Below are 115343 nucleotides of genomic sequence, written 5' to 3'. Positions count from 1 at the left end.
TCAGACCTCCATCCGTACCCCTGGTCACCGTGGATCCATATTTTAGCGTGTGGTCCGCTGCAAATCATCTCTACGATGATCATACCCGGCATTGGACGAACAAGATTCAGGGCATGACGGGACTAGCCATCATTGATGGCGCCCCGCGAAGATTCATGGGAAAAGTTATCACGCAGGATGCGTCAGAACGACTTGAGCCTGAAGCGCTTGAGCAAATCGATTTGACAGTTGAGCCGCTAACCACCCGTTATACGTTTCAGGGGAAAGGCATTGAGCTTCAGGTTGAGTTCACCACGCCTTTGTTGCTGGATCATCTTGATCTGTTATCCCGGCCCGTCACGTATGTGACGGTACAGGTTCGTTCGATGGATGGGGGTGCCCATGATGTTAAGATCTATTTCGATGTCACAGGCGAGTGGTGCGTGCATACACCGGATCAGCAAGTGACCTGGGAGCATCGCCTAATCGATGGACGCTTGAATATGATGTCGATGGGCACTGTGGAACAGCCCATTCTACAGCTTGCCGGAGACGATACGAGGATCGATTGGGGGTACATGGTTTTGGCGGTCCCCCGTACGGAACGTGTCCAGACGGTGATTCATGCTGTGACAAGCCGTGAATCATATGTACGAACCGGTCAATTACCGTCGGAAGATGATCATCAGAAGCCGCGACCGGTATCCGATAACGTTCCCGTTATGGCCGCTGAAATCGAATTGGGTCCGGTCCGGGAAGAATGGGTATCCGAGTATCTGATGCTTGCTTATGACGATATTCATGCTATCGAGTATTTTAACCAGCCGCTGGATGCTTACTGGAAGCGAAACGGAACGACGTTCCATGACATGCTGTTGCAGTCAGCCGACCAATATGAAGACATCATGCAGCAATGCGAGAGCTTCAATCGTCAGCTCATGGCCGAGAGTCTTGCCGCAGGCGGCGAAAAGTACCGGGATATCTTGGCGTTGACCTATCGACAGGCAATTGCCGCGCATAAATTGGTTGCCGATGAAGCGGGACGCGTGTTGTTTTTTTCCAAGGAGAATTTCAGTAACGGATGCATCGCTACGGTCGATGTCAGTTACCCGTCGATTCCATTGTTCTTAAGATACAATCCTGAACTGGTCAAGGGCATGATGCGTCCGATTTATAAATATGCCACAAGCCCTGATTGGCCGTTCGATTTTGCGCCTCATGACGTGGGAACGTACCCCAAAGCCAACGGTCAGGTGTATGGCGAGAATAAACTGGAATACCAGATGCCGATTGAGGAATGCGGGAATATGCTCTTGATGGCTGCCGCGGTATGCAAATATGAAGGAGATACGGATTTTGCCCGGGAACACTGGGAACCTCTTACCGCATGGGCGGGGTATTTACTGCAGCATGGGCTCGATCCGGATAATCAGCTGTGCACGGATGATTTCGCCGGACATTTGGCGCATAATGCGAATTTGTCCATTAAAGCGATCTTGGGCATTGCAGCGTATTCGTACATGTGCGACCAACTGGGCTTGCAGGAAGGAGCCACTTATCTTGCAGCCGCTCGAAACATGGCGAATGAATGGATATCCATGGCCGATGCAGGAGACCATTATAAGCTTACGTTCGACAGTGCCAATGATTCCTGGAGCATGAAATATAATCTGGTATGGGATCGCCTGCTGGGATTAAACCTGTTTCCAAAAGAAGTTGCAGCCCAAGAGCTGGAATATTATAAACATAAACAGAATCGATACGGTCTTCCGCTGGATAGCCGCGATACGTATACAAAAGCGGATTGGCTGGTATGGTGTGCCTCTATGAGTGCTACGCAATCCCAATTCGAAGCCATGATTGCGCCCTTATGGGATTTCATGAATGAAACCTCTGCTCGCGTTCCGGTGACCGATTGGTATGACACGATGAGCGGCAAGCAAATGAATTTCCAGAACCGCTCCGTTGTCGGTGGGTTTTTCATCCAATTGCTGATGTCCCGGTCTGGATTAAATTCGTGAAAAGACAGGTGATGCAGTGTGAATAACGTTAATGTTCAGGACGAAGTAGCCCATAAGGATCTAAAGCAGGAGCTAACGCAGCTGAAGGTGCAATTCGAGAATCCGGATGCCACGTATCGCCCGCAGCCGTTCTGGTTCCTGAATCATGAGCTCACGAAGCCGGAGCTGGAAAGCCAGATACAATCGATGTATGAAGCGGGTGTCGGCGGTGTTGTTCTGCATGCTCGTCATGGGATGCAAACCTCGTACCTGTCACCGGCATTTATGGAAGCGTTGGAGTTCTGTACCCTGGAGTGCGAGAAGCGCAGCATGGTCGTCTGGCTGTACGATGAGGACAATTGGCCAAGCGGAACGCTGGGCGGCAAGCTGACCCGTCGGCATCCGGAATATCGTATGCGATACTTAAGGGTCGAAGAGAAAAGATATACGCACGACGGACAGCAGCAAGGCTTGAAGCTGGACTTTGCACGCTATGATCATAATGAGCTTATAGTCATTCTGGCTTATCGCGCTGTGGAGCAGGACGGGGAATGGCTGCTCTATGATGATCCCGAGGATCTCACGCATGCATGGGGAGGAGATTGGACGCCGACAACGGAGGATTCTTATATCGTGCTGGCCTGCTGGTCCTGTGAGATCGCGGAAGGCATCACGTTTGCCCAAGGGTACTACTTGGATACGTTGAATCCGGAAGCCGTCCAGGCTTTTATCCGAATGTCCTATGATCCGTTTCAGTCCTTACAGAAATACTTTGGCGCAACGATTCAAGGTGTTTTCACCGACGAACCCGGGCTCATGATCCACGATGGTTTCTTTGGCGTGGAAGCGATCCGTACGACCGTTCACGATGTGACCGCTACCCTGCCGGGCATGGTCTTTGCTTGGACACAGGGCATGGCACAGCGGTATCGCCAAGAGAATGGTTATGATCTCATCCCACGGTTAGGCGCATTGTTATACAACATGGCTGATGGCGGCCGATCAACGAAACAGCAATATTATGATACGATAACGCGCTGGTATGTTGAGGGTTATCATCAGGCGATTCGTACATGGTGTGAAGAGCATGGACTCCTGTACATCGGTCATACGCTTGAAGAGCCGGTCTGGGGACAGGCCAGATCGCAAGGCAATCAGACCCGGGTACTGCAGCAGTTTCACTACGCAGGCGTGGATTATCTAACGCCCGGAATCGGTACGAAGGAGAATCCCCATCGGATAGTGTCCGTGAAGACGGCAGCTTCTGTCGCGCTGCTGAACAGCAAGGAACGGGTAATCTGCGAATCGTTTGGGGCAAGTGGTCACGGCTATTCCATGCGTCAACGGCGACTGGATGCGAATTTCATGGCATTCCTGGGCGTTAATCTGTTTATCCCGCATGCGTTCTATTATTCGTTTGCCGGGTATCGGAAGACCGATTTTCCGCCGACGGAATTCAAACACGCGCCGCATTGGCCGCATTATCGTGCTTTTGCCGATTATATCGGGCGACTGAGTCTGCTCGGCGCGTCCGGTAAACGTACACCGGAGGTTCTTCTGCTGTCACCTATTCAGACGGTATACGAAAATATGTTCGAATCCGGTCAATCGAATAGACATCCCTCTTCTGATGCTATGTTCTCGCTCCTGTCGGATCGTTTGCTTCGCAGATCCATTGATTACGACTATGTAGATGAATGTCAGCTTCGCGAAGCCACCCTTATGGATGGGGAAGGGGTTCGATTTAGCGAGGGTGGGAACGTATATTCGGTTTTGATTATGCCGGAGATTGAGGTCATGTCGAAGGACATTGCCGCACAACTCGTTTCTTATGTGAAGCAAGGCGGTACTCTCGTGGCTGTAGGAGCGATCCCGCGGCATAGCGAGTCTTTGCATCATGATCCGGAACTGGCGAAGCATGTGCATGCGCTATTTGGTTCGACTCCGCAGCATGATGCGTTACGACCCATTGGCAAGGGTTATAGTCTGTTTTATTCCCTGGAGGATCGCGATTCATTGGATTCGTTGTGTGAACGTTTAGGCGGGTTATTAAGGAAGTCTCCTGTTTTACGATGGAAGTTGATCGAAGGTCAACATGAGGATTTAATCAGTGTAGAACGTGTGTTCGATAATCAAGTATTTGTGTGGCTGATGAACTGGTCGGAGAAGCCTGTTTCCTTGAAGCTTGATGCAAGAGAGGCGAAGCACCGTATTGAAGAATGGGACTTGGAAAGCGGGAACATACGCCGGTTAACCAGCGATTCCGTTCTTACCTATGCTCCCGGAGAGCTGCGAGTTCTCTCGCTTGTACCGGAGCAAGGCCCAATCGGCGAAAAAGAACAAACGTTCGATTCGGATCGAAAATCCAAGGATGTAATCGTTCTTGAAGATATGTGGCGTTTTCAGACCCTTGAACCCAACGTTTTATTACTGGACCAATGGCAGGTCACGCTGAATGACCGAAAGTCCAGGATGAACGCAACGATGCCTGGGCAAGTGAACACGTATCGTACAACGTTTACCATGACGCAGGAATTGATCGAACGATTGCAATCACCGAGCGATAGGGGGCTTCCCGATCAATCCAATATCAACCCATCACCGAAGATCGAGTTAATTCTGGACGATGTGGAGCAGAAAATACCATCCCATATCGGCTTTCTGCAGCGTAGGCGCAATCTTGAAATCTTCGTGAATGGCGTAAGGCAGAATGCGCTGCAGCCCTCAAATTGGCAGGATCAACACTATGCCAGCGTGGATGTCACCTCTCATTTGTTAGCAGGCGAGAACGAACTTGAGATTCTGACGGTTTCATTGCTGGAGCCGATGCCGGCGATTTCATTCCCTGCATTTTTGATCGGACCCTTTGTTATAGAGGATCAGATGAGGCTAAATGCGGGTCGCGAACATGCGTTTGGTTGTTGGTCATCTGCCGGCTATCCTTATTATGCGGGAGCGGGAGAGTACTCACAGCAAGTGGATCTAACTCAACTTAACTTGGCTCCAGATGAGGAATTATGGCTGGAAGCAGAAGATATCAGAGAGACGGCTTGTTTATACGTGAATGATATGGAGGCAGGGATCCGGTTGTGGCCGCCTTATCACTGGAACATCACGCCATATGTTGAGCAGGGGAACAATCACTTTACCATCCGTGCAGCCAATACGCTGGAGAATTTGTATGGAAAGTCTGCTTTGCCTTCAGGGATGAACGGACAGGTCAAGTTGGTTCGTCGAACCTTATCCAAAGATATATAATCTTATAAGATATTTCTGAAAATGACTACAGCGAGTTCAGGTTGTAGTCATTTCATTAATTTAGTTTACATAATGTATGATATGTAACCTTTTAACCGAAAAACTTGCGTATTTCGAGTTTCAAAGCCGGTTGCTTTTTCTATCGGACATAGGTAGGGGAGCTTCATTCTTACAAATTCAACGATTTACGATGACATTCTCTTAATCATGAGGGCTTACACTTGAGAAGTTTGATGAATGATAACAACTCGGAGGTGCCATGAAATGCAGCTAAAGAAGAAAACCATCATGGTTTTGGCGCTCAGCTTGTCCATTCTTTCGCAAGGCATGATTGTTCATGCCAAGGAAGACGGGGCGAGGTTTAAGCCGGAAGGAAACGGCAAATGGATGACGGGTGAGTATCACGCGCATACGTATCAATCCGATGATGCCAGTCAATCGCTGCAGGAATTGCTGGACAACGGATTCGAAAAGTATCACTTGGATTGGATCGCGGTCTCCGACCATCTTAGAGTTTCTAAACGGGACGACGAGGGAAATCCTCTGGCCGGCGGAGCTATTCCGTTCTCTAAGGGAATGGCTCAGTACCAAATCCCCAAGATCCAGCAGCTTCAGAAAGCAGGGAAATACAAGAACAAAATGATCTTTTCTGGTGTTGAGTGGGACATGCCTACATATGAACATGTGGGAGTCGGCATTATAGCAGGCAATTTCGGTTCAGAATCGAGCCTGAAGGCAGTTCGTCAGTTCGAGTATCTGTTCACCGATCGCGAGGAAGCGATGTTCGATCCCAAAGATGTTGCCGAATGGAACAAACATGACAGCCGGGCCTATACTACACCCGAAGATGCCCGAACAGCGCTGGCTTGGCTCCAGAAAAACTACGGGAACAGCAGTTATGCATTGCTCAACCATCCTTCTAGAAAAACCGTGTACACCATCGCGGATATACGGGATTTCAACAATATTGCGCCGGATGTCGTATTTGGAATGGAAGGCATGCCCGGGAATCAGATGGAACCGGATCGTGGCGGACTAAATTTAGCCACACCGGAAAACAGAACCTACGGCGGTGCTGATTTCATGATTGCCAAGGTTGGCGGCGTCTGGGATGCGCTGCTTGGCGAAGGGCGCGAATTTTGGAACTTTGCGAACTCGGATTCTCATTTTGAGATCAGTGAAAACCGTTTATACTCCAGTGGATATTGGCCGGGACAATATGCGAAGAACTACACTTGGGTGAACGGAAAAGATATGCAAAGCGTATTGGACGGTATGCGTTCGGGTAAATCATTCTCCGTTTACGGCGATTTAATTAACGCGCTGGATTTTCGCGTTCGTCATGGGAACAAGCAGGCCGAGATGGGAAGTAACCTGCAAGTGAAAAAAGGGAACCCCATCGAAATAACGATCCGATTCAAAAGCCCGGACCAAAACAACAACGGTGATTCTGTATCCGTAGATCATGTCGATTTGATCTCAGGCGACGTAACCGGTAAAGCGAAACCAGGTACGGCCGCTTACAGCAAGAGCACCAACGATTCGACCAAAGTGGTTAAACGGTTTACGAGCAAGGATTGGAAAACCGATCGGGATGGATATAATGTGATTACGTATCGGACAACAGCAACGAAGGATCAATATTTCCGATTAAGAGGGACTAACCTTAGCGTGAATGTTACTGGAGAAACCAGCAATGGCGATCCACTGATGGATCTAAAAACGGACATCGAAGACAACGAGCAGCGGTTTGCGGAAATTAATAAACGGAACTACAGCGACCTGTGGTTTTACTCCAATCCGATCTTTGTTAGCGTTGACGACAAGCCGGTTAAAGCCCCTAACAAACAGGGGAAGCATCCGTAAGTCGCGGCTCGCGCACGATTCAGAAGACTGCCGATGGTTCGGCGGTCTTTTTGTTTTATTCACACGCAGTATAATGAAGGATGATCGTAATCTAGCTGATAAACATTGGATTGTAATTTTGTTGACATATCCCATCATTTTATTGTGCAAATTGAACGAAGCGTATAGGCTATTAAGGAGAGGAGAGATGATATGTTTACGATCGGTGAAATATCCAAGCTTTTTCAGATCGATATTCGCACCCTCCGGTATTACGACGATATTGATTTATTTAAACCGGCATCCGTGGATCATCTGACCAGTTACCGTTATTATGCGGTCGATCAATTCGAGCAGCTGAACACCATTCTGTATCTCAAAGCGCTTGGCATTCCTTTAAAAGACATTAAGCTTTTTCTGGATGATCGGGAGATTGAACATATATTAACCCTGCTCAAGGAGCAGCAGCGCAGAACTGAGGAGAAAATTGAGGAATATCAAAGAATCCAGGCGAAGATTAAAAGCCGAATCGATCAGATTGAAGATGCCTCGAATAAGGAAGAACTCTACAAAATTCGGGAAGTAGAGCTTCCCGAGAGAGTGATGGTGTTGCTGAAACAGAACATACATAAAAGCGACAATCTGGATATGCCGATCCGATTATTGGAGAACAGCACGAAGATGAAGTCCACCATTTTCCTTGGCAAAGTAGGATTATCGATCTCGATCGATCGTTTAATGCAAAGCAAATTTGATGAATACGATTCTATTTTTGTGATTGTCGAGCAGGAAAGTGCGCGCAGCAGCTCCGAAGTCGAAGAGAAGAGATGGCCGGAAGGCACCTACATCACGATTCGGTTTGGAGGGACACACGAAGATGCAGCGCCTTATTACAGAAAGCTCCTGGATTATATCGAGGAAAAAGGATACAGCCTGATTGAGGATGCGCTTGAGATCACGTACATTGATTATGGGCTTACCGGTGATCCCTCACAATTCGTAACCGAAATTCAAATGCTCGCTAAATAAACGATTGACCCTCCAGCTGCTGGAGGGTTTATTCTTTGTATCAAAACATATTAGTAGGAGAGAACGACTGTGATAGGAACCATTGTAAACGTAACAACCATTGTTGTAGGCAGCACGATTGGAAATGTATTTAAAAAGGGAATGAGCGAGACCTATCAGGACATCCTGATGCAGGCGATGGGTTTGGCCGTTATGGCACTCGGTGTGCATTCGATCGTGAAGTATATGCCCGATAGTCATTATCCCGTCTTATTCATCGTAAGTCTCGCCATAGGTGGTCTTATCGGGGAGAAGCTGAATCTGGAGCAGGGATTTAAAAAAGCGGTTTCGAGGTTTACCAAGGGAAATTTGGCTGAAGGATTATCAACGGCCATTCTGTTGTTCTGTATAGGAACACTGTCTATTATCGGACCGATCGAGAGCGCTTTGAACAATAATCATACCTATCTGTTCACCAATGCCATCCTGGATGGCGTGACGTCAATTGTACTGGCTTCAACCTTTGGCATTGGCATCGTTTTATCTGCCGTGGCCACATTTTGTTGGCAAGGGTTATTGTACGTTATAGCCGGCGCAGCCTCTGGCTTGATCACGACGGAGCTGTTAACCGAAATATCCATTATTGGCGCCATTTTAATATTTGCTTCAGGCTTAAACATTTTGGGCATACGGAACTTCAAAACCATGAATCTCACGCCGGCGCTGTTGATCCCCGTCGTATTCCTTACGGTTAAAAATCTGCTCGGTTTTTAACCTAAAACCCGGATTCATACCAGCATATCGAGATTACAAGGATAGCCCGCCTCGGATGGCGGGTTTTTTGCTGTATTCCGTACCACATACGCTGCATGAGCCATTGTTTACCTGGGTGCATAAGTTTTGTGACAATTTCAATAATATAGGAGAACCGACAGCATCTAAGAATTGGACTCGTGGATAGAGAGAAGGAGGCGTCATCGTTATGAATATAGCTGAACATAAACTGCTGGTCGCAGCTCTGGGCGGCGTTAATGAAATTGGAAAAAACATGTACTTCATTCAGTACGATCAAGATATCGTGGTCATTGATTGCGGCTCCAAATTTCCTGACGAAAACCTGCCCGGCATCGATTTGATTGTGCCTGACTTTACCTATTTGCTGGACCATGCGGATAAAGTCAGAGCTCTTATCGTCACCCATGGACATGAGGACCATATCGGAGGGATACCTTATTTACTGAAGCAGCTCCCGATCCCTGTATATGGGACGAAGCTCACGATGGAGCTGATTAAAATCAAGCTGAAAGAGCATCGCATTCTGCGTGAATCCGAGCTTCACACGATCGATGTAAATTCCACCATTCAAGCGGGTGCCATCCATGCCTCTTTCTTTTCGACCAGCCACAGCATCCCGGACTGCGTGGGCATCGTTTTTCAGACCCCGGAAGGCAATGTTGTCCACACAGGGGATTTTAAATTTGACATGTCTCCTGTGAAGGGGCCTTATCCGGATCTGCATCGAATGGCTGAAATCGGCAAGCAGGGGGTTAAGGTGTTATTGTCCGAAAGCACAAACGCCGAGAGACCGGGATTTACACCTTCGGAACGTCTCGTTGGCGGACACATCCTGGAAGCATTTGCGCAGGCCAAACAGCAGGTATTCATCTCAACGTTTGCTTCCAACGTGAACCGTGTTCAGCAGATCATCGATGCCGCCGCTGAAACAGGACGAAAACTAATTCTGCTCGGCCGCAGCATGGTCAATGTCGTTACCGTTTCCAAGGAACATGGCTATTTAAACATCCCCGATGACTTACTGATTGATGCAGGCGACAGCGAGCGCTATCCATCAGACAAAATCGCTGTGCTATGCACGGGGAGTCAAGGCGAGCCCATGGCAGCATTATCGCGATTAGCCAACTCCAAGCATCCCCATATCGAGATTTTACCTGGCGATACCGTCATCATTGCTGCAGGAGCTATACCGGGAAATGAAAGGAACCTTGCTCATGTGATCGATAATTTGTATGTGCTGGGTGCCCAGGTCATCTATGGGTCCGGCTCAGCTTCAGGGATGCACGTATCCGGTCATGGCAGCCAAGAAGAATTGAAATTAATGCTCACCTTGATGAAACCGGACTATTTGATTCCTGTTCATGGTGAATTCCGAATGCTGTATCAGCACCGGCAGCTGGCGGATTCCGTGGGGATCCCTAATGAAAATGTGTTCATCATCCAGAATGGCGACACGATACAAATCCAGCAGGGCATGGCATCCTTAGGTCCCAAAATCCCTTCAGGCAACAGCCTGGTGGACGGATTGATGATCGGAAACGTAGGCAATATCGTTTTGCGGGACCGTAGACAGCTGTCCTCCGACGGGATGCTCATTATCGTAACCACGCTCAGCAAAACGGAAAAGCAGATCGTGGCCAAGCCCGAGCTCATATCCAGAGGTTTCATCTTCGTGAAAGACTCGGAGGAATTCATGGGTCAAATCCACGATATCGTCACGTCTTCAATGAAGGATTTAACGGAAACCGGGTCTACCCAATGGAATCTGATCAAGCAGACCTTGAAAGATCATGTCGGCAAATTCATATACAGCGAGACCAAGAGAAGGCCGATGATTCTGCCCATCATTATCGAAGTATAAGCCCCTTTGCATATATAAAGCACAGCCTTAAATAGGCTGTGCTTTTATTTGTGCGTCGATATAGGGTTCAAAACTAGGCATACACCCGGATGTGGGCAGCTGCATACACTGCCGATAAAGGAATCACTGAAGGTGTTGTTCTTCCATTCATGTCTGTGAAAAAAAGAATAACACATAATCCGGATTCGTCCACATAACCATTTACAGAATGGACATGAACGTCTTGTCCGATTACCGGAAGGGATCCGGCTATTAATGAAAGGAGGAGGATCGGTTTGTCATCCACCCCAGAAGGGAAATGGACTGCGGAACATGGAAAATGGTCTAAACGAAAGTTCAGATTTACGCGTAATGACTGGATGGGTTATCTATTCAGCGCCCCTCTGATCATCGGAGTCATCGTATTTGCCATTTATCCCATGTTCGCCGCACTGTTTATGAGTTTTCATCAGACATCCGGGCTCAATTTATCCGGCACCTGGGTGGGCCTGAGCAACTACCGTTACGCATTAGAAGATTCCTTATTTTGGCAAGCGCTTTCAAATACGTTTGTCATGGGGATTTGGTCTGTACTGCTTGGAATCGCACTATCGTTTGTTTTGGCGAGCCTGATTAATAATCTGAAATGGCATCTGGGACGCAATTTTTTCAAAGCGGTATATTTTCTGCCCAATGTTGTATCCGGCGTTGCTACAAGCCTGTTGTTCTCCTTCTTGTTTTTTCCGTCCAAGGAAGGGCTGATCAACTTTGTGATTGGTTTGTTTGGCATCGATCCTGTCGGCTGGTTCACGAACCCGGAAGTGGCGCGTTACAGTATCGTGCTTATGAGCTTGTGGGGCGCCCTTGGGTATAACACCATTATTTTTCTGGCCGGTTTGCAAAGCGTCCCGCGGGATCTCTATGAGGCAGCCGAAGTGGATGGGGCCGGCACCTATCGGAAATGGTGGTATATTACGATTCCATACTTGCGTCCGATCTTCGTGTTCATGCTTATCATGGGAACCATCGGCGGAATGAAGCGCTTTACGGATGTATGGTTAATCGGTGGAACCGCAGGTAATCCCGGTGGAAGCTTGATGACCGTGGTGCTGTATATTTACCGAAACGCGTTCCTCTCATCGCAGATGGGGCTGGCCACGGCCGTATCTTATCTGTTATTCGTCATCATACTCATCCTAACCGTGTTCCTCATGCTGCTCAACCGCCGCAAAGACAGTTTGGACTAATGCCATAATCCATTATCCATTTCCGGGTCCGTAGGGGAACCTTATTCCAGAAGACAGGAGGGTAACTATGAGCAGTTCAGCCTTGCCCAAGGAGCCTGTGCGCCGTAAACGAATCACACTTCAACAGCTGATACTAACGCTGGTTCTGTTGGTAGGTTCATTCATCATGATTGTGCCATTTTTATGGATGCTGGTCACGAGCTTCGATTGGGCTGCACGATTAAATATTTCATTCCCGCCGAAAATATGGCCGGAGGAGCCTTCGATCCGAACATATGAAGCCGCGTTCACCAACATTAATATGTTTCGATATATCGGCAACTCCACGCTTGTAAGCGCAGGGGTCATTATCATCAGCTCGTTGTCCGCACTCTTATCGGGTTATGCCTTATCCAAGCTCCGCTTCAAAGGAGCAAACTTTGTCCTGCTACTAGCGCTAAGCACAATGATGATTCCATTCGAAATGACGATGATTCCGCAGTATTTGCTGTTCAGTAAACTCGGACTGGTCGACAACTATCTGGCTTTTTATTTGCCGGCGATGAACTATGCGTTCGGTACCTTTTTAGCCAAAGCATTCTTTGATCAATTACCCAGCAGTTTAAGGGAAGCTGCGGTTCTGGATGGCGCCAAGGAAATCACCGTATTCAGCCGGGTTTATTTGCCGCTGTGTACGCCCATTATCGCCACCATGGTCATTCTGCTGTTCTTAGGCGTATGGAACGATATGCTGTGGCCGCTGCTGATCTTGAAATCGGCTGCCAAGTACACGATCCAGATTGGATTGGCCATGTTTACGTATAACAACGGAATTAACCAGCAGCCATCCATCATTATGGCAGCAACGACTACGAGCCTCATTCCGGTTATCGTCGTGTATATGTTCCTGCAGCGTTATATTATCGAAAGCATTGCGCTGTCCGGTATCAAGCAGTAATTCAGAATTGAAGCTAAATTTATGCGGGGGTGTTGATGTGATGAAAAAAGCGGTGCTGCTTATTCTGTCATTCGTGCTGGTGTTTACATTGGCCGCTTGTTCAGGCAGTTCGGGAAAAGATGTGACAGGCGGCGTTACGATTGAAAAGGTATCGGATATGGAAGGAACGGTCCGCGTTGCACTGGCAGGCTGGCAGCTGGATAACGGAATTGATGCGCTGACAGGCAACCCGACCGTCGGACTCAACGAATATTTGGATAAAACGTTCAAAAAAATGTATCCCAACATCAAACTGGAGGTTTATCAAATCCCTTGGGAGAACGTAAAAGCCAAACAAACGGCCATGCTGCTCTCCGGCGATGCGGATGTCTTGTATACCGGTGGAGCCTTCGCATCACAATGGTACCAGGAAGGGCTGCTGCGTGACCTGGACGACTTGATCGAAAAAGATACTTCGTTTGACCCGAGCATTTATCTGGAAGGCATTATGAACAACTCCTACAGCACCAAGTCGCCTGACGGAAGCAAGCAGTTTGGCATTCCTGCCGTTCTTGGCCGCCGGATGACGATTTATGATAAGAAGCTCTTCGAAGACTGGGGCGTTGAAACACTCTCGGCACAGCCGGGACCGGATGAAATTCTGGAGAAAGCCAAACAAATGACCGGCAAAAACCCGAAAACCGGTGAAGACAATTTCGGACTGTATTGGAGCGGCAACTCGTTAAACGGATCCACCTTTGTGGCGTTAACCCTTGCTTATGGCGCCAAAGGAGCGGAAGGATCGCTGAAGGATATCAAGAACATCAAATGGCACCTGAATTCTCCGGAAATGGTCAAAGTGCTGGAATGGCTGAAAGAAGCCGCACAACTGCCGCCGGCAGGTTTCGTAAATGCCCAAGGAGCTGAGAATTTCGGTCTGGAGAAGAACAATATCGCCATCGCCCTTGATTCCACCGGCGGCTCAACAATGAGTGAATACCGGTCGAAGCAGAACAAAGAGCTGCTGGACCGTTTTGAACCTGTGCTGAACATGGGGCCTAAGGGCGAAGGCTGGGTGGCGGTTGACCCGTTCATCATGGCAAAGAATGCTAAAGATGTGGATGCATCATGGGAAGTATTAAAGTTCTTAACCAGCTACATGACGCAAAAATATATGTATGAGAACTTCTCCAGTACCCCGACACTTAAAAACGCTGATTTCGTAACACCGGAAGACAAGTTTGTGAAAAAAGCACTCGAAATCGCAGATGTTGGCCACTCGGAGCTTATGGATGAAGCCAATCCGTTCTATATGAGCGATATCGCTCCAGCCATAAACGGATTTATAAGCCAGGCTGCATCCGGAAATGCACCGGATATTCAGAAGTTTCTGGATGATCTGCAGGCTCGTGCTGAGAAATGGTCGGCAAATCTGAAGTAAATCAGGAGGGGACTGCACAGGGTGCGCATTGGCGTGGTTGGAACGTTTAGTAACACGGTATCGCGAGTTTACCCGTATGAACAGACTGTAGAAATCTAAGGAAGTTCCTATCCCTGCAGAGACAGGCCTAATCATGATGATTATATGAGTCAAACAACACAATATATTCCAATATTATGTAAAACGTGCATTATCCCGATAATGTCCGAAAAAAAACCGACCGATATGGCCGGTTTTTTTGTGATTATGCTGACCAATTCCAGATTAGGCCATCATGGATTTCAGTACATAAAGTGGATAATGAAACCACTAATAAAATTACATTAAATGGTAAATAATAAGAATGTAGAAGGGAGGCAATGCGAAAAATAATACCGATCATCATTACAACAAAAAGGAAGCGCTATGAATTGATTATGATGCTCGGGATGATCAATTGAAGTTATGATTAACTACGAAGTGAAAATGTTTAAACCGACCGACGCGACGATCATCGATGATTGATATTGGTTTAAGCCAGAATTCAAAAGAAATTTAAATGAGACTTAACGAATGAACTAAATTCGAAAGATAAGAAATTAAAAACAAAACGAATGGCGTGATTAAAAACGAAAGAGAAACGATAAATATGTAAATGTTAATAATGAAGAAATAAGCAGTAAATCAGAAAAATCATGTTCAGAAAACCTTCTAAGGAGTTTTTCCTTAGCTCTGTTTCACAAAACTCGTATTTTGTACATATGTCATTACACCTTGCGCTTACATAAAGATTACGATCACTACCTTTGGGGTAGCTATTAGGATCGTTTATATCACAAACTAAAGATTCTTTACCTGCTTTACCTGCTGTTCTCCACTCGGTCTCCGTTATACCCAACGGTTCAAACACTCGCTTGTTTATTAGTTCAGCTACAGTTTTTCCGGTTGCATTTTTGATAATTGCTGCTAGTATTTCAGGTCTTTTTCCTTCAAAAGACGTACCTGCTTCAAATCTACGTAGTACACCGTCTCCTTGAAATTGCAAACCCATTGTCCTTGTAACTAAGTGTCTAATTGTTGTGTTATTTAGAATGCTACTATCATAAGTCATTAAATAATTTCTTATTGGCTCATCGAGACTTTTTATTGCGCCATCATGTATAGCAATAGCAGCTGCTAGACCTGCATATGTAACCCTTGTTGAATAAACATTAAATTGAGAAAACACATCCACCTTTCTGGCACCCTTATGGAAATGATGATATCCAGAATACCACTCATGAAGGATTTTGTTGTCTTTCATAACGCATATTGCAGCAGCCGAAGCAGCAATGCGATCTTTAATTTCATTTGTATATTGATTCAAGTCATTAAAGTAATCCATTTGCTACACCTCATTTCACAGAATATTCGTTCGTATATAATGATAATGATTTCGCTTAATTTTAGGATCTGCCCTTAGCTTTAAAAAAGGAGCGTATTCGGCTCTAACTGTTTTTATTCAACTAACATGCCGTTGCTGAAAATTGGAGCAGCTGCTAACCGGCAAACTGCTCCATGAATGTTTTAAACTAACGTTCTCCATTAGTTCAATATTTCATTTTCCCGATTTGGCTACCTCAATCATATCCTTCTTGCACAATTAGGTGCTATCCTTCTCAAAATAAGTACCATCTTGTACCCATCGTATAAATCCGCCAATCGTGTTATTCGACCCAGGGATAAACCGTGCTTCCATTCCGCTAATTTTAATAATTTCACAACTTGTATTAAATTTGAAATATTCTTCGACAATTGTCCTTGTAGTTGTGTTATTACGGTCATCAATATCTATTTTTCCTTTCTGCCCGAAGCGTGATTATTGTGTTATTTGAAGTCTGGCTTCCTGAATCATCTCTTATATGATCTTATTCATTGGTAGAGTGCATAGAAATCTTTTAACACCAGGGTATTTCTCCCCCAAACTCATGATTTCAAATCCAGTTTTTTTAAAGGATGTAAATTTGAAGTCAATATCATCACTTTAAGTTTTCAGGGTTTAATCCTTTTAAAATATCAGGAATAAACAGTCCATCTTTGCGGATTAATATATCATCAAACCATATCTCTCCACCGCCATATTCAGGCCTTTGGATATTAACAATATCCCAGTGAAGCTCGGACCAATTTTCATTTCCAGGTGAACTAACTGGAACACATCCAGGTGTAAAGTGAAAGCTTCCCCATATTTTTTCATCAAATAAAGTATCTTTCATAACATTCTCAATATATGGATTAAGTCCAATTCCAAATTCACCAAAATACCTCGATCCTTGATCCGTATTCAATAATTTATTAATTCTTTCTGAATCATTTCCGGTAGCATGTATAATTTTGCCGTCCTTAATTTCAAAACGAATGTTCTCGTAAGTGAATCCCTCTTTTAAAGAAGGTGTATTATACGAGATAACTCCGTTGACTGAATCCTTAACTGGCATCGTATAAACTTCACCATCTGGAAGGTTCATAATTCCTGCATCTTTAAAACAAGGCATGCCTTTAATCGAAAATGTTAGTTCAGTTCCTTCTCCTATAATTTTAACTTTGTCTGTTTGCTCCATTAACTCAATTAGATTATCCATAGCTCTATCCATTTTTGAATAGTCTAGATTGCACACATTAAAATATAAATCCTCAAAATCCTCCGTTGACATGTTCGCCTGCTGTGCCATGGCATGATTCGGGTAACGAAGAATACACCACTTTGTATTGTTGTATCGTCTGCCATTGATCGGTTGAGAGTAATACTTCCTGTACAACGCCATTTTTTCAGGAGATATACCACTTAATTCACTCATATTCTCCCCAGCTCTAATAAGTATATAGGCTTGCATATCGTTTACTCGATTTAGTTCGTAAGATGCCATTGCTTTTAATTGTTCCTCAGTACAGCCGATTAATATCTCTCTTAATATCTCATGATTATTTATTAATAGAAATGGAACTCCACCGACGAGATAAGCTTGTCTTACCAATTCTTTGGCCAAGGGAATTTCCAAACCATCAACCTCAATTAATATTTTTTCCCCACGTTGTAGCTTCACCGAATATTGAATAAGATTTTTAGCGAGTTGTTCCATTCTAGGATCTTTCATTGTTAGTCTCCTTCATAAATTCATTATATTTATTGTTCATATTATTGCTGATAGTATTTGGATACATGTAGATGTTTATCATACAATAATTTCGTCTAACGTTAGGGCATTCACGAACCCTCACTGGCTTAAGCAGCCGGTCGATCGAGCGCAATGATCGGCCTACTGGGTCGAAGACTTAGCCAGTGCAGGGTTGTCCCTGAGTATGCTCCCCTGCTTCCACCTCGGGAGACCGATACGTGAATACGTTGTTATCAGATGTCCTTACCATCTTCGAAATTGCTGAGAGCACTTTAGTATTTAACAAATCAGATTCGTTTAATAAATCCACGCTTATTTCCCTCATATCCAATTGATTCATAAAATCTATGGGCTTGTTCACGATTTTTACTAGAAGCTAAGATTATATAAGAGCATAGGTTTTCCATAGCAAAATCCTCGAGTGCATTCATGAGTTTCTTACCAATTCCACTTCCCTGGTACACAGATGAAACAACTACATTTTCTACAAGCAAGTATGGCTGACACTCACCTACAATATCTGGACAAACAATTCCCATGGCTGTTCCAACTACCTTTTCCTCTAAACATGCTACTGCAACATAGTAGTTTGGTTGCTTATGTAATAGGTCTAACTGATATTGGATCTTTTCAATGTTAGATCTCGTTCCAATAAACTCAACGAACAATTCAGACAACTCAAATGCGTCATCTTTTTTTGCCATTCTGACTTTTATGTCCACGCCTTCAGCTCCTATGGTTTATAATCTTGCAAGGATTTTCGATAACGTCTTATCTACGAACTTCGTAAATAATTCCATATGTAGAGTATTCGTGAGTTTATTAAACTATCCTGCCCGTTAGTTTAACAAAGGCAGCCGATCTCGTTAACGGCTGCCTACTTGTCTTTTATTAAACTAACGTCTCCCGTTAGTTGAACGTGGGTTTTGTACCACAGCCCAAAATGAAAGTCATCATAGCGTAAGCATCTTCGGAAGTATCTAATCTCTCGGATGATTCTCTAATTTGCTCGAACTCATCTTGCGACAAGATTCCTCTTTCAAAGAAGCCCTTGAAACGTTGAATGTTAAATTGTTTCCTGAACCCCTCGACACCGTGAATATCGCTATGTTGTAAAGTCGCATCTATGTCCACATCAAAAAAACCAGCTTCCCTTAACAATCGAGGAAGCATCCTTCCTAAATAGCGATTCCCACCCTTCGAAGCCTGTAAATCCGCAAGTTTCTTCACAATTGAATGTAAAGATTCAACAACGGGATGAATGACTCCGAAGATCCCATCGTCAATATCAATAATAGCGAGTTTTCCTCCAGGCTTTAACACGCGAAAAATTTCCTTTGCAGCTTCAACTGGGTGATGTAAATGCAAAAAGAGCAATCTTGCAACAGCGAAATCAAACGTATTGTCAGGGAGTCCTGTATCATAAACAGAGGCTTGCACAAAATTTAGTTTGGAATTTGAGACATTGGAAAGCATTTGTTTTGCTTTATCTTGTAGTAAGCTATCAATTTCAAGTGCTGTGACCCGACTTTGGGGCAGGTTATTAAGCAATTGTTCCGTATAGAACCCAGGACCACTCCCCAGCTCCAAAATATCCATACCATCTTTTAATCCATACCATTTCAGATTCCTATATTCTTTCTCCCATCCCATAGATGCTTGTGCTTTTAATCGGTCAACCTCTCGTTCTATTCCTAAGCTTGCATTTTGAATGTTGTATGTAGAGTTTCTCGTCTGCATTGCGTCACACCACTCTCCTTTCCAGTTTCCTTATTTTAGCATAGGGACTCAACTTGCAACTATTCCGCAGGGTTATTCAATTATCCTGCCCGTTAGTTGAACAAAAGCAGCCGATCACATTGATCTGCTGCCTTCTTGTTTTTATTGACTTATCGTGTCCCGTTAGTTCAATGAATGATTAACAACATGAAAACCACTCACTTTGTATCCGTCAAAATTAGCTTTAAAAGTAATTTGAACTATATCCGAGAAAGAATTTGTAGTAACTCGTCCCTCTAGTATGAACTCATGTTGAGGATAAGAGTTCGATTTCCTCAAAGGTAAGATATGCTGTCTATCGATGAAAAAGTTACTAGCATACTCTTTCCTAAGTACGTCCATGATCTTTGGACGAAGTTCAAAAATAAGAACTTCTTCCAAGCTCTTATGTTGAATGTCGACATTATTCATAGTTGGCGAATCAACGCTGTATGCATCAACACTATCCAATATTGTAAAGTTGATTACCCCTATGAGCCAAATCAAAATAATACATCTCCACCACATGAGAAATATCCTCCATTATTTTTGGCTATATTGCCCATACAGTTATCAAACTATACTGCGCGTTAACGTAAAGAAGCTGCCGATCAGCACCGGCAGCTTCTTCCTAGTCGGTTATTTAACTATCGTGTCCCGTTAGTTGAATCAATTAAATGATTTCGCCAGTTCGATCATCTTTTCCTTAGATAAGTTGCCGCTGTCCATTTCTAAGTAAGTACCATCTTGAATCCACCGTAAGTATCCTCCAGGTTTATGATTAGCCCAAGGAACATATCTTGCTTCCACTTCATTTAGATCTATTTTCTCTCCACTTAGATCAAATTTAAAATCCTCTACTATAGTTCGGTTTTTACTACTTTTATTTTGCATGTCAATAATAGTTACTTCCCGTTTGATAGTGTAATCATAAGCTTTATGCTCTTCTATTCCAAATAGGTAAGTTTGTCCCGTTTTATCAAAGTAATGCAGTCTAACTTTTGTAACTTGGGACTTAAGAGGAAAAGGATACGGCTCTTTAATTTCTAGCTTATATTCATCCAAAGAAGGAGCAAGCAATTTAAAATCTGTGGCATCTTGTAGCTTCTCCAAGTTCATCACGGATGAATTTTCGCCCGATACTATTACAAGTTCATTAGAACCCACGTATAGGATTATAATTGCGATGAATGAAAGAATGAGTTTAAACATGATATCCCTCCATACTTTTTGGGATATTATGCCCATTGTAAATTGAACTATACTGCCCGTTAGCTTAATGAGATTGCATGGAAATATAGTTAGATACTTATCTAATCGGCAATCGGAACAAGTTCTTGTCCTCGACTCGGGACAAGAACTTGTTCCGATAAAACAAAAAAGCCGCTAAATTAGCGACTTTCTATGGGACCATGTTCTAGTCCCTCGACAATTGGCGTGTTTGCTACGATCAATCGATTTATCACTCTCCTTTTTTTATATTTCCTTCTCGAAGAACACGACATTCATGTCACCGAATTTCTTTTGGGTATACTCTCGATATCCATTCTTCTTGAAAAGTAATATTGCTGGCTCCTGATTAGTGGTTGTATCCAAAATAATTCTTCCAAATCCCTTTTGCTTGGCCGACTTCTCTAACGCAGTCAATATATCTTGACCATATCCTCGCCTTTGATAAGCACTATCTACTCTTATTCTCTTAACTTCTGCGGTCAAATAATCTCGTTTACGGTATGCGCCCATGCATACGATCATGCTATCATGTATTCCAACCAAGAAATCACCATCATTGTCAATATATGTTGTCAAAATGTTTTGCATATCCTTATCCATACTCGGGTCACCGATGCTTGCATTGTGCTGTCTAAGTCCTTCAATGTGCAAATGCATTACTCGTTCATGATCGGTTTCTCGATATTTTCGAATTGCTAACTCCATCACTTCACCGCCCAAATTGGTTTTGCCATGCTTTCAGATAACGTTCTTGTATTCACGACGCCCCACCACCCTAAAGGAGCGAAGTGACTGGCCGCGATGCGGTTGGGTGGTGCGGGTGTGTCCGGCAGATTCCGCTTCCTTGCTACTGTAATTGCCTCCTTGAAACCTCTTCTAGCTGCTCTGTTCTATGGCTTATGCTTCTGGAAAGAGAGCATTTATTGAGAGATATCGCTCGCCTGTATCTGGAAGTAGTATAACAATTTTTTTATCTTTATTTTCTGGTCTTCTAGCAGTTTGTAATGCAACAAATGCGGCAGCACCCGAGGAAATCCCTACCAGTAATCCTTCGCTTTTCGCTAACTGCCTTGTAGTTTCAAAGGCATCTTCATTTTTTACTTGAATAATCTCATCTACTACTGATCTATTAAAATTATCTGGTACGAATCCTGCTCCGATTCCTTGGATCTTATGTACTCCTTTGTTTCCTCCAGAGAGAACCGGCGAATCAAAGGGTTCAACTGCAATAATCCTTACTGTAGGCTTTCTTGCCTTTAGTACTTCTCCAACTCCAGAAATTGTTCCTCCTGTGCCAACACCACCGATGAATATATCAATGTCTCCATCTGTATCTCTCCAGATTTCTTCAGCAGTTGTTTTCTTATGTATTTCTGGGTTAGCTGGATTATTAAATTGCTGAGGTATATATGAATTAGGAATTGTAGCAGCTATCTCTTCGGCCTTCTTGATTGCACCGGACATGCCTTCCTGGGCAGGGGTTAGAATTAATTCTGCACCTAAAGCAGTTAAAAGCTTTCTACGTTCGACACTAAAACTCTCAGGAAGAGTAATCATTAATCTATATCCTAAAGCTGCTGCAGCAAAGGCAAGACCCACGCCAGTGTTCCCACTGGTAGGTTCTATTATTACTGAATCCTTATTTATATATCCTTTTTCTTTAGCGTCTTTAATCATAGCGAATCCAATTCTGTCTTTAACACTTCCAGCAGGATTAAAGTACTCCAATTTAGCAATGATTTTTGTCTCAAGTTGATGCTTCAGCGAAAAGTTGGTTAGCTCTAATAATGGGGTATTACCTATAAGATCTGTAAGGTTCTTTGCAATTCTAGACAAAGTTATCCCTCCGCCAATGTCAATTCCAACTGAATTAGTTGGCTTTATGGTTTTAACATAACACTTATGGAAAATAAATACAACAATAACTTCAGCCCCATGGACGGGGCGATTGATTAGCTTCCACAATGGTATTCTGGGCCGATCTTTCATATAACGTCTTATCTACGAACTTCGTAAATAATTCCATATGTAGAGTATTCGTGAATTTATTGAACTATCCTGCCCGTTAGTTTAATAAAAGGGCGTCTGCAGCCGTCTATGAAATCATATCGGGAATGTAACCATGTTCTTGTCATCAGTCGGGAATGTTATCAAGTTCTTGTCATTGTGTTTTGACAAGAACTTGATAACATAAATATAAAAAGCCGCATTATCAGCGGCTTCTAATGTTACTATGTTTTTGTCACCCGACATTAGATCAAACATTACTTCAAGCTTAGAATCGTCGGATTCTCTGGAGAGGCTCCATGATATGCTTTAGGGGACATTTCTTGTGATACGATTATTGTTCAAGTCCTTCAAAATTGCATCGCCAATCAGACACCCATGCGGGAAAATAATTTAATCGGTGAGCTACTCTCTGTGAAGCAATGTTACTTGCAATTACGTCATAACTCGGTATTTCTCCACGTTCCAATATTTCAAAAGTTAACCTGTTTACAAGATAACTAGCCAATCCCAAATTACGATATTTGGGTAATACTTCTATGCCAATTTGCCACAGTTTTGTACAGGTTTTGCTTGCTCCTGCCACACCAACAATTTCCCCATCTTGCTTTGCAAGCACTGCTAGATCAGTCTGCCAGGGAAGATTCGTATCATATATAATAGCTTCATTGAATCTTGTAACATCAAATAAACTGACCACTTCTTCTCGCTTAATCAGTTCAAATGAAAAAAAATTCGGCGGTGACATTGGTTTAATTCTTTTTACATCAGGCAGAAAATGCAAGTAAAGACCTCTGATAAATGGTAAGGAGAATATGGTATCCCTGGTTTTTCCCTGCATCTGTGTTTTGGCAATAAACAACCGTTCAGGTGTAGCCGACACTACAATTGATTTTCCCATAGAAAGGATCTCGAAATAACTTGCCTTCCTTGGAAACGGTCTGCATCCTGGATTTTCTTTAGCTTCAACAAAAATAATGCTATCCTTTTCGCCGTTCAGGTCATCGATAGAGCAATTCAGGTCAATAGCAAGTTGTGATTGCACAATGAACAGCATTTCTTTTTGTGTCATAATCATCGTTACCCTTCCTTTCGCTTCTGCAACGCAATTCTTCTCTAAAGATTCAGATTCATTTATCCATACTTCTGCTTAGGCCACACTGATGGGAAATCTTTTTCTTGTACCCTCTGTACTATTCTTTCAACACAATTTTCTAGTCCATTGGTAAAGGTATCAACTTCAATATCGTAAGTCTCTTCCTTATGTACAAAGTCCAATTGTGATTTGGATAATCCTATTCTGCGGTCCCCTCTTTCTTTTTCTCGACGTTCAAGCTCTGTTGCTGGACAATGAACACCCACGAACAATATAGGATACCCGGATAGAATTGCTTTGCAATCCGTTCTTGTAAATTCGTCATGAATAACATGGTCAATAATTAGATTAACTGCTTTATCAGAAAACATGGCGATCGTTCGATGGAAAAAATATTCGGTTTCAACCGAAATGAGCCGATGATTGTCCCTGTCTTCCATTCGTTCAATGACAAGATCAAAATCGTCGATACTATAATGGTAATAATCAGGTAGCCGTTTAAGTAATTGTTTGGCTAGTGTTGTCTTCCCCGAGCTTGATACCATTCAGGAAAATAATATTTCCTCTTTTCATATGTCCCCCTCAGATTACATCATACTAAATGAATTACAAGATGAACGATAGCACTATCTCCTCCAGCAAATCACAGATTAAAGACTCGTTGAAGTACTGCACTCTCGTACCAGATGCGTGATCTTTGATAAAAGAAAGACCTATCCAGATTGTTGAATTTTTTTGCAGCCTATTTGCCCATAGTTGAAATATAAAGACAGCCGATCGCGTCGCCGGCTGCCTACGTGTCTATTTCGTTATCGTTTCCCGTTAGCTTTAATAAAAATGAGCAGGCTTAACCATGAGTTACTTTTTCAAGATCATATTAAACTCAATAGCTCATTACGGAGTTCGTAATAAGAATCATTCCATCCCATCTTTGCATAAAAGCGTAATCCTATCAATCCATTATGATATTTAGCACCAATTAATCTCTCTTTAAAATCCGGTATAGTAATACCCATTTCTTGCTGATAATTTTGGTATATTTGGACCACATCGAGCTTCAAGTGTGTTTTTATGTGCCAGTCTAATGTTGCAAGGTCGATAAGAAAATCTCCATAATTGCCATTGCTATCAATGACTCCAGTAATTCGTTGCCCGTCCGATAAAATGTTGTACTGGTGAAAATCACCGTGAATAAAATAACGATAAGGTTCATTGTAGGTAGAATAAGCTAACAATCTTTTGTAACATTCATCAAACACATCCTTCTCCAGACACGATGTTTTGAATAAGCTGTGCCAACCTTTCCAAAAGCTATCCGCTTGTTCTTCAGAATAGGTAGCAATAATATGTTCCCTCCAGGAATGATAAGTACCATCACCACTAGAATTTATCATCCCATATCCTTTTGTTGTTCCTAAGTTTACCTGGCTCATTCGTGTTAATATCTGAATGACCTCCGGAAGCATTCTCTGTTGTTGCTCATACGAGCAACTGTTCAGAATCTGTCCACCTATCTTTTCTGAAATCAAGTAGTTCAATGATTTAAAATTCCCTAGCCCCATGCAGCGAGGAAACGGAATTCCCTGTGAAGATAAGAGGTTTGAAATATATTTTTCTGTTTCAAAACTCCCAGCTAAATCGCAGAATTTAATTATGTATTCCTTATCAAAAAAAGTGAAGGAGAATACAGTGCTTATATTCCCACCTTCTAATGGCGTTATTGCTGTTACATCTGAATTAAAATGCTTACGTAGTACAGCTTTCACTTCTGAAATTTCCACTTTTGGTTTTTTATATTCAGACATCTATTTCATCCCCTTTTTATCTTCGGGATCACTTTACCTTTCAAATCACCCAATAATTTAAGTTCCTCTTCCACGGGAGAATACATACCGTATCCTAAAGTGTTAAATGTACCTTCAAAGAATTGGTCAGCAACTTTATTCCATCCATCCTTATTGATCTTTAGAACTTCATGTTCTTGACTCATCTTGAACCTCCTCCTCAAAGTCTATTTCCAAACCTCCACCAACCATCTTAATTTTCGACACTTGTAACTGATCTCCTGTTGCACTATCCTGCCCGTTAGTTGAACAAAAACAGCCGATCCCGTTAATCGGCTGCTTCTTGTTTTTATTGAACTATCGTTTCCCGTTAGTTCAATTGGTTGGGGGTTATAAATTGAAAGATTCCAATCTAGATGAGCAAAGTCACGAGTACTGTTATAAAAGTTAAGCTCAACCTCAATATATTAGATGACTGAAGTTGTTTGTTCTGAACTTGCTTTTCCAGAAAAGCCAATACGTTTTTTAAGCTCCTGAATCTCTTTCTCCATTGGTAATCCTCACTTAATACCACATAGCTGAATTGCCTTTACGCTTTGCTTTTTCGGGGTTTAAAAAAAAGTGGAGTGGCGTCGTGTAAAATTATTTTAAAATGATGTGGCTTTTTACCTCCCTTCGGTGTCTAATGAATTGTAAGTTCAGGAGGAGGTACTACTGGTGTCACGAGCTCAAGACAAAAAGAAAATCCCTGTTCTTCCGGAGAAGCAGGAGCACATCCAGCATTTCGAAGCCATTTATAATCAATATCGAGATAGGATTCGAAATTATATTGCAGTAAAGACAAATTCGGCAACTGCCGATGACTTAACGCAACAAGCTTTTTTAAAAGCAATGGAAAACTTTCACTTGTTTAAGTGTAACTCCAGTATTTTTACTTGGCTATTCAAAATCGCGCAAAATATTGTGAAAAACGAGTATCGTACGAGATCACGAAATAAAGAAATGGTGCACGAAGTAATCGATTTTCAGTCCCAATCGATATCCCTCGATATTGCTAGAGATGTCGATATCCGTCTTGATATTAGTGCTGCATTAGCCCGATTGAATGAATTAGATCAGCAAATCATATCATTGCGTTTTTTCGTCGATTGCACTTTATTGGAAATATCCAAAATCATCGGGATGCCTGAAAGCGCAGTCAAGAACAGACTCTATCGTGCCTTAAACAAACTAAAAAAAGAATTAAAAGAATGGGGTGACATTACAATCATGTCTATTAAAGAATTGATATCAATTGTGGATAAAAGCGAGGCTCCCTCCAAGAATGATGGTATGAACAAGGTATACCATGACTTATTTGAAGAGTTGAAAAGCAATGTAGATCGAATTATTACAACCTATCGTCATCGACCTTCTCAGAAAATCGCTATTGAGATCTATCCGGATCTGCCCACTTTTCATCAAGCAATAAACGAGCCGGATGCGCCCAATTGGTTTATGGGAACCTATGAAGACAATAAAATTAAAATCGTATCCCCACTCAACCCAGGCCCTGAACATACGTATCAATCGATACTACGGCACACTATAAGCTTGTTTACGATGTGGTTAGTGAAGGATATTAATCCGTTGGCACCGAAATGGCTTACACACGGTCTCGGCGGGCATGAAGGCAAACAAATGTCACAAGAATATATCCAGTATAGCACCTCCGAATCGATTCAAAATAACGCTGTCCCTAGCTTTCAAGCATTAACTAATGATACCTGGGATTTCGAGAAGATAGGGGGATATGGATTCTCGCACTTGCTCGTCGAATATCTCATCCATTCATACAGTTTAGATGCGCTCAACAAATTCATACGCGATGCCACTGATTTTCAAGGCGCATTTCAAGTATCGGAAGCTGAGCTGCACGGGATGTGGGTGCAATATTTAAAATCTAGGCTATGTTAAATTTTGATACTAGTATTTGACCATAACAAAACCACCTTCGAAGGTGGTTTTGTTATGGTCTCCCATAGCTCAACAGTACACTATACATTGTTCTATCTAGTACAGCCTTATAGCCCCAATCATTAAACTATCCTGCCCGTTAGCTTAATGAAATTCCATGGAAACATATAGTTAGATACTTATCTAATCGGTAATCGGCTCATGTTCTTGTCCTTTACGGCAATCGGTACAAGTTCTTGTCCTCGACTCGGGACAAGAACTTGTACCGATAAAATAAAAAAGCCGCTCAAATAGCGACTTTCAATGGGACCATTTTCTTGTATCTCAACAATTTGGCTTTCTCAAATATTAAAACCATTAATAAAAATATTGAACAACTATAAGACCGACAATAATAACAATAGTTAATACTAAGGTGCCTTTCCAACCTAAATCGACTATACTATACCGAGCCCTACTATTTCCGTGATTCATATGACCAAATGGATTATTTTCCAATTCTTCTTGTCTTAGTCTTTCTCTTGTTCTTTCAGGAGTTTCATAATCATTGCTCATTGTTTACCTACCCCTTAGGTTAATAATTTTAATTAGATATCCAATACCAATTTATTGATGAAGTAGTATAATAATAACATTTTTATGTTATTTAATGGGATTAAACTATCCTGCCTCCTGTTAGGTACTGCAGGCCCGTCGTTTCATCCCAATACTCGCCGGCATACCGCATTACGTTCGGGACGGGTTTCTTCGGTTTCAACCGGACCACCCCAAATATCGTAAGAGTAGCTGTTTAGCGGCGTCCCCAGCTCATCTTACGGTAATATCAAACCAATATGCCCGTTGGCTTGGAAACTTGCCTAATCGGTAATCGGCTCATGTTCTTGTCCATTTCGGCAATCGGTACAAGTTCTTGTCCTCGACTCGGGACAAGAACTTGTACCAATAAAACAAAAAAGCCGCTAAATTAGCGACTTCCAATGGGACTATGTTCTTGTCCCCCGACATGAAATGAATTGCATGGAAACACAATTAGATACTTATCTAATCGGTAATCGGACCATGTTCTTGTCCTTTACGGCAATCGGTACAAGTTCTTGTCCTTGGCTCGGGACAAGAACTTGTACCGATATAACAAAAAAGCCGCTAAAATAGCGACTTTCTATGGGACAATGTTTCTGTCCTCCGACATCCGCCGGTCCATGATCTTTGGACGAAGTTCAAAAATAAGAACTTCTTCCAAGCTCTTATATTGAATGTCGACATTATTCATAGTTGGTGACTAGAAATATCCTCCATTTTTTTGGCTATTTTGCCCATACAGTTATCAAACTATACTGCCCGTTAGCTTAACAAGACCGCTGATCGCTCTGACCAGCTGCCTTCTCTTCTTTATTAAACTATCGTTTCCCGTTAGTTCAATATCCTAGCATAAGTAGTCGTAAAAGATTAAAACAAAAATTAACGTGATAATCTGTCCTGATGGTACTATTTCCCACCCTCAACTGTACTTTTCATAAGTCTCATGTGTGCAGGATTGCCTAACGGGCTGGCGATTTGCATTGGCAATATTTACTCATTAAACTGTGTTCTCATCTTTGTTAAAGTGGATAAGCATTATTGATGCAGCACTCAACCGCTGCCGTCTTCGTTAAACCAATGATACCGTGCTTGCTAGTCTAGTTAAAGCTTAAAACACCAATCAATGCTGTTTTTGTTTACAACTATCCTGCCCGTTAGCTTAAAAAGGCACCTGATCGCTCTGACCAGCTGCCTCCTCTTCTTTATTCAACTATCGTGTCCCGTTAGTTCAATAAACTAAAGAGAAGTCGCCATACGAAGCCACTCCTCCATGATAATTATCTTGTGCTAACCCTTTCTTTATTAATCTAATTAAGCTTATAACCATTCCAAGGAGAATTGTAATGTTAAATAAGCTTGGATAATGACATTGAAAATCTACAATCATTGAAAAGATAAATCCAAGCAAAATAAATTCAAAACCAATGAACCATGATTTTTCTATCTGTTAAGTTTTTTCTAAATAAGATAGCCGCCACCAAGCCCGCGACAATAACGATAAGTATTGATATAAAAATATCAAGTTAGCACCGCTACTAAACCTTTGCGTTCAGATCGCTGTAGGTGAAGGTATCGGTGGAGAAATAAGCAGGACTATGACCGTATGGATGGAGGAGACCCAGGTGTCCCACCTAAATTCTCATGTGAACAGTGTGGAGGAGAAATGTACCCGGAGGATTAAAAAGGAGTGCATGGGTACGAATACAGTGTTTCGGATATCCTCAAAAGGAAAGTCAGAGCAAAATTCCCTGAGGGTATTCTTATCATGACCTGCGCAGTTCAAGTCAGTAACTGGTAATTAGTTTTCAGTCCGTCAGCATCACGCCATGTTGCCGAAAGACGGTTTTTCCGCAAGCTCGTAGTTGTTTTCCTGATCAATCTTATCTTGCCGGAAGATAAGTCAGAACAACGACACCTGAACCGAATGTCTTTGTTTCCGCCAGTTTCAGCACTTTCTTATCGATCCCTTCTCCAAAGAGACGTTTTCCGTTTCCAAGCACAACTGGGAAAACCATGAGCCGATATTCGTCGATGAGGTCAAGCTGCATCAGCGTTTGAACGAGCGCGCAGCTGCCAAATACCAAGATATCCTTACCAGGCTGCTGTTTTAGCTTGGATATTTCCTCCGTGATATTGCCCTTGATCAGCGAAGAATTGTTCCATTCCACTTTTTCCAGAGTTGTTGAAATCACGTGCTTGGGGTAACCGTTCATCATCCGGCCATATTCCCCTTCCTGCTCGATCAAATTAGGCCAAGCCGCTGCAAAATTAACATACGTTTCGCGTCCAAGCAGAAGAGCGTCGCTTGCTTTCAGTTCATCGAACTTGAATTGCTTTGTTTCCTCACTACGGAATTGGATCGTCCACTGCGGATTCTCCATGACGCCATCCAGCGATACAAACTCAGATACAACTACTTTTCTCATTTTCATTCTCCTTTTTTATCAATACTATCCGTCTGTCTGATTGTACGATAGCACGAGTAATGCTGACATGTACCAGGTATTGTCGCAATAAACAAGCCCAGCATCAGTCCCGCGAAGATAAGTCCCATTTTTTTTTATTTCCACGACTTGGTTAATCCTTCCGCACTTGCATTTTTCGTTGTTCACGAAATATATTTTAGCTTGAGACATGTGAACAGATTTCTCATGGATTGCTATTCCCGAATATTTGGATACGATACTTAAACATTTTTCTCTTTTTGAATATCAATTTAGCACGCTACTAAACCTTTGCGGTCTAGAAGTTGCAATAGTTACGCTAAACTGCCCGTTAGCTTAATGAAAATGCATGGGAACATAGTTAGATGATTATTTAATCGGGAATCGGCTCATGTTCTTGTCCATTACGGCAATCGGTACAAGTTCTTGTCCTTGGTTTGGGACAAGAACTTGTACCGATAAAACAAAAAAGCCGCTAAAATAGCGACTTCAAATGGGAGTCTGCTCTTGTCCCCCGACAGTGATCGGCATGATAAGCGCGTTGTTGCTCAACCCAATGGCAATCCGCTGTCTCTTCGGATGTACATAAATGCCCACCAACGGGCTTACAGACAAAGTCCAACATCACTTTCGTATAGACAGGTTCAGGCATCTACCCGAAAATCACCAAATCAATCAACCACAATGATGTTTGCATTCATTCATCTGCCGTTTACTTTGATACAGGAAGGTTCCGGGCCACATCCCCTCGTTTCCGTGCAGTCCCAATTAGCATAGGAATGGAAATCAGAAGACTGACTACAACCGGAACAATAGAGCCCTCGAGTCCAAAGTCGCCCCCTGTGAGAAGTGCGGCACCATTCACCTTTACGGTAAAGAGACCGGCAGCAGGGTGTCCGGAAACAGGAATGCCAAGCAAGCCTTCAATGGCGTTCCATGCAAAATGCAGTCCCATGGTAAACCACAAGTTCCGCCGCCACAAGAAGGCGGCCCCGAGCAGAACACCCGCTTCCAGGACTATGGCGAACGCGCTCCATAATGTTGCCCCTGGATTTCCAAGATGGGCAACTCCAAAGAATAGAGAGGTTACAACAAGCGCGAGCGGTCTTCCCCCCAATTGAGCAATGGCTTGAAACATAAGTCCACGAAAGATAAGTTCCTCGACAATGGCTGCTCCTAAGGCTGCTTCAAGGGAGGAGATTAGAACAGAACTCGTATCCGCAGAACTTGCCCACTGAAAGGAGTACCCTCCCAGAGCCATAATAATAAAAACGGACCCTGTGATAAAAATCGCCCCGGTTAGTACGCCCAGAACCGTTTCGATCCCTGCACGCTGTCTGGATATCTCTGGAGTGGACCGCCGGGCCAGGTATGTCAGCGTGAGCTTATAAACTAAGATGGCTAGAGATCCCATCACTAGTGTACAAACAAGGGAAACTGTCCCCTCTACTCGCGTTGACAGCTGCCGGAATAACGTATCGATGAGAATAATGCCGATAGCCCCCGCAATCATCCAGACGATAGGAAAGCGCCAAAATGAACTCCAAGCACTTAACTTCCTGCCATTCTGCTTCAGAAGTTCTTTATTTCTTGACATTTTTTTCTTCATATCTTATCGCCTCTTCTGTTGTTTGATGCTATGAGTATAGGCTGAAAAAGTCATAAACAGACAGTGCGCTTTTGTCATAATTTATTCTATGGCTATATTCAAAAAAAGCCGGCAACCCCTAATAAGTTACCAGCTTCTTGGGGATCGACTTTTAATGATCCATAATTCCCGAATCTCGGGCTTTACGGGTGGCCTCCCGCCTTCCTTTCACATTCAGCTTCGAATAAATCGTTGAGATATAATTTTTAACCGTCCCTTCACTAAGATACAGCGCCTCGGCAATGTCTTGATTACGCAGGCCAGAAGCCAGCTTATGCAGCACTTCTATTTCACGGGCAGTGAGCCCGAATTCATTATTTTTCGCAGGGGTGGTATTGTTGATGCTCTTGATCATTTTACTCGCCATTTCCTGCGAGATTAAAGTCCCTCCCGCCTGAACCACCCGTATGCCTGCAGCCAGGTCTTTGGGATGAAGAGCTTTGAGCAGATAACCTTCTGCTCCATAGCTTAACGCCGCTAACACATATTCTACTTCCTTATAGGAAGTCAGCATGATGATTTTGGTTGCAGGTATTCGTTCCTTAATCAGGGCCGTTGCGGCAACGCCGTCCATGATTGGCATATTGATATCCATCAACACAATATCCGGCATAAACTGCTCGCAGCCCTTCATTGCTTCTTCCCCATTCTTGGCTAAACCGACAATTTCCAAATCTTCTTCCATGGACAGGACGATATGTAAGCTCTCGAGAATTAACTCTTGATCATCAGCAAGCAGCACTTTAATTTTCACCATGTGGAATCACTCCTTTCAGCGGGATTTCGCATCTGACTTCGGTTATCGCTGGAGTTCCCTCTCCAGATGTTAGGTGTAGGCTGCCTCCCAACCGCTCGACCCGATGATTCATCGTGGTCAAGCCGAAGCCATAATTTAGCTTGTCGATAGGTATACCGTCATTTCGAACGGACAATTGCAGATTGCTCTCAGAAAATCTAAGCTCCAGATGCAGTTGAGATGCTTTTCCATGTTTTAGTGCGTTTGTAAAGGATTCCTGGATGACCCGAAGGACCGCTTGCCGTACTTCAAAACGTATGGACCGCTCTGTCTCCGGCAGACTCAAAGTCAGGGCCGTACCCGTGTGCTCCCGGAAACGGACCACAAGGGATTCAACCTGTCGGATCAGACTTGATTCCTCTTCTTCCCCCATCTCGTGTACGATGTTTCTCATTTCGTCCAGATTTTTCTCAGCCAATGTTCTTAAGCGAAATAACCGATCTTTGGCCTCGGCAGGCTTGCTATCCATAAGGGCAATAGAAGCATCAAGACTCAGAATGAGTGAGATAAAGGAATGCCCCAGTGTATCATGAAGTTCCTTGGACATGCGGTTGCGCTCTTCACGCAAAGTCATTTTCTCGATCTCGGCCGTGTAGTGAGTTAACAACTTATTTTGCTGCTCCACTTCGGCTACCAGTTTATTCTTCTGATCATATGCATTGGCGACGAAGCTTGCCCATATGCCGATGAAGCAGAACAGCAGATTGTCTGCTCCGATACTTAGGGTTTTCTCCCAAGATAATCTTAGGTAAGACTGAAAGGAAAAAGGAATGAAAACAACTACGGGAATGATCCAAAGGGTTTGCTTAGTCAATAAGTACCCCATTGTAAGACTCGGCAGTAAATAGTCCGCTTTTGAAGTCAGATCCGGATGAATGACAGAATTCACATAATAAGAACCGCCAAGCAATAGCTCCAGTATGCAAAACCAGACTTTGTTCATCCGGCGCCCAGGAAACCAAAACAGCAACGGGACGACAAGAGCTATGCACAGCCAGATTACGTTCAATAACGTTCGGTTCGAAAATTCATTTACTGCCAAAACCCGGGACAGCAGCAAAATATAATGGTATAAACGAAGAGCGAATATACCCCAATCCATGAAAGATAATATTTTTCTCATATCATCATCTTACAGGAAATCTAAAGGGTGAATAATAAAAGATTTCTCAAATACAGTTTAAACGAAATATTTGCAGCACAATTGGAACAAAGAAAACGAATCTCCTACTGCCTTCTTTAAGGTTTCAGGGATTTCGGGGCTTTAGCGGTACGGTGAACCGTACCATAGTTTACAGACAGGTCATTCAGCTAACGGGGCTCAATAAAAACAAGAAGGCAGCCGATCAACGTGATTGGTTGCTTTTGTACGTATTTCTCCGCCGATAGGAGAATAAACATCGAGAAACCAATTTGTTCTCCATGCTACAATGAACGTCATGGAGGGGAATACCAGCATGGTATTATATAAAGAGAGGCTTATTCAGCTAACGGGCAGTAATTTTAAGATTGCTAATCCCTCTCACTTTATCTCTACCGCCGCGTTTCTTGGGTTCCCTGTCCAGTGTTCTGCGTCCTTGTAAAGACTCTTTGAAGAAGGTCTCGTCACTTTCGATAATCCCTTTCAACATTTGATATTCCATTAAACGCAGAGCAAAAAGAATTTTATGTCTCCAGTAAAATGCAGTAGAGATGTGGATTTTTAAGCGTGATGGACACCATCATTCAGGACTATAAACGGCAGTAAGCGCATGAACCTCCGGCCCGGAGGTATACTCTTTTAAGAGAGTCTCTGAATCGCCTCCAACTACCTTTTCACAAAACTTGTCACTACTTAGGATAAGGTTCTTCACGCAATCTGTAACGGCAAGTATTTAGCTCTGTTGAAAGCCCTCGATTCTCAAGAGAAAAACAACCCCAAAATAGAACCATAATAATCCGAAAAATCAATATTTCCCCCTAGAAAATACCCAATTGAAATAAAAATCGCACACCAGCACATGGCTCCCAAGCCCGAGTAGAGTATATATTTCAGTGGGTTCATGGCGCTCATCCCTGCCAGATAACAGGTCAGATGGCGGAGCCCTGGGATATAGTAACCGATGCATATCGCCCAGGGGCCGTAACGCTCGAACCAGCTCTCTGTTTTCTCTATCCTCTTGGTCGTGAACCTTACCCATTTTCCATACTTCCACAGCAACGGCTTGCCGAACTTCCGCCCAAGGGCGTAACTGCAGAGCATACCACTCATAGCCCCGAGGACGCTGATCACTAGGGATACCGGGAAATCAAGCAGCCCCATTGACGAAAGATAGCCAACCATCGTCATAAGAACCTCATCAGGCACAGGCAAACCAATAATGCCAAGCGCAAGGCATAGGAAGATGGCAATATAACCGTAATGGATAACGATATCTTGTAAGAAAGCGATGATGTTCACACTCCAGTTCTAATGGGTTTGGGCAAGGATTCATTGCCCTTACAGGTATCTTAATTCCTCCCTTGTCAATAAACCTAGTGCCGAATTGTCACATGACTTTTTTCAAAGTAGCTGCATGCCATGGATGACAAAATGCAACTTGTTGGTGTGACAACTCCTTTGCCATACTGGGCTCAGCCGATCGTTAAGAGGCAAATCTAATAGGCAAGGAGACATCATTTATGAAGAAATGGATTCGCACGAATCTCGCAGTTCTGCTATTAACTGTTCTGCTATTGACTGTTACGGTCATTACCGCTTATATCGGACTAGGGAAAACACCTAGTACCCCGCAGGCTCCCCCGCCAGTTGCATCTGAGGAGGCCAGCATGTACCTATTGTGACACTGAAGTAACTCATATTCTCTTTAGGGAGATGCCATTACTGAAAAAGCAGTCCATCCTCATTCGAGGTCAGGCTGTTTTTTTTCAGTTAACTTCAACATTGGGCTCACGGATAAAAACACAGTGTACGCTTATAAATCCATTACCGATTGCAACCACCCGATCTTGTTCAATCTTGACAGATATTTATTAAACATTTATATTGTAACTACCGACTAAATAGTCGGTATTATAAAAGAGAGATAGGTGCATGTCATGGTAAAGAAATATGGCCTTCAACCGCCGATCCCACTCAGCTTTAAATCTTTAGCAGGATTCATCCTCATTTTTGTGATTTGGCAAGGCGGCACGTTAATGTGGTTAGAACTAACGAATATTATGATTCCCGCTACCCGCGCAGGCTTACCTAGCTTTATCACGCTTTTTTTGTCATTTTGTTTCCTGATTCTCGGAGTCTTTCTTATCACTAGATATTTCTTCAAGATTCGTTTTCGCACATTTCTGTTTGAAGGCAAAAGGTTCGACTTCCGAAAGTTTGCGATTTATTTTTCATTGTATTTTTTAGCCCTTATCCTCTACTTGATTATCGATATAAACGTTCATCCTCAAGCCTTTACGCTTCATTTCGATCCGCTGCCGTGGTTAGGCGTATTCATTATTGTCACTCCTTTGATTTTGGTTCAAAGCGCTGCTGAAGAAATTTTGTTCAGAGGCTATATGTACCGTATGTTCAGATCATTAAGAGGCGGAGCTTTCTGGTCCATCCTCATCACATCCCTGACCTTTGCCCTGGTCCATGGCTTTAACCCTGAGATGCTAAGTTACGGAATTTGGGGACCGCTTTATTACCTGTTGGGGGCATTCTTTCTGGGAATCGTTACTTATCACACCAATGGTCTGGGTGCTCCCATCGGAATCCACTTTGCCACAAATATTTTTAATACAACCATTTGGTCATATGGGGCATCTACGGTAGAAAACATGGGGCTGCAAAGTATTGTTTATCGCCACACGCTGAATATGCCGTTTGCATTCTTTGGGATTTTTGCTATCGTTGTCTCATATGGCGTTTTTCAGTTTTTTAAATATAAAAGGAACCGTTCGTAAGGTTCCGGGGGGAGCTTTATGACCAGAAGACGATTGCCGGCAGAAGAAGCAAAAACGATTATTTTACACCATGCTAAGTTATTATTTATTGAAAAAGGTTATGATCGGACCACAATGGACGACATATGTGCTTCGACGCAGATGAGTAAAGGCAACCTGTATCATCATTTTAGAAATAAAGAGGTGCTCTTTCTCCAATTGCTGGCCCAGCATGCCGAACAAATGTCACAAAAGTGGCTTCGTTCGGCCGAGCAATCCACGTCTCCAAGCGAACAGTTGATCGCAATGGCTGATTTATTCGGAAGAGATTGTGAAAGTCCCTTACTCCCTGCACTCGAAGAGTATGCCAAAACACTATCCAGCGAATCCGAGGCATTGGTTACATTGAGAGAAATTACAGAAGCAGCCTATCGTGCAATAAGACAATTGCTGCAAACAGGGATTGACCAGGGCGTCTTCATTCAAGAAGATATCGAAACGTTGAGTTTTACTGTGATGTCCACATTGTCTGGAGCGACGCAGCTCTGCCTAACGATGCCAAAATTAAGCGGGGACGAATACGCAGCCCTGCATGTCAATGCGATCAAGCTGCTGTTAAAGGGAATAGCAATGGATGAACCCAACTGATTAAATTCATTGGTTAAAACAATACAATGGGATCGGACATGATGAGGATAACAGATATCGATACCATACCGGTAATGGTAGTGTTCGAGGAAGAGAGAATGGGACTTCGTACAAAAAATGACCCTCAAGGAACCGATTTCTTGTCAATTTCGGCAAGCAAAAAAGCCGCATATACACGAAGGTATAAATCAGTGGTGAGCGGCTATACTCATATGGAGTGATGTTTCCCCAATTCACTCCCTCAATACCAAAACCCTGCTGGCTTCATCGCTGGCAGGGTTTTCCTCATTTCATTAAAGATCGTAATCCAATCAAACAACGGACGAAACTGTTCAAAATTATAATTACTTTTGAAAGAAATTCTCAGACTTCTGGCCTCGATCTATTACGTTGAATAACTTCAAGGCTGCCGATCTTGTCAAGTTAATGGAGCAGCTCGGCCTTCCGATATGAATACGACTGTAATCTATACTCATAGTGCCGAAGAGGATCGACGTCATTCGATAAACAAGTCCGACAGTTAATTTTCTGTTTATTAGTGCGAGTAGTTACTCCCTAAGTTTTTATTCAATCAATTCAATAAGTAAGTCTATGTTAAACGGATATAAAAGGTGTGTATATGCCCAGCTCCTTCCCCTTTCATTTTTTAATGGCGACCTAGCACTCATTAACGATGCCATCTCATTAAGATCTCCACTTGTGTCATAAGAATCGTATGCTCAGTTTCTTCATTATTCATTTACTCAAATACCATTTAATCCCATGTCAATGGCTTATGGAAGGGATCTCCACACTGACTGTAACGGCAACTTTTAAGGCCACTCCTTGCGGAATGGCCCTTACTTCCATATATTGAACGATCTTTTCCGTAAAACAGTTGATTCTAGTCTCTCGATTCAAAGTAATTGATCGGCCGGATCTCAATCCCCCATCCAAACTGCTCGCCTGATGCCACTTGTACAGTTGGATGTAAGGAAGCAATCCGGATAGCTTCCTCCATGTCCCGTGCTTCTATGAGAAAAGCACTACCGATCATCTCCTTCGTTTCGATAAAAGGACCGTCCATAACCTTCACTTTCCCATTCGCCCGCCGCAAGCATTTCGTTTCGGATGCGAGACCAGCATCGATAATCACCTGGCCGCTCTTGTAGAAATTTTCTAGGTGGGGTGGACATTCGTTCATTATAGCATCAATCTCATCCTTTGGGCGGGCATCCATTTTATCTGACTCCAAGTAACCCAAGCACAGAAATTTCATTTTTTCATTTCTCCTTTAACGTGTGAGTTTGAAGCATTCTTTCTTGCCTCTATTTAATTGACGAACGGTATATAAAAAAATCGACATACCCTAGAAAATATTTTAATAAAATAATCTTTATCTTTATATAGAGCGATCTTCCGCAGGTTTGCTTTTCAAAATTTCACTTTCAGCTCATTTAATAGCAAATTACAATCGCTGTGTTTGTATTGAACTAACGTTTCCCGTTAGCTTTACGGGCTACCGATCACCCCAACCACTTTCCCCTCAATTTTATCTGTGGGTAATGAGCCGAACAATTTGCTATCATTACTGCGTAACCAATCATCACCTACAAGATAAGCGCTGTCTTCGGGGATCTCGATTTCCTCCATGCTCAGTTGTTGAAAATAATCCACATTGTTTTTAATGTTTTTTCGTATGTAATCTTCTAAATCAACACGCTCTAAAGCTTTTTTCAAACTATCGAGATCAGCACCCAGTCGATGTGCTCTTCCGTAAAAGGCATCAAGCAATTTCCCGTTAATATAGATCTGTCCTTTTTCAATCTTTACTTTTTCGCCAGGTAACCCGATTACTCTAGAAATACTGTACTCACTAAGATTCTTTTTAGTTTCAGGATTTGTAAAGTATACGATATCACCGCGACTAATCGCATGATCATTGTAATACTTCAAATCAACCACAACCTGACCTTCTAAATCATAATTCCCACGATCCATGTTGTCATAGTTATGATTGTAGATGACCTGCCCGGAATCTAACTCATTTTTGGTTACTGTATTAATCGTTGGTTTGGTTATGGAATCAGTTATGATTTTACTTGTTCCATCTGAACTACTACATGCTGCAAATATCAGTCCAAATACAATAACGATAATGACCACTTTCATCATTTACCACTCCCCTCGGACTTCTTTTCCTTTATACGAAACTTAAGGTTAAGTGTTCCAAAATTACAGTGGCTTGATTGAACTAATCTGCCCGTAAGCTTAATGAGATTGCATGGAAACATAGTTAGATCCTTATCTAATCGGTAATCGGACTATGTTCTTGTCCTTTATGGCAATCGGTACAAGTTCTTGTCCATGGCTCAGGACAAGAACTTGTACCGATAAAATAAAAATGTCGCTAAAATAGCGACTTTCAATGGGGCTATGTTCTTGTCTAACGACATAAGCCCCTCCTGAACGTACTTTGACCGTTGGAATGAAATTATATCCTCTTTAAATGCACTTGTGTAAACAATTGAATCAAGATCCTTCAGAATTTAGTTCTGAAGTTAGATGAAGGGCAAGGTTATATATAGATTTTGTTGCAGTATCTCTCTGCTCTTGGTCTAGGCCGTCTACTCTCAAATCAATATCAAACATTCTTCCAACGCGTTTCCCAGTTTATTTTTTCTAGCAGAGCGATTATTCAAATGTTGAAGAACTTTATTTGTACATGTATCTTGCATGGGGTCACGTTAACAACCTAATTTTACAATATTCTTCCTAGAAATAAAATACTAAGAACCCTGTGTTTGCCTATATCTGTTCTAGTAATCAGCGATTTCAGATTACAACCAAATTTCTTAGGGCAGTCAGTTAATACAACAGAAAAGACGCTTCCCGCATGCGACTTTCTAAGCTTCCATATTCTTGTCCCCTCTATCTGCCTCCTTCGTTAAAAAAATGTTAGAGGGTTATATGAATCATAAAAAAGGCTCCAGATAATTTTGTTGGAGCCTTTTAACTTATATCATGTCGTTAATCAGATAACTATTACGATGTAATTCTCGATTTTGATCCTTGAACCTAATATTCTAATAAAAGCCTTGGATTCATCCAATTATGATTTTCTTTTTCCGCAAATTGATATATGGTTTGACCGTTAGAATTTTAAATGCTCCTTCTCATCCAGTTCTTCTTCCCAACGTTTGTTTGAATGCTGGATATTTGGATAAGAATTAATCACATGAAATTTCATTTGAATCTCTTTTCTTATGATACTTGCTAACCTGCTATTAAAGTTCACTTAGCATTTTTATGAATATGTTTCACAACATACTTTGCATCCGGACCAACCCCGCGGAGGGTTGCTGAAGCAAAGGTTCGTTGTCCGGATAGGCCCACATAATATAGACCGGGTACAACTGTACTTACGCCTCGGTCTTGTAATGGATCTCCCTTAGAATCAAGCCCTTCAAGATCTTTGATAAAGGAAAGATTGGAACGAAACCCAGTTGCAAAAATAACACTATCCACCTTCTCTTTTGAACCATCTGGCCAGATCACCCCATCTTCATAAAACGATGTAAACATGATCTTTTGCTTTGGATTGCCATCCTTCAACCTTTGTTTATACCCATCCAGGTCCATGACGGAAGATGCTTTGGCTAATGACTTCCCTATCCGCCAATGAGAATCGATACCGGTGATAATAAACCAAAAATGAATATCCTTTCCTAAAAAACGCTGCGGAACAAGCGAGACCGGCTCACGAACAGCTAACGTGGTATTGGATATTTCCGCTAACTCCATTGCGATTTGCACGGCTGAATTTCCCCTACCAACAACGATAATCGATTGATCCCGAAAGGGATCCGGTTTCTTATAAAAGGCGGAATGTACGATAGTACCTTTGAAATCTTCCTGGCCCTGTATCGATGGGATATATGGCTTGTTAAAAGAACCGGTAGCGCAAATCACGTTGCGTGCTGTATATGTCTCTCCCGAATTTGTACGAACTTGAAAAACACCTGATTCTTTAGAAACTTGCTCAACACGTTGATGAAAGGTAATCGGTAACTGAAAGTGAGACGCATAGTTTTTAAGATACTGAACAACCTCATCTCGATTGGGGTATCGATCACCTGGAGGCAGTATGGATAGTCCGGGTAGGGATGAATATTTAGCCGGCGAAAACAGCTTTAAACTATCGTAGTAATTCGGCCACGAACCTGCAGCTTCCCCACTCGCTTCCAAAATTAAAAAGGATAAACCTCTTTGTTTCAGGTGGTACCCTGATGCTAATCCCGATTGCCCGCCACCAATGACTAGGACATCTAAAACATGATTCATTGTCATTCTCTCCTCCCACATTATGTATGGTTATCAACATCACTTAGGATTTCACTTTTCCGATCCCTTTTCTTCACTCGAAGCAATACGAATCCACACAAAACTAACAATAGAGCAGCTCCAACATTCAATGCGGCGTCTCCTATTACAGAGAGCAGTGTGACACCCAGAAACGGACCTAACGCGGCACCTATATCAACCGTCATGGAATATGAAGATACGACGTAATGTTTATTGGATGAATCAGCTGCATATTGAGCAGCATCAGCATCCTATAATGTAGTTACGATTGAAGATACGAGAAGTAATAAGATAAGCGTTGAGAGCCACACAATAGTATGAAGATGGAATGCGATGATAACAAATAGAATACCAACCACTATGATATTTCCTGTTAACCATTCTGTTCTCGACTGCCTGATATCACGAAACCTTCCAACCCAATAACCAAGGAAAGGATCTGCAGCTAATTTGAGGGTGAGTAGTATTCCTGTTAACGTTGCAGCACTAATCGAACTTAATAAAGATAAAGCACTAAAATCCCGCATTTCTATCCAGTAGCTTAGTGTCGATTTCACGTACCCTTGGAATAATAAAGAAATTACATTATTTGCAAAATGCAAGTAATAACTCTTAGAATACGTCCCTTATTTCACTTCAAGAAGCATAGAAATTAAAACCCACTCACATTGTATGGATCTAACCTTAGCTCAGTTATAACTCAGATATTTGTATTTTGCAAGTTTTAATTTTAAAATGAGTCCATTTAAATAGCCGCCTGTAAAACAGGTGGCTATCATAAGACTATGCTTCAAATATTTTTGCGAGGGATTCCCTTTGCGTCGGCTTTATTTGAATAATGTGACGAATAATCGTAGCTTTTTCCTCAGCTTCGGCAATGGTTTGGGCCTCTCCTATGGCTAGCAAAGTTCCAATGGCAACGGTTCCTGTTCTTCCCTTACCTCCCCCACAATGAAAAGCAACTTTTTGGCCATTGTGATAGGCACTTACTACTTCATCGATCGCCTTTTTAAATAAAACTTCCTCGCTCTCTGTTGCATTGTCGCCCAGAGGGGTCTTAATCCATTTCACGTTGGCATCAGTTGATGCGCACTCCGTGGCTTCTTCTCGAAGATCCACCACAACCTGGACACCTTCCTGTGTAACCATTTCTTCGACATCAGCGGCTCCGCCCATATAGATCTTATCTTCATGTAGGGCATGGTAATTCTTCTCCATGTTCTTCGTTGCCTGCTATTTTTGTGGGGCCGACATACTCCTGTAGAACAGCACATGGCCAGCTCATAAATTTCAATGGATGTCATGTCGTTTCCCCTCTAGTAATAAAGGAAGCCGAGAAAAGTTCCCGGCTCCTACAACCTACTTGATTACTCGCCGGTTTCAGCGAATTTTTGAATACGCTCGTCGATTTGATCGCGAACACGTTGAAAAACAGCCCATTTTTCTTCGTCAGTACTCTGAGCCTTGGCAGGATCGTCAAATTCAATGTTTTTTATTCGTAAGCCCTCCTATTTGATATACATCAATTTTTTTTGATTTATTAACTAAAAATGAACCAATTTACTTGCACCAGTCTGGAAAAGGCACACTTAAAATTCAGTTCGTGCTATAAATGAATTCTAATCTTCTTATTTGCATATTTCAAGTATAAGCTACAAAAGTAGTACTATAGTGAATGAAGACCTTTGGACTTTATGAGCAGCATCCATTCTGCTTGTCGTCTATCGAACGAAAGATACAACATAACTCAGGAGAAAGCAGCCGATTAACTACAGCATGATTTAACTCATAATAGCTCCAAGTCCCTCTCGTCTCGAGAGTGATCATCTGGGCATCGAGTAGGATTCTTAGGTGATACGATAGCTTTGACTGAGGCATTTCCATGATTTCCATCAGGTCACAGACACAAACACTACCTTTTTGACTGAGCTCATGCATGATCTTCAGTCTTTTCTGATCTGCCAACGCTTTGAATTTAGTTTCGTATTGGACAAAATCAACATTCATGCTGGATGGCTGGATAACGTTCAGTTCTTTGATCATAAACACTTTACCTCCATTTAGCAGCAATGGCAACAAGCAGTGGTTGGTTGAACAGTGATAGGTGCCGAGATGCTCGTCGTCTGTTTCAAGTGTTGTGAATTCAACGACTTCCACATTTGTCGTGCCTTCAGCTCAATTTCATTTTGTTGATATTCAATCAATTTTTCCATTGTGTAGTAATTCATCATTGGACGTCCCACCATCCATCAATAAAATTTGATGAATGAAGCATAACATGAAAAAATTGTATGTTCAAGGACTAAATCAAAATATTTTGATTAATAATCATTCACTCAACTCATATGAAATGAAATTCAAAATCTTATATGGATCCCGTGTTATATTTGCATGTTGCAAATATATGTTGTATAACTATGACAAGAGGTGATTCGAAATGGAAAATGCTCGTGAGTTGTTTCAGATCATGACCCGAAGATTTGGTCTTCTAAATAAAACCTGCTGCAGCGTCGGAGGAAACGATGTCTCGTTAGTACAAAGCCACATCTTGTATGAGATTGACCGGCAGCACAACCCTTCGATGCAACAAATCGCTGAAACTTTGGGAACAGATATTACAACGTTTAGCAGACAGGTCCAATCCTTAATCAAAATGAATTTAGTGAAAAAAACTCAGGATCCACAGGACCGAAGAGTTTATACACTGGCTCTTACGACGGAAGGAAAGTTTATAGCGACTACCATTGATCAACAAATGAATGACTATCTTAACGAAGTGTTTTCGTACATGACCGAGTTTGAAAAAGAAACCGTGCTACACTCCGTTAAAATTTTTAACGATGCGATGGCGAAATCTAATAAATGCTGCGGCTCATTATCTGAATAATAAATTTGATACATAGGAGATGAATTACGATGTTGCTACATTCTTACGTTGCAGTATTTAATGAAAAATGACCTTCACATTCAAAAAAGCCGAGAGATAACCAATAAAGAACTCAATAGAAAACAAACACGTATAGCCTTCTCGTTTTCAAGACAACCACGCATAAATACCTGCTGTGTCACCTGCTGCTAAGCTTATATTTTCTACATAGGAGGAACTAACAATGAAAACCCCTTTGATTAGAGAAGCAGATACTGGCGACGTGGAACGTATATTGCATATTTATAATCAAGGAATCGAGGATCGCATTGCGACACTAGAAGTTGATCAAAAAGATATTGCCTATATGAATAATTGGTTCGAACAACACCAGGAGCGTTATGCAGTCATTGTTGCTGAGCAGGATGGTGTAGTAATCGGCTGGGCTTCCCTCAACCCTTACTCACTGCGATGTGCTTATGACGGCGTTGCCGACCTATCCGTTTACATTGACAGAGCCTTTAGGGGTAAGGGAGTTGGAAGCATTCTTCTGGAGCGTCTAGAGGAGATCGCTAAGGAGAAAGACTTTTACAAAATCGTGTTGTTCACCTTTCCGTTTAATCATAATGGTCAAGGCTTATATCATAAACTTGGTTACCGTGACGTGGGGGTTTTCGAAAACCAAGGGATCTTGGATGGCAAATATGTGGATGTTAAGATTATGGAGAAGTTAATTAATATCTAAAAAAACCTAGAGCGTTCCTTCAGTGTTTTTTTACTGTTATTTCAGATTTGTGCTTATCGGAACATTCTCTGATTCCTCATTGTATCAATAAAAAGCGAACTATCATCTGATAGTTCGCTTTTCTCACCTCGTTTAAAGCTGCAACCACGTGGAAAGATCCTCAGAAACGAGAGCTTGATGACGGTGCCTAATAGGCATCTCACTAATTTGCAACAGAAAGTAACTATCGTTGTTCCTAAAACATTCAAGGAGATACTTATCTAATAAATCAATATCATCATCCGTCTTGATAAGGTATACACGATCATGAAGATGTTTGATGTCATACAAACTATCCAGATGAAAATTAACGCAATCTTCAGTCCAACCTTCGTTCTTTGGCTTATATGAAAACAGATAGAGCTTCGATATTTAAATCAACCCCTTAAAGCCCACTATAGCCCGATTTTTTTGGAACTATTCAATTTACCTTGTGGTTGAAATAGGATCTTCAACAACGGTGGAGCAATTAATGTCGTCAGAATAACGACAATGACAACAGATGTGAAATATTCTGGTAGTAGAAGTCCTGCTTGTAGGCCTGTGGAAGCAATGATTAATGCAACTTCCCCTCTTGATACCATGCCAGCTCCGACAGCAAACGATGATAAGTTATTAAAACCTGTAATTCTCGCTCCAAGAGCACCTCCCAGCAATTTGGTCAGAACTGCGGCTATGGTCAATACTACTATGAAGCCTACTTGTTGACTAACCCCTTGAAAGGATACATTGAGCCCAATGCTTACAAAAAAGACGGGGACAAAAATCGAATACGCGATGGGCTCGATTTTTTGTTCAACGGTGTGTTTTAAGGCCGTTTGTGAGATCGCTATTCCCGCAGCAAATGCACCAATTATACCGGCCATCCCCATCAAATCTGCGAAATAAGAAAATCCAAAACACACGACAAGTGCAATTGAAATCACAGGCTCTGTAACCTTTAAATTGGAAAGCCAATTCATGACCTGAGGAACAATAAGCCATCCTGCAATAATAACACCGACGAAAAATAACACCTTCTTACCTATAAGAAGGCCCATGGATATTTCCTGACCCGTGCTCAGGAAACTCATCATGAAAGCGAGTAGAATGACGACCAAAATATCATCTACTACAGCTGCCCCAAGTATAGTCGTTCCTTCTTTCGAACCAAGACGATCCAGATCTTTTAATACTTGAACAGAAATGCTTACGGAAGTTGCGCTAAACAATACTCCCATGAAAAGGGCGTAATTAACTGAAAAACCAAATAACTCTGCAACTCCATACCCTCCGATGAAAGGTAATATAATTCCACCAACAGCAACAGCGACTGCTGATTTCCAATTTTTCTTCAGTTGTTCTACATCTGTTTCCAAACCAGCAATAAACATAAGCAGCAATACTCCTATCTCTGATACGTAATGGATAAATTCATTACTATCTATCCAACCAAGTACGGCAGGACCTAGAAGTATCCCGACAATTAGTTTTCCAAGTACAGCTGGTTGACCTAAACGTACTGATAAGTCTCCAGCTAGTTTAGTGAAAAGCAAAATAAGAACTAAATACCAAACAAATTCCATCCTATCTTCTCCCTCTGTCTAAATAATATCTCATCTTAATATCGAACGCGTTCTCGATAAATATAATCGACCAAAAACCCTGGGTCAATATAGACATGAGAGTAATTTAAATAGGTATATAAACGCCTCAAACCCCCAATAAAATCCCTAGATACGAAGAGTTATAGTGAACCCGTTAAAACTAGAATTAGAGGTGTATTAGAACGTGTGTTGTTTTTTTTGTTTCAACAAAAGAAAAAGCGAGAAGAGTTACGCAGGTCTCAGCACGATATTGTCTATTCCTGCACATTTTAAGTTTAAGTCCAATCGTCCGTTAAAAGAAAAAAATGCCTAAATGAGCGATTTCAATGGGGCAATGTTCTTTACTCCCGACACCTTAAAGGTCTTCAAAATCACAACCTAGAAATGACGTTTGATGAGTTGAGTTTCCAGAATGCCCCACATAACAGGCCAGGATTCATTAAGCATGCGCTTTTGAATATATCACCTATAATGTAGTCTTATTTGTGTCAAATTCCAACAAAGTAGACACTTTTGTGTCATTAGACAATCTTCATATTTAGTTGTTTATCTAATCGGTAATCGGTACAAGTTCTTGTCCCAAGCCAAGGACAAGAACTTGTACCGATAAAATATAAAAGCCGCTAAAATAGCGACTTCAATAGGAATATGTTCTTGTCCCTCGGCACTTGTACATTCCAATTCTGATCGTAGGCGAAGCCGCCTCCATCACCGACTCGCCTAGCGGAATCAACTTGGTTGACATCTCATGGTAAGGAACATTCGCGCAATGGAACCAGACGTCCGCGTCGCCTGCTTGAGACGCAATATCAGCGGGCTTCATTGCGTCCCCTACGGCAAGCGTCAGATGTGCAGGGTTCCCTAGCCGAACCGCGAACTGCTCTAATTTCTGACGTGATCGCCCGAATGCAATCGTATGAATCCCTCGTCTAACCAGTTCTTCCGTAATCGCGGCTCCCGTTCCGCCGGTTGCTCCAATCACCATTACCTTCAATTTGTAATTTATCGATCATCACAATTTGCGTTTTTAATCTTGATAATGAAGTACAACCGTTTCTTTTAACTTTCCTTCAGTTCTGGCAATCGGATAGCTTCGGCAACGTTACATAGCATCCCGCGGGCAAGGAACAGTATCGTACTCTCTTCGGGATTCGAGTTCTCCACCTGACGGAAAGCTTCGAGCACCATTCGGTGTACTCGTAAGCTTCGATCAATTCAGCTTCCAACCGCTCCGAAGACGCGGACTCGATCACTTGGTGGAATGACTCAAAGATTCGCAACCAAGATACTTCAAGCGCTGACAACAACAGCTGCTCCTTCGTAGCGAAGAAGCGGAACACGTAAGGCTGTGAGATTTGAACCCGCTGAGCGACTTGGGCCGTAGTGGCTCTGTAGTAACCGGTCTCGGCAAACACTTCAATCGCCGCAGAGATGATGTCGGTTCGGCGGTTGATGGATGTCTTCGCGTCTTTGTTCATGAACTTGAGCTCCTTTGCGAATTAACGGTAATACTTTCGTTATAGGTCGGGAACATTGCCTGATTTGGTTCCTACCCGGTATGACGTCGTAATGCCTTCGTAATTCAACATCATGCTCATACCCATCGAGGCGTGCTTGAGGTTGTGGCAATGTATCATCCAGAGGCCGGGATTGTCAGCTTCCAGGTACAGCTCATAGGTCTCACCCTTCTTCGTCAGAACCGTATCGAGATACACCGGGCTGCCTTGCAAAGCTTCGCCGTTCTTACTCAAGACTCGGAACACATGCCCATGAAGGTGAAAAGGATGATCGCCTCCGCCTTCGTTGGAGACAGTAATGACAACATGGTCGCCCTCCTTCACGGTCATCGGAGGAATATCGTGAAAGGATTTTCCGTTAATTGACTTGGTGAAAAGAGATTGGCCGAGCTTAAGCTCAAAATGCCGATCGGGCTTGACATGTAAGACGGGGTCTTCAGGCAACGGGTTGCCGTAATCGAGAAACGAGAAGAGCTGCCCGTCTTCTTTATGCTGCGGCTGGCTTCCGCTGCCTATCATAATCGGTAAACCCTTAGCCGAGGAACTGCTGACGACGACTTTACCCGACCCTGGAACTTGGATAAGCAGATCATAACGCTGGCCCGCCCCTATCGGAACTATCGTCCCTTCCAGCAGACCGGGTTCATGCAGATCGTGGCCATCCATCGCCAGGACCCGGAAGGGAGCCACGTCGACGCCAAATTCCATCGTTTCATTGCCCGAATTGATCAGCCTTAGTCTGACCCGTTCGCCTGGCTTGCCCGGGATCGTCAGTCCTCTCTCGCTTCCGTTCACCAGCATGGAAGAACCTAGCTGTTGATAAAAGGCTGTTGTCTCCGATGTTGAAGGATCGGATTCAGAACCGTTTTTCGGCTCGACGATGAGCGCGCCTAGAAGTCCTTTGCTTACCTGTATCGAGCTCATCTGATGAGAGTGATACCAATACGTGCCCGGAGTCGTCGCAATGAAGGTGTACGTGAACTGTTCCCCAGGCGGAACGGCGTCCTGCGTTACTCCCGCAATCCCGTCCTGCGAGCACGGAACCGTAATTCCGTGCCAATGAATGGTAACGCCGTCCTCAATATCTTGGTTATGTAGAGTAACAACAATCTGGTCGCCCTCCGTGACGCGAAGTTCCGGACCCGGAGATAAGCCGTTGAAAGTCCAAGCATCGATGGTCTTACCGTTGTCCAATTTTAATGTCGTCCGGGCGGCCGTCAGATCGAACTTGCGAATCGGAGCCGATGACTCCGGGGTCGTGATTGAGGAACAAGACACAGCGCCTTCTTCGGAGGAAGATTTCCCCATGCCCACCATATGCTCCATGCCCTCCATATGGGTCATGTTAACCATTCGAGTCATGTCGGCCCCCATCTGATGGTAAGCCATGTTGATTTCTTCCGGCTTCTGAAGTCGCATTTGCCAAAAATAAGTGACAAGAACCGCTCCGACCAGAAGCACCAAACTTAAAGGAAGGCCGAAGTAAATCAGGCGTTTAACGATTTTTCTTTTATTCAAGATTATTTTCACCTCGTATGATTGATTAATTACTATTCCGCCGATGTCAGCTGCAAGCTCTCGGCTGTTGATTTGAGGGCGGCGAGCCAGGCATTCAGCGAAGCCGTAAGTGCAGCGCTCATGCCGTCGGGATCAGCTGCTACTGGCGGACCGTCCCAGGATTCCGCGGTGTGCACGATTACTCCTTTAGGTGTGGGGGTGATGCTCCATACATGAACGCCTTCGATACCATGTGCTGGACCTCCCCATACAATACGTTTCATGGGTTCAACCTCAAGGATTGTGGAGACGATTTGTAGCCCATGAGTCTCCCACCAAAACGTACTTCCTATCGCGATTGGACCGGATAACCGCACTTGCGTGATATCCTTTTGCCAAGTCGGCCACTGTTCGACGCCAGTCTGTATTTGCCATACGATCTCCTGCGAAGCTTCAATCTCAATGGACAGGTCAACGATGACCTGTGCATTTCGGTCAACGTCGACCGTGCCCTCCAGTACGAACAATTCTTCCGTGTTCTCCGATCCCGTTATGCTGGCTACCCCATTTACCATCAACTTTTTCATTTCATTGACCTCATTTCGTTGGATTTGTAATTGATTACGAACTTGGATTTCATGTAACGCTTAATAAGTAATAGTTAATAGCCATGGTTGTGCTTTGCCATCATGCTTTTTATCGTAGAGGTTATACCCTCTTTATAAGATGTTGGCGATACGCCACTATACTCTGTGCCAAAAGTTCCAAGATCGTCGCCAAGCCGCTCATAACGATCCAACATTTTCTGTAAGAGTTATATTGATATCCTGAAGATTATCTGACTTGGTTCCTAACTAACTGCGCGTCGCAAACATCTTGTGATTGATTGGTCACTTACTTCGTAAAACGGGGATGCCTTACAACCGCGAGGACCACTATCGCTCCGATAATCGCGAACGCAGCAGCTCCAAGGAACACCCAGGAGAATCCTCCGGTCAACGCTTGTGCTTCGGATACGCCGCGGCCCAACAAGCGATCGCTTCGAGCCGATGCCGCCGTTGTCAGCACCGCAAGTCCAATGGCTCCGCCGATCTGTTGGCTCGTATTGACCAAGCCGCTGGCAAGCCCAGCTTCTTCGTCCGCTACACCGTGAACCGCAAGCTCTGTTCCTGAGACGAAGGCGCCTCCCAGACCGATTCCGATCAAAATGGACGGTCCTAACAAATTGGCAGCAAACGTAGCGTCACTAGGCGATAGAGATAACCAGATTAGCCCTGAGGCCAGCAGGATCAGCGATGTCGCAAGCGTCTTGCTTGGACCAATTGCCTTAACCACCGTGGGAACGACTCCGGCAATTGCGACCAGTGCGCCGGCTAACGGGAGCTGGGTGAGCCCTGCTTTTAACGCATCATAATGAAGCACTTGCTGCATGTAAACCGAGAGTGCGAAGAATAATCCCGTTGTCGCCCCTCCGATGAGGAACATCGCCAGATTGCCGCCCGTAACCGATTTGTTACGGAAGATGTCCAGCGGCATAAGTGGATTCGCAGCACGCTTCTCGAGGAAGATGAACGATCCCAGCAGCACAATTGCCAAGCCTGCCAGAATCAGCGTCTGCGGGGACGTCCAGCCGACCCGCTCTGTTCCGGAAAGCGCGGCCACAAGCGCTACGATGCCCCCCGTTACCGCAACCGAGCCTGTCATATCCAGAGTTATGCGTTCGCCGAGCGAATCTTTGGTGATGAGCAAGGGAACTGCCGCCAGAACCAATGCCGCTACAGGAACATTCACATAGAACACTGCGGACCAGCCAAGCGAAGCCGTCAGCACGCCTCCGAGCAAGACACCCGCCGCGCTGCCGATACCTGCAACTGCACCCCAAATGCCGAGTGCCCTCGCCCGATCCTGAGGATCTGCGAACAGCTTGGTGACAAGAGCAAGCGCGGCCGGGGCGAGCAGAGCGGCCGATGCGCCCTGGATCGCTCTGGCCGTGAGCAGCCAGGCTCCCGAATTTGCCAATCCGGCTGCGGCCGAAGAAAGCGCAAATCCGGCGACTCCGGTCATGAATAATCTTCGATGTCCGAATCGATCCGACAACCTTCCACCGAGAAGCAGCAGGCCCCCGAAGGGCAAAACGTAAGCCGTAATGACCCAGCTCAGCGTATTTGTGCTTAGGTGGAGTTCTGAGCCGAGAGAGGGAAGCGCGATATTAACGATGGATGCATCAAGCACGACCAGAAATTGAGCTAAAGCCAGCGCGATTAGCGCCCACCACCGAAGCGACATATGGCGAGATTTCGCGATTGCCGGTTGAACCATTGAATTCATAAAAATTTCCTCCTGTTATGTTATTGATTGATCAATTACTTACTGTTAAAAAAATATTCGATCCGCCAAACCTCTTGAAGGTTTTCGTTATAGTCCCTTTGATCACTTTCGATCGAGTCTGTGCCAATAGGTGGGACTTTCCTCACCTCCTCGTTTCTTCTGTTAGTGATTGATCAATTACTAACTTGGTGATTTCACTATATCAGATCGTTATCAGTTGGTCAATAACCATTTGGAACAAATTTCACCTCCTCATCCTTTCATCAATTCAGGCAAATTAATCGCAACGGCAACATTGCACAGCATTCCACGGGCGAGAAACAGCATCGTTCTCTCTTCGGGCTTATCAATACCAGCTTCGCGGAAGGCAGTCAGCACCATATCACGGACTTCCTTAAAGCCGCTCCGCATCGTCTCCTGGATTGCATCTTCCCGAATGGTCTGCGCCTGCATCTGCAAAAGCACCTCGTTCTGGTACATCTCCTGGATGTTCATGTACTCCTGAATAAGCTTGGTCTCCAGCAATTCTGGCGAAGTCGTCTCCACCAACTTACGGAATGATTCGATGACCCGGGACCAAGAAACCTCCAGGGCGGCCAGCAATAAATTTTCCTTAGTCGCGAAAAAACGGAAGACGTAAGGCTGCGAAATTTTCGCCCGTTCCGCCACCTGCGCCGTCGTAGCTCGGTAGTATCCGATTTCTGCGAACACTTCGATCGCTGCGGAGATAATCTCGGATCTGCGATTAACTGTCGTTGTTTCGGGTTTAGCCATCCTCTTCTTCCTCCTATCAAAAGTGATTGATCAATAACTAAATCATTATACAATGGCTTCCGGAACAAATCAACAGGGTTGCTGCAAGCTCCTCAAGCGTCAAAGGGCAAAACTTTACGGAATACCCTCCGTCGATGATAAGAGCAACCGCTTCTATTCTCCATTACTTACGATGTTGTGATACTTTAATCTTTATTTGCGACCGGCCCAGCTCACTGCAAAGTGCTAGAAACATAATGGCACTATTCACCTAAAAGAAATAACGCCTGCCTGAAATCTGCCGGCAGGCCCCTGCTGCAGAAGTTGTTGAAAAATGGTTGAGAAAGGAACCTACGGTCAGTACACGTACTTATTCTCGAAAGGAAGTAGCACTACTTCTGGATGCTACAACTGAAACTGTACGTAATTGGGAACGTAACGGACTTATTACCGTTCCAAGAATGAACAATGGTAATCGGGCATATGGAGAACGGGAACTTGAACAGCTACGAGTTATTCGTACTTTGAGAAGTGCCCATTACTCAATTAATGCCATTTTACGTCCACTCAAACAAATTCATCAACCATTATCTGACATTTTCACCATTTTAAATACACCAATAGATGAAGAAGATATCGTATCAATAACGGATCAATTAGGCAAACCATTATTAGAGGCCATAACAGATGCAAAAACTACTTTAGCTTTGTTTCATGATAAATATTTTAAGGAGGGATCGTTAAGAGTGTAAACTCAGATGAACGGATTGTAGCAAGAAGGAGAAAAGAAAAATTAATTCACATGCGTTGCAGAGGAACGATACCTTTTTTGTTAACAAATAAACAGTTGGTGTGGACATTTACTCGCTAATTTGCATTCTATAATGATTTGTCGGGGAACAAGATTATGCTCACATTGAAAGCCGCTAATTTAGCCGATCGCGTCGCCGACTGCCTACGTGTCTATTTCGTTATCGTTTCCCGTTAGCTTAAAGATACTACACAATTTCCTGGTAAAGATCCTCTAAATCTTTTAACAAGTCAGGTATCCAAGTTTCTGAGCCATGGATTATTTCTGTCCCACCATAGACAAGCCAATGTAATGTCTTGATCAGCCAACATAAACCGCCTAGTCTGTAACGGCAAGTTTTAGGGCTATCCTCTGAGGGATGGCCCTTTCTTTGATCTTACTTTATCCATCTATGAATTTTAGGCACTCATAAATTAAGACTTACGACTCGAAAAACTGTATTACGGAGGCTATGCCATTCGTTACTTCGACTTCCGCTAGTGCTCCATTGACGAACGTCATCTGTGGGGGCACATGACCGCAGTCGATATCGTAGACTACTGGAACGCCTAGCTCCTCCGCAAGCTCTCGGTACACATCCAATACTTCATAATCGTCGATGGGCTTGTTCGCATCGCTTCTGCCGAATAGGATGGCGCTACAATGGTCAAACCAACCGGCCAGTCTCATTTGTACAAGTGAACGCCGAAGGTCGGTTACGTTCAATTCACAATTTTCAAGATACCAAAGAATCGGCTCGCCATGAATGAATTGACTCTGGAATGTCCGTACATTGCCATACGGCGTCCCAATCAAATGCCGGATGACATCAATACATCCCCCAAGTAGACGCCCGCGTACACGGGCATTATTGCCTGATGTTTGCCATGCGGTAGACTCGGTTAGATGAAAAACACATGGCGAAGGATTTTCGTGATCCCATGTCTTTTGAAACAGCTTTGACGAAAATTGCTGAACGGATTCACCGACCCGCGTCGCCAGCACGGTTTCCCACATTGCAGTTGTCTCGTCCGCATATTCCCCTCTCAAATCGATCAGATTCGTACCGTGAGCTGTGGCTATTCCTGTAGCGAGCGTAACAGCCAGTAATAGAACACTCGTATCTGAGTAGCCGAGAATCCACTTGGGCTGAATATGATCATATTCGATTCGATCCACTATTTCGATCAACAGTTCTCCGCCCCATGGCGGGAAGATCATTCCAATCTTTTCGTTCTGCAGTAAAGCGTTAAGTTCTGTAGACCTTATAGTGGCAGATGCCGACTTTGCTTTCTCTTGAGTCCATACTGTTTCCCCGCAAATCACCGGATAGCCCTTCTCTTTCAAACGGCCAATTGACTGTTTTACCAACTCGTGTAAAGGTCCTTTTACGCCGGATGATGGGGCGGTGACGCCTATCGTCGTCCCTTTCTGTAACAATGGATAGCGGATCATATACTGATTCCCCCTCAAACATGTTGCCAGATCTACTAGTCTGTTGTTTTGTGTCCTGCCAGCAAATTTGCATACATATATACGAATCCACGCCATGCAAGAACCGATTCTAGCACATTTTGGAATATATATCATATTCGTGACCTAGTACCAAGACCCCTTTTTCAAGGGGTCAATTTAATTCTAAGGTGATGTAAGAATGAGAATCATCAAGACAAGGCAGGACTTTGACGTAACCGCGTCGGTACATTTCGGTGGCACTCCTCGAAAATGTCGAGGGACCATGTTCTTGTCCCTCGACATATGGCTGGAACCCTACGAATAAGAAACAAGCTACCGATAAACGATAGCTTGTTTCCTTTTAAGAACCGTTTTCTATCACCGGTACTCATCCTTATGTCCGCCAAACTGGAAACCGAACTGACCACTATAACCGCCTAAATGGGCACCGGCATCGAAGCCAAAACCATGTCCCCCACCAAGATGTGCACCAGTATAACCACCGACACCATATTTTCCACCAAGATATCCACCTGCATGAACTCCCATCCCATGACCACCACCTAGTTGGCCGCCAGCATGAACTCCTACTCCATAGTCACCACCGAGATGGCTGCCAGCATGAGCTCCTATTCCTTGGCCACTCCCGAGATGACCACCGACAAAAATACCTGCTCCATAATCACCCCCAAGCTGACTGCCAGCATGAACACCAATGCCATGCCCGAAATGGTTGCCATTAGGAGAATAAACGCCATAATATGGTGCAGGATACGGATAATAATAAGATGGTTGAGGGAATCGACTATATGAGCATAAATAGGGGTTATTTATCATTAGTAAGCCTCCAATCTGATCGATGATTGTAGCTTATTCCGAACTGATAAAACATGATACTTGACCATGAAAATCAGCTTTTTTTCAATCTGTAAGCACGTCTTGATGCAGGTGGACCGAAGGTCGTCCTGCTTCCTACGTTTTGACGACTCGGCGACCTACGGGTGGCGTACGATCTCGGCGATTCCGTCTATGTCGAAGCCATTCAGAGTCGTACTATTGATAGACCTCTGATATCCATGGGGTGCCCCTTTATTTAATCCTAAAATAAAAAACGCCGCTTTATTTGGGCAGCGGCAGCCCTTGCAATCCACTCTTTAACCGCAACAGTCACGGTGGGAAAGGAGGGCAGAAGAAAATAACAAACAAGAGAAGAGTAATATATTCATATGATATTAAAATCATTTTTGACTAAGTGAGATATCTTCGAGTTAAGAATTAAATTGAGTTGGTTTCTACATATACACCCCGACAAATAGGAGCATACGCCAACGCTATGCCCCTTCTCTGCTTTTTTCCTTCTATGATACTCCATCCACTCACAATCACGGCAACCCACCACTTAAATAAGCTCTGATTTTGTCGTTTAAAAGTAATTATTCTCTAAATTTATGTCTACAACGATTGTCTAAACCAATTACGATCTATCTATCAAAAATTACAGCTATTAAAACATCTATAATTATTAAACCAATAATTAAACCAGGCATACTTTTAGTGTCTGGTCTTTCGCTGCGCTTTGACTGAACATCAGGAAGCCCATCGCTTGATCAAAATAATCCCGATTCGGTCTCTGATTAGCCTGCAACGTCATGGCAAGTCTAGGGTCATTCTCAATTTGCTCTTTCTCCATTAGACAACTCGACTGAATTTATATGAACTGCCATTTTGCCCCATCCTTCCATTACAAATCCCCTAGTTTATTCACGAACTTTACGGACAAGAAGACACTTGCCAAGCCTAACAGGCAGAATAAAGCATAAAGAAGATCATGGTTCAACGTGATACGTAACAACCCACTGAAATTCGGGAACTGCATCATGAATATCGCGCAAATGACCGTCGGAATGACCGCTCGCTTCCAGATGCCGAACCAGAACAGCGGAACCAGCGAGGCAAGTGCGACAACGACGGAGTGAATGACCGCTCGAGCGGCATAATGCATAAGATCCGCTGCTGTAGGCGTTCCAGGAATGATATCCGTCACCTGATCGAACGCATATGTCGCAATACCGCTCAACACGAACGATATCATCGTCCCGAGAAATACAGCTAGGAAGATAAACAGCACTTTCGCCGTCACGAGTCTTTTTCGACTGATCGGGTATCCGAATGATAGGGCGATCGTCTTATTCTTGTACTCTTCAATGAATACATGATTGATCAAGGACGCGCCGAATAAGAGAAACCCCAGCTGGATGGGCAGCATCAGATCCATGGCGGCTGCGTAACTCTCGCCAAAAGAAATCGTCGGCATGTCGGCAAAGACTACTCTCAGCATCAGGAAAGGCAGGAACATCAGAATGATCCAGTATATCACCGCTTCGCCGATCACCTTCTTCCGCTCCAGCTTCATCCATTCGAGCTCGATTAGTTTCATCATATCGGTTCACCCCTTCCCCTGAATTTGATGATAGAAATAGTCTTCGAGCGTACTGGTATGTTTCTGAATCTCCTCAATTTCGATCTCGTGGGCTACGAGCAGCTTCGTGATCTGTCCAGGCGATATCTCGGCATCATAGATCCGGATTCGCTGACCATGTACAATCTTCATATTGGAAATTTGCAGCTGCTGTTCCAGCAAGAAGGCCGATCTTTGCACATTCGAGGTCAGTATTTCAATATAATCGGTCCCATGTCGGCGTAACTCCTGCAGAGAAACTTCGTCGACCAACTGTCCCTGCCGAATGACACCGATCCGGTCCGCCACCTGCTCGATTTCGCCTAAGATATGGCTCGACAGCAGAAACGTAATCCCATATTCCTGATTTAGTGTTCGAATCAAATCCCTCATGTGTTTGATCCCGATGGGGTCCAGCCCATTTGTGGGCTCATCAAGCACGATCAGCTCCGGTTTGGTGACGGCTGCTCGTGCAATACCTAGGCGCTGCTTCATGCCGAGGGAGAATTCCTTTACTTTTTTACCTTCAATACCAGTTAATTGGACCAGATCCAACGCTTGGCGCATCCCCTGCTGATCATAGTAACCCAAGTATTCGCAGTGAAGCTGAAGATTCTCCACGGCTGTCAGGTGCTCGAAGAAGATGGGATATTCAATGATGCTTCCGACTCGCTTCAGTCCCTCCTTCGCGGTTTCGGAGAATGGCTTGCCGAACAGCATGATCGTCCCGGAGGTTGGCAAGATGAGTCCGGTGAGCATTTTCATGATTGTCGTTTTACCTGCACCGTTGGGACCCAGCAGACCAAAAATTTCGCCCTTTCTCACATTCAGATTGACACCGGATACGATGGTATTGCCATTTGCGATCTTCGTCAGCTTGGAGGTTTGTATGATGGCATTCATTGAGATTCACCGCCTTGTTTACGATTGGTTTCCTTTGTTATTTAAAGGATAGACCAGAGATTGAAGATATTCCTTTCCCAATCCTTACATGTTTCTTAAGAATCGAAATCTGTGTACGAACCACATAGAAAAAGAGACGTTGAACGAAAGAACAACCTCTCTTGTTTAGCTTCAGTAGGTTAACTGCTTGAATTTGCAGGTGAAGGTCGTCATTCGCTCACTCTGTGAGCTGCTCAAGCAGATGGACCCATTCATTTCCTCCGTTAAGCGTTTCGTAATGCTGAGTCCCAGCCCGCTTCCTTGAAATTGCGGGTTGCGCGCATCGTCCAGCGTATAGAGCCTCTCAAATACACGCTCCTGATGAATCTCTGCAATGCCTTTGCCGCGATCCCACACGTCGACAGCGACGAACCCTCCTTCTTCCCGAACCGTCAACCCGAATACTCCGCCGTCACTGCCATAGCGAATGGCATTCGAGATGAGATTACTCAGTATGCGCTGCAGAGCATCCTTGTTGCCAAGGAAGAAGCATGGCCGTTCTGGTATGTCGATCTGAACCTGCAGGTTGTTGGATACCAGCAGGTCGTAATACTCGAGCACGCTGCTCTTGCATACCTCGCTGAGAGAAATTTTGCTAAGCGGTATGTCATAGTCTTCCGATTCGATCTTGACCAGATCAAAGAACTGATTCAGCAATGAGATTAGACTGTTTACTTTATCATTTAGTCGCTCCATGAGCTGCTCCTTCTCTTGCGGAGTTAACGCATGCTGCTGATTTAATTTCTCCGTATAACCCAGAATGACTGTCAGCGGCGTCTTCAGATCATGGGACATATTCGAGATCATTTTCCGTTGGCTGTCCTTCGTGCGGGCATAGTCCGCAAAGACCTTCTGCTTGTTATCGAGGAGGCGGTTGATCTGGATCAACAGCTGACGAACCGGATCATCCCCTGTCGATACCAGCACTTTCTCGGCCGTTTCATGCTGCAGGATGTCAGATACTCGGTTTGAGATTTCAAGAATGCTTTGACTTCGTTTATAATGCAGATATGATTGCCAGCCAATTACCAAGATCAACAGCCCCATCGTGACGGTTAAAAAAAGGATCATGGCCTACTCCCCCAACTTGTATCCGATTCCCCAAATTGTCCGGATGTATTGCGGATTGGACGGATCAACTTCAATTTTTTCCCGCAATCTGCGGATATGTACGTTGATGACGTTCTCATTCCCATAGTAATCATCTTTCCAGATGAGCTGGTAGATTTGCTCCTTCGTGAATACCCTGCTGTGATTGGTCATCAGAAGCTTTAGGATGTGAAACTCCTTGGATGTCAGCGAAACGTTGTTTCCTTTGACTTTTACGGAGAACGAATGCAGATCCAGAACTAGGTCCTGATAATTGAGCACAGGAGGCTTGGCCGGTTTGCTGTCCGTTTCCGCATACAGTGTCGCCCTTCGAATAGCTGCCTGGACTCTGGCTGTGAGCTCGATCATGGAGAATGGCTTGCTGATATAATCATCCGCTCCAAACCCAAGGCCTAAAGCCTTGTCCAAATCGCTGCCTTTCGCTGAGATGATCAGGACCGGGACTTTGCTTGTCCCTCGAATTTGCTTGAGCAATTCCATACCATTGATCTTCGGCAGCATTAAATCGAGCAATATGAGATCAAACTTCTCACTTTGAAACTGTGCAAGGGCTTCCTCTCCATCACGTGCGGAAACTACGGAGTAGTCCTCTTGTTGCAGCTGACTCTCGATTAATTGATGAATGTCGTTGTCGTCTTCAACGAGCAATATTCGTTTTTGCATTTAAGTTCCTCCTGAACAGGGATATACGCTTGTTGCGGTTTCTTTGCGATCATGCGAATTGTAGTTTTATGCTTCGATTTTAACATAAATTAGCATAAGTAGCCGTGGAGATCCGCTAGATTTACACAACTTGATATACAAAAAGAAGCCACACAACACGTGGCTCCTTTAAAGTATATTCCAGGTAATCACCTGACCGAATTGCTGATGTTATATATCTTTCTGATTCGCTTTGAACGGTGGATAGTGATACGAGCACGGGACCGGCAAAGTCGGAAGCCTCTTCCCCTTTCGGCATTTGAAGACGGAAGAGAAAAGCGTCGCCTTGCTCTGACTGCCATACGATGTAATCAACTTTGTCATTATGGCTTCACAATACATTTGATCTTTTGGTGTGACTTTAAGAAAATATAATCATAAGATGTTCCTTTAATGTGATATACAGATGATTTTGATTAGTTCTTTATGGTTGTTACGGGTTCATTCCGTTATCCTGCCCGTTAGCTTAATGAATTAGAGCAGTGAAAAGTAGTTAAATATTTATCTAATCGGTAATCGGAACATGTTCTTGTCCAGTTAAAAATGGTTATAGTATCTTCTTGGCGTAAGGGATTTTCCGAATCAGCATAGCGAGTAAATAACTCGTGATCGTCCCTAACCCACCTAATATCAGAAACTCAATAAACGGAGGCATTTGCGCGCTGTGCAACCAAATGCTATAAGCGATCAATACGAGTGAATGGATGATATAAACCGTATACGAGGTAGCATCCACACTACGTAGAAATCCGTTCGTTTGATTGCTATATTTGCGGTACACTGCCAACAATAGTAGCGAGATGCCAAATCCGACAAAGGGCTCCCACATGGCATAAATGAAGGCATTTGTGTTTAGTCCCCCTCCGGTACTCAATGTCGGATTGAGGATGAGAGCGGCGATCGGAAGTATCGGCAGGAAAACGAGTGCGATGATGCCCATGATTTTCACGGTTCGACGTGGAATACTCGTTAACCAAAGATTGCGGTACGCCATGATCCCTGCAATAAAGAGTACGATATATGCAGGAAAATAACCAAAGTTCAATCCAAATATCAGCGTACCAATCGGGAATATTTGCCGAATTCCGAAGGTTACAAGCCCAATGAGCGTGGCAGTAAGCAAAAGCACTTTCACCGATGGAAAAGGGATACTCTTCTTCGGTGCACTCTCTTTCCTTACCATACTTACAAGCGCGTAAACTGCATTAAACACAAGCAGTGCGAGCAGAAACCAGAGTGGTCCAGGTTCTGTGATTGCAAAGCTGAGGATCTGGGTCCGATAAAACTCCCAAAATGACACTACTTTGCTAGCGTTTGCGTTGTAGTGGAGCGTAGTGGTATATAAAATCACTGGACTGATGAGGAAGATATAAACGATCAACGGAATCCCCAAGCGCATCAGCCGATCTTTGAGAAAAGGCTTTGGTCCTTTGCGATCAAAAGATGAGGGCACGAAGTACCCCGCGATAAAGAAGAATAATCCCATAAAGAACGCTTGGTTGATAAAGACAAACAACAGCATCAGCACAAAACTCGCATCTGGCTTTTGCAGCGTATCAAAAAAATACCACGAACCCGGTACAGCATATGTCGTCGCTGCATGATGGAACACAACCAGAATCGTGAGAAATGTCCGCAGATGATCCATATAAAATAGACGATTGTTCATGTTGTTCCCCCTTTTATATGATGTTTTTCTTATTTGCTTTTCGCCTTGCGAAACCCACTAATAATACTAAATGGCATACTGCTTGAAATTAGCAGCCGGACGATACATTAAAATTCCGACTTCTGGTTCGTTGGATAACAATTGAGCAACAGCTATAAACATTTCGAAAACTCCTGCTGCAATCGCAAAAAGCCAAAGCAGATAAGATTTTTAACATCAGGCGGAATCCTCTTGTTGAACATAATAACCATTCCCTTCCATTGAATTGTATCTTTATGTTACTTGGAGAATGGAGTGCCCCAAAACAACCTTGAGTCTGATTCATAGCTCAGTCTACAGTCCGAGTTTTTTATTTACCTATCATAGGTGACGCCCATTATCTCATTGAAATGCAGCCGAATGTAGCCAGCTAGCTTCATTATCTTATTAATTTAGCGTTTCCCGTTACGTTGTACAGGTGTATTTATAATGCGTTTCATAATAATGAGCAGAACTTGAATGAAAATTCAGTAGTTGTTTTGAATGATGATTTTGGCTCGTTACTGTTCAACTAATTTGTGTATATCCGACACGTTGACCTACCTACTCTCCTCAATTTATTCAATTAACCTTCCCGTTAGCTTAATGAAATTGCATGGAAACTTAAATTAGATACTTATCTAATCGGTAATCGGACCATGTTCTTGTCCTTTACGGCAATCGGTACAAGTTCTTGTCCCGATAAAACAAAAAAGCCGCTAAAATAGCGACTTTCCATGGGACAATGTTTCTGTCCTCCGACACTTAGCTTCTTAAAGCAAAGTGTAGATAGACGAACCTTCGTCAAGGAAGATACGAATGCCCCCGTTCATCCACCAAGCCCTATTCCTCTACTTGGCGCCGCAATGACCGCAGTAACGCCAAAGCAAGAAGGGCGTTTCCCAGTTCGAGGTTGACTCGAATTTGACTGACTTGTATGTTGTGCTCTTGCACCTCAGTGGCTTTACTATGTTTATCACCTCCTATCCTCTCAAACATAAGAAAACACAAAAAAAGCCGCCAAATTAGCGACTTCCAATGGAACGATGTTCGTGTCCTTCGACAACTGGGTTCAGCAAATTCCAAAATTGTTCAACCATGACGGATGGCGGATACGGCATCGAACGGATAATCCACCATTCCAATACACCCACTGATGCTGAAATTAAAAATTGTACTGTAATGTCCCTGTTCCTGTCCTGATCGAGATTGATTGAATCCAGATGTTCCATCAGACTTTTTCTGAACATGGTCTCCATTTGGTTTCGAAATACCATGCTTCCCTTGCTCTTCAGCATAATCGAGTAGAAAGAAGCATGCTGCTCCAAATATTCAAAAGTGTGAAGTAGTGCGGTTTTGGAAGGAAGATAAGCCAGGTCATCTCCAGACATACAATGTCGAAGCAACTGGTTAATCTCAGCTGCTATGCATTGCTCGCGCAGATCGTACTTGTCATCGAAATGCAGATACACCGTTCCTCGATTGACATTCGCTTCTGCCGCAATTTGATTAATCGTTATGCGCTCGAATTCCTTTTCTGACATTAGCCTCATAAAAGCATCATTAATCGCCTGCCTTGATTTTGGCATACGCTTGGTCATAATCCTTCTCCCCTTTACCTATCCTAAAAATGGTCACTTTGAAGTCCTGTGTTGAAAAATCAACAACTGAGCTTGTTTTAACCATTGAACCCCATTTATCGCTCTGATACTTTCACTATATAAAACTCATGTTGATAGATCAACATGTGATCAATTCAAGAGGAGGTTTACAACATGAAACTTACAGGAAACACGATTTTTATTACAGGCGGCGGCTCGGGAATTGGACGTGCGTTAGCAGAAGCTCTCCACCATCTTGGAAACAAAGTTATTATCTCTGGTCGACGTAAAGAGCGATTGGATGAGACAATCCAAGCGAATCCCGGTATGTCCGCAGTGGAATTGAATGTACAAGATCCTGCCAGCATAGAGGTGGTTGCCAAGCAGCTAATCGAAGAATTCCCGGATTTGAATGTCTTGATTAACAACGCCGGCATCATACAGCCCGATGACGCGGCGGGCGTGATCGATGAGGATGTTTTGATTTCGACGGTCGAGACAAACTTGTTAGGCCCAATTCGGTTGACATCTGCATTAATCGTTCATCTGAAGTCCAAAGAAGAAGCTATTGTCATCAACACGACTTCGATCCTTGGTTTTGTACCGTTAGCCGCAACTGCTATATATTCCGCAACGAAGGCAGCGCTTCATACCTATACGCTGTCCCAAAGATACATGCTTAAAGACACTTCGGTAAAAGTGATAGAAATGGTGCCACCGTGGGTTCAAAGCAATAACGATGAACCGCGTGCGATGCCACTTTCGTCATTCATTGATGCGACGATAAAGGTACTTGGTACGGATACAGACGAAGTTCTGGTCGAAGAAGCGAAAATGTTTCGAAATAACCCTGGCCCGAATGAAGGTGTTTTTGTGACCCACCTTAACGATACGATGAAGTCTGAACCTCCAAAGATTCATTAATCCACCTATCATTTAATTTCTAAAATTCAGATGAACATCACTGTGATGGCTCTAATCACAAAGGGCCCTAATGCGATGTAACGAGGATGCTCCAAAATACGATAACCCTATGTACCTTTTCAAACGTTACCATATCCCGGAACCTGCACACATATATACAAATCCATAGCTTACTAGAAATTCCGCAAAAAACTTGCCATTACTTATGATACGGTTCAACGTATCATTTATAGCGCGAATTTTGGTGCGACTAAATGGTAAGCCTATTCAAAAACGCCCATCCGATCACCGGATGGGCGTTTCTTACTTCCTACTTCTCCTGCTCCTTTATCACCTGCTCAATCCCGAGCAGAATCAGCTTCAAGCCAAATTCGAACGCCTTGTCGGTACCCATTAGTTCGAACAGCCCGTTCGTGAACATTCTCCGGAACAGTCCCGCATCCGTCTCGCTCATGGAATCCAGAAGGCGAGTCATTTCCTCACCCGGAAGCGCTCCCGCTCCATGGTCCTTAAGAATCGCGGAGACATTGCGCTGGTGCTCATAATCATCCAGAACGAAGTTGAAGACATAATTCATAATCGTAAGAACCGTTTGTATTTTTTGCTCTTGCTCAAGCGGCGTCGATTCCACGCAGAGCAGCATACGGTTGGTGAACCGGATGATGTCCGGTTCGTGGGGCAGCGTCGACATCATGAGCTGCGTGGAGCAAGGATACCGGCTGAGCACGCTTCGGACCGTTACCGCAAGTCCCTTCAGCTGCTCCTTCCAGTCCCCCTCGGAGTGGTACTCCTCCAGAATGATTTTCGATACCTGGTTGGCCAGACGCTGGTAGAGAATCTGCTTGCTCTTAAAGTACCAGTATATAGAGGGAGCCTGAATCCCTAGCCTAACGGCCAATCGTCTCATGCTGAATTTCTCGATCCCCTCCTCACCAAGTAACTCCCACGAGGCTTCCAAAATCCTATCCTCCGAAATCTGAGGTTGCTGTTTTTTCATCGTTATCCGTCCTTTTATCTAATAGTGTAAGTTTATTCTTTACAGGTTCATAGGTTCATGATATCATCTAACACTGTAAGGTTCAATCTAACACTGTAAGAGTGGATCTAGAATAAATAAAGAAAGTAGTGACCCGCATGGATGCAGAAAACCTCCATTACTTTGAAAAAGCCCCGGTCGCAAAAGCCGTAGCTCACTTCGCTGTACCTATGATGCTAGGCACGTCAATGAGTGTCATCTATTCCATCTTGAATGCCTATTTCCTTGGTACACTTGACAATACCGCCATGTTAACCGCACTCGCATTAACCTTGCCGTTATTCGCAATTATTATGGCGCTAGGCAACTTGATTGGCATGGGTAGCGGTACATTCATCTCCCGTTTGCTGGGTGAGAAAAAATATGATGATGTAAAGCATGTATCTTCATTCGCTTTTTACAGCAGTTTGGTTCTCGGTCTGATTGTGATGGCCATCGGTCTTCCGTTGATCGATCCCATCGTTTATGGTCTGGGGGCAACGCCTGACTCCTTCGGATTCACGAAGGACTATGTCACGATTATGCTTATCGGTTCACCAATCGTCGTATTATTCTTCACGCTGGAGAATATCGTGCGCTCGGAGGGTGCAGCCATCACATCGATGATCGGTATGATTCTCAGTGTGGTCGTCAATATTATTCTCGATTCGTTCGTCATCTTCGTTTTTCATTGGGATGTGATTGGTGTAGCGTCTGCTACGGTCATTTCCAACTTGGTTGCGAGTGTATTCTACGCCTTCCATATTGGATACAAGAGCCAATTCTTAACCGTCTCCGTAAAATGGTTCAAGGCTTCCAAGGAGATTCTGAGCAATGTATTCAAAATCGGAGTTCCCGTCTTTATTATGAGTATCTTTTTGGGTGCAATGTCGCTCATCTTAAATCGTTTTCTTATTGAATATGGAGATCCAGCCGTAGCGGCTTACGGAATTTCATCACGTTTATTGCAATTTCCTGAGTTTATTCTGATGGGCTTATGCGAGGGAGTCGTGCCGCTCATTGCCTTTTCTTTTACAGCGAATAAATTACGGATGAAGCAAACCATTGGATTTACGATCAAAACGATTGTGGCGTTAGCCGTCGTATTCGGTGTCATCGTCTATCTGATTTCCGATCACTTAATCGGTTTATTTACGAATGACCCGCAATTAATTGAAATGGGCAGCTACATTTTGCATGTGACATTCTTATCCTTGTTCATTACAGGAATGACCACGTTGTTTACGGGGATTTTCCAAGCAACAGCGCAAGGAACGGCCGCGTTTATTATGTCCATTATTCAAGGAGTTACTCTGATTCCTGTGCTCTATATCGCCAATTGGATGAACGGCTTTCACGGGGTGATCTGGTCGCTCGTCATTGCGGATGTCGTCGCATTCCTTGTCGGTGCCATCATGCTGTATGTTTTGCGGAACAAATTGCAGCCGGATTTTGATAATTTAGTACAGTAGAAACCAAAATCTAAAACACGCAAGAAGGCAGGATAATGGCACCTCCTGCCTTTTTATACACGGTGAAGCCAAAAACTTCACCGTCACTTGTGGTAAGGCTCAATGTGTTTGAACTTCAATTATCCTGCCCGTTAGCTTAATGAGTTTGCATGGAAACATAGTCTAATCGGTAATTGGCTCATGTTCTTATCCTTTTCGGCAATCGGTACAAGTTCTTGTCCTTGGCTCGGGACAAGAACTTGTACCGATAATACAAAAAAGCCGCTAATAAAGCGACTTTCAATGGGTCTATATTCTTGTCTACCGACAATAAACGAGAAAATACCTGCCCCTCTCCCGGGCAGGTATTATAGGTGAATCGTATGAATGGCTTACCAACATCGATCATTAAATATTAGTCCAGAAGGCTGTAGATCTGAATGCTCTCCACCTTGGCATCCTTGATATGAAACGACATCACATCCACATAATTGGATGGCTCGTAACGGAAGTCATCCTCCTCATTAGGGGCTCCATCACCAAGCAGTTTCCCTTCAGGGTAGGCGTTTTTGAGTGTATCCAGGCTATCTCCTGCTTTAATGTTTCGCACTGTCGCGTACTTAGGATCTGTAATTTCGATATGAAAGATGGAGTCTTGTTTCCCCTCCGGTATACTGATTGTTTTAATCTCCAGACCAGGATACGTATACACCTTTTCTGTAAAACCGATTAACGTATCCATGTTTGTTCCATCGCCGGCACGGTACGTATGAGATTTCAGGTTATCCGGTTTGCCCAGCATCTGTTCCATCTGATCTTCATTCGCTGTATCCGAAATCGCAATGGTGTGCTCATTATAGACAAAAGCAAGCTCCTTCAGCACCACATTGCCTTCCTTCTCGATCGAACCTTCCTTAATAGCTTCAGCACTTTGTCCTTCCGAATTTTCTGAAGCAGGCGCAGTAGAATTGGATGCTCCTTCGCCTTTGGCCTGTTCGTCGGGCGTATTTTTTTCAGACGAGTTCTGTGCCGCTTCTGGCGACTTGGCACCATTGGACTGACAGCCCGTCAGTGCCATCGTTAGAAAAATACTCAGCAGGATAGCAGCTGTAGCTTTGTTTATCAATTTCATCATGATCCCTCCATAAATGTGTGGTTTCTTCTTATGAAGTGATTATAAAAAAAGCATTTGTTAGTCTCATAACAGAATTGTATCAATCTTGTAACGTTAACTATTTACGCGCGTGTTTACGCACGGGGTAACACAATCGTAACGGTCGTTCCTTCCCCGATTTGACTTTCCATGTCGATATATCCATTAAACCGCTCTACAATCTCTTTACAAATAGAAAGCCCAAGACCTGAACCGTTCGCCGTGCTTGCATTTTTCGCCCGGTAAAAGCGTTCCTGCACTCTCTCCAGCTCATCGCCCGCGATACCGATACCTTGATCACGTATCCGTATAACGACCTCGCTTGGCGTATGTGTAAGCTTCAATTCGATTAGCGATGGACTGCCTGAATATTTGATGGCATTGTCCACAAGGTTGGCGATTGCATGGGACATTAGCATTGGATTCACGTTGGAGTGGACTCTCGTCAGAAGCTTATCCTCCGCTTCCGCCTCCCTGAACAGAATCTCGATTCCTTTATCTTTGGCCTTGGCACCCATACTCGTTGCGACTTGCTGAATCAGTTCGTTCATTTCCGTCTTCTTGGATTCCAGTTCGTTAGAACCAGCTTTGTCGAATCGGGATAGCAACAACAGTTCATTAATCAAGCGCGTCAGCCGATCCGATTCCTGCAGCAGATGAGCATAAATTTTTTGCAGCTCCTTGTTCTCGTTCTCCCCTTCAACCAAGTATTGAGAGAAACCACGAATGGCTGCCAAGGGTGTTTTTAACTCGTGAGATACGTTGGAGACAAATTGTTTCTGATACTGAATATAATCATGAAGCTGCCGTCCCATGGAATCCAGCCCATCTGCCAGCATGCCCAGCTCATCCTTCCGGTTTAGATGAACTCTCCGAAACTCCTGTCTAGAGAAACTTTGCGCAGCGCCAAGCAACAGCTTAATCGGCTTGGTTGTGTTGCGGGCAATCCACAGACTGGATAACGTAATCAGTACAATAAATCCGCCTGCACCCGCAAACAGGATATAACGGATTTGATCCATAATCGCATAGAAGTAGGAAATGTCGTCCACGAACTCATACACATAAGCGTTTTCGTAAAATTGATTCTGAATGGGAGTCGCAAAATAAAGCAGATGATCTTCCGTTACAGTGTAGGCATAATTGCCGCTCAGGGCTTTCTCAATATTTTTGTCAAAAATAAGAGGTTTGCCATCATTAATGATGATGCCATCCACAGCCAAGCCCAGCAACTGCTTGGAGCTATCATAGATACGTACTTCCTTGCCTGAAGCTTTCAGCTTCTCCAGAGCAAGTCTGACGATTTCTTCTGTCTGCGGTTCTCCTGTCGATGATCTATGCTGTGCCAACACCTCACGGAAGGACAACTCGGACAGATCCGCCTTCTCCATCATCTGTTTTTCAATGGTAATGAAGCTGTAGTAATCGATGGCTTTATTCACCGCAATAATGATGATACCAAAGGACAGCACGGAGAAAAATAAATAATTCAGCAGTAACCGGGTTGCGTATTTCAGGCCTCGTCACCTCCAAGTTGATAGCCAAATCCATAGATCGTCCTGACATACTTCGGTTCGTCCGCGTTATCCTCCAGCTTCTTCCGTAATCGCATGATGGTCATATCCACACTGCGACTGTCTCCCATAAAGTCATATCCCCATCCGATCTGCAGCAGCTCATCCCGTGTAAAGATTTTGTCTGGCCTTTTGAGTAACGTTTCCAGAATCTTAAACTCTTTGGCCGTTAAAGACACGGGTACACCGTTTTTCAGCACCCTTCGGCTTTCCAGATCAAATGTCAGCTCTTCATGAATGATGCGTGTAGATTTCACTTCTGTTCCTTCAATTGATTCCTCCTTGCTCTCGTTTCTTCTCAGAATCACCTTGATCCGAGCGAGCAATTCACGATTGTCAAAGGGTTTGGTCATGTAATCTTCCGCCCCTAGCTCTAGTCCCAACACCTTGTCGATTACCTCATTTTTGGCAGAGAGCATGATCACAGGAACGGCACGTTTCCCGGTGATTTCCTTGCACAGGTCATATCCGGAGCAGTCAGGCAGCATCAAGTCAAGCACCACCAGGTCCGGCCCAAAAGCATCCAGCAGCTGCAGGGCTATTTTTCCGTTTTCAGCCGTTTGAACGACGTAGTTTTCTCTTCTCAGTACGAGCTCAATTAAATCCCTGATTGCGGCTTCATCGTCAATGACAAGTATTTTCTTCAATGTGCACCCCTTCTAGCCTTGTTCACCAGCTTGAATCATCATTTACCCTCATCTTAGCACAGACACTTTAGATTCCTCTACCAACTGGAAGATGAGGTATATTCCACTGACAATCCATGGATCTGCTCTGGGTACTCATTGTTGGTGGACTTATTGACTGGTTAAGCGGCAACTTGTTGGAGCGGGACGTAACCGAGCGGTGTACTTGGGAACATTATTGCGGGTTTTATCGGTTCCTGGTTAGGAACAGTATTGCTGGGACCAAGGGGGCCGGTGATTGGCGGATGCTGCCAGGGCATAAAGGTACAGGATAAATATAAAAGGACCGAAAGCATTCATCGATGGAAGATGAACACTTACGGTCCTTTTTTTATTTTTGTACTGATTTCATCCATTCTTTCAGCGCCTGAACAACCTGCTGAAGCTGTTCCTGTCCGGTAACCATAGGCGCGCTGCCTCCCTTTTTGTATTCCGTAGGAGCCAAATTGACCATGGGTTGCCACTCTTTATACTCACGAATGTCGTGTTTTTCGGAAGGTAAAATACCCCTTTGATCTATCCGTGTATTATTTGTCGTAACTCGTTCCTTTAGTATGAACTCTTCTTGTGGATAAGAGTTCGATTTCCTCAAAGGTAAGATATACTGTCTATCGATGAGAATGTATCATTCCTGCTGTCTGCTTTATGAGATAATTAAAGGCAAACACTTAGAATTTTAAGGCGATTTCGCACGCTTGTTGTATCGCCTTTACTTTGATCTCAGGTTCCTGATCGATTTTTGCAGCCATTCCCTCAACAAAAATCCCCTCAAAGCTAGGAATCCCAACGAAATCCATAATGACTTTCAGGTGGCGATGACCCATTTCTAGGTCTGCATCATCTGAGCCTGGTGACAAGAAGCTACCGCTAGCTTGGATATGGACGGCTTTTTTATCACTCAACAAGCCGATCCTGCCGATATCCGGTAAATATTTGAAAGTCTTGCCTGCTATACAAATGGAATCAATGTATGACTTCATAACGGGTGGATACGAATAATTCCAAACTGGAGTAACAAATATATATTTATCTGCAGCAACAAATTGATCAACCAATTCATTGATTCGGCTCAGCTTCGTTTTCTCTGCTTCGGTCAATTTTTCAAATGTAGTGCCCGCCTTCAGTTTGTCCCATCCGTTAAAAACATCAGTATCCAGTTGTGGTATATCCATTTTATATAGATCAAGATGAATTACCTCATCATTCAAATTGGCAGATCGGTAAGCCTGTACAAATTCATTACCTACTAACATGCTGTATGATTTTTCATGATCGTGTGGATTTGCCGTAATATACAGAACTGTTGCCATGATGGCAATACCCTCCTCATTATTTGCTCTCGGAAACTGTTACGATCTGCCTTGTAGAGACGTTTAGTCTATTCCAGAGATTGGCCGTAGAGATCCCGGCGATCAGCGTGGCCAATGCCTGGACATCGAAGTGTCGGGCTGCCTCGTTAAAGATCTCATCCGGCACTGGGTCCACTCGGTCATTGAGTCGGGTAACCGCTTCACTGAGCGCAAGTGTAGAACGCTCGGAGTCATTGAAGTATTGCGTCTCACGCCATGCCGACACGGCCAAAAGTCGCTCTGCAGATTCACCTGTCGCCAATGCATTACGCGAATGAAGTTCGACGCATACACTATCCCCATTAATTTGGCTTGCCCGAAGATATGCGAGAAAAAGCGTGCGCTTGGGAATACCTGTTTGCTCTGCGGATACAAATAGGGCTTTGCCAAGGGCTTGTAAGGCTTGAGTCGCATCGGGTACGATCGTAGCAGGACTATCTATTCTTGATTTCAAATGAAAAACTCCTTTAATTAAGATTAGAACCGGTTTTGGCTCTCCAATATGTTGACGGATCAGACCTTGGGATGTGTGACATTATTTCATGAGAAATGTAAAAATCAGTTGAATGCGACGTCTTGTCACATTGTTCAGCTTACATTCGTCAGTACTTATAGTGGTTTATTATTTTTGTACGAGGGAGTTTGAAGGATGAGCGAACAGGATTGGTTGGCAAATACATTCGAAACGCATCGGAAGAACCTTCAGGTTGTTGCTTATCGAATGCTTGGATCATTAAGCGAGGCGGAAGACGCGGTACAGGAGTCTTGGTTGCGTCTTAGTCGTGTGGATGCAAAAGGCATTGAGAACTTGGGGGGATGGTTGACCACCGTTGTTTCGCGTGTATGTCTCGATATGCTACGATTGCGTAAATCAAGGCGCGAAGAATCGATCGAAGCTCATTTGCCCGATTCTTTCAACAGCCAAGAAAATATAATCGACCCTGAACAAGAGGCCATATTAGCTGATTCTATCGGTATTGCACTATTAGTCGTGCTCAATAATTTGAAACCTGCGGAACGCATTACGTTCGTGCTGCACGATGTTTTCGCCATGCCTTTTAATGAAATTGCTCCTATTGTAGGAAAATCGGAAGCCGCGACAAGGCAGCTTGCGAGCAGGGCACGTCACCGGGTTCGAGGGGTGAAAGCATCGGAAGTCGACATTGCTCATCAACGCAAAGTTGTTCAAGCTTTTCTTGCTGCAGCGCATGCAGGCGATTTCGATACGCTAATAGCTGTGCTTGATCCGGACGTTATACTTCGAGACGATCGTCCAACTGAATCTTCAAGAGTAACGCGAGGAGCGATCGCTTTAGCAAAACAAGTATCGGGACGTGCACAGAAAGCAGCCCAACTAGCCTTGGTAAATGGAACCGTAGGAATCATTGCGGCCCCTCAAGGAAGATTGCTCTATGTACTCAAATTTACAATGAGTCACGGGAAGATTGCCGAGGTCGACCTGATCTCCGATCCAGAACGCGTACGCCAGCTTGATCTGGCGGTATTGAGTAATTGAGCCTTAAACTCAGCGTCTTCGACGGTGTGAAAGACATAATCCCCCCATATAAAATATAACAGTTATTAAAACCATAACACGCTCAAGCGGCACCCTTTGGGTGCCATTTTCTTATTAATGTCCTATTGTATCGCCTATTACATAATTACGTACGGATATTTTGTTCTCGTAAAGACTTTAGCTTGGGAACTGGACTGCTTTCTTCTCCTTTGTACAGTCAAATTTTACAGGAGATGGTAGTTTGTCTATGACAAACAATGAAACACGCCTTAAACCAACTTACATTTTGTCTTCTGGGAGTAAAAGAAAAAGCACCCCAAAGGATGCTATTTCTCCAACACAGGTCTCATATATTCCGCATTGAGCCGATCTTACTTAACATCACCATCACATTTGCGACATTTGTACAGATTCTCTGACACATGCTTTCCATAAGAAAGTTACGAGTGACTCTCCTTTTTGTCTCAGGAATAATGAGTCGCCGTTCCAAAGATGAATCCAAATCACCAAAAGTACTAAGGTTAAACGGGAAAGCAAAGTCAACTTACGTTCAGTTCGTGTTCATTTTACTTTCAAACCCAACCTCGTCTCACATGCCCCACCTAATACACCTACCCCCAGGTAATTAAACAGTCCCTGTTGTTACAATTAATTTTCGAGGTATCGATACAAGGTTGTTTTACTAATCCCGGTTTCTTCACGTATTTGCGCAAGCGTATATTTATTGCTTTCATACATTTGGATCGCCTTCATCACGTTCTCATCAAGCTTACGAGGACGTCCTAACTTCGTACCTTTTTCCTTAGCCTCATCTAACCCTTTTTTGGTGCTTTCACTAATTATATCCCCTTGAAATTCCAGGATAGTTTCCACATGTTTATGGAATAAACGGCCAGAATCTTCTCGGGTGTTTAAATTTTCATTCAATGAATACAAATGGACCTGTCGATTTTGAAATTGATCCAGTAATTCACTAAGATGCCTCGTCGAGTCAGCAAGCGAAAATAGTCTGGTTACGACGATTGTATCTCCAGGCATAAGCCTATCCAACATCGATTCTAATTGAATTCTCTTTTTTGCGGATGAGTGCTCTTCTTTAAATAAGTGATCGCAGGACTTTCTTTTTAAAATTTCAAGTTGATTTTGACAATGTGGATCATCCTGGGAGGGTCTCATGTAACCAAATATCATATTAAAACTCCTAATCACGTATGACTTTATAAAATTATAACACAAACAAAGGACCAAAAAGGTTCCATTTCGGAACGATCCGTGATAATATCAATGTACTTGAAGCGGTCATGACTTTAAAAAGCAAAAGTCATAGCAAATTATAAGGAGTGGAAGTACAAGTGATTGAACGGATTAAACAAGAATGGTTTTCTAACCCCAGAAGCGACATCTTAGCTGGTATCGTGGTTGCTTTGGCTCTTATTCCAGAAGCGATTGCATTTTCAATTATTGCTGGTGTTGATCCAATGGTAGGACTATATGCTTCGTTTTGTATTGCTGTAATTATATCCTTTATAGGTGGTCGGCCAGGGATGATTTCCGCTGCTACCGGAGCCATGGCCTTACTTATGGTTCCGCTAGTAAAAGAACATGGCGTGCAGTATTTATTGGCTGCAACTGTGCTCACTGGTATAATTCAATTGCTGTTTGGAATATTCAAAATCGGTAAACTCATGAAATTCATACCGAGAGCTGTCATGATTGGCTTTGTTAATGCTCTTGCTATTCTGATATTCATGGCTCAGGTACCGCATTTTGCAGGGATTTCAACGCTAACCTATATTTTCGTTGCCGTTACTCTCATTATTGTATATGTATTACCCCGTTTCTTCAAAGCAATTCCAGCACCTCTTATCGCTATTGTTGTGCTCACTGCCACAGCTATATGGGGCAATCTAGATTTGGGAACTGTCGGTGAATTGGGAGTCATCAATCAATCCTTACCCTCTTTTCTAATCCCTAACATTCCATTTAATCTTGAAACGTTACAAATCATCTTCCCTTACTCGATTTCCCTAGCCGTTGTGGGTTTGGTTGAATCTCTTCTAACCTCTTCGATTGTAGATGATATGACCGAAACAGACAGTAATAAAAATAAGGAAGCTCGTGGACAAGGCATTGCAAACATCATTACCGGTTTCTTCGGTGGAATGGCTGGTTGCGCGATGATCGGACAGTCAGTCATCAATGTGAAATCGGGCGGACGTACTAGATTGTCGACATTTGTAGCTGGTGTGTTTCTGATGTTTCTGATTATTGTTCTAGGTGGAGTTGTGGTACAAATTCCAATGCCTGTATTGGCTGGGATTATGATCATGGTATCCATTGGAACCTTTGATTGGTCATCATTCACCTATTTAAGAAAAGCCCCTAGAAGTGATGCTTTTGTCATGCTGGCTACGGTCATTGTTGTCGTTGTTACCGATAACCTTGCAATTGGGGTTCTCTTGGGAATCATCCTGAGTGCCATATTCTTCGCCTCTAAAATATCAAAAGTAAGTGTTACGAGCGATAACAAGGGGCATAAAACAACTTTTAAGATCTCAGGCCAACTCTTTTTTGCATCTGTTGAAGGATTCGTCAACGCATTTGATTATAATGTGAAAGACAAAGACATCGTTCTAGACTTTTCGAATGCACACATTTGGGATGACTCAGGAGTCGGTGCCGTAGATAAAGTTGTGATTAAATACCGTGCCAATCATAACCATGTCATCGTTAGAGGACTCAATGCATCAAGTGAAAAAATTGTAAATAGATTAGCTGTGTATCATGATTCTAACGCGCAATTAAAATCACATTAGAACAGGAGTGATATCTATGTATCAACATATTGTACTTGCTGCAGACGGTTCTAAAAACTCTGTTCGGGCTGCAACTGAAGCTGCTAGAATCGCATCTCTTATTGAAGGTGCAACAGTAGAAGTTTTCTTCGCTGTAGATCCAACTAAAATAAAAGAAGAGGTACTTCATTAACAAAACCACGAAGAAATTGAGTTCAAACGAAAGCAGAAATTATTACCGGTTACAGAGGAACTAGGAAACAAAAACGTGAATCATCAAATCACAATAGTTATTGGAGACCCTGGTCCCACCATTGTTGATTACTCGAAAAAGAAAAATGTTGATCTGATCATTATAGGAAGTCGTGGCCTTAATTCATTTCAAGAATTTGTTTTAGGAAGTGTCAGCCATAAAGTAGTCAAGAGAGCCCAGTGTCCAGTAATGGTGGTGAAGTAATACCAACAAATTAAACATAATCTATGTCAAAAGGAATTGTTAAAACACCTTCAAGAGAATGCAGCCATGTCTTAAGATATGGAGACAACCTTGGAGGTGTTTTTGAGTTGGCAACAATATTCAGCTATCCTTTAAAAATGAAGAAGCACTCTTGAGATCCCCTTAATAATGAGCGATTTCAATGGGGCAATGTTTTTTACTCCCGACACCCTAAAGGTCGTCAAAAGCACAACCTAGAAATGATGTTTGATGAGTTGAGTTTCCAGAATGACGTACATAACAGGCCAGGATTCAATAAGCATGCGCTTTTGAATATATCACCTATAATGTGGTCTTATTTGTGTCAAATACCAACAATGTGGTCACTTTTGTGTCATTAGACATGATTATGGCCAGCCTGGCATTCTCTCCTACAATTAGCTTTTCAAGTGTCGGAGGACACAAGAACTTGTACCTTTTGCCGTGTAACTGCCCTTTTCCCTCTTAGATTTCTTCCATTATCGTTTATTAAAAATAAAAACCCGTTGGAATTGATCATCAACGGGTTTTGAAAATTCAATTTTTTAACATATAGATCAACCGATTTTTGGAGTTGTTTATTCTCATCATCTGGTTTGCTCTTGACTAACATTTCAATTTTCTGAGGTGTAAATGAAAACATAGATTGGATTGCTTTCTTGCTTAGTTCATCCTGATACGGACAATTGTGCTTACCGGTTCATCCGTCCATTTACGAAGTTTTATTCTGTATCGTCGAAAAAGCACACCCCGGGCGCGTTGCCGCGCTAATCGGAATGTGCTTAGATCAATTGTTTGCGTCTACTACTGCTGCTGCCCCTCGATTAATTGAAGAACGCGATACAAGAACGTCGCCGCTTCAGCCCTGCTGGTTGTACTCTTCGGCTTCATATAGCCATTAAAGCCCGTAACCAGCCCATACTCGAACATCGTTGCCACGCTGTCCGCAGCATATGGCGCAATCTGGCTCGCATCACGGAAGCCCTCAAGCGTTGAACCGGATGCGGACGGCTTTATGGCCCCCGTCGTTTGCAACGCTCGGGTCAGCATAACCATAGCATCCTGGCGGCTGATTGAATCACGAGGAGCGAAGTTAACTTCGTTCACTCCTGAAGCGATTCCCAATTGCTTGGCGATGGACACCGCATCGTGGTAATAATCATTCGGCTTCACATCGGCGAACGTCGAGGCGATTTCGGCACGCAGGTCAAGCATGTTCACCAGCATCAAGATAAAATCAGCTCGCGTTACCTGATTTGCGGGGCTGAAAGTACCCTTTTCGATCGAGGTGCCTTTGACGATGCCTCTTTCGGCCAGCTTCTCGATCGCCTCGCGCGCCCATTCATGCTTGCCAAGGTCAGTAAATGCAGCCGAATTCTTGCCGCCGATAGCATAGACGCCGACATGGTCGATGGAGAATCGCAGCATATCCTTGTCTTTGTCATAAGACGCGTCATTCATTGCCGCCGCGCTGTCGCCCATCAGCTCGAAAGCTTGCAAATCAACAGCTTGCTCTCCCGCTTGAAGCGAATACGGAATGGCAATCGAAATCGGTGCCTTCGCATTTTTCCAAGACAGAGCTTCACCGTCCAGTTGCAATGCAACTTCTACGATTGGCCTGTTGCCGATCCGCCCGGCCGCTTCGTTACTGCGATACTCGCCCGCATCATCGCTTACGATTACGAGCAGCTTTCCAGCATTCTTCTTGACTCCTGCCAGCATGTCACCAGTCAAAACAAGCTGAGCGTACGGCGTGGAGATATGCAAAATCAGATTAGACTGGTTCGTCAGATTAGCCGCCGGAAGCTCCAAAGCATAGCTCCCAGCCGCGTTCGATGACTTCAATTCAACATGAACATGTTTATTACCTTTGCTGTCGGCCACTGCCCTCTGAATGGCGGCATTTAGATCCGACACCCCGACTGTAGCGGCAGCCTGCTGACCGTTCATCGTCGGGACAAGCACGGCTTTGACTGAACCGTCCACCTGCAACGTATACGGATCTTGCGCCTGACCGCCTCCACCATTGCCACCACCGTTGCCACCACCGTTGCCTCCACCGCCGCCTCCGCCGTTGCCACCACCGCCGCTTCCATTGCCTCCACCAGTCGTAGGCAGCTTGCGGTATTCGAAGGTTACCAGCTCGGGAGTCATCATGTCATCTGTTTCCAGCTCGACCGTATACAGTCCTTGCTCTTCTCCGGTCAACGTAAAGGTGATGCGGAAGCTTCCGTCATCCTCAGTGCCCGTCTGACCGGTGTATTGAATGTTGCCTTTTGGGTCAAGCACTTTCACATACAAATGTTCTTTCTTGCCGTTCATGACCAGACCGTCAATCGTGACTTTCTTCGTGGAAGTGTCCACAGCGGCTTGTATGCCGTCCAACATCTTTAACTCTTGCTGCGGGGCAAGATCGTACACGCCGAATTCATAGAAGGAATAACCGTAAAACGTTGCCCGATTCAATCCCTCAAACTTGATGTATCTTGCCGTCGTTGCCGGGAATACCAGGGTGTTCTTGCCGTCGGCAGCTTTAACCACGCCATTGTTGCCGACTTTCAAGGGCTCCCACGTCTGCTTATCATCCGAGACGCTCAGACGGTATTGGTCCGCACGCGCATATTCCCAATCGATTCGGATCGTATCGAAGGTTTGCTGGCTGTCCAGATCAACCTGGAACCAAGCCGTATCGCGCACTTCGCTCGCCCAACGTGTGGCCGGTGCGCCGTCGAGCGCCTTCGCAGGCTCCAGACCTGCGGCCTCCGTCGAGGATGCCTCTGCTTCTTTATCTTGTGCGATGCTGCCAGCCTCGTAATACACACCTTCCTTCAGCGCCGTATAAGCGCCTTCCGTTACAAACTCAAGGCCTTTAGCTCCTTCCAGCTTCGCATTGAATGCCAGCAAATAGTCTCTGGCTTGCTCAGGGTGGCTCTCTTGCGTACGCTCCATCATGATCAAGGCGTTGCGCATAGCGCGTACCGAATCGGCATTGCTAAGCTGCTTGTTGTCCGCGTACTTATCAACAAGAGCCAATAGGCCTTCAGCGCCCAAACGAGCTTCTATTACGAATTTAACCGTCTTGGATTTGGCAGCCGCCACCGTCAGCTCCAGCACATGCTTACCCGGCTTACCCGTCAGATCTACAACAGTTCCTTCCGTATAAGGCTTGCCGTCATATTTGGCCGTAACTTTAACAATCCCGCTCCCATCATCTCCCGGAATGGTCCAGGTGAAGGCGGCCTGTGTCGTATCAGGCACGATCGTATGCTCCGAGATCGGCTGCCCGTTCATGAGCGCTACAACATCGGGCGGAGCAGCGTCTTGCTTCTGATAAGTGCCTTTAGAGAATTGGTATAGCCAATCGTAAAGCACGCGGGTAGCAGGGTCTGTGCTTTTCGCCGCGTTGTATACAGCGTTGTTGCCTTGATAGTAAGCTTTATATCCATGCTGCATCAGACCGGTATCCACGCCGCTGTTCAAGTACTCGATGAACCGCTCGCGGAAGACGGCGTCGTTGATCATCCGGTCGTCAAATTCCAGCTCCAGCGACATGCCGTACCGCTTCGCCATATCCGCTGTATCCTCCAGACGCGAAGGGTCCAGTTTCTCGAAGAAATAGTTCGGCTGCAGAGATACGGCATCAATGCCGACATCCTTCCACATGAATGCCTTATAGGCCATAAAATGAGGAATCCAGAACAGCTTCAGGCCTGCGTCATGAACGATGTCGCTCGCTCTCTTGACCATCTCCGGCCCGGTTGCATGCGTGCTGATTTGTTCCTCCAGCCAATACATGCCGACGAGCTCCAGGTTCGAGTAGCCCCCAGCCGTCCATCTGGCTTGCACTTCATCGACCCACCACTGAATCGCTTTGGCCCTGTTATCCAGCGATGCGGCATCGCCGACCGCACCTACATCGAAGTTCAGATCCTCGCCGTCAATGCTGCCGAAGTCGGACTGATACTCGCCCGGTTCTGGAATCATCAGAACAACCTTCGTCTTATGGTCGGGCTCGCCAAGCTCCACGCCTGCCTCGACCGTCGCCTCGTTCAACGCGCTCATATCGCCGCCAGCGTTAAACGTTTTATCCAAATACCATTCCCATTCCTGTTTTCTGGCTTTGCCGGCCGCTTCTGTCGCTCCGAAGCCTCTGCCGTTATCCGATGTCAAGCCCAGATACAGCACGCCGTCGAACAGCCAATCGACAGGCTCTCCCTGCTCGTTCACATAACTGATATTAGGGATAGCCCGTTCCTTCGTCCAATTTCCTGTGCCGTCCGCGTAGTGTCCGTTATACAGCAAGCCCAGGTTTTGAATTCCACCAGTAGCATCTCCAGGCTGCAGGAGGGCGTATGGCTCAGGCTGTACCGGCTGCGCTCCGGCGATCAAGCCATCCGCTCCGGTAATCGTCACCTCGTCAATCATGCTCCATGCCCTCGGATGCATGGAGAACACGACTTTCACATACCGAGCGTATACGAGTCCTTCGGTATAATCGCCACGCTTGACAGCTCCAGTTTCAGGGCTGCCGTCCCATGCAAATGTCTCGATGTTGGTCTGGTCGCCCCATAACAACTGAGTTGCATTATGAGATAATACGCCCCAGCTCACCCCATCGTCCGACGCGTAGAACGAAACGGTGAGCGGCACAAGCGTTTCGTTGTTCGGCCAATCGTGCAGGAAACGCGCGCTCACCTCCTGAACCGTCTTTTGCTCGCCTAGATCAAACACAACCGAACGGGATTTCTTGCTCAGGTGGCCCACCCAGTTGCCGCTGTCACGCGAGGGGTCGGCGGCATTTCCGTCCGTCAGCTTCGTCCCGTCATCCGGGAAAGCGCCCTCCGGCTGTTCCGACCATGTGTACGTTTTCCCTTGAGCCAGATTATAAAAGCCGGCGCTTTCTCTGCCCGCCTCCTCCGCATTCACAGACGATATTAACGATAACAGCATGACCGGGACAAGCAGCAAAGCAGTCAAACTTCGTCTAGTTTTCACCTAATCTCACGCTCTCTTTCTATGCATAATTAGTTCTGCTCCTGTTCCTTCAACTCCGCAAGCGCATCAAGCATATTCAGAATAACGGTCACTGCTTCAGCTCTCGTCGCCGAGGCGGCCGGCGCGAACCGGTTGTCCCCGCGACCGTTCATCACTCCCGCCTCCTGGGCTGCTGCCACGTACGGCTTCGCCCAAGCCGGGATTTGATCCGCGTCCGCGTAAGAGAGCTCATGCCCTTTTGCAGTCTTCAGACCCAAGCCGCGAACAATCATTGCTGCCAGTTCTGCCCGACTAATCGAAACCTTCGGTCGGAATGTCCCATCCGCATAGCCGCTGATCAGTCCGGATTCCAAGGCTTGCGCAATATAAGGCTTCGCCCAGGTTTGAATCGAGCCTGCGTCCGCGAAGTCCAGCGAACTGTTCGCACCTTGCAGCTTCAACGCTTTGATCAGCATGACGACGAATTCGTCTCTTGTGACCGTCTTATTCGGCTTGAACGTCTTGTCGGTGTAGCCCGCTACGAATCCAAGCTCAACCGCCCGTTTGATGGACGCTTCTGCCCAATGGCTCGCAATATCGTTCAGCCGAACCGTTGTCGAGCCGCCGGACTCCCCGCCGTTGCCGCTGCCGTTCTCATTGCCGCTGCCGTTCTCGCTGCCATTGCCCGGATCTTCACCTCCCGGATTCGAACCGCCGTTTTGGCCTCCTTCCGGACCAGGAGTTACTGGAGTCGGAACCCATCCTCCGCCGCCGGAGCCAGGCAGCGCTTTGATTTTGATCTTGAACGTTTTCTCCGCGGATGCAGCTCCCTTGCTGATCGTCGCGGTCAGCACGACCTCCATGTCGCCTGACCCGCTTGACGGACGTTTCAACAACTGTCCATTCGCATTCAGGTAGTCGGGCTTTGAGCTGCTCCAGACGATGCGCGTACCGAACTGCCCTTTCTGCGGGAGGTAAAGGTTGGATGCGATACTTCCGTTTACATTAAGCTCGATCAGACCCATTACGTCTTCGATCGTTAGACGATCACGCGCAACGCTCAGCGCTGCATACGCCTGTTCGGCCTCAGGACGGGACAGCTGGGCGGTTTGAATAGCCGCAGTCGCTTGCCCAATCGCTTGCTGAAGCTGTGCCCAGCCCTCAGGTGAGTAATTGTCCTCCACAAGCTTGTCGGCCTCGATAGCCGTCAACAGGTCGATAATCGGCCGTAGATTGCCGAGTTTATATTCCTCGCCGTACACTTCAAATTCCTCAAAGGAATAGCCGAACATAGTAGCTCTGGACACGCCTTCGAACTTCACGTATCTGGCTGGCGTGCTCTGGAAGGTAGTCACGACTCGTCCCGGCTTTCCGTTAATCTCCCCGTTGCTGTCTTTCACAACGTTCGTCCAGTTCTCCTTGTCCTCGGACACGAGAATGCGGTATTTCGAACCATAAGCCGTTTGCCACAGAATAGATACAGCATCAATGTTCTTCACTTCACCTAGATCCACCATGAACCAGGTATCGTCCACCCATTCGCTGGACCATCTGGTATCCCCTCTGCCGTCCACCGCTTTATCCGCCGTGTAGGACGAGGATTCCGGCTGCGAGGATTCAGCTTGCTTATGCAAAGCCAGATTTCCATGCAGGTCCAAGTAGGTGTTCCTTACGATGAGTTCGTCAATCAAGCCTTTAAAAGCATTCGTTTCGCTGCCGATTTTGGCTACCGGCAGAACGAATGTTTCCAGCTTGGAGCCGTCTTTGAGAGTAGCCGTATATTCACTGCCGTTAATGAAGATGGAGGTCCCCGTGTCGTCGCCGATCATCATGACATGGGTCCAGCGATCGGTCGGCAGCTTATAATTGAATTCGCTGACGTAATTTTCTTTTGTGATGGCGATTTTGCCGCTGCCCCCAATGTTGTATTTCAGCTGTCCGTCCGGAGATTCCAGCAGCACAGCTCCTTGCGGGTTGTCAGCGTCCGGTTTGATCCACATGGACATCGTCCAGCCGAAACCAAGCGTGCGAAGCGGCGTTTCCACGTAGCTGGCCCCGCCGTTTAGCTTCACGGCTTGACCGAAGATTCCCTTCTCTGTGCCTGCATTCACCGCGTTGCCGTCAAAGCCGTTCCCCGAACGGTCCGCGAAGCCTTCGTCGAAGGTATAATCCAGCACGAGATGCCGCTCATTGTCGATTTGAAGCTGGTGGGACTGATGAACACCCGGCGGGTCCACGTACCTTGCGGCATCCGCCTGGAAGCTTGCGAAGTTCCGATTGATGCGGTTGCCTCTCCACAGCTTTTCCGCCAGCACTTGCATGGAAGGCAAGATCCGCTGATGCGAGTCCGCCATGGATACGCCTTTCTCTACGGACACATCGTTCCAGAGCGCGAACATGCCGCCTTTGACCTGCGGATGCGCATAAGGAAGCTTCGTTTCCAGCCAATCGTTAGGCTCCCACTCGTTGTAAATAAAATCGTAATTCAAATAGCTGCGGTACAGCTGCGGTACGATGTAGAGCAAATTCGTATTGGTATTGATAATATCGTAGCCGAGCTCCACGGCCTGCTGAGCGCTTCCGTACGGCTCATACCAGATGTCCATCGTCGCATTGTTGCTGATCGGCGTCGTGCCGTCGTATGCGGACAGACTGCCCCATAGACGGGCGCGTTTGCCTTTGCCGTTAATGTGGTTAAGGAGCATATCCACGTACCTGCGGAACGCCTCCTTGTCGTCGCCGAAATATTCATCCGTGCCGACGTGCACATCCGGGCCGACGAAGGTCGGATTGCTGCCGTCGAGATACTCGTCAAAGAGTGCTTTAATGAAGTCGAGCGTCTCTGGACGATTGATATCCAGCTGATTGTTGCTGCCCAATTGAGAATCGTAGGCGATGAACGCGCCGGAGTGGCCTGGCGTATCAATTTCCGGCACGACGTTTACGCCGTATTCCATCCCAAGCAGCTGCAGGTCTCTGAATTGCTGTTTTGTATAGTAGCCGTCCTTGCTCGTCACTCCCGGAAATTTCTCGCTCTCCAGACGGAAGTAACCGACATCGCCGACATCATCGTTCAGGTGAATCTGGAACCGGTTCATCTTATAGTAGGACATCAGCTTGACATAGTCCTGCAAAAACTCGATCGTATAAAACTTGCGGCCCACATCGAGCATAAAGCCCCGATCTGGGTATTTCGGATAATCGCGCGATTGCCCCTTAGGCATCGCCTTATGATCGGCAGCGTGGCCGAGAAGCTGTAAGATCGTTCTCGTGCCGAACATGACTCCCGTCTGCTCGGACGCAGCAACAGAAGCATACTCGCTGATATTCAGCTCATATCCCTCTCTCCCCAATCCCGCTTGCGCGGCATCCAGCATCAAATAGATATCTCCCTCTTGAGGAGAACCAACCTCAACTGTCAGTGACAACTTCGTTAAATCCAATAAGTCCTGCTGCAAAATGTCAACCGTCCCCCGCAGAGCCGCTTCATCATCTGAGCGAATGACGATTTTGGATTTCTCCGACAAGCGGAATTCGCCGGTCGCGCCCAGCCACTCGCGCAAAGAAGGAATGACGCGCGGCTCCGGGTTCCGCTCGCTCGTCTGCTCATAGAGACCGGGTACAATGACTAGCGCATTATCCGTTAAGAGATATGTCGGATCACTGTCGCTCTGGATTTGCAGCAGCAGCTGAACCTGAGTATCGACAAGCGGCGCATGAATATTGCCCTGCACGTCGATCACCGGCAAGCTGTCCGTGTTCACCAGCGTCAGCGTATAACCTTCCGGTACAGCGGGCAGATTCAGCAGGGTATCCCCTTCGGAGACGACGATGCTGTTTTTCACCGCGTCCATGATTGGCTGCAGTTGCGGTCTGCCTTTGTATACCTCGAATTCCCAGAAGGAGTATCCGTAATAAACGCCTTCAATAGGACGTCGCGTCTCCCCTTGAAACTTGACGTATTGCGCCACTGTCGGCTCGAAATCGATCGTATCTTCACCCGGCCCGGACGCGACGAGCACGCGGTTGTCCGCGAATACGTTCCGCCAGGAAACCGCATCGTCGGATACTTGAATTTGATATTGCTCCGCCGGAGTCTGCCAGTTGATGATGACTCTTCCGATTTCTACAGCCTCGCCCAGATCAACGTAAAACCACTGATCGTCCGTTCTTTCGGAAGACCAGCGGCTTGCATTTTCGGTGCCCCCATCGACCGCTTTTTCAGGTCCGAAAAAATCCACTTCGTTCGACGACGAATAAGCCGCCTTCCCTAGAGCCATATTCCCTGTTGCGGCATTGGACCTCTCCGAAGGGGTGGTCACCATTATGAAAGCGGTAACAAATATGACTAAAAAAATAACCCTCTGCCGTAAACCCACGAATATCCCTCCCGTTGTAATTTGCACGATTTACCACAAGCAACCCGCATGACCATCCATGCTATTTGCTGCGGCAACTTCATTATAAGTAGAGGGCAATGAAGCATCGATATACATGTGTTTACTTTGCATATACATGTGTTTACATTGCATATACACGTGTTTACATTCCATATACAAATGTGGACATTTGGCCTTCTACGGTGAATCAAGGCTAAGCATGCCAGCATTTCGATCATAGCTGGTGCCACTATCAAGGCGCTTTCCACTAAACTCGGACACAGTACTATTCGAGTCTCGTTAGATAGAAGTGGCTTTTCTTCATGTTATGGAATATCGAATCCTTCTATAGGTTCCGTCAGTTTGAAATATTCCTTTATATAATTCGGGTTTAAGACGCATAAAGAAACGCATTCGAGCAGCTTGTTCGATTCCAGTTCTGAATCGTCAACGACGATTCAATAATTCGCCTTCAAGCTTCTGACCGCCTTTTACGCGGAGTATTCGGAGCAGAACAAATTGAACCGCCCTGCCTTCGACAGAGGATAGGGCGGTTGCTTTGCTTTAAGGAAACATAATGGTCTGAACGGAGCATGCTCGCTTCCGAAAAAGTCGCAACGCCGCCAAAAAATATCTTAGTGTAACCCAATGTGTGGCCACGACTAAAAAATCAATTTTTCAAGAAGTGAGGACACAAGCCAAAAATGTTACGAACGCAAAAACCGAAACGTACAGAGAGAAACAAAAATAAAAAAACCTTTTTTCGTAAGGGTTTATCTGCATTTTGGTGGGGCGGCTATCTGCAAGCATTTTGAGAAAGCTGACAAATTGACCTTTAACTCCATACAAATTACAGCTGCAGGGGCCACAGCAGACACGCCGGCGACAGGCGAGATCTGTATCACCCCATGCTATCGGGTATAAAAAACAGAGCGATCCCTCCCAATGGGACTTCGCTCTGTTTTTATATTGCATCCGCCAACATTTTCTGAACATTAACGGTCATTTACTTGGAAATCAGTTTTGAAGTGCCTACACAACCTTAGCGTATATTTACGTTAAATTGGTGGCCCCACTAGTCTTTTATCGTTAAGCAAAATCGCAATCAGTATGATGGTTGATTTTCGTTTTGAACGGTGCGTTTTCCATAAGCGCAAAGAAAGACGCGTACGCCTTCAGTGATGATACGTTTGGTTTGTTCCTTCTCCAGATCCCCTGCTTTTATCGGTTGATCAAATACCAATAAAAACGTTAAGGCAGCGAAGTGCTTTGTAGCCATTACAGGATCTGGCACATCGAGCAGTCCGTTTTGTCCAAACTCGGTAAACCTCCTGATAATCCCCTCTTCCGTTGCGTTATCCAGCTTTTCTAAAAACGAGGCTGGCAGGTTGGCGGCTTCCATTGTAACCAGACGGATCAGAGCGCTGTAATCGGACGAACCGTTCGCAGAAGCTACGAATTGTTCGCAGAATAAGATGAGCGCCTGCTCCAGATCCTCGAATTCCCACAGGTAGTCTGATATCCCTTGCTTGATCATGTCCAGAACCGCCTGACTGGTTTCTTCCACAACAGCAAGCAGCAAGTTCTGTTTGTCGCCATAATAATCATAAACGGTCCTTTTGGAAACCCCCGCTCTAGCTGCGACCGCATCGACGCTGGAGCGATCAAACCCATCTGAAAGAAACAGATCTCGTGCCGCTGCAATAATTTTAGCTCGTTTGTCTGAAGAGCCTTTGCGGATTTTTTTGTTTTCCGTATTATCCATGCTTACGTTTCCCCCCTACAGGTATACTATCAAAAATGAGTTCCACTTTACAAATTACACTGCACGGTGTAGTGTATTTAATGCAACATATCAAAATCAATGATCAAGGAGGATTTTATCCATGAAAACCGTGCAGTCTTTTGTAGATGTTCTCATTGTCGGGGCCGGACCAACAGGGCTTACACTTGCCTGCGACCTTGCCCGTCGAGACGTCGACCATCGTATTATTGAACGAAGTGCCTTATATAACGTAGCGTCTCGCGCCAAAGCAATCCAGCCCCGCTCGCTTGAGGTCGCCGATGATTTGGGGGCCGTTCGTTACATTATGGACACAGGGGTCGTGGATTTGCCTGTACGTTATTATAACGCAGATGGCAGGAGTGTGGACAAGCCGGCTATTACCGTTGCAGCCAGCATCGAACTGGAGACACCCTATCGTGATCCGGTCTGGATTGCTCAGTATGATGTGGAAAAAGCATTGCGCGACCGCTATGCGGCGCTTGGCGGTCAAGTCGAGTTGGGCGTGGAAGCTGTAGGGCTTGAACAGAATTTGGATGGTGTGACGGTAACCGTGAATACACCGCAAGGAGAAGAGCAAATTCGCGCTCGTTATGTCGTCGGCGCTGACGGGGGCAAAAGCAATATCCGCAAGTTTATTCAGTTGCCGCTGGTTGGAGAAACACACGATGATGAGCGATGGTATCTTGGCGATGTACGATTGGAAGGGTTGGATCGTGACCATATCCATATCTGGACATCTTCGGAGGGGATGGTCGGGGTGACACCGCTGCCGAAATCCGATATTTGGCAACTGCAGGCTACAATTCCGGCAGACATCGAAGAACCAGAGCAGCCGTCGCTAGAGGCGTATCAAGCCATGTTTGACCGTCGCGCCGGGGCCGGACGTGTTCGGCTCACGGATGCTTCCTGGCTGTCCATCTACCGGGTCAACGTCCGTATGGTTGAATGTTACCGCAACAGACGGGTTTTTCTTGCCGGCGATGCTGCTCATGTTCATTCGCCAGCTGGCGGTCAAGGCATGAATACGGGGATACAGGACGCCTACAACCTCGGCTGGAAGCTGGCGGCCGTCATACGCGGAGCGGACATCGCCTTGCTCGACACGTACGATGAGGAGCGCCGCCCTGTGGCTCAAGCCGTGCTCGAGGACAGCACGAAAAAGATGGGAAAGGTTGTAGGAACGGCGACTGAAGGTGGAACATTGTCCCAATCCTTGAGCACCATATCCGACGATCTGACGAGTGGGCTTCTCATTTCCTATCGGTTAAGTTCGCTTACCCGTCCGTCTGCTCGAACAAATGCTAACCGTTCATTTCCTGGAGATCGTGCTCCTAATGCTACGGGCCTGCAAGGTACCAGGTTTGCAGGAAGTGTCTTTGACCTATTGCGCGGTCCGCACTGGACGCTTTTGGCTTTTGCAAACTGCATCGATCCTTCTCTGAAGAACTTCACCAACGACGAACTCCATGTGCATTATATCCTGCCATCGAACGTGGAGGGGGCGGAAGGCATAATAGACACAGCAGGGAATGCCTATAGAATTTATGATGTAGCAAGTGAAGAACTCGTATTGATTCGTCCCGATGGTTACATCGCACTGCGTACCTCCTTTGATGATACCACATCGATTTTGAATTACTTGAATTTCATTTATCGCGAAAACTGATTTGGATAAGCCTGCGGCGATCTTTTAGAACATCTCAGGTGACTGCCGGCACTATTAATGAACTGAGTTTAAATTGATGATACGGAAAGGACTGTTTCTATGGAAGAGATTATTCGAACCATTAACCTGACAAAGCAATACGGGAATAAAGTCATTGTGGATCGCGTTTCGATTTCCGTTAAAAAAGGAGAAATCTATGGATTCCTGGGGTTGAATGGCGCAGGGAAAACGACAACCATTCGAGCTCTTCTCGGAATGAGTAAGCCTTCTTCCGGAGAAGTGTATTTGTTTGGTCAGCGCTGGGCGAATGGGAATCCAGATTTGTCGAGACGAGTAGGTTATATGGTGGAAGTTCCTTATGCCTACCCTAACTTTACGGTTAGGGAAAACTTGAGTTTGATGGCCAGGTTGCGAGGATTACCGGTTCCGAGGGCAGTTGACGAAATTATGGAGCAATTGAATTTGACCCAATATGCGGATAGTAAGGCAAGAGATTTGTCACTTGGTAACGCGCAGAAACTTGGATTGGCCAAAGCGTTAATTCATAAGCCGGACGTTCTGATTCTTGATGAGCCAACCAATGCGCTTGATCCTGCCGGAATTGTCGAGATAAGGGAGATGCTGAAAGCTCTAGCTTCTCAACAAGGGGTTACCGTGTTTATATCGAGCCATATCCTTGAGGAAATGTCCAAAATGGCTTCTCGAATCGGCATTATTCACAAAGGCGTATTGCTTGAAGAACTGACAACAAAAGACTTTGAAACCATCCGCCGAAAGCAGTTGATGATCGGTACGAAGGATGCTCGGAAGGCTCAAGCTATTCTTTCAGACTCCGGGTATGCGGTACATTCGATTCCGGATAACTGCCTTGCACTACCGGATGATCATGCCGTGAAGCATCCCGAACATATTGCGAGATTGCTTGCTCATCACGAAGTGCCGCTCACCATGCTTAACATTGAAGAAGAGAATTTGGAACATTATTTTCTCAAAGTAATCGGAGCCCAGGAGGGAAAACGAAAATGAGACCATTGTTGACAGCCTGTAGCGTTGAAATTTACAAATTGCGTCGATCCTTTGTTTTATGGGGCACGCTTCTGTTTATATTGTTTGTCATCACGTTGTTCTTGGGACAGCCCGATTGGTCTTCTTTTCTTAAACGGACTGCGTTTTTGTATGCATCCGTGTTTGGGCTGCTGGGGTTTGGATTGGTGACAAGCTGGACATTTGGCCGTGAGTATTCTGATCGGACGCTTAAGGATTTGCTCGGTTTGCCTATATCGCGCGGTAAAATAGCGATTGCCAAATATGTCGCAATTATATTTTGGTGTTTTGTAATGATGTTGATCAGCTTTGCTTATGCCTTAGTACTTGGTTTTGCTATCGGACTTCCTGGCTTTTCGTTCGCGATTGTACAACATTATTTGTTCCTAATACTTATCATTGGTGCTCTCCACCTATTATTAAGTGCCCCTCTTGCCCTATTGGCCTGTATATCGCGCGGTTATCTGGTGCCGATCGGCTTTGCTTTTACAACTTTGATGCTGGCATTGGTATTTGGGCCTACTGCCATTGGCACGTATCTGCCCTGGTCTGTACCTGCTTTGCATTTGCAGGAAAACGGCATCGCATCATTTCCCTTGGCAAATACCAGTTATTTTCTGGTATTTTTAATAGGACTGGCAGGCTTCATTGGGACGGTTAAATGGTTGCAAAACAGGGAGCAACGATGATTAACTAGAAAATACTTCTGAATAGAAATACATTTGGAAGGAGATGATGCACGCTCAATGTGCCTTCTATCTCTTTGAATCGCTTCATATTTTCCACTGGATTAAATTTCTCATGTTGATGCTTAATTCCACTACTCAACAATTCAATATAATAAAAGACAATATCAGTTTAGCATATCCAAGGATGCGCCTGAGTGTAAAAGGGGCGCATCCGTTCAAAATTGAAATTTATCATCCGAACATTACAGCTAGACTCTAGCAGTCGCTCTACAACTCGATGAATTCCATCTTCCTCTTCCAAATCTCCCTAATTAGAATCTGATGTTATCAAAATCCATATCGAGATCCTTTAACGATAAACTGCCCGTTAGCTTAATGAAATTACATGGAAACATAGTTAGATATTTATCTAATCGGTAATCGGCTGATGTTCTTGTCCTTGACTCGGGACAAGAACTTGTACCGATAAAACAAAAAAGCCGCTAAATTAGCTACTTTCTATGGAACTATGTTCTTGTCCTTTGACAAATAAGTTTCTCTGTCGTCTCCGTTCAGCCATGTTACAGTAATTCTATATGATCGCTAAACGCAAGGAGCTGAGAATATGTGACATCTACAAGGATAAATAAAGCCACGTTTAATATATCAACCGGCCATCACGGTATAGAATGTAACCTGCTGCATATCTGTTTTATATTTTAGTGGATGGATAGTGTATCACTCAACAAGCTGATCCTCAATAAAATGCATTCTCTTAATTACCTTCCCTTCCTTACTTTTGTCATAACTATAGTATTCTTTTTGTGAGTCTACATCTGACCAAATTATTGATGTAATCAGATCATGCTTATGATGTTCTATCCGATCTGTATTCATGTAGCTTTCATCGGGCTGCCAGTCTCTTGGAAAATCCTTGCTTTCCCTATAGAAGTACATATAAAAAATCCGGTTTTTTCCTTCTATTATTTTAATTTCGCCTTCAACTGGATGATCCTTACTGTATTTTTCAACTAATTCTTTCAATTGTATTAAATCCTTCGGTGGATTTAGAATCATATAGTGCTTTCTAACAGTCACCATTTCTTCATCCTTTTTACCAAAAACCTCTTCTGTATTGGCAATTTCGAAAATCTTTGTTTCCCCACTTGATTCCTTATTCATTGTACATCCAATTAAGTATGATGAAATTAAGAATATACCAATAATCAAAACTAGAATTTTTAAATCAACTTTAATTTCATTTCCCCCTCGGTATAACGTCTTATCTATAATGTAATCTTATTTGTGTCAAATTCCAACAATGTGGTCACTTTTGTGCATTTTTTATGACACAACTTTGACTACATAAAAATAAAAAAGCCTGATAAGTCAGGCTTTCAGCTTCAACAAATATAGACACTTTTGTGTCATTAGACATATATTGTCCGGCGGGTTGATTTCTAATAAAACTCGTATTAGACAGCACAGAAATTAATTCTACACTGCCCTTCAACAATCCCATTTTATTGGATATATTTGTCAACCGTCACGTTTCCGCGGACTTATTACGAACTGGGATATAAGATCAATGATTGATATAATGGGCATATAATTGCTCGAAGGTTGTAAAACGTTCGACTTCTCTGCCGACCTTACCATATTCGTCTACATATTCATCCATCATCTCAAGGAACTTCTCTTTCATTACTGGTAAATCACTTGCATCAAAGTACTGCATGAGATCAAATTTCTTGGTTCCTTTCTCCGCAGCCATTTCATCAAGATATCCTTGTGCTCCAAAGGCCGAAAGAAAGGCATAGGAGGCATCGTTCGTTTTAACACTGTTCAAGATTTTATTGCGGTAGTTGCACCACAATTCTTCGTAAGTTCCCCTCAGATTATCAAATGTCGGAGTGGGTTTAGCAATGAAGTTATCACACATCTTGCTATGTAACCTCGTAACGCTGTTCAACATATTAAAAGAAGCCATTCGGATATCTTCAATGGTATGAGCTTCGATGACTGACATGTATAAGTATTCGAGATCATCTGGAACATAGCGATACGAGCGTATTTCTTCTAAATATCGCTTGATTCCTCGTTTGATGCACGTGTTATTCATGCTGACCAAGGCATTGACCAGATTGTACAGAACGCCGGCAGATGCATGTCTCACTGAACCAATATTATCACCCAGCATCGTATCGCTGTATGCTTGCTTAGCCAGATCGATCCATTTTTTTGCTCGGTTAAGACACGCTTCTCCTATCGGCTCCGCAAGCGCATCAAGAGCTTTTTGCCTAAAGTCGTTCAATTTCTCCAAATCCTCAGGCTTTGCATAATAGAGAATTTTGAGCTCGGTTAGGCTCGATACGTTGGGACTCTCTAAGATGGATTGTGCGTGTATTCTTGTATCCCATGGTGTGCAATAGATGTCATAGCCAACATCATCTAAGATGAAGCAATCGGATATTCCCCATCCCCTTTCTGTATTATTTATGATAATTAAATCAAGATCGCTCTTCTCGTGAAAGTCCCCGGTGCTAAACGAACCAGTAAGCCCAATAATTGCGATATCGTCTAGAAAATCTCTTCTTGCGCGTTCGATCACCATGTTGATCAGCAGTTCATTTTTGTCCAGCAGCTTCTTCTTTATGATTTCGTTCATTTGTTACACCCCTTCGTATGAGACGGCCGTCCTTCATCACTACAACCTCAACTAGAGTCTATCGATTTAGAGGTGCGGTTGCTATGTATAAGTTGATTTAATTCATCTTTGCACAAAATCCGCTAGACTTTCGCAGTTTTTTTCACGGTTGTAGACCCATAATCGTACCAAAGTGTCACCTTTGTGGGCATAACTTCAGTTATTATCATATACATGTTGCGCCATCAACCGGGAATCGTACATGGATAATAAATCATTGCCTGGATAATAGCGCTGCCCTCCTAACATCAAATCCGATGTTAGATTAGGTATTCTATGATTGTATTGAGCAATCCTGCCCGTTAGCTTAATGAAATTGCTTGGAAGCTTAGTTAGACACTTATCTAATCGGTAAACGGCTCCTGTTCTTGTCCTTTACGGCAATCGGTACAAGTTCTTGTCCTTGACTGGGGACAAAAACTTGTGCCGATAAAACAAAAAAGCCGCTAAAATAGCGACTTTCAATGGGACAATGTTCTTGTCCTCCGACGTGAGTTGGTGGCAGGAAGCATGTCCTTTTTTTTACATCAAGCTCCGCAAGTTTAGGTTACAGCTCTCGGGTCATAAAGGTACTGTAAGGATCGAGCGTATAGTCCGCAAATGGCCCACACTCCTCAAACCCGAAGGCCGCGTACAGCCGTCTGGCCGGCTCGAACGACGCCATCGATCCTGTCTCCAGGCTCAGCCGCCGGTATCCCCGCCGCCGGGCCTCCTCAATCATATGGGCCAAGATGGATCGGGCCACGCCTTTACGTAGGTGGGCGGATGCGGTCCGCATCGATTTGATCTCGCCGTGGCCAGGATCGAGCTCCTTAAGTGCCCCGCAGCCAAGCAGCTCTCCCTGCTCCCACGCGCTCCAGAACGTCACGTCCGGCCGGCGGAGCCCGTCCAGATCAAGGGCGTGCACGCTCTCCGGCGGCGACTCCTCCGCCATGCCTTGAAGATGCTCGCGGATCAACGCGGCAATTTCCGGCCCTCTTAAATCATCCAACATAATTTCCATACCGTTCACCTTCGCTTCGTTGGTAAATTTTCATCTCATCTGCTGTGATCATTGTACTGCCGCACAGGTTTAAGAAAAAGGTAATCTTTCCGGGAAACATTTCCCCTTTCGTCACATGTCATGTTTTCCCGTACCGTATCCGTTATAGCTCTCCCGCCATTACCCTTCTCCTTTAAACCAGATGTCCTTAAAATCTACCCAACCGGCAGCATTCAGCCTTACACCCTGCTGCGCCGGATGGAACAGCACCCGGGCTTCATTGTAGGTCAAATAGACGGCCGTGCCGCGTTCCATCAGCCAGGTCTCCAATCGCTGAAACACCTCGTCCCGGGCTTCCGGTTCCGCCTTCTGAAGCAGCTGCCCCACAAGCACATCTACCTCCGCCTGCAATTCGGGATCCAGCATGCTGCGAATGAAGCTGTACCGGGACAGCAAATATTCGATCTGCCGAAGCAGCCCCTCGCTCAGCAACGCCTCAAACAGGATCAGGTCCGCCTCCCGGATCCGCTCTTCCTTCATCATGTCCTCCCAGGGTACAATATGCACGTCCAGCCGGACCCCGGCCTGACCATATTGCTGCTGAAGCCAGTAAGCCGCTTGCTCATGACGCCGGTAAGCGTACAGCTTCAGCCCCTCTCCGCTGTATCCGGACCGTTTCAATTCCCTGGTTGCCTCTTCCAGATCATACATTGGATCAGCGGAAGCCGGCTTCGGCTCAAGGTGAAAACCGGGGCATGGAAAGGAGTACGGGTACCCCAGCTCCCGAACCATGCGGCTCCGGTCAACCGCAAGTCCAAGTGCTCTGCGGAAGGAACCAGTTTGCAGGATTCCCGGCTTTGCGAGGTTTATGGTCAGCATGCTGCATCCGGTGACGAGACGGCTGCGCCGCCATGTCTTCAGCTCCTGACGGCGGGCTTCTCCCGTCTCGACGACCAGTACCCCCGGATTGGTCTCTACCGTCCATTCTCCACCGGTGTCCGAGATGATCATCACTTCGATACGATCGATCTGGCCCCGGGCCGCATAATAATTTGGGAATACCTCGAGAACGCACATCCCCGGCGTAAACTTAGCGATCCGGTAAGGCCCGGCCCCGACGGGCAGGCTGCCGGGAACACTTCCGGTCCCGGATTCGCCAGTGTTGTGGGAAAGGACCGCTGCCCCCGTGTGAGACATAAATACCGCGAACAGAACATTGGGCTGACGCAGCTCCATGCGGACTATATAGCGGGATTCAGCGTAGATCTCAACGATGTCCCTGCACAGCCAGGAATGATTTTTGGATTCCTGCTGAACGCGGAACAGACTGTATTTGACGTCATCGGCCGTAAGCTCCGTGCCGTCGTGAAACGTCACGCCTTTCCGCAAATAGAATGTCCAACAGCAGGCATCCGTACTGGGCTCCCAATGAAGTGCGACGCCCGGAATAACCTTGCCGGTTGCCCTATCCAGCTCGACCAGGGTCGCATGGATCTGGCGGATCATATGGGTGTCGAAAGCATACATCGCGTCCGCCGGGTCCAGCGTCACGATCGGCCGGTATATCGGCAGGCGAAGCGTCTCCACAATACGGCCCTCCCCAATCGTTTCCATGCGGTATCCGAAATACCCGGTCAGCCAGGCCATGAACCGCTGCTTCACTTCGGGTTCGCCCGCCTGCTCCTTTACCCAGAGCAGCGCGCCTTGCAAGTCCCCTTGCCTCACGTAATGCTGTGCTTCCAGAATCACGAACTCCCGCTTGTCCGCCAGAAACGTCAGCTCCGACCGATGGCTCCTGCCCTGCCCGGCCGCATACCGGACCAGGCCGGCGTCCGTCATTTTGCGCAGGATCAGCCTGGCGTTACGGGGCGTGCAGTACAGGGCCTCGGCCAGCCCGTCGATCGTCACCCGGAACGGCTCCCCTTCTTTTTCGTCGGAATAAGCGCTTCGCAGCCTAAGATAATCCTCTGCCAATCTCACCGGCCATGGCTCCTTTTGCTTAAAAAATGGTATGAATCCAACATACAAATTTTAATGGCGCATTTCAATCCCAGCGGTCGGGCTTTTCTGTAGGGAGCAAAAAGGCAGCCTTTGGGCCCGTTTCAGCCTTCAGACTGCCTGTCCGTATATTTTGTGGTTGTACGCTAGCTACTTCAGCAGTTCAACCGCCTGCGCATCTGGATTCGACATCCATATCTGTTCCACCTTGTAAACCATTCTTGACTTTTCACATTATCTAAACAAATGAACCATTGCACCACGCTATCCTGCCCATAAATTTAAGGAAGGCAGCTGATCAATCTGACCGGCTGCCTTCTTGGCTTTATTCAACTATCGTCTCCCGTTACTTTAATGACTTTTCTCTATGTATGATTGCTTCAAATATTTTTTTACCTGTAGAGTCTATCATCGTTCCTTGAGAAGGCTCTTTTTTAGTAATCCATTTTATTATTTGAGCAAAATAATAATCCATAAGAACATTGGAGAAAAAAGAATAGTTTGATAGCAACACAATTCCTACACGGAGTTCCTTGTTGAAAGCTAGATAACTATTAAAACCAGCTGAACCCCCGTTATGCCAGAGGATATCTTTATCTAGAAGTTTATCCTCACCCCAGCCAAAATAACGGTTTGAATTTCCGATCCATATCGGGAGATGACTTTTTTGTAGTATAGAGGCTATCGGATTATCATCATTTAGATTGGCTTGGACAAATAAACTCAAATCGCTAACAGAGGACTTAATACCACCAGCACCTTCATGTATACCGAGATCCCAGTGAGGGACTCTTTTCCCAGTTGAGGCATGTCCATTCAAAAACCTGCCATCCTGTTCTGTATCAAGCATAACGGCTGTCTCATTCATCTTTAATGGACTGGTTATATATTTTTTTAACAGTTCGTCATACTTGCTTCCTGACACCTTACATAGAATGTTTCCCAGCAGGGCCACACCGATATTGGAATATCCAAACGAACCAATGCTATTAGTGTAGTCAGCATTAGCTAAAAAAGCAGTCAAATCTTCCTCGGTATACATTGAATAAGGATTCGATCTTTTTTTAGCCAAAATGTGGTTGGTTGCCAATATAGGTAATCCAGAGGTATGAGTAGCAAGGCTTTTCAAGGTAATTTTATTCAAATAATCGTTTTCAGTGTTCTGCACAAACTTACCAACTATGTCATCCGAGGAAAGCAGTTTTTCCTGTTCCATTTCTAATAAAAGTATTGATGTAAAAACTTTGGTTATGGATCCGATTTCAAACAACATATTCTCAGGAGGGACCATACTTTTCTTTTTACTATTACAAAACGAAAAGTATTCAATATCTCCCTCCCTAATAATCCCGATAGCAAGATGTAAATGTTTCTTATCTTTCGTGTAATCTGAAACAAAACTTTGTAAATCCTTCATATTAAAAGTTACCCCTTTTAGTTTTATGATGCTTTCATTACTCGAATGTTGAAATCACGGTAATTAACCTATTTTGGGAAGCTAGATTATGTATTCGTTTCCATTTCCCAACATTCCTGCCCGTTAGCTTAATAAACATTTACGGCAATCGGTACAAGTTCTTGTCCTTGGCTCGGGACAAGAACTTGTACCGATAAAACAAAAAAGCCGCTTTAATAGCGACTTGCAATGAGACTATGTTTTTGTCCTCCGACAGGAAGCTCGATATGTAAAAAGCCTTCTAAAAAGTGTGAAACACCCTACCGTTGATTACAAGGAGGGATTTGTGTCAATTTACAAGGAAATCATGATCAATAAAATAACCCATGCAATCCTATTTCTAGGACTGCATGGGCTTACCCGCGCAAGACCAAAGCTTGCTCAAAATATTATTTCTGCACCGCTTCTTTCAGAATGTCGACCTTCTGTTCCTTGGACATATCCCATGTGGTTGAAATGCTGTATTCGAAGCCGCCTTCATGCCAAAAAACGTATTTTGGATAGATATGTGCCGGTAAGTCATCCTCAAAGAAACCTTTTTTCTTGCTTCCTTCTGCTTCTAGCATATATTTAGAAATGGCCAGCGTATCTTTCCCGTTCGTATATTCAAGTCGGATGGTTGCCGCCTCTTTCCAATCTATCTTTTTCGCGTAGATGGGTTTTCCGCTCTTCTTGCCTTCGGCCCTTACTTCATCAAGGAACTTTCCTTCGGTTGGACCTTCAATTCTCGCTTTGGCTAACTTATATCCTTCCGGCAGGTTGGCGGGCTGCTTCAGAATGGAACCCTCCAGAGTGGAAGCTCTTTTCAAATAGTCCTCGTAAGCAGAGAATTTTTCTACCGCTCCCCAATAACTTAGATCGAGACCGCTGTTAAGATCCTTATATTTATGATACAGAACGTACATATCACCGGTCTCTTTACTTAGCTTCTTCACTCTATTGGTCTCATCTTCGATATACTTCTTTTCCTCTGGAGTTAGAGCCTTGGCTGCTGCTTCTGCTTTTTTTCGGGCCTTTTCCAGCTCTTTCTTGTTGAACTCACGGTCTACATCCCCCTCGGGGTAGATAATATCCTGATCATTATTCCCAGCAGTTTTTAGATCCTGTTCCGATTGTACGGAAGCCTTTGGTGTTACGCTCCCCGCATCGCTTTCCTTGGCATTAACCAATGTCACGCTGCCAAGCGCTAGAATCATCCCCAGCCCCAGAATGGACAGGCGGTATGATTTTTTGTGAAAATGTTTAATCATCGTAAGTCTCCTTTTCATTTGTTTATGTGTGGCAGACAGGCCGGCAAGCCCCGGCTGGCGTTGGTTTCCTGAAAAATGCTCCAACACATGGATGATCGTTTGTCCGTATGCATTGTTTTGCTGCGGGCTCATCCGATTCAAGGCGCATGCATCGCAGGCCATCTCCTGATCCTGTCTTGCTTTACGTACGGCTAGCCATAATAACGGATTAAACCAATGGATGATCAGGATGATATGCATCAACCAGTTCACGGCGATGTCCCGTCGCTGAATATGTGCGAACTCATGCGCCAGAATATATTGAAGTTGATCTTTTTTCAGCGTGATGAGCAGACTGGGCGAAATGACGATCGCCGGCTTGCTAAATCCTACCACGGCAGGTCCAGGAATTCGCTCGCTGGACAGAAATTGCACTTTTTGCTTCACGCCTAATTGCTGTTTCGTCTCGTGAAACACTGCCGATAGAAAAGGCGTATCTATCTTTCGGCCCGTGCGCAGGGCTTGTTTCAATCGAAGCTGGTCGTATACCGTTTTCGCGGCAAGAAGCAGCACCCCCGCAAGCCAAACCGCAATCAGCGTATTGGTGAAGCCTATTTGGTTGAACCCCTTCCACCAAAAGCCTCTCTCCTGCACGAGTCCCGATTCAAGGGATGGAGCAGGTACTTCCGAGGTCCCGCTTGCTTCCGGGTTTGTAGAGCGCTCCACATGAACCGTCGCCTCGCTTATTCTCCCCGCTTCTTTCCCACCCGATGAAACTTGAGTTTGTTGATGAATACCGGGTGCTATGGCCTCCAAAGACAAAACATTGTATAGGCTAAGCGAGGATTCCGGAGCCCAAGGGAGCAGCAAGCGTATGGCCACAGGAAGCCATAGCCAATATTTCCATCTGGCCTCAATCTTGTTTCTTAATAGAAATTGCAGGATCAGGACAAGTACGATCAGGATGGAGGCCATGAACGATCCGCGAATTAACCAGCCGAAAATAGATAATAAATTTTCATACAATGTAAAACTCATCAGGGCTCTCTCTTTTCTGTTTCCCCGTCGCTGCGGTTATCGTCAAACAAAGCCTTTAGATCCTCGATTTCTTGCGCATTCAGTTTTTTATCCTGCAGAAAGTTAGCCAGCATCGGCTTTAAAGCTCCCCCATAAAGCTTTTTCATGAAAGATTTGGTTTCGAACTGCAGATACTCCTGCTCGCTGATGATCGGATAAAATAGTTGGGTGCGCTTTGAACCCTTTTCCAATTTCGCACCCGCTGCTTCCTTCTGCACCAGACGACTTAGGAGCGTCCGGGTCGTATTGGGGCTCCACCCCATTCGATCCGTCATTTGTTTTACGACCTCGCTGGAAGGGCAGTCCGGATTTGTCCACAATACGCGCATAATTTCCAGTTCTGCATCCGTAATCGGTGGTATTTGATTCATGAATGAAACCTCCAAAGTCAATTTACTCAGACTACATATGTAGTAATAATACACATCCTACATTTGTAGTTTAGTAATGTCAACTTGTTTGGCAGACCGTAATTTCTCGTTTTTGTTACACGAAAAAATGATTCGCCCCGCCTGTCCGGCATGATGATCTGCAAAAGAACCCATGTCATCGTATTTTGGAGCGCCTGTCCGAGAAAAAATATAGCTGGCGCAAAATGTTATTTTTTCACGGCTGCTTTTAGCACTTCGATCTTCTGTTTCCTGGACATATCCAAAGAGGAGGTTGAAATGCTGTATTCGAATTTGCCGCCATCATTCCAAAAAACGTATTTTGGAAAGACATGCTTCGGCAGCTTATCGTCAAAGAAACCTTTTTTCTTGCTTCCCTTCGAATCTACCGTATACTTGGAAAAGCCCAGCGTGTCTTTTCCACTCGCATATTTAATACGGATGGTTGCCGCCTCTTTCCAATCGATCTTTTTCACATAGATGGGCTTTCCGCTCTTCTTACCTTCGGCCCTTACTTCATCAACGAACTTTCCTTCGATCGGACCTTCAATGACCGCTGATAGAAACTTATATCCCTTTGGCAGGTTGGCAGGCTCCTGCAGAATGGACCCCTTCAGGGTTGAAGCTTTTTTCAAGTAGTCCTCGTATGTAGCGAATTCATGTACCCCTCCCCAATAGCTAATATCAAATCCGCTATTTAATTTTGGGTACTTATGATACAGGACATACATATCACCCGACTCTTGGGTCAACTTCTTCACTCTCTGGATCTCTTGTTCGATAAACTTTTTTTCCTCAGCAGATATAGGTTTGGCTGCTTCGGCTGTTTTTTTAACAGCGGCTTCTTGGGATTTCTCGTAGGATTGCGCCTTCGCCACGAGGCTTACGGAAGAACCCATTAATAAAATGCTGCTTAGTGTCGCGATTGCTACTTTCGTTGCTGCTTTCATTTGGTAATGCTCCTCTCCTATAATTTAATTTTTATTTTTGCAAACTACAGTTGTAGTTGTAAATTAATACTACAACTGTAGTTCAATAATGTCAATACGGTTTGTGCAGAAATTTTTTAGTTTTCGTTGAATACAAAAAAAAGCCGCTAATATAGCGACTTATTATGGGACCATGTTCTTGTCCCTCAACCAGTTAGTTATGCGTACTTAAATTGAATAAATCCCTATCTCATTCGGTTTTTTATGATTTGTCGGATGATATTCTTATTCGCTAGCAGGAGGGAAACATAAAGAAGCAACCCCATATAACGGAGAAAACAAGACAAAAGTTTAAAGAATGAATCTGTCATTCAAACCAAATCCATATGTTGTATAACAATAAAAAAGCGGCATAAGCTTGTTTACACCATATACTCCATAAAGACTGACCTAACCTACTTTTAAGCGTCCGCATTCTGTAAATACAGGCCTGCAAATTTTCTTCAGAAGTATTGCCTCAATTTGTGATACGGTTCACTGAGATTGAACTTAAACCTCCTCCAAGTAGCATTGGGATACTTAGATATTCATCTAATCGATAATCAAAAATCACTACCGTTATATTTTTGAATTGATGAAACTTTAACTTATGCATCTCGCCTACGGTAAAATACAATAGCTATTGTAATAAAGATTATTGTCCATAATATTGAAATACCTGTCCCTTGCATTGGTGTAAGGGCGTTTATTTCATCAGGAGAAGGCATCATATACATATAATACCCTGCCGTATCCGGAAAATAATTTTTAAACCTAGGCAGGAAATCTCTCGTCAATGGACTGATAACGAAATAATAACCAAGCAGTACCACTAAAGCAGGTGTGGTGCGTCTTAATAAAGCTCCCATAGCTGCACTGAGAAGTGCGGTTAAGGTTAGATAGCCTGTTGCACCTGCTAATGCTTCGATCATGATGCCTATTTCAAACCCTACTGCTGTGTCTCTCATCCTAATAAAACTATAAAGTACTCCTGATGCAGTAATAATAAAAGCCGCAGGAATGGTTATGATTGCCAATGCCAAATACTTCGTGGATAGTTGAAGCCCACGCCAAGGTATCGTAATTAATGTAGTTCGAATCTGTCCATCGGTATACTCCGAACAAGCAGCTTGGATTCCAAGAATAATGAACCCTGCTTGAAGATATCCCATAGTAGCAAGCCCTATATTCAGTATACTTTGCGTCCCTGCTGCACCTTGTAGTCCAACCGAAGTAAAAGCTGCGGCTAAAAGTAAATTAAGAATGAATGCACCCATAAGAGTGAGCCATGTCAATGGTAATGTAACTAATTTATCTAGTTCAGCACGAAGGATCTGTGTTCTGTTTCTTCTGGAAAGGACACTCATGAGTTAACGTCCCTCCTATGGAATACAATAGCTGCAACAATGAAAAGAACGACTACCCAGGCAAACATGACTAAGCCGCCTGTAAACGGGGAGAGAAATCTGTCGCTCAGAAACATAAACATTTCAAGGCCAACCCTATCTGGTAAGTATAACGCCAACTTTGTAACCTTAGAAAGCAGGAAACTGAATGATACTACGGATGTATTTATGATGAGCACAGCAAGCGGAATCGTGCCATTCTTAGTTAGAACAGTAATCCCAAATGCCAAAAGAGCAGTGAATGTCCAGTAACAAACTGCACCGATCAGTTTAGACCATTCAAATGCAGGGGTATATTCACCAAGAACCAGATGCGTAGCTGTCAAAGTTGTCATTATAGCCACAACACAAAACAGTATGCTGATTACTGTCACAGCGCCTGCTTTTGCCAGCAAAAAATAAAGCCTTGATGAAACAACAGTTAAACTTGTTGTAATCTGTTGACCTCCGCCAGATTCACTACTCTCTGTCAAAAACTCACTGCTGACAGCAAGCACACCTAGAATAATGACACCTTGCACACCAAGAGCTAGTCCAATATAGCCAACTTCCAATAGTCGTGCGCTAACCCCAGCTATAATCTCCTCTTTTTGTGCTATACTGTCCAAGGCAGATATGAACGCTGGGGCAAATGCTCCAATAAGAAAGGCAAGCCACATGCCGGGCAGGGAGAACAATTTAGATAGTTCTGCGTTGAATGCTCTCATACAACGACACCTGCTTTGTCAGATGTCAGGGCAAAAAAGGCTTCCTCCAGCGAGGAATGGTTACCCATTACTTCCTCCAATGTTCCATCTGCAACGATTTTCCCATGCTTAATAATCACCACATCATCAACAGTCTCTGCAAGCTCTCCTATTAGATGGCTGGATAGTAACACCGTGTTTCCGGACTCAGCACGTTCACGTAAAAATGTCCGAATAAAGCGAATTCCTTCCGGGTCAAGCCCGTTCACGGGTTCATCTAAAACCAATATTTTGGGATCACCCAGTAGCGCAGCTGCCATTCCGAGTCTTCTCCCCATACCAAGAGAATAATTCCCGACTCTTTTGTCAGCTGCTTTAGTAAGACCTACCATGTTCAGAACTTCCTCGACACGTGAGTGAGACAATCCTGCGGCACGAGCAATCCATCGTAAATGTGCCCGCCCTGTTCGCCTACGATGAGCTCCAGATCCATCCAATGTTGCACCTATTGTTGCTGCAGGATTATATAATTTTGCGAATGGCTTGCCATTAATTAGTGCACTTCCTGAGGTGGCACGATCTAATCCAAGCAATATGCGAAGTGTAGAACTTTTACCTGCCCCATTTGGACCTAAAAAACCAGTTACTCTACCTGGCCTAGCTTTAAAGCTGATACCTGATAAGATTTCTTGATTTCCGCGATGTTTGACTAAGTTATTAATTTCAATCAACCATAACACTCCCTTTCTGTTATGGTTTCCATTATAAAGAAGCAAAGTTACATCACGTTTATCAGCCTGTTTAATTCTGGATTAACTTTAAGTTAAGCTCTACCAATAGTTACTCTTGTGCCATTTTCATTGGATGTAATGTCAGCCATCAGCTTCATTTTGTTCAACATAAAATTACATGTCGATAAACCAATCCCCGCCCCAAGCTCATAGGAAGAGTTATCCATACCTGGACCTCTGTCCGCAACAATGATCTGTTCTTGTTCTACATCAACCACAATGTTGGCATATTTCCCCTCCGCTGCATGGCGAAGAATATTCTGAAATAAATTGTCCAGAACCCGTGCCATCCATGTAGGATCTGCTTCCCAATAAAAGGTCTCCTCTGCCGGTAGATTAACATCCAGCTGAATTTCTTTTTCTTCAAAAACGGGATACCACGCAGCAACAGATGCTCTTACTAAACGCACAATATCTGTTGAAACAGGCCCAAAAGGATGTTTCCCTGAAGTAAGCAGTGTATAGGAAAGTAAATCATTCATTAGATCTCCAACTCTTGTAATCGTATGGTTGATCTCTGTTAACGAGTTTTGTCCATCTATGCTCATGGATTCTTTATTTAATCTGGTGACATGACCTCTCAAAATGGTAAGTGGCGTTCGTAAGTCGTGTGATAAATTCGCAATGAGCCGATGTCGTAGCAATTCCTCTTCATTTTCTCGCTTGCGACTGTCTTCAAGCTGTTGAATCATCCAATTAAAAGAAGCTCCTAGCTGGTCTATTTCATCCATACGATCACTTTGAACTGATACGGGTTTGGGAAATGAGTTATTTTCAACTGAAAATGACATGTATTTCTGTAAGCGGGTGAGACGATTGCGAAGTTTCAAGAAGAACAGCCAAGATATTACAACAAATGCGACCATAATAAAACCAAATAGTGACACGGTAATGTAGAATTGATCTAACGTATTCATTTCTTTTTGATTAATATCAGAAACCCCAAAAAACGCACTGAAGAAAATAAGCACAATGGGAGGTAAAAAGATAAATAGAAAATGTACTTTTAGAAAACGACGAAATAAGGATCTATTCTGTTTCATAGTTTCACCCGATAGCCTATTCCCTTCAACGTTTCAATAATCTCCGGGGAATCGGGATCACGTTCCAGCTTTTGACGCAATCGATGGATATGTACCATTATGGTTTTATCACCAGTAATATAAGCTTCCTGCCAAATCGCTTCATAGATTTGTTCTTTGGGCAAAACTTGATTAGGGTGGCGTAAGAAGTACATTAATATTTGATGCTGCCTCCCTGTTAATATAATTTCTTCTCCTGTGCGTTTGTCATATACCATTTGAACTTCTGGATCTACTTCAATATGATCCCCTAATGAAATGCGTTCGGAATGCGTTCCACCACTTCGACGGATTAATACTTCTATTCTTGCAACTAATTCATCCGTATGGAATGGTTTCGTTAAATAGTCATCGGCAAATTGCAATCCATCTACCTTGTCATCGATCGATGTTCGAGCAGATAACAGCAAAATAGGAACAGCAGGGGCTGCCTTCTTTAATCGTTTTCCCACAGTAAATCCGTCTAACCCGGGTAACATGATATCCAAAATAACTACTTCATGCGGGCTTACTTCTTGTTCGGCACCTTCCCCAGAAAGCAGCCATTGAACCGAAAACCCTCGCTGTTCCAGCTCTTCTTTGACCCAGCTGCCTATTTTTTCATTATCTTCAATATATAACACGCTTCTTTTCAATTAACATCCCTCTCTCTACACGGTGTTCTCTATTAGACAGATTAACACAATCTAAAATAAGGTTTCCATTTAAGACAATTTTAAAAATACTTAGATATTCATCTAATCGGTAAACGGACTATGTTCTTGGCCTTGACTCGGGACAAGAACTTGTACCGATAAAATAAAAAAAACGCTAAAATAGTCAGTAATCCAGATGTAGGAGGAACTCAATTATGAGAAAAATTATTGTGCTTGAACATGTCTCCCTTGATGGTGTCATACAAGCCCCGGGCGAGCGAGACGAAGATATCAGCGGCGGTTTCGCATATGGCAGGTGGTCAGCGCCATATTCTAACGAGATTGTTGGAACGCTACTGAGAAGGCAGATGAACATGCCGTTCGATCTGTTGTTAGGGCGCAAAACCTATGAAATTTGGGCACCGTATTGGCCGCAACATGCGGACGTATGGCCGAGGGCCAACAAGGCAACCAAGTACGTCGTCTCGAACACCATGACATCTGGCGTATGGCAGCCGTCCGTGTTTTTAAGTGGAGATATTGCGGGAAAAATCACTCAAATCAAGCAACAGCAAGGACCAGATTTGCACGTTTGGGGAAGCGGTGATCTCATCCAGACGCTTATCAAGCATGATTTGGTGGATGTGTTCTGGCTGATGATATATCCTATAACGTTGGGCAGTGGAAAGCGGTTGTTTGCTGATGGCACTACCCCGGCAGCATTTAAGGTGACGGAAAGCAAAGTCGCCCCGAATGGCGTTATTGTCGTGAATTACGAGCGTGCAGGCGCAATCACAACCGGAAGTTTATGAATATTCGCGCAGTGTCAGGCAGCTAACATCAAGTTCAGCGTGCAGGAAAACCTGTCGCTTAACTAACCGGTAACATTAGTTCAATGAAACAGCGACAGTCTAGGACTTTTTTTCTCGTCCATGGCAGTCGCTGTTTCGTTCGCAGGATGGATTGTGGTTGAGCGGCCATTTAAAGCTGCAAACGCGATTGCTGTTCGTCCTGTCTGACTAGTCGAACCGATGTTGGCGGCGTACTCAGGAGAAGCATTAAAAAGAGGTCTAGGCTCTCTCTGCCTAGACCGTGCTTTTGATGATATCTTAGTGAACCCCGTGAAGTCTCACAGAAAATCATCTATTCTATATACATTCTTGAATTCACTACGTTATCCGCATAGCTTTCTGCTGCGCTTTCAGACACAGTTCTGCCGCCATAAAAGCGTGCGCTTGGGTCATGGCGTTCTCGGTTCGATTCAAGCAGTCGAGAATCAGTTCGCCGAAGAAGGGATATCCAACCTTACCGGACACTTGAAAATGATACTCTCCTTCTTTGTTGACTAGATAAACATGATCGCTGGCACGGTCGCGGGCGATATCGATATACTTTCTTAGCTCGATGTATCCTTCCGTACCCAAAATGAGCGTACGACCGTCCCCCCAAGTACCTAACCCGTCCGGTGTGAGCCAGTCAACTCGGAAATAATGCGTGGCTCCGTTATCCCCTAACAGCGTAGCGTCGCCGAAATCCTCAAGCTCCGGGTATTCAGGACTATGGTAATTACCGACTTTGCTGTGGAGCACCTCCGCCTTCTCGCAGCCGGCGTAAAAGAGGAATTGTTCAACTTGGTGACTGCCGATATCGCACAGGATTCCTCCGTAGCGTTCCCTTTGAAAGAACCATTCCGGCCGGGAAGGTGCATTCAGGCGGTGCGGACCGAACCCTGTCACTTGGACTACTCGGCCAATCGCGCCTTGCTGGGTAAGCTGTCCGGCATAAACCGCCGATTCCACATGCAGCCTTTCGCTGTAGTACACCATATACTTTCTTCCGGTTTCACGAACTTTTGCTCTGGCCGATTCCAGTTGCGTAAGCGTCGTAAACGGCGCTTTATCCGTAAAATAATCCTTACCTGCGTCCATGACCCTAAGACCGAGCGCGCAGCGTTCCGATGTAACTGCCGCGCCTGCAACCAGGAGAACGTCCGGATCGGAAAATATCTCGTCTTCCGATGAAGCTATTTTAACTTGAGGGAAGGTCCGCGCGAATGCCTCAGCTTTGGCGGGGTCGCGGTCATATACCCACTTTAACGTTGCTCCCGCTTCGATCAGCCCGTTCACCATACCGTAAATATGTCCGTGGTCGAGCGCAACAGCGGCGATGATACATTCGCCCGGCTTCACCACCGGACTGGGCTTCCCCTTCGGGGCATAGTTCATTCCGTCGCTTTTCTCCATAACGATAAGCCTCCACCATCATCATTGTTTTTCGCCATAATTGCTTCCTGTCGTGATCTTCCCATCCTCAAAATTCTCAACGCTCTTGCCCTTTTGGTGAAAATAAGGAATATTTTGTTGGGCACCTTCTTGTGTATAGAAGGGATCATCCTTTCGTAGAGGAAGTTGTACGTTTTCTCCCATGCTTGCGGATTTGTAGATGCTCATGATCAACTCCAATGTGCTGCGGCCGTTTTCTCCGTCGATGAGCACCGGCGTTCCCTTCTCGATCGCGCTCAGCACATTGTCGATCTGACCGGCATGGCCTTCGTACGGCAAATCCGGCAATTCGTCATAGTATTTCTGAATTTTTTCTTCCAGTTCCAAATCGCGTTCAGGGAATCCGTTCGGCAAGGAAGTGGAAGCCGTTACCCGCCATGGGGCGGAAATCCGTGCAAACTGTCCTTGGAAGACGTATTGCTGCTCTTCTCCGTGGTGGACGACCGAACTGGTAAGTTGTCCCAAAGCTCCGTTCGGATATTTCATCATCGCGATGGATAAATCCTCAACCTCGGCATTGTCATGCGCAACGTTAGCCATGTAAGCTTGTACGTGGCTAGGTCGACCTAGCATCCACAGCAATCCGTCGATATGATGTACGGCATGATTCAGAGTGGGGCCTCCCCCCTCTTTCTCCCAAGTGCCGCGCCACCATAAGTCGTAATAACAATGGCCCCGCCACCAGAAAGAATCCACTTGGGTATGTAGAATCTTGCCGGCCAGACCGCTATCCAGCACTTGTTTAAGCTTCATAATCGGATTTCTGAATCGATTCTGGGCGATCACGGACAACACCTTGCCGTTATTCCGTGCCGCTTCGATCATGTCATCACATTCCTTAAGCGACGCTGCCATAGGTTTCTCTACAATGACATGGCTTCCTGCGTTCAGGAAATCGACCGCAACCTGCGCATGAACGTACGGAGGCATACAAATGGACACAAGATCGATTCCGTCTTGAAGAAGTTCCTTATAATCATGTACGATTTTAGCTTCCAGTCCGTACTGCTCCCGCCTCACTTCAGCCTTCTCTGGGTAAAGATCGCATAAGGCAACAATTTTACAGCGGTCCTTAAACTGCAGATAGGCTTCGATATGACTGGGCGAAATTGCACCCGTACCTATAATCGCAACCTTTAACATACGTTATTTTTGCCTCCCAACTTTATTTTTTATATAAAAATTATATCCGGTGCAGCCTTGTAAATGTGTTTGGCTATGGGGGAAAAATAACGCTAGATTGCGGATTGTATGGTATATTCAAAGCATGTACGAAGACGAGGAAGAAGGAGGCAAACAAGTTGTCATTGGTTGCAAGCAACTACAGTATCTCTCCCTTGTACTTTGCCTATAGACGTAAAAGCGAAAATTACGAGCATAAAGAGACTTTCCATTCCCATCTTGGCCTTGAAGTGTTGTACATTCATCAAGGAAGGGGAACCATGATCGTTAACAACCATAGCTATGAGATTAAGCCAGGCATGCTTTGTATATTTCAGCCCTGTCAACTCCACCACCTAAAGCTTGAATACGACGATCATCAATGCTTCGAACGTTCGATTGCGATTTTTGAACCGACCGTGTTTGATGCTTATTTTAAACAGTGGCCCGCTCTCCATGAATTTTACAATTATATTTATCTAGGCAATCTTCCTTTCCCTTGTTTATATGAGGTCGACGACCCTTACCTGGACGGTGCATACAAGAGCATGAACGATCGATTCCCGACGCTGTCCGACACGGAAAAATATGAAGAAATTTCGCTGTTTCTTGTCGCACTTTTTCGCTCCTTGAAACCAATCTGGGATAAGCGGAAAGAACGGAGTTCAACTTACCAAACCCGTAAAAATCATCGGGTGGAGCACATCTTAACCTGGATTGAAACGAATTATACGATTCCTTTCCGATTGGACGATATGGCGAAGTCGCTGCATCTATCTCCCTACCATTTGTCACATCTCTTTAAAGAAGCGACAGGGATCAGCATCACGGAATACATAGCAGCCCGAAGGATTCATCAATCCATACAGCTCCTTGCGACTACCAAAAAACCGATCTCGCTTATTGCGGAGGAGATTGGATTAACAAATAGCTCTTATTTTTGCAAATGGTTTAAAACGCATATGGGAATCACGCCGCATCAATATCGCAAAAAATGGACGAGTACCTAAATAACGGGAATGCGCCTATTTATATTCAAGCATGCCCGATTCAGCACAACCTCTGATATTGCGGAATCCTCTTCTTGGCTCAGGTAAGGCTTTTATCTCTCTCTCTTCTATAGCAGCAAAAAAGCCTGATAAGTCAGGCTTTTTTAACTTTAAGAAATGTAGACACCTTTGTGTCATTAGACATAAGAAGAACCGACAAGAACATATATATAAAATTTCGGTTAACTCCGTTTCTTCCTAATGGAGCACTCCTTTTACAATGGCTTGCCACCGTGTCTTATATTAATGGTCATGACCTCTCTTGCTTAACTCTTTCGATACTTGGGATTCGGTGCCTGGTTCGACAATGACAAACTGCCCCATCATACCGCTATCCTCATGATACAATAAGTGACAGTGATACATGTACGGCGTATCGGGATCAGGATAGCTTCCAAAGTCGACGGCCAGTCTGACTGTAGTGCCATTCGGAATAAAGACCGTATCTTTTCTCCCACGCTCATATAATGGCGGCACTTCTCCATTCTTGTCCAATACGGTGAATGCTGCATCATGAATATGGAAGTTATGATCCCAACCCTTATTCGTGATCTCCCATATTTCACGTGCCCCAGCCGGAACAACCTCATCAATACGATTCATATCCATTTCCTTGCCATTAATTGCAGATTTCGTTGTGAGTTCGAATTTACGTACCTTTACATTTCCGGGCACATCGATGAGCGGCTCAGCGGTAAGTTGATCCGGGAGTTGCGACGAAGCAGATAAACTTGTATCAGCGATAATCTTTACGATATCAAACTCCCCATTTTCAATTCCGTCTTTGCCTGCAAAGCTGTGCAAGATCGTTTCTTCGCCAGCTTCAAACTCCACCACGATCTCTATACGTTCACCCGGACTTAGCAACAAACGATCTAATAAAACTGGTTCGGGTAAAAGTCCCGCATCATTGCCGACCAGATAAAATGAACGATTATCTGAAAAGCCGATATTATAAGCTCTCGCATTCGAACCATTCAGTAATCTAAAACGAACCTGACTTGCAGTGATCTCCAGGTAAGGATCGAGTGTCCCATTTACCAAGATTTGATTGCCCAACAATCCAAACGGAGTCATACTCATATTCTCGTTAAAAGACCCGTCGCCCTTAAATAATTTATCCTGGATAATAATCGGGATGTCGTTAACTCCATATTCCGAAGGCAACTTTTTAGACTCTTCATCCTCCACGATAAATAGTCCTGCAAGACCGCGATAAACGTGCTGCGCTGTCTTCCCATGCAAGTGGGGATGATACCATGTTGTCGCGGCCGGCTGCTCAATTGTCCAAAAAGGTTTCCAGGTTGCTCCTGCTTCGATCATCTGATGCGGCCCGCCGTCCATTACTGCGGGTAATCGCATGCCATGCCAGTGCAAGGTTGAGCTTTCATTCAATTGATTGATCACATCGAAAGAAACTTGGTCGCCGCGCGAAACTCGGAGGGTCGGCCCTAAATAAGATCCGTTAATCCCCCAAGTCGGTGTCTGCTTTCCTTCCAAAAACTCGGTTGATCCTGGCTGCATGGTTAAGGCAAAGTGTTTCTTCCCCTCCGAATCTGTGATTGGCTCAAGTATTGGCGGAATTTGCAATGGATTCTTAAATTCGAGCTTACCGACGTTAGTGGTCGTATCCCCTTCACATCCGACTAAAGAAAATGCTGATAAAATGAGCATCAGCATGAACAGTTGAAGGTATTTTTTCATTTTTCTATACTCGCTTTCCTCATCGTTGTTGAAATCAAATTAAATTTTGTGCATTTTTAATTGCTATTGCAATCAATCCTGAGCATAATCCCCAAATGGCATTGCGGTAATAATCTTTTCTCCTTCACATATAACACTCAATCTTGTCCGGCTTTGTTTGTAAAACGTCTGGCCAGCATGACGGCGGCTAAACCCCCGGCTAAAGGCAATATCATAGAAAGAGCTCCGATGAGCGTTACCGGAAACGCGTCCATTTGCCGCAACACGATCCGCACGATGAATTGAAAAAGGGTAAACCCTCCTAATATGCCAACAACAAAAGCGAGAAACAGCATTCCTGTCTTCTTCATTCCTAAGTCTCCCCTATGTCTCCTTTTATTCTCAATAGATCTACATGTGACTCGTTCATGTAAAGATCATATTAGACGAATATTGTGAACTTATGACAATGAGTTGCGGTATCTGTGAATTTTTAAAAAGATATTTTAGAAGCAGAAATCATGGACGAAAAGAAAATGTGGAGAAAGACGGTGAGACGCTATGAGCCATACCCTGTTAATCGAGGATGGCGAGGAAAAAGTAATCGAGTTTATCGTTCCGCTCCTTTAGCACCGTTAATGACGTTGTTAGGCCTTTTCCACGATGGTTCCAAACCCATAGCTTCGTTCGTGATACGGGGTCTACCGCACCTAGCAGCTCAAATATGGTTCTTTGGTGATCGTGAGAGAACAGTTTTTCTAACGGGATCATTGCCCCTAAAGCCGTCACATTCTCACGGTTCCCCCATCGTAAAACGAACACAAAAAAGGCCAACCAGAAAATTCTGGCTAACCTGATAATACGAACCGCTAAAAAAATAACAACTTTCAATGGAACAATGTTTTTGTCCTCCGACACATTTATATTGCTTTCTTATTCGATTTGTCACCCACTCGAACTCATCTTTAGAAGATTATCAAATGCAACTATATATACTAAATTTAATGTTTAAAGATGGATAAGAATATTGATAAGTTTCCCGAATGGGTCCCTAACAAAAAAACGCCGAACCCCCCATGGCTCCTCAGTTGGTCCATACTCAATTGGAATTCCTGCTTCTTTTATACGAGTTAACGCGTCATCAAGATCATCAACCTCAATTGACAGATCAGGCACAGGTGTCCCAGAGCCACCCTCTAATAGGAAACTAAGCTGAATGCCCATTTTCTCATGCGAACCGTATGTTGCAATAAATCCCATATCCATTAGTTGATCAAGTCCAAGTACTTCCCCGTAAAAATACGAAGCTTTGGAAATATCCTGCGTCTCAATATTTGCAACAATTCGTTTGATCTTCATTTTTCATCCTCCTAAAGTTTTGATATCAAATGTTTACTCAACAATGGTCCCGTTCGTGGCAAACTAATCCTTCAGCTCTCAGAGTACCATAGATTTACTTGTACGCATTCAATATGCTTAAACCTAGCCGCGCGTTTTGAGCGCTGCCGACAGCAAAGAGCGGGTTGCGGTCATTTTTTGTACTTTCATCGTTTAATCCCTCCCTTAGACTGGCCTTTCGGAAACCGCACGAATGGTGTAGGGGTACGGATCCAATTGAAACTCCCCTTCTTTAGGATCGAGAATCGTCATTCGAATCGGGTGAACTTCTGGAATCTTCATTGAAGGGTACCATCCGATGGCCATATCCCCCAGGATGAACATTCCGTACTCGTCACCGAGCATCTGAAACGTCTTTCCGTCCCCGATATAACGCGTGACGTCAAACCGAGAGTTTAGACGTTGGATTGTTTCCGATACGCTGCCGTGAAGCGGTAAGCCGATCTCGCTGACATTCAGAATGGATTCATGATCAAAAGGCTCTGTTGAGGCATTGTCCATTCGATGCCGAGCGATGAACTCCACCAGATTCTCCGAAGGATCTTCGAAATAGAAGGCATGCGCATCCGTTCCTTCGAAATAAGCGATATCTTCGTTTGCCTGGATTCCTGCGTAAGGAATGGACGCAGCGGAAAGCACCTGACATCCTTTGTCCAGAAGCCAGCTTTTTGCTTCGCGAATTTGGTTCTTAGGGATATTCATTGCCAAATGGTAGGACGGCAGTATCCTTCCCTCCTCTTCGTGAACGAAAGTCAATCGCGTTCCCCCGACAATGATCGTGATAGAATGTTCCGTTATATCTGCTAGAGCAAATCCAAGTCTTTCTGAGTAGAACACTTTCATTTCAGCTAACCGGGCAGTTCTGAGTTCCAATTCGATGATTCTCATCTTACTACCTCCTCCAGATACTTAAGTTTGTCAGGATTTGCAACTGCATAGATGGAATGAATCCTACTGTCCGAAGCCTCGAACGAGTAAACGTAAGCAATACGTCCGCCGATCATCATGATGATTCCCGGGCTTGCGTTCACCGTAGTGATGATATAGGAATAGTGGCTGTCAGGACGCCTGAACCAATCCATCCATTGCATATAAAACGGAATGACTTGCGCCGCTCCGACGACGGGCTGCCGCGCGGCCGGCACCTTGCCACCTCCATCTGTATAAT

92 protein-coding genes and 6 pseudogenes (2 of these 98 cut by a window edge) are annotated in these 115343 nt (G+C 44.6%); 26 read left to right on the top strand and 72 right to left on the bottom strand.

The window, feature by feature from the left end; translation table 11 throughout:
- The 9 genes from ACETK5_RS12600 to ACETK5_RS12560 form a co-directional block, all read left to right on the top strand.
- Positions 1 to 2000, top strand: partial view of a glutaminase family protein gene (locus ACETK5_RS12600; protein ID WP_394055963.1) — the 3' portion only. Its footprint begins 13 nt before the window's first position; only the last 2000 of its 2013 coding nucleotides appear in the window; its start codon lies beyond the left edge, outside the window; it ends in the stop codon at positions 1998 to 2000.
- An 18-nt stretch (positions 2001 to 2018) separates the two neighbouring features.
- Positions 2019 to 5237 carry a glycosyl hydrolase gene (locus tag ACETK5_RS12595; RefSeq protein ID WP_394055961.1) on the top strand — a complete coding sequence of 1073 codons (3219 nt, stop codon included), beginning with the start codon at positions 2019 to 2021 and terminating at the stop codon, positions 5235 to 5237.
- Between the two features lie 264 nt (positions 5238 to 5501).
- Positions 5502 to 7103: a CehA/McbA family metallohydrolase domain-containing protein gene (locus tag ACETK5_RS12590; protein ID WP_394055959.1), complete on the top strand. Its 1602-nt coding sequence runs from the start codon at positions 5502 to 5504 to the stop codon at positions 7101 to 7103.
- Between the two features lie 192 nt (positions 7104 to 7295).
- Positions 7296 to 8111 carry a MerR family transcriptional regulator gene (locus tag ACETK5_RS12585; protein ID WP_326120595.1) on the top strand — a complete coding sequence of 272 codons (816 nt, stop codon included), beginning with the start codon at positions 7296 to 7298 and terminating at the stop codon, positions 8109 to 8111.
- 69 nt (positions 8112 to 8180) lie between these two features.
- Positions 8181 to 8864: a DUF554 domain-containing protein gene (locus tag ACETK5_RS12580; RefSeq protein ID WP_100537070.1), complete on the top strand. Its 684-nt coding sequence runs from the start codon at positions 8181 to 8183 to the stop codon at positions 8862 to 8864.
- A gap of 208 nt (positions 8865 to 9072) precedes the next feature.
- A complete protein-coding gene (locus ACETK5_RS12575; protein ID WP_394055956.1) occupies positions 9073 to 10746 on the top strand; it encodes a ribonuclease J in 1674 nt (557 codons plus the stop codon).
- A 275-nt stretch (positions 10747 to 11021) separates the two neighbouring features.
- Complete coding sequence (locus ACETK5_RS12570) at positions 11022 to 11972, top strand: carbohydrate ABC transporter permease (RefSeq protein WP_394055955.1); 951 nt, start codon at positions 11022 to 11024, stop codon at positions 11970 to 11972.
- A 67-nt stretch (positions 11973 to 12039) separates the two neighbouring features.
- Positions 12040 to 12909: a carbohydrate ABC transporter permease gene (locus ACETK5_RS12565; RefSeq protein ID WP_071220686.1), complete on the top strand. Its 870-nt coding sequence runs from the start codon at positions 12040 to 12042 to the stop codon at positions 12907 to 12909.
- 40 nt (positions 12910 to 12949) lie between these two features.
- Positions 12950 to 14329, top strand: a complete 1380-nt coding sequence (locus ACETK5_RS12560; protein ID WP_100537073.1) for an extracellular solute-binding protein — start codon at positions 12950 to 12952, stop codon at positions 14327 to 14329.
- Between the two features lie 637 nt (positions 14330 to 14966).
- Here ACETK5_RS12560 and ACETK5_RS12555 read toward each other — a convergent pair.
- The 11 genes from ACETK5_RS12555 to ACETK5_RS12505 all read right to left on the bottom strand — a co-directional run bounded on the left by ACETK5_RS12555 (position 14967) and on the right by ACETK5_RS12505 (position 25547).
- Entirely contained in the window at positions 14967 to 15692 is a 726-nt protein-coding gene (locus ACETK5_RS12555; protein WP_394055953.1) for a serine hydrolase domain-containing protein, read from the bottom strand.
- A 634-nt stretch (positions 15693 to 16326) separates the two neighbouring features.
- Positions 16327 to 17442: an aminopeptidase gene (locus ACETK5_RS12550; protein WP_394055951.1), complete on the bottom strand. Its 1116-nt coding sequence runs from the start codon at positions 17440 to 17442 to the stop codon at positions 16327 to 16329.
- 308 nt (positions 17443 to 17750) lie between these two features.
- Positions 17751 to 18185, bottom strand: coding sequence for a GNAT family N-acetyltransferase (locus ACETK5_RS12545; protein ID WP_394055949.1), 435 nt, complete (start codon positions 18183 to 18185; stop codon positions 17751 to 17753).
- Positions 18186 to 18372: 187 nt separating this feature from the next.
- On the bottom strand, positions 18373 to 19203 hold the full coding sequence (locus ACETK5_RS12540) for a methyltransferase domain-containing protein (RefSeq protein WP_394055947.1): 831 nt from the start codon (positions 19201 to 19203) through the stop codon (positions 18373 to 18375).
- Between the two features lie 687 nt (positions 19204 to 19890).
- A complete protein-coding gene (locus tag ACETK5_RS12535; RefSeq protein WP_394055945.1) occupies positions 19891 to 20433 on the bottom strand; it encodes a DUF4367 domain-containing protein in 543 nt (180 codons plus the stop codon).
- A 264-nt stretch (positions 20434 to 20697) separates the two neighbouring features.
- Positions 20698 to 21159 (bottom strand): GNAT family N-acetyltransferase, encoded by a 462-nt coding sequence (locus ACETK5_RS12530; protein ID WP_036663019.1) that lies wholly within the window; start codon positions 21157 to 21159, stop codon positions 20698 to 20700.
- Between the two features lie 192 nt (positions 21160 to 21351).
- The gene (gene cysK, locus ACETK5_RS12525; RefSeq protein ID WP_394057420.1) at positions 21352 to 22290 is read right to left on the bottom strand and encodes a cysteine synthase A; all 939 of its coding nucleotides are present in this window, start codon (positions 22288 to 22290) and stop codon (positions 21352 to 21354) included.
- A gap of 505 nt (positions 22291 to 22795) precedes the next feature.
- On the bottom strand, positions 22796 to 23539 hold the full coding sequence (locus ACETK5_RS12520; RefSeq protein ID WP_394055943.1) for a GNAT family N-acetyltransferase: 744 nt from the start codon (positions 23537 to 23539) through the stop codon (positions 22796 to 22798).
- Positions 23540 to 23595: 56 nt separating this feature from the next.
- A complete protein-coding gene (locus ACETK5_RS12515; RefSeq protein WP_394055942.1) occupies positions 23596 to 24102 on the bottom strand; it encodes a chloramphenicol phosphotransferase CPT family protein in 507 nt (168 codons plus the stop codon).
- A gap of 327 nt (positions 24103 to 24429) precedes the next feature.
- Positions 24430 to 25362 carry a phosphotransferase family protein gene (locus ACETK5_RS12510; protein WP_394055940.1) on the bottom strand — a complete coding sequence of 311 codons (933 nt, stop codon included), beginning with the start codon at positions 25360 to 25362 and terminating at the stop codon, positions 24430 to 24432.
- A gap of 5 nt (positions 25363 to 25367) precedes the next feature.
- On the bottom strand, positions 25368 to 25547 hold the full coding sequence (locus tag ACETK5_RS12505) for a hypothetical protein (RefSeq protein WP_394055938.1): 180 nt from the start codon (positions 25545 to 25547) through the stop codon (positions 25368 to 25370).
- A 511-nt stretch (positions 25548 to 26058) separates the two neighbouring features.
- Between ACETK5_RS12505 and ACETK5_RS12500 the strand changes: the two genes are divergently transcribed.
- Positions 26059 to 27297, top strand: coding sequence for an RNA polymerase sigma factor (locus ACETK5_RS12500; protein ID WP_394055937.1), 1239 nt, complete (start codon positions 26059 to 26061; stop codon positions 27295 to 27297).
- A 357-nt stretch (positions 27298 to 27654) separates the two neighbouring features.
- On the opposite strand, the gene ACETK5_RS12495 is transcribed toward ACETK5_RS12500, so the two are convergent.
- The 7 genes and pseudogenes from ACETK5_RS12495 to ACETK5_RS12465 form a co-directional block, all read right to left on the bottom strand.
- The gene (locus ACETK5_RS12495; protein ID WP_394055935.1) at positions 27655 to 27852 is read right to left on the bottom strand and encodes a DUF6366 family protein; all 198 of its coding nucleotides are present in this window, start codon (positions 27850 to 27852) and stop codon (positions 27655 to 27657) included.
- Between the two features lie 1904 nt (positions 27853 to 29756).
- Positions 29757 to 30302 (bottom strand): dihydrofolate reductase family protein, encoded by a 546-nt coding sequence (locus ACETK5_RS12490; RefSeq protein ID WP_127589995.1) that lies wholly within the window; start codon positions 30300 to 30302, stop codon positions 29757 to 29759.
- Positions 30303 to 31032: 730 nt separating this feature from the next.
- Positions 31033 to 31929, bottom strand: coding sequence for a CPBP family intramembrane glutamic endopeptidase (locus tag ACETK5_RS12485; RefSeq protein WP_326113723.1), 897 nt, complete (start codon positions 31927 to 31929; stop codon positions 31033 to 31035).
- A 151-nt stretch (positions 31930 to 32080) separates the two neighbouring features.
- Positions 32081 to 32725 carry a response regulator transcription factor gene (locus tag ACETK5_RS12480; RefSeq protein WP_326113722.1) on the bottom strand — a complete coding sequence of 215 codons (645 nt, stop codon included), beginning with the start codon at positions 32723 to 32725 and terminating at the stop codon, positions 32081 to 32083.
- Positions 32712 to 33887, bottom strand: a complete 1176-nt coding sequence (locus ACETK5_RS12475) for a sensor histidine kinase (RefSeq protein WP_326113721.1) — start codon at positions 33885 to 33887, stop codon at positions 32712 to 32714. Before ACETK5_RS12475 ends, ACETK5_RS12480 begins: the two co-directional genes overlap by 14 nt.
- A 376-nt stretch (positions 33888 to 34263) precedes the next feature.
- Positions 34264 to 34473 (bottom strand): annotated as a pseudogene (locus tag ACETK5_RS12470) (IS1595 family transposase); the annotation flags it as partial.
- A 191-nt stretch (positions 34474 to 34664) separates the two neighbouring features.
- Positions 34665 to 35195, bottom strand: a complete 531-nt coding sequence (locus ACETK5_RS12465) for a DedA family protein (RefSeq protein WP_394057418.1) — start codon at positions 35193 to 35195, stop codon at positions 34665 to 34667.
- Positions 35196 to 35842: 647 nt separating this feature from the next.
- Between ACETK5_RS12465 and ACETK5_RS12460 the strand changes: the two genes are divergently transcribed.
- Together ACETK5_RS12460 and ACETK5_RS12455 are read left to right on the top strand one after the other, a co-directional pair.
- Entirely contained in the window at positions 35843 to 36694 is an 852-nt protein-coding gene (locus ACETK5_RS12460; RefSeq protein ID WP_326113720.1) for a CPBP family intramembrane glutamic endopeptidase, read from the top strand.
- Positions 36695 to 36712: 18 nt separating this feature from the next.
- Positions 36713 to 37321, top strand: a complete 609-nt coding sequence (locus tag ACETK5_RS12455) for a TetR/AcrR family transcriptional regulator (RefSeq protein ID WP_326113719.1) — start codon at positions 36713 to 36715, stop codon at positions 37319 to 37321.
- 883 nt (positions 37322 to 38204) lie between these two features.
- Here the strand turns inward: ACETK5_RS12455 and ACETK5_RS12450 are convergent.
- The 7 genes and pseudogenes from ACETK5_RS12450 to ACETK5_RS12420 all read right to left on the bottom strand — a co-directional run bounded on the left by ACETK5_RS12450 (position 38205) and on the right by ACETK5_RS12420 (position 43672).
- Entirely contained in the window at positions 38205 to 38579 is a 375-nt protein-coding gene (locus ACETK5_RS12450; RefSeq protein ID WP_100537127.1) for a YciI family protein, read from the bottom strand.
- Between the two features lie 233 nt (positions 38580 to 38812).
- Positions 38813 to 39475, bottom strand: a complete 663-nt coding sequence (gene lepB, locus ACETK5_RS12445) for a signal peptidase I (protein ID WP_326113715.1) — start codon at positions 39473 to 39475, stop codon at positions 38813 to 38815.
- Between the two features lie 1119 nt (positions 39476 to 40594).
- Positions 40595 to 41650, bottom strand: coding sequence for a flavin-containing monooxygenase (locus tag ACETK5_RS12440; protein ID WP_394055930.1), 1056 nt, complete (start codon positions 41648 to 41650; stop codon positions 40595 to 40597).
- A 798-nt stretch (positions 41651 to 42448) separates the two neighbouring features.
- Positions 42449 to 42841: a protein-tyrosine phosphatase family protein gene (locus ACETK5_RS12435; RefSeq protein ID WP_394055928.1), complete on the bottom strand. Its 393-nt coding sequence runs from the start codon at positions 42839 to 42841 to the stop codon at positions 42449 to 42451.
- Positions 42733 to 42969: an arsenic metallochaperone ArsD family protein gene (locus ACETK5_RS12430; RefSeq protein ID WP_394055926.1), complete on the bottom strand. Its 237-nt coding sequence runs from the start codon at positions 42967 to 42969 to the stop codon at positions 42733 to 42735. Before ACETK5_RS12430 ends, ACETK5_RS12435 begins: the two co-directional genes overlap by 109 nt.
- A gap of 63 nt (positions 42970 to 43032) precedes the next feature.
- Positions 43033 to 43146, bottom strand: a pseudogene (locus tag ACETK5_RS12425) (arsenate reductase); the annotation flags it as partial.
- A gap of 211 nt (positions 43147 to 43357) precedes the next feature.
- Positions 43358 to 43672, bottom strand: a complete 315-nt coding sequence (locus ACETK5_RS12420) for an ArsR/SmtB family transcription factor (RefSeq protein WP_100539374.1) — start codon at positions 43670 to 43672, stop codon at positions 43358 to 43360.
- A 430-nt stretch (positions 43673 to 44102) separates the two neighbouring features.
- Here ACETK5_RS12420 and ACETK5_RS12415 point away from each other — a divergent pair, with 430 nt between their 5' ends.
- On the top strand, positions 44103 to 44552 hold the full coding sequence (locus ACETK5_RS12415; protein WP_394055924.1) for a MarR family winged helix-turn-helix transcriptional regulator: 450 nt from the start codon (positions 44103 to 44105) through the stop codon (positions 44550 to 44552).
- 223 nt (positions 44553 to 44775) lie between these two features.
- Positions 44776 to 45276 (top strand): arsinothricin resistance N-acetyltransferase ArsN1 family A, encoded by a 501-nt coding sequence (locus ACETK5_RS12410; RefSeq protein WP_100537132.1) that lies wholly within the window; start codon positions 44776 to 44778, stop codon positions 45274 to 45276.
- A 434-nt stretch (positions 45277 to 45710) separates the two neighbouring features.
- On the opposite strand, the gene ACETK5_RS12405 is transcribed toward ACETK5_RS12410, so the two are convergent.
- The 7 genes and pseudogenes from ACETK5_RS12405 to ACETK5_RS12375 all read right to left on the bottom strand — a co-directional run bounded on the left by ACETK5_RS12405 (position 45711) and on the right by ACETK5_RS12375 (position 53017).
- Complete coding sequence (locus tag ACETK5_RS12405) at positions 45711 to 46880, bottom strand: cation:proton antiporter (protein WP_394055922.1); 1170 nt, start codon at positions 46878 to 46880, stop codon at positions 45711 to 45713.
- A gap of 715 nt (positions 46881 to 47595) precedes the next feature.
- A pseudogene (locus ACETK5_RS12400) lies at positions 47596 to 47886 on the bottom strand (NAD(P)H-binding protein); the annotation flags it as partial.
- A gap of 74 nt (positions 47887 to 47960) precedes the next feature.
- A pseudogene (locus ACETK5_RS12395) lies at positions 47961 to 48379 on the bottom strand (TetR/AcrR family transcriptional regulator).
- A gap of 39 nt (positions 48380 to 48418) precedes the next feature.
- A complete protein-coding gene (locus ACETK5_RS12390; protein WP_394055920.1) occupies positions 48419 to 49936 on the bottom strand; it encodes a multicopper oxidase family protein in 1518 nt (505 codons plus the stop codon).
- Positions 49937 to 49968: 32 nt separating this feature from the next.
- On the bottom strand, positions 49969 to 50502 hold the full coding sequence (locus tag ACETK5_RS12385) for an SRPBCC family protein (RefSeq protein WP_394055918.1): 534 nt from the start codon (positions 50500 to 50502) through the stop codon (positions 49969 to 49971).
- Between the two features lie 307 nt (positions 50503 to 50809).
- The gene (locus ACETK5_RS12380; RefSeq protein ID WP_394055916.1) at positions 50810 to 52243 is read right to left on the bottom strand and encodes a DHA2 family efflux MFS transporter permease subunit; all 1434 of its coding nucleotides are present in this window, start codon (positions 52241 to 52243) and stop codon (positions 50810 to 50812) included.
- Positions 52244 to 52495: 252 nt separating this feature from the next.
- Positions 52496 to 53017 (bottom strand): TetR/AcrR family transcriptional regulator, encoded by a 522-nt coding sequence (locus ACETK5_RS12375; protein WP_394055914.1) that lies wholly within the window; start codon positions 53015 to 53017, stop codon positions 52496 to 52498.
- A gap of 317 nt (positions 53018 to 53334) precedes the next feature.
- Here ACETK5_RS12375 and ACETK5_RS12370 point away from each other — a divergent pair, with 317 nt between their 5' ends.
- Positions 53335 to 53748 carry a MerR family transcriptional regulator gene (locus ACETK5_RS12370; RefSeq protein ID WP_394055912.1) on the top strand — a complete coding sequence of 138 codons (414 nt, stop codon included), beginning with the start codon at positions 53335 to 53337 and terminating at the stop codon, positions 53746 to 53748.
- Between the two features lie 479 nt (positions 53749 to 54227).
- Here the strand turns inward: ACETK5_RS12370 and ACETK5_RS12365 are convergent, their stop codons facing one another.
- The 9 genes from ACETK5_RS12365 to ACETK5_RS12325 form a co-directional block, all read right to left on the bottom strand.
- Positions 54228 to 55241, bottom strand: coding sequence for a S66 family peptidase (locus tag ACETK5_RS12365; RefSeq protein ID WP_326113771.1), 1014 nt, complete (start codon positions 55239 to 55241; stop codon positions 54228 to 54230).
- A gap of 378 nt (positions 55242 to 55619) precedes the next feature.
- On the bottom strand, positions 55620 to 56078 hold the full coding sequence (locus ACETK5_RS12360) for a hypothetical protein (RefSeq protein ID WP_394055910.1): 459 nt from the start codon (positions 56076 to 56078) through the stop codon (positions 55620 to 55622).
- Between the two features lie 697 nt (positions 56079 to 56775).
- On the bottom strand, positions 56776 to 56931 hold the full coding sequence (locus tag ACETK5_RS12355) for a hypothetical protein (protein ID WP_394055908.1): 156 nt from the start codon (positions 56929 to 56931) through the stop codon (positions 56776 to 56778).
- A gap of 51 nt (positions 56932 to 56982) precedes the next feature.
- The gene (locus ACETK5_RS12350; protein ID WP_100537139.1) at positions 56983 to 57681 is read right to left on the bottom strand and encodes an ABC transporter permease; all 699 of its coding nucleotides are present in this window, start codon (positions 57679 to 57681) and stop codon (positions 56983 to 56985) included.
- A 6-nt stretch (positions 57682 to 57687) separates the two neighbouring features.
- Positions 57688 to 58602 (bottom strand): ATP-binding cassette domain-containing protein, encoded by a 915-nt coding sequence (locus ACETK5_RS12345; RefSeq protein ID WP_394055906.1) that lies wholly within the window; start codon positions 58600 to 58602, stop codon positions 57688 to 57690.
- Between the two features lie 171 nt (positions 58603 to 58773).
- Positions 58774 to 59712, bottom strand: a complete 939-nt coding sequence (locus ACETK5_RS12340) for a sensor histidine kinase (protein ID WP_394055904.1) — start codon at positions 59710 to 59712, stop codon at positions 58774 to 58776.
- Positions 59713 to 59715: 3 nt separating this feature from the next.
- The gene (locus ACETK5_RS12335) at positions 59716 to 60414 is read right to left on the bottom strand and encodes a response regulator transcription factor (RefSeq protein ID WP_394055902.1); all 699 of its coding nucleotides are present in this window, start codon (positions 60412 to 60414) and stop codon (positions 59716 to 59718) included.
- A gap of 586 nt (positions 60415 to 61000) precedes the next feature.
- The gene (locus ACETK5_RS12330) at positions 61001 to 62122 is read right to left on the bottom strand and encodes an acyltransferase family protein (protein WP_394055900.1); all 1122 of its coding nucleotides are present in this window, start codon (positions 62120 to 62122) and stop codon (positions 61001 to 61003) included.
- Positions 62123 to 63165: 1043 nt separating this feature from the next.
- Positions 63166 to 63741, bottom strand: a complete 576-nt coding sequence (locus ACETK5_RS12325; RefSeq protein WP_394055898.1) for a TetR/AcrR family transcriptional regulator — start codon at positions 63739 to 63741, stop codon at positions 63166 to 63168.
- Positions 63742 to 63915: 174 nt separating this feature from the next.
- On the opposite strand from ACETK5_RS12325, the gene ACETK5_RS12320 reads away from it, so the two are divergent.
- Entirely contained in the window at positions 63916 to 64665 is a 750-nt protein-coding gene (locus ACETK5_RS12320; protein ID WP_100537145.1) for an SDR family oxidoreductase, read from the top strand.
- A 310-nt stretch (positions 64666 to 64975) separates the two neighbouring features.
- Here the strand turns inward: ACETK5_RS12320 and ACETK5_RS12315 are convergent, their stop codons facing one another.
- The gene (locus tag ACETK5_RS12315) at positions 64976 to 65662 is read right to left on the bottom strand and encodes a TetR/AcrR family transcriptional regulator (RefSeq protein ID WP_394055895.1); all 687 of its coding nucleotides are present in this window, start codon (positions 65660 to 65662) and stop codon (positions 64976 to 64978) included.
- 137 nt (positions 65663 to 65799) lie between these two features.
- On the opposite strand from ACETK5_RS12315, the gene ACETK5_RS12310 reads away from it, so the two are divergent.
- On the top strand, positions 65800 to 67152 hold the full coding sequence (locus tag ACETK5_RS12310) for an MATE family efflux transporter (protein WP_326118439.1): 1353 nt from the start codon (positions 65800 to 65802) through the stop codon (positions 67150 to 67152).
- A 394-nt stretch (positions 67153 to 67546) separates the two neighbouring features.
- Here the strand turns inward: ACETK5_RS12310 and ACETK5_RS12305 are convergent, their stop codons facing one another.
- The 3 genes from ACETK5_RS12305 to ACETK5_RS12295 all read right to left on the bottom strand — a co-directional run bounded on the left by ACETK5_RS12305 (position 67547) and on the right by ACETK5_RS12295 (position 70505).
- The gene (locus ACETK5_RS12305) at positions 67547 to 68263 is read right to left on the bottom strand and encodes a hypothetical protein (protein WP_394055893.1); all 717 of its coding nucleotides are present in this window, start codon (positions 68261 to 68263) and stop codon (positions 67547 to 67549) included.
- A gap of 116 nt (positions 68264 to 68379) precedes the next feature.
- On the bottom strand, positions 68380 to 69756 hold the full coding sequence (locus ACETK5_RS12300) for a sensor histidine kinase (RefSeq protein ID WP_394055891.1): 1377 nt from the start codon (positions 69754 to 69756) through the stop codon (positions 68380 to 68382).
- Between the two features lie 41 nt (positions 69757 to 69797).
- Positions 69798 to 70505 (bottom strand): response regulator transcription factor, encoded by a 708-nt coding sequence (locus ACETK5_RS12295; protein ID WP_100537148.1) that lies wholly within the window; start codon positions 70503 to 70505, stop codon positions 69798 to 69800.
- 122 nt (positions 70506 to 70627) lie between these two features.
- Here ACETK5_RS12295 and ACETK5_RS12290 point away from each other — a divergent pair.
- Positions 70628 to 70790: pseudogene (locus tag ACETK5_RS12290) on the top strand (GlsB/YeaQ/YmgE family stress response membrane protein); the annotation flags it as partial.
- A gap of 85 nt (positions 70791 to 70875) precedes the next feature.
- Here the strand turns inward: ACETK5_RS12290 and ACETK5_RS12285 are convergent.
- The 3 genes from ACETK5_RS12285 to ACETK5_RS12275 all read right to left on the bottom strand — a co-directional run bounded on the left by ACETK5_RS12285 (position 70876) and on the right by ACETK5_RS12275 (position 72347).
- Complete coding sequence (locus ACETK5_RS12285) at positions 70876 to 70998, bottom strand: hypothetical protein (RefSeq protein ID WP_394057481.1); 123 nt, start codon at positions 70996 to 70998, stop codon at positions 70876 to 70878.
- A gap of 214 nt (positions 70999 to 71212) precedes the next feature.
- On the bottom strand, positions 71213 to 71854 hold the full coding sequence (locus ACETK5_RS12280) for an NAD(P)H-dependent oxidoreductase (RefSeq protein ID WP_100537149.1): 642 nt from the start codon (positions 71852 to 71854) through the stop codon (positions 71213 to 71215).
- 19 nt (positions 71855 to 71873) lie between these two features.
- Positions 71874 to 72347, bottom strand: coding sequence for a carboxymuconolactone decarboxylase family protein (locus tag ACETK5_RS12275; protein WP_394055888.1), 474 nt, complete (start codon positions 72345 to 72347; stop codon positions 71874 to 71876).
- Between the two features lie 195 nt (positions 72348 to 72542).
- Between ACETK5_RS12275 and ACETK5_RS12270 the strand changes: the two genes are divergently transcribed.
- Entirely contained in the window at positions 72543 to 73409 is an 867-nt protein-coding gene (locus tag ACETK5_RS12270; RefSeq protein ID WP_326113694.1) for a sigma-70 family RNA polymerase sigma factor, read from the top strand.
- A gap of 648 nt (positions 73410 to 74057) precedes the next feature.
- On the opposite strand, the gene ACETK5_RS12265 is transcribed toward ACETK5_RS12270, so the two are convergent.
- On the bottom strand, positions 74058 to 74600 hold the full coding sequence (locus ACETK5_RS12265; RefSeq protein WP_100537152.1) for a recombinase family protein: 543 nt from the start codon (positions 74598 to 74600) through the stop codon (positions 74058 to 74060).
- A gap of 161 nt (positions 74601 to 74761) precedes the next feature.
- Here ACETK5_RS12265 and ACETK5_RS12260 point away from each other — a divergent pair, with 161 nt between their 5' ends.
- Positions 74762 to 76225, top strand: coding sequence for a SulP family inorganic anion transporter (locus tag ACETK5_RS12260; RefSeq protein WP_394055885.1), 1464 nt, complete (start codon positions 74762 to 74764; stop codon positions 76223 to 76225).
- A gap of 16 nt (positions 76226 to 76241) precedes the next feature.
- Positions 76242 to 76661, top strand: a pseudogene (locus ACETK5_RS12255) (universal stress protein).
- A gap of 822 nt (positions 76662 to 77483) precedes the next feature.
- Here the strand turns inward: ACETK5_RS12255 and ACETK5_RS12250 are convergent.
- The 3 genes from ACETK5_RS12250 to ACETK5_RS12240 all read right to left on the bottom strand — a co-directional run bounded on the left by ACETK5_RS12250 (position 77484) and on the right by ACETK5_RS12240 (position 87797).
- A complete protein-coding gene (locus ACETK5_RS12250; protein ID WP_394055883.1) occupies positions 77484 to 81674 on the bottom strand; it encodes a DUF4855 domain-containing protein in 4191 nt (1396 codons plus the stop codon).
- A 29-nt stretch (positions 81675 to 81703) separates the two neighbouring features.
- Positions 81704 to 86032, bottom strand: coding sequence for an S-layer homology domain-containing protein (locus tag ACETK5_RS12245; RefSeq protein WP_394055881.1), 4329 nt, complete (start codon positions 86030 to 86032; stop codon positions 81704 to 81706).
- A gap of 1105 nt (positions 86033 to 87137) precedes the next feature.
- Positions 87138 to 87797 (bottom strand): TetR/AcrR family transcriptional regulator, encoded by a 660-nt coding sequence (locus tag ACETK5_RS12240; protein WP_326113689.1) that lies wholly within the window; start codon positions 87795 to 87797, stop codon positions 87138 to 87140.
- A 121-nt stretch (positions 87798 to 87918) separates the two neighbouring features.
- Here ACETK5_RS12240 and ACETK5_RS12235 point away from each other — a divergent pair, with 121 nt between their 5' ends.
- The 3 genes from ACETK5_RS12235 (at position 87919) to ACETK5_RS12225 (ending at position 91217) form a co-directional block, all read left to right on the top strand.
- The gene (locus tag ACETK5_RS12235) at positions 87919 to 89484 is read left to right on the top strand and encodes an FAD-dependent monooxygenase (RefSeq protein WP_394055879.1); all 1566 of its coding nucleotides are present in this window, start codon (positions 87919 to 87921) and stop codon (positions 89482 to 89484) included.
- A 99-nt stretch (positions 89485 to 89583) separates the two neighbouring features.
- A complete protein-coding gene (locus tag ACETK5_RS12230) occupies positions 89584 to 90510 on the top strand; it encodes an ABC transporter ATP-binding protein (RefSeq protein ID WP_165789639.1) in 927 nt (308 codons plus the stop codon).
- A complete protein-coding gene (locus ACETK5_RS12225) occupies positions 90507 to 91217 on the top strand; it encodes an ABC transporter permease (protein WP_394055877.1) in 711 nt (236 codons plus the stop codon). Before ACETK5_RS12230 ends, ACETK5_RS12225 begins: the two co-directional genes overlap by 4 nt.
- A 717-nt stretch (positions 91218 to 91934) precedes the next feature.
- Here the strand turns inward: ACETK5_RS12225 and ACETK5_RS12220 are convergent.
- The 13 genes from ACETK5_RS12220 to ACETK5_RS12160 form a co-directional block, all read right to left on the bottom strand.
- Complete coding sequence (locus tag ACETK5_RS12220) at positions 91935 to 92426, bottom strand: hypothetical protein (RefSeq protein WP_394055875.1); 492 nt, start codon at positions 92424 to 92426, stop codon at positions 91935 to 91937.
- Positions 92427 to 92781: 355 nt separating this feature from the next.
- Entirely contained in the window at positions 92782 to 93864 is a 1083-nt protein-coding gene (locus ACETK5_RS12215; protein WP_326113684.1) for a nucleotidyltransferase domain-containing protein, read from the bottom strand.
- A 586-nt stretch (positions 93865 to 94450) separates the two neighbouring features.
- Positions 94451 to 94906, bottom strand: coding sequence for a GNAT family N-acetyltransferase (locus ACETK5_RS12210; protein WP_100537165.1), 456 nt, complete (start codon positions 94904 to 94906; stop codon positions 94451 to 94453).
- A 159-nt stretch (positions 94907 to 95065) separates the two neighbouring features.
- Positions 95066 to 96865 (bottom strand): ABC transporter substrate-binding protein, encoded by a 1800-nt coding sequence (locus tag ACETK5_RS12205; RefSeq protein ID WP_394055872.1) that lies wholly within the window; start codon positions 96863 to 96865, stop codon positions 95066 to 95068.
- Between the two features lie 364 nt (positions 96866 to 97229).
- Positions 97230 to 98300, bottom strand: a complete 1071-nt coding sequence (locus ACETK5_RS12200) for a serine hydrolase domain-containing protein (protein WP_326113682.1) — start codon at positions 98298 to 98300, stop codon at positions 97230 to 97232.
- A gap of 428 nt (positions 98301 to 98728) precedes the next feature.
- The gene (locus ACETK5_RS12195; RefSeq protein ID WP_394055870.1) at positions 98729 to 100606 is read right to left on the bottom strand and encodes a M56 family metallopeptidase; all 1878 of its coding nucleotides are present in this window, start codon (positions 100604 to 100606) and stop codon (positions 98729 to 98731) included.
- Complete coding sequence (locus tag ACETK5_RS12190; protein WP_100537169.1) at positions 100606 to 101016, bottom strand: BlaI/MecI/CopY family transcriptional regulator; 411 nt, start codon at positions 101014 to 101016, stop codon at positions 100606 to 100608. Before ACETK5_RS12190 ends, ACETK5_RS12195 begins: the two co-directional genes overlap by 1 nt.
- Before the next feature lie 227 nt (positions 101017 to 101243).
- Positions 101244 to 101984 carry a hypothetical protein gene (locus ACETK5_RS12185; RefSeq protein WP_326113680.1) on the bottom strand — a complete coding sequence of 247 codons (741 nt, stop codon included), beginning with the start codon at positions 101982 to 101984 and terminating at the stop codon, positions 101244 to 101246.
- Between the two features lie 626 nt (positions 101985 to 102610).
- Positions 102611 to 103369 (bottom strand): ABC transporter permease, encoded by a 759-nt coding sequence (locus tag ACETK5_RS12180; protein ID WP_326113679.1) that lies wholly within the window; start codon positions 103367 to 103369, stop codon positions 102611 to 102613.
- Positions 103366 to 104115, bottom strand: coding sequence for an ABC transporter permease (locus tag ACETK5_RS12175; protein WP_100537172.1), 750 nt, complete (start codon positions 104113 to 104115; stop codon positions 103366 to 103368). Before ACETK5_RS12175 ends, ACETK5_RS12180 begins: the two co-directional genes overlap by 4 nt.
- Positions 104112 to 104834, bottom strand: a complete 723-nt coding sequence (locus ACETK5_RS12170; RefSeq protein WP_459213716.1) for an ABC transporter ATP-binding protein — start codon at positions 104832 to 104834, stop codon at positions 104112 to 104114. The genes ACETK5_RS12175 and ACETK5_RS12170 overlap by 4 nt, the downstream gene beginning before the upstream one ends.
- 83 nt (positions 104835 to 104917) lie before the next feature.
- A complete protein-coding gene (locus ACETK5_RS12165) occupies positions 104918 to 105928 on the bottom strand; it encodes a HAMP domain-containing sensor histidine kinase (RefSeq protein ID WP_326113678.1) in 1011 nt (336 codons plus the stop codon).
- Positions 105925 to 106602 carry a response regulator transcription factor gene (locus ACETK5_RS12160; RefSeq protein WP_100537175.1) on the bottom strand — a complete coding sequence of 226 codons (678 nt, stop codon included), beginning with the start codon at positions 106600 to 106602 and terminating at the stop codon, positions 105925 to 105927. Before ACETK5_RS12160 ends, ACETK5_RS12165 begins: the two co-directional genes overlap by 4 nt.
- 215 nt (positions 106603 to 106817) lie before the next feature.
- Here ACETK5_RS12160 and ACETK5_RS12155 point away from each other — a divergent pair, with 215 nt between their 5' ends.
- Positions 106818 to 107414: a dihydrofolate reductase family protein gene (locus ACETK5_RS12155; RefSeq protein WP_394055865.1), complete on the top strand. Its 597-nt coding sequence runs from the start codon at positions 106818 to 106820 to the stop codon at positions 107412 to 107414.
- A 357-nt stretch (positions 107415 to 107771) separates the two neighbouring features.
- Here the strand turns inward: ACETK5_RS12155 and ACETK5_RS12150 are convergent, their stop codons facing one another.
- Together ACETK5_RS12150 and ACETK5_RS12145 are read right to left on the bottom strand one after the other, a co-directional pair.
- Positions 107772 to 108845, bottom strand: a complete 1074-nt coding sequence (locus ACETK5_RS12150; RefSeq protein WP_326113677.1) for a Gfo/Idh/MocA family protein — start codon at positions 108843 to 108845, stop codon at positions 107772 to 107774.
- Positions 108846 to 108866: 21 nt separating this feature from the next.
- Complete coding sequence (locus ACETK5_RS12145) at positions 108867 to 110027, bottom strand: Gfo/Idh/MocA family protein (protein ID WP_326113676.1); 1161 nt, start codon at positions 110025 to 110027, stop codon at positions 108867 to 108869.
- A gap of 158 nt (positions 110028 to 110185) precedes the next feature.
- Between ACETK5_RS12145 and ACETK5_RS12140 the strand changes: the two genes are divergently transcribed.
- Positions 110186 to 111055, top strand: a complete 870-nt coding sequence (locus ACETK5_RS12140) for an AraC family transcriptional regulator (protein WP_100537179.1) — start codon at positions 110186 to 110188, stop codon at positions 111053 to 111055.
- Positions 111056 to 111337: 282 nt separating this feature from the next.
- Here the strand turns inward: ACETK5_RS12140 and ACETK5_RS12135 are convergent, their stop codons facing one another.
- From ACETK5_RS12135 to ACETK5_RS12115, 5 genes are all read right to left on the bottom strand, one after another.
- The gene (locus tag ACETK5_RS12135) at positions 111338 to 112798 is read right to left on the bottom strand and encodes a multicopper oxidase family protein (protein ID WP_326113675.1); all 1461 of its coding nucleotides are present in this window, start codon (positions 112796 to 112798) and stop codon (positions 111338 to 111340) included.
- Positions 112799 to 112935: 137 nt separating this feature from the next.
- Positions 112936 to 113148: a hypothetical protein gene (locus tag ACETK5_RS12130; RefSeq protein WP_326113674.1), complete on the bottom strand. Its 213-nt coding sequence runs from the start codon at positions 113146 to 113148 to the stop codon at positions 112936 to 112938.
- A gap of 637 nt (positions 113149 to 113785) precedes the next feature.
- Positions 113786 to 114136: a VOC family protein gene (locus ACETK5_RS12125; RefSeq protein ID WP_326113673.1), complete on the bottom strand. Its 351-nt coding sequence runs from the start codon at positions 114134 to 114136 to the stop codon at positions 113786 to 113788.
- A 204-nt stretch (positions 114137 to 114340) separates the two neighbouring features.
- Positions 114341 to 115063 carry a VOC family protein gene (locus tag ACETK5_RS12120; RefSeq protein ID WP_394055861.1) on the bottom strand — a complete coding sequence of 241 codons (723 nt, stop codon included), beginning with the start codon at positions 115061 to 115063 and terminating at the stop codon, positions 114341 to 114343.
- A protein-coding gene (locus ACETK5_RS12115; RefSeq protein ID WP_326113671.1) for an RNA polymerase sigma-70 factor crosses the window boundary here: on the bottom strand, positions 115060 to 115343 show its final stretch. It continues 604 nt past the right edge of the window; only the last 284 of its 888 coding nucleotides appear in the window; its start codon lies off the right edge, out of view — the gene reads right to left on this strand; its stop codon occupies positions 115060 to 115062. The genes ACETK5_RS12120 and ACETK5_RS12115 overlap by 4 nt, the downstream gene beginning before the upstream one ends.

It is taken from the genome of Paenibacillus ilasis, assembly GCF_043195395.1.
Classification (GTDB): Bacteria; Bacillota; Bacilli; order Paenibacillales; family Paenibacillaceae; genus Paenibacillus_AQ; species Paenibacillus_AQ lautus.
This window is presented reverse-complemented; position numbering and strand designations above follow the sequence as displayed.

Excerpts from the sequence above, each read along its gene's own strand:
- ACETK5_RS12530 (WP_036663019.1), bottom strand. The coding sequence starts at position 21,159 with ATGGAGTTAGCAATTCGAAAATATCGAGAAACCGATCATGAACGAGTA.
- ACETK5_RS12335 (WP_394055902.1), bottom strand. The coding sequence starts at position 60,414 with ATGCAAAAACGAATATTGCTCGTTGAAGACGACAACGACATTCATCAA.
- ACETK5_RS12380 (WP_394055916.1), bottom strand. The coding sequence starts at position 52,243 with ATGAATTCAATGGTTCAACCGGCAATCGCGAAATCTCGCCATATGTCG.
- ACETK5_RS12375 (WP_394055914.1), bottom strand. The coding sequence starts at position 53,017 with ATGGCTAAACCCGAAACAACGACAGTTAATCGCAGATCCGAGATTATC.
- ACETK5_RS12575 (WP_394055956.1), top strand. The coding sequence starts at position 9,073 with ATGAATATAGCTGAACATAAACTGCTGGTCGCAGCTCTGGGCGGCGTT.
- ACETK5_RS12540 (WP_394055947.1), bottom strand. The coding sequence starts at position 19,203 with ATGCAGACGAGAAACTCTACATACAACATTCAAAATGCAAGCTTAGGA.
- ACETK5_RS12365 (WP_326113771.1), bottom strand. The coding sequence starts at position 55,241 with ATGATCCGCTATCCATTGTTACAGAAAGGGACGACGATAGGCGTCACC.
- ACETK5_RS12180 (WP_326113679.1), bottom strand. The coding sequence starts at position 103,369 with ATGAGTGTCCTTTCCAGAAGAAACAGAACACAGATCCTTCGTGCTGAA.
- ACETK5_RS12510 (WP_394055940.1), bottom strand. The coding sequence starts at position 25,362 with ATGTCTGAATATAAAAAACCAAAAGTGGAAATTTCAGAAGTGAAAGCT.
- ACETK5_RS12185 (WP_326113680.1), bottom strand. The coding sequence starts at position 101,984 with ATGAAAGCAGCAACGAAAGTAGCAATCGCGACACTAAGCAGCATTTTA.
- ACETK5_RS12485 (WP_326113723.1), bottom strand. The coding sequence starts at position 31,929 with ATGAAGAAAAAAATGTCAAGAAATAAAGAACTTCTGAAGCAGAATGGC.
- ACETK5_RS12505 (WP_394055938.1), bottom strand. The coding sequence starts at position 25,547 with ATGAGTCAAGAACATGAAGTTCTAAAGATCAATAAGGATGGATGGAAT.
- ACETK5_RS12450 (WP_100537127.1), bottom strand. The coding sequence starts at position 38,579 with ATGAAATTTCTGTGCTTGGGTTACTTGGAGTCAGATAAAATGGATGCC.
- ACETK5_RS12200 (WP_326113682.1), bottom strand. The coding sequence starts at position 98,300 with ATGAAGGATTTACAAAGTTTTGTTTCAGATTACACGAAAGATAAGAAA.
- ACETK5_RS12195 (WP_394055870.1), bottom strand. The coding sequence starts at position 100,606 with ATGAGTTTTACATTGTATGAAAATTTATTATCTATTTTCGGCTGGTTA.
- ACETK5_RS12460 (WP_326113720.1), top strand. The coding sequence starts at position 35,843 with ATGGTAAAGAAATATGGCCTTCAACCGCCGATCCCACTCAGCTTTAAA.
- ACETK5_RS12150 (WP_326113677.1), bottom strand. The coding sequence starts at position 108,845 with ATGGAGAAAAGCGACGGAATGAACTATGCCCCGAAGGGGAAGCCCAGT.
- ACETK5_RS12520 (WP_394055943.1), bottom strand. The coding sequence starts at position 23,539 with ATGATTATGACACAAAAAGAAATGCTGTTCATTGTGCAATCACAACTT.
- ACETK5_RS12560 (WP_100537073.1), top strand. The coding sequence starts at position 12,950 with ATGAAAAAAGCGGTGCTGCTTATTCTGTCATTCGTGCTGGTGTTTACA.
- ACETK5_RS12325 (WP_394055898.1), bottom strand. The coding sequence starts at position 63,741 with ATGACCAAGCGTATGCCAAAATCAAGGCAGGCGATTAATGATGCTTTT.
- ACETK5_RS12235 (WP_394055879.1), top strand. The coding sequence starts at position 87,919 with ATGAAAACCGTGCAGTCTTTTGTAGATGTTCTCATTGTCGGGGCCGGA.
- ACETK5_RS12130 (WP_326113674.1), bottom strand. The coding sequence starts at position 113,148 with ATGAAGAAGACAGGAATGCTGTTTCTCGCTTTTGTTGTTGGCATATTA.
- ACETK5_RS12310 (WP_326118439.1), top strand. The coding sequence starts at position 65,800 with ATGGATGCAGAAAACCTCCATTACTTTGAAAAAGCCCCGGTCGCAAAA.
- ACETK5_RS12125 (WP_326113673.1), bottom strand. The coding sequence starts at position 114,136 with ATGAAGATCAAACGAATTGTTGCAAATATTGAGACGCAGGATATTTCC.
- ACETK5_RS12410 (WP_100537132.1), top strand. The coding sequence starts at position 44,776 with ATGAAAACCCCTTTGATTAGAGAAGCAGATACTGGCGACGTGGAACGT.
- ACETK5_RS12440 (WP_394055930.1), bottom strand. The coding sequence starts at position 41,650 with ATGACAATGAATCATGTTTTAGATGTCCTAGTCATTGGTGGCGGGCAA.
- ACETK5_RS12430 (WP_394055926.1), bottom strand. The coding sequence starts at position 42,969 with ATGACATCCATTGAAATTTATGAGCTGGCCATGTGCTGTTCTACAGGA.
- ACETK5_RS12385 (WP_394055918.1), bottom strand. The coding sequence starts at position 50,502 with ATGAAAAAGTTGATGGTAAATGGGGTAGCCAGCATAACGGGATCGGAG.
- ACETK5_RS12315 (WP_394055895.1), bottom strand. The coding sequence starts at position 65,662 with ATGAAAAAACAGCAACCTCAGATTTCGGAGGATAGGATTTTGGAAGCC.
- ACETK5_RS12405 (WP_394055922.1), bottom strand. The coding sequence starts at position 46,880 with ATGGAATTTGTTTGGTATTTAGTTCTTATTTTGCTTTTCACTAAACTA.
- ACETK5_RS12360 (WP_394055910.1), bottom strand. The coding sequence starts at position 56,078 with ATGATAAATAACCCCTATTTATGCTCATATAGTCGATTCCCTCAACCA.
- ACETK5_RS12455 (WP_326113719.1), top strand. The coding sequence starts at position 36,713 with ATGACCAGAAGACGATTGCCGGCAGAAGAAGCAAAAACGATTATTTTA.
- ACETK5_RS12120 (WP_394055861.1), bottom strand. The coding sequence starts at position 115,063 with ATGAGAATCATCGAATTGGAACTCAGAACTGCCCGGTTAGCTGAAATG.
- ACETK5_RS12280 (WP_100537149.1), bottom strand. The coding sequence starts at position 71,854 with ATGGCAACAGTTCTGTATATTACGGCAAATCCACACGATCATGAAAAA.
- ACETK5_RS12515 (WP_394055942.1), bottom strand. The coding sequence starts at position 24,102 with ATGGTATCAAGCTCGGGGAAGACAACACTAGCCAAACAATTACTTAAA.
- ACETK5_RS12435 (WP_394055928.1), bottom strand. The coding sequence starts at position 42,841 with ATGGGCGGAGCCGCTGATGTCGAAGAAATGGTTACACAGGAAGGTGTC.
- ACETK5_RS12165 (WP_326113678.1), bottom strand. The coding sequence starts at position 105,928 with ATGAAACAGAATAGATCCTTATTTCGTCGTTTTCTAAAAGTACATTTT.
- ACETK5_RS12265 (WP_100537152.1), bottom strand. The coding sequence starts at position 74,600 with ATGATATTTGGTTACATGAGACCCTCCCAGGATGATCCACATTGTCAA.
- ACETK5_RS12305 (WP_394055893.1), bottom strand. The coding sequence starts at position 68,263 with ATGAAATTGATAAACAAAGCTACAGCTGCTATCCTGCTGAGTATTTTT.
- ACETK5_RS12590 (WP_394055959.1), top strand. The coding sequence starts at position 5,502 with ATGCAGCTAAAGAAGAAAACCATCATGGTTTTGGCGCTCAGCTTGTCC.
- ACETK5_RS12145 (WP_326113676.1), bottom strand. The coding sequence starts at position 110,027 with ATGTTAAAGGTTGCGATTATAGGTACGGGTGCAATTTCGCCCAGTCAT.
- ACETK5_RS12210 (WP_100537165.1), bottom strand. The coding sequence starts at position 94,906 with ATGGAAATTATGTTGGATGATTTAAGAGGGCCGGAAATTGCCGCGTTG.
- ACETK5_RS12215 (WP_326113684.1), bottom strand. The coding sequence starts at position 93,864 with ATGAACGAAATCATAAAGAAGAAGCTGCTGGACAAAAATGAACTGCTG.
- ACETK5_RS12490 (WP_127589995.1), bottom strand. The coding sequence starts at position 30,302 with ATGAGAAAAGTAGTTGTATCTGAGTTTGTATCGCTGGATGGCGTCATG.
- ACETK5_RS12320 (WP_100537145.1), top strand. The coding sequence starts at position 63,916 with ATGAAACTTACAGGAAACACGATTTTTATTACAGGCGGCGGCTCGGGA.
- ACETK5_RS12340 (WP_394055904.1), bottom strand. The coding sequence starts at position 59,712 with ATGATCCTTTTTTTAACCGTCACGATGGGGCTGTTGATCTTGGTAATT.
- ACETK5_RS12285 (WP_394057481.1), bottom strand. The coding sequence starts at position 70,998 with ATGGTCAATTTGGCTCCTACGGAATACAAAAAGGGAGGCAGCGCGCCT.
- ACETK5_RS12155 (WP_394055865.1), top strand. The coding sequence starts at position 106,818 with ATGAGAAAAATTATTGTGCTTGAACATGTCTCCCTTGATGGTGTCATA.
- ACETK5_RS12135 (WP_326113675.1), bottom strand. The coding sequence starts at position 112,798 with ATGAAAAAATACCTTCAACTGTTCATGCTGATGCTCATTTTATCAGCA.
- ACETK5_RS12240 (WP_326113689.1), bottom strand. The coding sequence starts at position 87,797 with ATGGATAATACGGAAAACAAAAAAATCCGCAAAGGCTCTTCAGACAAA.
- ACETK5_RS12350 (WP_100537139.1), bottom strand. The coding sequence starts at position 57,681 with ATGATGAAACTAATCGAGCTCGAATGGATGAAGCTGGAGCGGAAGAAG.
- ACETK5_RS12355 (WP_394055908.1), bottom strand. The coding sequence starts at position 56,931 with ATGGAGAAAGAGCAAATTGAGAATGACCCTAGACTTGCCATGACGTTG.
- ACETK5_RS12270 (WP_326113694.1), top strand. The coding sequence starts at position 72,543 with ATGAGCGAACAGGATTGGTTGGCAAATACATTCGAAACGCATCGGAAG.
- ACETK5_RS12475 (WP_326113721.1), bottom strand. The coding sequence starts at position 33,887 with ATGAGAAAAATATTATCTTTCATGGATTGGGGTATATTCGCTCTTCGT.
- ACETK5_RS12230 (WP_165789639.1), top strand. The coding sequence starts at position 89,584 with ATGGAAGAGATTATTCGAACCATTAACCTGACAAAGCAATACGGGAAT.
- ACETK5_RS12190 (WP_100537169.1), bottom strand. The coding sequence starts at position 101,016 with ATGAATCAAATACCACCGATTACGGATGCAGAACTGGAAATTATGCGC.
- ACETK5_RS12535 (WP_394055945.1), bottom strand. The coding sequence starts at position 20,433 with ATGTTTAAACTCATTCTTTCATTCATCGCAATTATAATCCTATACGTG.
- ACETK5_RS12480 (WP_326113722.1), bottom strand. The coding sequence starts at position 32,725 with ATGGTGAAAATTAAAGTGCTGCTTGCTGATGATCAAGAGTTAATTCTC.
- ACETK5_RS12555 (WP_394055953.1), bottom strand. The coding sequence starts at position 15,692 with ATGGATTACTTTAATGACTTGAATCAATATACAAATGAAATTAAAGAT.
- ACETK5_RS12495 (WP_394055935.1), bottom strand. The coding sequence starts at position 27,852 with ATGAGCAATGATTATGAAACTCCTGAAAGAACAAGAGAAAGACTAAGA.
- lepB (WP_326113715.1), bottom strand. The coding sequence starts at position 39,475 with ATGATGAAAGTGGTCATTATCGTTATTGTATTTGGACTGATATTTGCA.
- ACETK5_RS12415 (WP_394055924.1), top strand. The coding sequence starts at position 44,103 with ATGGAAAATGCTCGTGAGTTGTTTCAGATCATGACCCGAAGATTTGGT.
- ACETK5_RS12550 (WP_394055951.1), bottom strand. The coding sequence starts at position 17,442 with ATGAAAGATCCTAGAATGGAACAACTCGCTAAAAATCTTATTCAATAT.
- ACETK5_RS12225 (WP_394055877.1), top strand. The coding sequence starts at position 90,507 with ATGAGACCATTGTTGACAGCCTGTAGCGTTGAAATTTACAAATTGCGT.
- ACETK5_RS12420 (WP_100539374.1), bottom strand. The coding sequence starts at position 43,672 with ATGAATGTTGATTTTGTCCAATACGAAACTAAATTCAAAGCGTTGGCA.
- ACETK5_RS12565 (WP_071220686.1), top strand. The coding sequence starts at position 12,040 with ATGAGCAGTTCAGCCTTGCCCAAGGAGCCTGTGCGCCGTAAACGAATC.
- ACETK5_RS12330 (WP_394055900.1), bottom strand. The coding sequence starts at position 62,122 with ATGAACAATCGTCTATTTTATATGGATCATCTGCGGACATTTCTCACG.
- ACETK5_RS12175 (WP_100537172.1), bottom strand. The coding sequence starts at position 104,115 with ATGAGAGCATTCAACGCAGAACTATCTAAATTGTTCTCCCTGCCCGGC.
- ACETK5_RS12585 (WP_326120595.1), top strand. The coding sequence starts at position 7,296 with ATGTTTACGATCGGTGAAATATCCAAGCTTTTTCAGATCGATATTCGC.
- ACETK5_RS12345 (WP_394055906.1), bottom strand. The coding sequence starts at position 58,602 with ATGAATGCCATCATACAAACCTCCAAGCTGACGAAGATCGCAAATGGC.